Raw genomic sequence first — 115343 nt, forward strand, 5'->3', positions numbered from 1 at the left:
CCCTAAGCTTTGCCATTGGCTGCGCGATAGTATTATTCACCAATAATCCTCTAGCCATCCAAGCACTGACCCCTTTATACACCTGCTTCAGCTTGGCGCTAGGTGTGAGTTTATTAACGATTCACATTTATCTTGCACCGTTACATAGACTATTACAAGCTTTTTGGTTAATTGGTAGCATTGCTGCATTTTACGTAGGACATTCTGACAGCCAACCTTTTGCTGTAACTGTCTACACTCAACCCCTAACTATATTAGGAATTGGTTTTACCTTCGCGGCTTTGACAGGGATTTATTTCAAAGAAGCATTTTGCTTTAATCGTTTAGAAACCAAAGCCCTAACCTTGATTGTTCCCGTATTATTACTAGGACACTTAGTAGGCATTTTGCCCACTCAATGGGAACAAGTCTTATTAGCAACGTGGGCAATATTATTCCTAGTCTTTGCCTTCCGTAAAGCCATACAAGCCATTCCCCCAGACATCGGCGATAAATCAGTATTCGCCTATCTCAAACAAAAACCCACAGTCAAGGTATAAAATGGGGGCTACCGCAATACTTGCTAAAAGAGACAAGTTGTCAAGCTCCCTATGATCAATTTAGATATTGATGATCGCAAACAACTAATTACCTTACTTAAGGATCTACCAGAGTTAGCAACAGAGCGATCGCGCCTACAAATGTTGGAATTGGCTGGTCTCAAGCAGTTGGCTCCCATGATAGATTTATCAGGAGCCTCCTTTGTTGCGGTCAGTGAAATTGTCAGGTATCTATCACAGTATGGACGTTTGACCTATGCACATGAAGCACTGGGGCTATTTCTCAACACTCTCAAAAGCTTTGTCGGGGTTCAACAGCAAGAGTTTCTCGACGGGTTATTGACAAAGTACGACATGATGACACCCATCGCCGCACTTCCTAATATTGGTCAGTGGAAAGGCGGGGAAACTACAGCAGACGTTCTGGAAAAGATTTTTGGCGAGAATACATTACGTCCCATTGCTTTTTTACAGCGAGGACTAGAAGTAGCGCGATCTGTTGCTTATATTGGAGTCAAGTCCAGTTACCAACGCTGGTCAGGGACAGGCTTTTTAGTAGCTAAAGATTTATTGCTGACGAACAATCACGTTTTGCCAAGTTCAGATTTATTAACAAATTCCATATTTCGCTTTAACTACGAAGACGATTTTCAAGGACAGTCTCAACCCAGTCAAGAATATCACGCCAAGCCTAGTGGACTGTTCCATACAAATGAGGAACTAGACTATACCCTGGTTGAACTTGATGGTGAACCTGGGCAAAAGTGGGGATGGTTGCCTTTATTAGCCCGAAATATCAAGTGCAGAGAGCGAATAAACATCATTCAGCATCCAGCCGGAAGACCCAAAGAAATTTCCTTGCAAAACAATTTTGTAGAATATGTTGGCGGTAATGTGGTGCAATATGTTACATCTACACTCAATGGTTCTTCTGGGTCGCCAGTATTAAACGATGGCTGGGAAGTGGTCGCCCTGCATCATGCAGGTGGTAATATCCCTGAACCCACAACTAAGAAACGTTATTTTAGAAACGAGGGTATACTAATAGAGAGGATTTTGGCGGATTTGCCATCAGAAATTAGAGAAATGGTGAATTTAGCATCCAAGTAGATAATCAAAGTCTCAACTCCAGTGACTAGGAAGCCTAGACAATGCCCCTGAAGTCTGAACTGTTAAAGTTTTTGTCACAAATGCCGAATACACAAACAGTTCAGCAGCGTAAAGCATTATTAGCTGCTGTAGGGTTTGATAGGTTAGGTCGGCAAATTACTTGGGAAGGAACCAATCTGGTATTTTTTAATGAATTGCTGGAACTGTTAATTTCTGAAGGACAAAGCAATTTAGAGGGGTTTTTAAGAAACTTGGCAGACCGTGATCTGGCTGTTGTCGGCTGGGAGGATAGCCAGAAGTTGGTTGAGTTTGCTGAAAATATTGGTGTTTTAACTTCACAAGACTGGGAAAGAGAGTTTTGGGGGCTTGCCAAGACAAAATCCTCATCACAAAAGCCTTTTTTTTTGCCACAGTCAGATACACCTAATTTTACAGGGCGAGAAGAACAACTCCAGCAACTAGAGGCACTATTGCTCAATACACAGGGTGCTAAAGTCTGTAGTATTGTCGGGGTATCTGGTGGTGGTGGTATTGGCAAGTCTGCTTTAGCTTGTCGCTTTGCAACGATTCATCAAGATAAATTTCCAGATGGCGTAATTGGGTTACGGGTAGATGGTAAGGATGTGGATACTATAGCCCGTGAGTTTGTCAGACGTTGTGGAGAACAACTGGATGCGGAGGATGAGCGAGATGCAGCAACTTTGATGCAGCAGGTATTTGCTCATCGTCGAATGTTGCTGATATTTGACAATGCTGAGGAAGCAAGCATTAAAAAATTGCGTCCGGGAGGAACTTGTTGTGCGGTAATTGTGACAACGCGAAGACGCAATTTAGCTTTCTCTCTAGATATGGGAGAGGAAGAAACTATTGACTTACCCCCTTTGCCCGAAGCTGATGCGCTGCAATTGTTAAAGAAGATTTTGGGATCTGAGCGAGTTGAAAATGCGGTGGCGGCTACAAAGCGACTAGTGAAATTAGTTGGTAATTTGCCTCTAGCGTTGCAGGTTCTGGGTGCAGCTTTACGAGGGCAACGTGAGCCTTTGGATGATTATACACAAGCCTTGGAAGAAGAGAAAGATGAACTGTTTGAAGAACTCAAAGTAGAAGGCGATCGCGATCTCAATGTAGAACGTTCATTGAATTTAAGCTTGAAGTCACTTTCAGAAGATGAAGTAGATTTTTTCGCTTGTTTAAGTGTATGTGCAGCAGAAGGCTTTACTAAGCAAACAGCAATGGCATCAACAGGGTGTGAGAGAAATCTGCTAGCCCAACGTTGTTTAAAAAAGCTTTATGATTTGTCGCTCTTGAATTATGTAGATACTGGAGAGAACCGTTATCTGCTGCATCCTTTAGTACGGGTGTATGCTGAAGCGTTAGCGAAAAAGCGGGGGTTGCTGGCTGTAGCACAAGAACGTCATGCTAAATTTTTTGTCGAGTGGCTACAGTCTGATGAATTGAATGATGAGACTACTATTGCTGAGGTTGCCGCAAATTTGGATGATGTAATTTTGGCTGCTGAGTGGTTGCAGGCTCATGAAGCTGATACCGCACAGAGAAAAAAGGAATCTTATCAATTTGCCTTAAAACTACAGCCGTTATTTGAACAGTATGGCTACTGGCAAAAGGCAATTACCCTCATGGCAAGATTTCAGTTCTGGGCAGAGCAACTTCATGATTGGAATACAGTAGTTAAATGCAAAATGCACGAGGCTCGCTACTGGTCTTTTGCAGGAGACTTTGAAAGAGCCGAAGAAATTTTAAAATCTTCACAGACATATTTAAAAAATATTGAGAATTTAAATACTCAAAAGAGACGTGAAGCGCAAGTTCTGAATGTATTGGGTGGTATCTTTCAGAAACAAGGTAAGGTAGAAGAAGCAATTCAGACTTTTAGAGCAGAAATTCTGATTGAAGAAGAAATTGGTGATAATCAATCTTTAGCCATTGTCTGCAATCGTTTAGGAAAATTATTGCAGTCCCAGGGCAAAATAGAACAAGCACAGCAGACTTTTGAACGAGGAATTGCGATCGCCCAAGCTCGCAATGACCGATTAACCATTGCCATTGGGCTGAACTGTTTAGGCGGACTGCTTCAGCAACAAGGCAAATTAGAACAGGCACAGCAGATTTTTGAAAGAGAAATTGAAATCGTCCAAACTCTCAATGACCAATCTCAACTTGCCATTACACTAAACCGTTTAGGAGGATTACTTCAGCAACAAGGCAAACTAGAACAGGCACAGCAAGCTTTTGAGCAAGTAATTGCGATCGCTCAAGCTCTCAATGACCAATCTCAACTTGCCATTGGCTGGAACTGTTTAGGCGGATTGCTTCAGCAACAAGGCAAACTAGAACAGGCACAGCAGGCTTTTGAGCAAGGAATTGCGATCGCCCAAGCTCTTAATGACCAATCTCAACTTGCCATTAGCTGGAACTGTTTAGGCGGATTGCTTCAGCAACAAGGCAAATTAGAACAGGCACAGCAGGCTTTTGAGCAAGTAGTTACCATCGCTCAAGCTCTCAATGACCAATCATCCCTTGCCATTGGCTGGAACTGTTTAGGCGGACTACTTCAGCAACAAGGCAAATTAGAACAGGCACAGCAGGCTTTTGAACAAGTAGTTACCATCGCGCAAGCTCTTAATGACCAATCTCAACTTGCCATTGGCTGGAACTGTTTAGGCGGACTGTTTCAGCAACAAGGCAAATTAGAACAGGCACAGCAGGCTTTTGAACAAGTAGTTACCATCGCGCAAGCTCTTAATGACCAATCTCAACTTGCCATTGGCTGGAACTGTTTAGGCGGACTGTTTCAGCAACAAAGCAAATTAGAACAGGCACAGCAGGCTTTTGAGCAAGTAATTGCGATCGTCCAAGCTCTCAATGACCAATCATCCCTTGCCATTGGCTGGAACCGTTTAGGCGGAGTGCTTCAGCAACAAGGCAAATTAGAACAAGCACAGCAGGCTTTTGAGCAAGTAATTGCGATCGCACAAGCTCTCAATGACCAATCTCAACTTGCCATTGGCTGGAACTGTTTAGGCGGATTGCTTCAACAACAAGGTAAATTAGAACAAGCACAGCAGGCTTTTGAACAAGGAATAGTGATCGCACAAGCTCTCAATGACCAATCTCAACTTGCCATTGGGTTGAGTCGTTTAGGAGGGTTACTTCAGCAACAAGGCAAATTAGACCAAGCGCTGATAATAGCTAAACGTTGTGTTGCTATTGAAACAGAATTGGGTGTTTCCAAAGGACTAGCAATGGCCTTAACACAAGTTAGTCAACTTCTGAAAGCAGCAGGACAGATTCCAGAAGCAATTACCACCCTCGAATTTCTTTCTCAGATTGAGGAAGAACTTGGAAATCAGCGAGGATTAGCCATGACACTTAGTTCATTGGCTAGTCTGCAAAGAGATAATGGAGATTTTGAGAATGCTTTTAATACATTGCTACGTATTCTTGCCATTGAGGAGAGTTTGAATAATAAAGAAAGTATACTATGGACATTAAATAATTTATTGTCTCTAGCTTTACAACAAAAGAAATTTGATCTAGCCCTTGAATATTACAATCATGCTGTTGAAATGACAAGAAATTATGATAATAAACAAGTTTCAGCTTCTTTTTTGAATGGAATGGGGATAGCACTTCACCAATATGGCAATCTTCTTATAGAACAACGAAAATCTGTGGATAAAGCTGTTGAACTCCAAGAAAAAAGCCAAGAAATTTTCACCCATCTCAATAGCCCTATTCAGGTTGCATGGGTTTTGCACAGTCTTGGTAGAGCTTGGAAATTAAAAGGTAAATTTAACACAGCAGAAATAGTTCTTAAACGTAGTCAGGAAATTTTTGAAGATAACAAAGATTTTCCGAGTTTAGCCAAGGTCTTAAATACCTTGGGTGGGGTTTTAGAAAAACAACAGAAGTGGAATGAAGCTGAAAAAATTCTCCGACAAAGTTACGACTTAGCTGTAAAGCTGAATGATAAACGAGGGCAAGCCATAATAACTAATAGTTTAGGTCAAGTTATGGCTCATCAAGAAGGGGAAGAAGCTTTTAAGCTTGCAAAAATGTACTTTAATAAAAGTATCGAGTTAGGAGAAGAACTTGATGATCAGCAACATCTTGCTAAAGTACATACAGCAATGGGACAAGCATTTTTAGCTCACAAAGTTTTTGATCGGGCTGTGGAGGAATTGTCTAAAGGTTTTGAAATTGATGAAAATTTGTCTAATGTTTATGGTTTAAGAATTGTCACGCCTATGCTAACTTCTGCTTTAACTAAGTTGAGAAAACGAGAAGAAGCATTGAAGTATTGCAATCGCGCATTGGTAATTGACCCAAATTCAGTAGATTTACTGCAATTACGTAACAAAATTTATAACTCCTCACCTGTCGATACCTTAGCCCCAAATTTGGGAATACTCAACCAAGTGGGTGTGAGGTTGAGAAAGTGGGAGAAGAAAGAGCGTATTGGTTAGCATGGGCGCAAATATCTGGAGTTGGGCCTGTTTTACTGCAACGACTACAGCAGCATTTTGGCACATTATCAGCAGCTTGGTATGCTACTAAATCTCAATTAGGGGAAGTAGAGGGCTTCGGTTTACAGACCTTAGAAAAGGTGGTAAAACAGCGATCGCAACTAAATCCAGAACAATTACTCATCCAGCACGAACAAGAAAACCCCCATTTTTGGACACCAGCAGATACAGACTATCCCCGTCTGTTATTGGAAACTCCCAGCCCACCGCCAATGTTATATTATCGGGGTGAAGTAGATTTACAAGAAAACCTCGGACATAAACCGCTAGTTGGCATTGTCGGTACACGCCAGCCGTCAGAATATGGTATCCGTTGGACGCGCCAAATTAGCACAGCCTTAGCCAAAAATGGCTTCACCATAGTTTCAGGTATGGCTGAGGGAATTGATACAGTCAGCCACGGTGCAGCGATGAAAGCCGGCGGACGGACAATTGCAGTTTTAGGTACGGGTGTAGATGTAGTCTATCCTCATAAAAACAAGGATTTGTACAAGCAAATTCTCACATCGGGAATAGTTGTTAGTGAATATCCTGCCAAGACCCCACCTGACCGGACACATTTTCCCCGGCGTAATAGAATAATTGCAGGGTTGAGTCGCGCTGTCTTGGTGATGGAAGCGCCTATCAAGTCTGGTGCATTAATTACGGCTACCTACGCCAACGATTTTGGCAGAGATGTTTACGCACTCCCTGGAAGATTAGATGACCACCCATCCCAAGGCTGTTTAAAATTAATTAGTCAAGGTGCTTCTTTAATTATCAGTGAAATAGACGAACTATTAAAAATGTTGGGAGCGATACCACAACTAGATACAGTAGATAAATCACCTACACCAGAACAGTTGAGTTTGCCCATTTTACCACCAGAACTACAACAAGTACTGGATGCGATCGCCACTGATGCCTTACCCTTCGATTTAATTATCCAACAAACAGGCATGAATGCAGGCTCAGTTTCCAGTGCCTTATTACAGTTGGAACTGATGGGTGTAATTTCTCAACTCCCCGGAATGCGATATCAAAAATGTTAAGCTTCACGGCGGAACACAAACAAATTTCCAGTTGCACCTCGTCCTAATCTCATGTCTTCATCTAAGTAGGAAGTTATCCATACAGCCTCATTGCGGAGAAATTCTAGCACTGGGATTTTCAACTCAGGTAAATTCCATTGTGATAACCCCAAGAGTTTTGTAGCTTGCACAGCAAATGAACTAAAACTTACCGTAGCAGTTTGCTCATCTGTAGTACATATCCATACTCCATCGGCTTGCACTTGCCACTCTCCTAGCAGTGGTAGGTCAAAAATGGTGTTGTTGGAAGCGAAAATTCGGTTGGTATCGCCTGCGTCTAACTTTTGCCACACCCGTTTGAGTTTAATTCCCCCGCCAAAGTTGGGCAATGATGCAAGAGGGCGTGTAACAACTGTACCCATAGAAGCGTACACTAATTGCCAGTCCCCAAATAGGGAAGGTAGATAGCTGGGATTAAGTGGTTGTTTGATGGGGTTAAGACTTTCCAAGCGCCGCAAAATTTCATCTATTGATTCTTGTGTTGATGGAAATAAAGCTTGTTCTAAACCTAATGCTTCTAATCTTTGCAGTAGTTCGGCTTTTAAAGAAATTCTTGTGGCATCGTCGTTAATCATCATTAAGCCTTTTACCAACATCACATTTTCTGCATTATCTCAGCAGTGCGATCGCTTTTATGCTCCAAGGTATCTAGTGGCGTAGCAAGCCTTAAATGCTGCGTTCAATTTTTGCCAAATCTATTTAACATTGCCACGCCACTACACTCTTGCCAAAATATCATTCCACTCAGATAAACACAAAGGTTTTACTTCTAACTGCATACCAAAACAATCACTAGCAGCAGCAGTCAAAGCCGTAATTATCTGTTCTACACTCAAGTTTAATTGCACAGGTGTAAAAGCTTCTGCCCCAAATACTTGGGCAAATAATTCTGCATCGGGTTGGAGACGCATAGAACCATGTTGCAAGATTACATCACCGCGCCGCAGTTGAGCGCTACCAATTAGTTTTGTTCCATCTACTAAAACTAAATCTGCACCTGTGGCTGTACCAAAGCAATTAGGATTATGGATGTAACCACGCCCGGCTGTACCATAGGTTAATTGTATGGCGATCGCTTTCCATCCTTGAATTAAAAATTCACAAATCTTTTGATAAGCTGCAACACGATTACTAGGCAAACCAGATGTTACCACAGCATAAGTTAAATCACCTTGATGTAATACTGCCCTACCACCTGTAGGACGACGCACTAAATCTAACTTTTGACCTCGCCAAGTTAAATTTTCCCAATGTTGGGGATATTGGCGTTGATGATAACCAAGAGAAATGGCAGGTGGCGACCAAGTGTAAAATCTCAAAGTAGGTGGATGTTTACCAGACTGGTGCTGTTCTAATAACCAACGGTCAATAGCCATCTGTACACTACCGGAAGCGTCCAATAAAGGAATTAGTCGCCACTGCTTGCTACCCATCAGGAGTTTATAATTACTTAAGCTGCACCAAATTCTGATTGTAAGGCTTCATCATTGTCATCGGCGACAGTAGCCACAATAGTAATCAGCCGTGAGACTTCCCCAGGAGATATTTCTGCCAAGGTGCGGATAGAAATAACCACTACTTGATTTTCAATAATGCCAAAACGGGCTTCAAAAGTACCAGAACAGTTCAACTCCAATAGATGACGCAATAACTTAGGTTCATCCTTAGCTGGTAAGTGGAGAACAGTTGACCACACTGTAATAGTATCTTCATCGGTTGTTCCAGTCAGTTGAACAAATACTTCGACAGTGCCATATTTGAACTTCCATAGATAACCACCCTCTGGAGTGTGGCTAACCATTGCACTATCATCTTGTTCTAGAGAGTCGATGACATTTTCAATGATTTCTACATGATTAATGCTAGTTTTTTCGGAAATTAGTTCTTCAATGCGTTCGTCGTTAGTTAGGTTTTCTTGGTAAGTTGCCATAGAAATTTCTCTCTAAATATATTTTCTGTTATCTACACATACTTTATACCTTGAGAAGAAAGCATAGTTTTAGCACCTAAAGAGTAAATTTAGATTAGATGAGTGTATGATTATTTTGCCTCTGCCGAAGGCAAACATCATGGAATTAGAAACTCTGCTGCGAAATCGTCGTAAAATCCGCGCTATAGGTTTTGATGATGCGCCATTTGTGCGGCATACGGCTCAACCTGTAGGAGTTGCAGGAGTTATTTGTGCCGGAACCCGGTTTGAGGGTATGGTTTGGGGGGAAATAGACGCTGACGGCTGGAATGCAACCGATACTCTCTGTCAATTACTCATAGGAGGTAAATTTCTCTCCCAAATTCATGTAGTTTTGTTAGATGGAATTTCTTTAGGTGGTTTTAATATAGTTGACTTACCCTTACTATCAGAACGACTAGAACGTCCTTGTATTGCCGTGATGCGAAAGCAACCCAGACTAACTGCTATCATCCACGCTATGCAAAGATTACCATACCCAGACAAACGCCTAGAAGTTTTGCGTCGTGCTGGCCCTGTTTATGAACATCCCCCATTTTATTTTCAAGTTTGCGGTGCTGATGCTGAAGTTACAGCCCAAGTTTTAGAACAACTTACAGACTGCGGCCACGTTCCCGAAGCCTTACGCCTAGCCCATTTGATAGCCTCTGCTGTAGTCAAAGGGGAGAGTGGGAGGCAGGCGTGAGGGAGATGAGGGAGATGAGGGAGGAGGGGAGAAAAAACAAACTGTCAACTGTCAACTGTCAACTGACTAATTCCAACTTCTTTAAGAATATTCATGGGGCCGTGTTGTTTGAGGAGTTGCATTTCTAATTCGTTCTTAACTAGCAAAGCGCCGGCGAACCCTAAAGAGTTGACGGAAATAGATTGGAAATGTTCTTGCGATCGCGGTATAATCAACATCCATTCTCTTGTGGCTAATAAGTTATAAGCACCGGGTTGTTGATTACCATCAACCTCTAAACCTACGGCACACATTAACTTATGATAAATCTCTAAGGTTGCTTGCGCCCCTACTAAGGGCGAATCTATCCAAGCTGGTTGTAATTTAGCGAAAGCATGGATAAATGGTAGCCCTGGTATAGTTGCGATCGCATCTGAAAATTTTGCTGATGTTAATAGTAGTGCAATGGGTATCTGCGGTTGTGATGCTGCAAAAGGTAATGGTACTAGTTGCAAGTGTTTATGTCTTTGACTAGCGCCTGCAAGCTTCCCACTATTGTAGAACACTAAACCATCCATCCCTGCCAAACAAGCCCACATAGCAGCAAAATCTTCTACTGTCAGCAAGCTTTCCTGTTCTTCAAAATGGCGGGTAATAATCAGTAAATGATAGTCAACAACATTAAATTTATTCAATATACATACATGAGTCTCAGAAATATCTGAGATAAATAAATCCTGTTCGTAAGGCAGAAAGGGATTAAAATCCTTGCCAGCCGCAGCTTGCTTGTTCTGCTTTTTTTTGGCTGCATTCTTGCGAGCCAGATTAGCTAATATCCTGACTAAAAAGTTAACTCCATCCTGTTCAACAAATTCAAATTCCGTCGGTATCGATAGCAGCGCACCACAATTTAACGCATATTCCGTTTGTTCTTTTACTTGATGCCACAATGTGTCAGGTTTGAGTAATATTTGCCCTTCAGTCATGGTTACGTTGCTACGCTACAAACACGTTAAATCATAACTCTTCACCACTCCCTATTCCCCACTCTCCATTTCATACTCTCCATTTTCATAAAACTTACACACAACTCAAAAACTCCACTCATAATTGAGTGAAGTTTTGTAAATTTTATTTGATTAAATTATTAATCCCTTAATCCTAAAATACGCTCATGATGGCGATGATGCTAGCACTGGTCAGCATGATGAAACCGCCCAAAAACATATACTCACGCACTGGTGTTTGGGATTTGGTAGTTTTCATGTCCGTAAAATCCTTTAATCTAGCTGTTATATTCAACAATATCAGTTTCAGTATTAATAGCTATTAAAAAGAGCCAAAACTTAAAATAGCGTAAATTTTCTTAGTAAAGACTATAGTGTTTGCTTAATAATTCATTTATAAAGATAGTTAGAATAACTAATCAATAAAATATTTATATCTTTAAGCATTAGTTAATAAATTTTGTATATAAAAAAGAGTCGAAGAAACTTATCTTGAGAAAATGTACCTTCAAAGTAGTGATTTCCGTACTATATAATTACCTAAATTCCCTTATATCCGAGCGATGTATGAGCCTTTGTGTTATAAAATGAAATGTACTCAAGGTAACAATATTTAACTGGAAATTCTCATGACAGCTTCCACGGTAACTATAAACCAAACAACCGAATTTGATTTAGAGCAATTAAATCAACAGTTTGAAACTGCTACTCCCAAAGAAATTCTTGCATGGTCTATAGAAAATATCCCTACAGGACTAGTACAAACTAGTGCCTTTAACGTGGATGACTTGGTAATTACCCATATCCTTTATAGTGAACTCCAGCATCCAGTACCAGTAATCTTCCTAGACACTCTTTACCACTTCCCCCAAACCTTAGAACTCGTTGCTAAAGCTAAAGAGATATACAACTTAGACCTACAAACTTACAAAACCCCAGATGTAGACAGCCGTGAAGCTTTTGTTGCTAAATACGGTGAAGGCCTATGGGATAAAGATATTGCTCAATTCCACCAAGTTACCAAAATTGAACCCTTACAACGCGGTTTAGACGAACTCAACACCATTGCATGGATTACAGGCCGCCGTCGTGACCAAGCCGTTACCCGTGCTAATATGCCTATATTTGAATTAGATGGCAAAGGTCGCTTAAAAGTAAATCCTCTAGCTAATTGGACACGTAAAGATAGCTGGGATTACGTAGCCGAACATGGTGTAATTTACAATCCCCTCCACGACCAAGGTTATCCCAGCATTGGCGACGAACCCATCACCACCAAAGTTGGTGAAGGCGAAGACGAACGCGCCGGACGGTGGCGCGGAAGCAATAAAACTGAGTGTGGTATTCATATTTAAGAAGAAGTAGAGACGTTGTAAACAACGTCTCTACTTGATTATTTTTCCAAAAAAGTATCTCTAAAGCAGCTAATTCTGCTTTTGTTTCTGCGTCAATCTGTGGCATGGGTTGCTGCATAATTGAATAAAGCGATCGCTTCTGCACTGTTGCACCCTGTAAACCCAACCCCTGCAAGAAACTTTAATTTTTGCTATCATCTGCGGACGATCAGCTTTAGAGTCTATTTATAAAGTAATGCTAAGTTGACCCATCATATCTATTTGGGTCTTTTTTCTCCTTTTTTTTCTTAGGATCTTTCTTTGGTTTTTTGACTTCTTTGTTGCCGTTTTTTTCCTTAGACATTAGCAATCTCCATTGTAGTAATAAATAAAGTTGTTATAGTGTGATTAAGTTTTACCTTATTCAACATTTCGTAGAACTCTAGCTAGACTTCTGTCAAACACTGCGGCTAGCTTCGCCTTAAATAGTCAAGCATGGTTATTACCCTACTGAAGTCCAGCGATTAAATAATCAAAATAACCGCCTAATTCGTTCGTATCTTCTGCTGATATCATAGATGTAGCAACATTCTTCATTGCACGTATACTTTCAGAAACCGCTTCAATCGGAGTGCCAAGAGACCTGTACATTTCACGAGCGCCGATAATTCCAATCTCCTGAATAGGAGTTGAATCACCAGCTACAATACTGTAAGTAATTAACCGTAGATAATAATCCATATCTCGTAGGCAAGTTGCAGTCATTTCCTGTCCGTAAGCATTGCCCCCAGGAGAGATAATATCTGGGCGTTTTTGAAACAGTTGGTTTGCAGATTGTTTAACAATACGCTCCCTGTTTTCATTTAAAGCCTGAACAAGACGTAGACGGCGCTCACCACTCTTAATAAAGCTTTTAATTGGCTCAAGTTCGCCAGGGGTGAAATAGCGAGCTTCGCTATCTGCACCAAGAATCGACTTTATGATCAAGCTCATTAATATACTCCTAGAAAAAGAAAATATTTTCGGCTTACCTATTAGAATGCTAGGGGTAAATTAACTAGCGCACTTAGATAAACTACAATTTAGATGAAAAAATTATTGTGGCTGATTCATTTCAAATCAACTGCTCTAAGATTTATTTACCTTCGTAGAGATAGCTAAATAACTGCTAGAAAATAGCAAATGAATTTCTGATGATTTGCATCGTTATTGCCGTTGTGTATTTACATCATAGCAGTTATTTTTTACTTAAATTTTTATTTAAGCATAACTATCTATTTCACATGAGCAAATACTGAATTTCGTCTTTTATTTAAAATAATTTAATACTAAGTATTGTTTTTGAGCAGATATATAAAATAGGCTTAATTTTGGTTCAGTGTAGGTGTTTGGAGACTTCGCCAAAGGTATTAACGTATTTACATCCCAGTTCAAAATTTATTTTGTCATCTCTTAAGATATCCTTGATAAAGGACAGATTTAATATCAAATCCTTTCTTTTAGTAGAAGTTTGCAATAATGCCCAATTCACTGCCATATCCGTGTAAGAACTTACGGTTTGGAAAATAAATATGGAATCTGAAAAAAATCAAACGGAAAAGCCGATAAATTATCAAGTCTTATTAGCTGCTGCCAAGGAAGCTTTAAAACTTGAATACCAGAGATCAGCCGTTTTAACCTCACAACTGGAAGCCATAAAAATTGAGTTAAAGCAAGTTCAACTTGAAAACAAAATCTTGAGAGAGAGTAGTTATGAAGATGTAGTTAAGCATTTTGAAACACGCCTACAACAAGTAGAGGCACGCTCTCTTAAAACCGAAGTGCGTCAAAATTTCTTTGAAATGAATGGTTGCCGGGATGATGAAAGCTTCGATACTCTATGGGAGAGCATTAAGAGTAAGATTCAGATCCAAGATGGTGAAGTGCGAATTGTTTCTCAAAATGGCACTCCTAAGTTTACCTTAAATGGCAAGCTCATGACTTTAAGAGATTTCCTTCAATCCCTCAAACAAGACCCTATCTCAAGCAAATTTTTCGTGAACTAGCTTACTTTGCCTCTCCTCGATAGATTTCTTCTTCATTCCACAATCCTTAAAACCAATTCACTTTACTTGGTATTGAGCCAAGAATGCCCTCCGTAAGTGGTAGTCACGCCCCTAAATTTAAGTATTCATGAATAGACTTCTTGCAGAAATAGTGGAAAGGGAAAGGAACTCAAAACCCTTTCCCTTTCCCCTAGAGTGCAGAAATATATTTTTGCAAGAGGTCTAATTCTGTATTGTTGGTGAAATTACTGAGACAGAAGGTGTGCGATCGCTACGGTATTCCATAAATCCTAAATAGCCCAAGAACAGCATTAGCCCGACTAAAGTAGCAATCTGAATAGATTTTTCGATTGTGATCAAGCTGTGTAGCAACTTGTCCATTGGAATCCTTGGAATCTCGTTATAGTTTTGCTTTTTAGGTGACTACAACACTTTTGACTATGTTTTCATAAAACTTGCGATCGCTGCATTGTAGAGCTTGTATTCATTCTAGTTAATAAATCGAGATAAGCAGTAGTTCTTGTTAAAGTAACACAGAGACTTTGAATGGCTCGTAGTTTAATTGTTGAGTAATCCGTTCCTAGCTAAAGCCCGGTACTCCCAAGAGCCACAAAAATAATAACCCCTAGATAGCGTTTGAATCTAGCTTCCACTCATGCTTGAGTAATTCCTGGTATGTCGATTCTCGAATCATCATCTGCTTATACAGCATGAGCAAAAACTCTTGAGCTTGTTCACGGGACATTTGCTGTACTTGGTCAGCAAAGGTTCTCAGGCTAAATTCTTGTTCTAAAGATAATGTCATGGGTTGGTTCATTGTTGGTTAAATCGCCCAACTGGGCGAAAACTTTTTTGGTAAATGCTGAAAATCTTGAGAGGAAGTGTTCATACCTAGCTGCCTTTAGTAGCCATACACTCATTAAGCTATTGGGCATTCTCCTCTTTAGTGGTATCGTACCTAATTTATGAATTTATATTAATAAGTATAACAAAATATTTACAAAACTGAGACGATCGCAAATCAAAACTTAGATACATCCTGTGCCACTGATACCTCAGATATCCTTATAGTCAAAGCGTAAAAAGCTAGGCTGCATTAGCTTCTATTTTCTTTGAGGAAGTAATTAGTGAACAGGCAAGCGCATCCAGTAAGTTATATATAAGATATGCTGCAAATTAAAAATAAAATCATCATTCCTGACAGCGAACTTGAAATTAGTGCCATTCGTTCTCAGGGGGCAGGAGGCCAAAACGTTAACAAGGTTGCTACAGCTATTCACTTACGCTTTGATATTAAAGCTTCATCACTACCCTCTTTTTATAAACAGCAACTATTGAAGCTAAACGACCGACGAATTACCCAGGAGGGAGTTGTTGTTATCAAAGCTCAAGAACATCGCAGCCAAGATAAAAACCGGGAAGAAGCTTTGCAACGGCTCAAGCAACTCATACTAAGCGCAGTCGAACTACCCGAAATACGTAAACCTACCAAACCAACTCGCAGTTCTCAAAAAAAACGACTTGACAGTAAAACTAAGCGAGGACAGATTAAGTCCATTAGACGGCAGGTTATTGATTAAAAGGTAAATGTATGGTGTATGAAAAGATTAATGCTCGTCTTGCACTGACTCCTCAGTTCGCTTGTTTGCTTAACGACAATTCAAACAAGCGAACTGACGTTACAATATAGACTGCATTCTGTTGAAATGCAGGATTGCGGCATTCGCTATCAGTCTTTGCGCCACCGTCCATCCCAGTTTTATATTGTTCGTCTGCCTAAGACTGATGCCGCCAATAGCGACAGGCCGATGTTATTTACGGAGTTCTATGTCTTTTTCTCATCTCGGCTTGTCCAATGAAATTGTCCGCGCCGTCACAGAGCTAGGGTATACCAAACCCACTCCCATCCAAATGCAGGCGATTCCTTCGGTCTTGTCAGGGCGTGATTTGTTAGCTGGGGCGCAAACGGGGACTGGAAAAACTGCCAGTTTCACCCTGCCACTTCTGCACAAGTTATCGTCTGACAAGAGCGTTAAAAGCACATCTAATGAATACTCACCCATTCGAGCGCTGATTCTCACACCGACTCGTGAATTAGCTGCACAAGTGGAGTTAAGTGTGCGTGAGTACGGCAAGTATTTGAAACTGAACACGATGGCAATGTTCGGTGGAGTCAGCATTAATCCGCAAAAACGGCTTTTGAAGGGCCGAGTGGATATTCTGGTTTCTACTCCAGGGCGACTGTTAGATCATGTGCAGCAGGGGACGGTAAACCTCTCACAGATTGAGTTTTTGGTGCTGGATGAAGCAGATCGGATGTTGGACATGGGTTTTATTCGTGATATCCGTCGCATTATCTCCCTACTACCCAAACAGAGACAAAATCTGCTATTTTTCGCTACTTTCTCGGACAAAATCAAGGCACTAGCTACCGGACTGCTTAATCACCCGGAAATCATCGAGGTGGCACGCCGCAACGTTACCGCCGACACTGTGACACAGAAAGTCTATAAAGTAGAGCGTGACAGGAAATGCCAATTACTTGTTGATCTGATTCGACAAAATAATTGGTATCAAGTGCTAGTGTTCACTCGGACAAAGTATGGTGCTGACCGTCTAGTTAAGCAATTGACCCAGCAGCGTATTCAAGCACTAGCTATCCACGGTAATAAGAGTCAGTCGGCGCGTACCCACGCTCTAGAGAAATTCAAGAACGACAGTTTACAGGTATTGGTGGCCACCGACGTTGCAGCGCGAGGTATAGACATCAGCGAACTACCTCATGTGGTCAATTACGATTTACCCAATGTTCCAGAGGATTATGTTCATCGCATTGGTCGTACTGGTCGCGCTGGTGCGTCAGGTAAAGCTGTATCCCTGGTGTGTGCCGATGAATACCATCTGTTAGCGGATATCGAAAAACTGATTGAACAGCGACTGCCTACAGTTTACAGGTATTGGTGGCCACCGACGTTGCAGCGCGAGGTATAGACATCAGCGAACTACCTCATGTGGTCAATTACGATTTACCCAATGTTCCAGAGGATTATGTTCATCGCATTGGTCGTACTGGTCGCGCTGGTGCGTCAGGTAAAGCTGTATCCCTGGTGTGTGCCGATGAATACCATCTGTTAGCGGATATCGAAAAACTGATTGAACAGCGACTGCCTTTTGAAGTAGTTACTGCTTTTGGAGCTAATTCCCACATCAAGCCCGAAGCCATTTCAGATGAACGCAAGCATAAACCCAAAGGTAGTAAGCATTCGCCTCGCTCTAGTGCTAAACCATTGCCACAAACATCAGCTAAAAAATCGGCTCGACGAAAAGCAACAGGTAGTAAAAAGTCGAATGTTCGTTCCGGCGCATCACACAGTTAGGCTAAACCTGATGGTTTTTTCTGTGAAAAGTTTCTTTACGAGAAGCTACGGGATGATTTTACTCGTTTTGTAGGCATCATGAGCGTCCCTTGTATTTCAGGGCAGGCAGGATGCTTATCCTACAAGAATCATCCCTTGATTGAGCAACACCAATTTTTTATCTGAAGTTGGCAGACAATTTAACTTCAAAACCAAAAGCGCCCTCCAAATGGAGAGCGCTTTTGACTTAAAGCTAAACTATTGCTTTGTCTGCGATGATTAACCGTGGATAACAGGAGCGCTGATAGCAACAGGAGCAACTTCAGAAGACGCTAAGTCTAAGGGGAAGTTGTGAGCGTTACGCTCGTGCATGACTTCCATACCCAAGTTAGCGCGGTTGATGATGTCAGCCCAGGTGTTGATGACACGACCTTGTGAGTCGATGATCGACTGGTTGAAGTTGAAACCGTTGAGGTTGAACGCCATTGTGCTTACACCCAACGCGGTGAACCAGATACCAACTACGGGCCATGCAGCTAGGAAGAAGTGCAAGGAACGGGAGTTGTTGAAGGATGCGTATTGGAAGATTAAGCGTCCGAAGTAACCGTGTGCTGCAACGATGTTGTAGGTTTCTTCTTCTTGTCCGAATTTGTAACCGTAGTTTTGTGATTCGTTCTCGGTTGTTTCACGAACCAAAGAGGAAGTTACCAATGAACCGTGCATTGCACTGAACAAAGAACCACCGAATACACCAGCCACACCTAACATGTGGAAGGGGTGCATCAGGATGTTGTGTTCTGCTTGGAACACGATCATGAAGTTGAATGTACCACTGATACCCAAGGGCATTCCATCTGAGAAGGAACCTTGTCCGATGGGGTAGATCAAGAATACTGCGGTTGCTGCTGCTACTGGAGCGGAGAATGCTAGGCAGATCCAAGGACGCATACCCAAGCGGTAGGATAATTCCCACTCACGACCGAGGTAGCAGAATACGCCGATGAGGAAGTGGAATACTACCAATTGGTAAGGGCCACCGTTGTACAACCACTCATCTAAGGATGCTGCTTCCCAAATGGGGTAGAAGTGTAAACCAATTGCGTTGGAGGAGGGAACAACTGCACCAGAGATGATGTTGTTTCCATATAGTAAGGAACCAGCTACGGGTTCGCGGATACCATCGATGTCTACTGGAGGTGCAGCGATGAAGGCGATGATGAAGCAGGTGGTTGCAGCTAGCAATGTGGGGATCATGAGTACGCCGAACCAACCGATGTATAGGCGGTTGTTGGTGCTGGTGATCCAGTTGCAGAACTGCTCCCATACGTTGGCGCTTTGGCGCTGTTGTAAGGTTGCTGTCATAATTTTATGATTGCGGTTGCGTTTTGTACGCAGGAATAATTGCTTATGTCTATTATCTTAGAGTCTTTGTAACAGATTGTAAAGGTATTTAACAAAATTAATACTTATGCTTAATATAAGATAATCTTATTAACAACGCTTTGACCTGCAAAGATATTACTTGAAAGCCCAGTCATAACGACTGGGCGTTATGTAAACTTTTTACATAATCGTTGAAGACTTTTCGATAGTCACGTAAAGCTTTAAAGAGGGTTTCTCAATCTTGCTGTTGTGCTTCATTTTTTCTAAAAGTACTATTGACTAATGACTAATCATGATTAAAATCCTTCACCTTTCTGATATCCACATGGGAAGCGGTTTTTCCCACGGACGCATTAATCCAGACACGGGATTAAATACACGATTAGAGGATTTTGTCAATACTTTATCTGTGTGTATTGATCGGGCGTTGGGAGATCCTGTAGATTTAGTGATATTTGGGGGTGATGCGTTTCCTGATGCTACGCCACCGCCCTATGTGCAAGAAGCGTTTGCAAGTCAGTTTCGTCGTCTGGTTGATGCGCAAATTCCCACGGTGTTGTTAGTGGGAAATCATGACCAGCATTCCCAAGGTCAGGGAGGCGCAAGTTTAAATATATACCGCACTTTGGGAGTGCCGGGTTTTGTTGTGGGTGATAGGTTAATGACTCACCATATCCAAACTCGTAACGGCAAAGTGCAGGTAATTACTTTGCCTTGGCTAACTCGTTCCACACTGATGACACGCCAGGAGACGGAAGGTTTGGCGTTAGCTGAGGTTAATCAACTATTAACAGAACGGTTACAAGTTGTGATAGAGGGGGAAATTCGCCGACTTGACCCCGATGTGCCAACGGTGCTTTTAGCTCATTTAATGGCGGATAATGCTAATTTGGGGGCTGAACGTTATTTAGCTGTGGGTAAAGGGTTTACTTTACCCTTATCTTTATTGACTCGTCCCTGTTTTGATTATGTGGCATTGGGGCATGTCCACCGTCATCAGAACTTAAACAAATCCAATAACCCACCTGTGATTTATCCTGGGAGTATTGAACGGGTAGATTTTAGTGAGGAGAAGGAAGATAAGGGTTATGTGATGATTGAACTGGAGAAGGGAAACGTCCATTGGGAGTTTTGTCCTTTACCAGTGAGGAGTTTTCGCACGATAGAAGTGGATGTGTCCAAAGCCGATGACCCACAAGCTGCTATTGTCAAAGCGATCGCCAAGTATGATATTCAAGATGCGGTAGTGCGGCTAATTTACAAACTCCGTTCTGAACAAATGGATGTAATTGATAACGCTTCCCTTCATACCGCCTTAAGTTCTGCTCATACTTATACTATTCAAGCAGAATTGTTAAGTCAGTTAGCCAGACCCCGCATTCCTGAATTGAGTGCTAGTAGCAGCATCGACCCGATGGAAGCATTAAAAACCTACTTACAAAATCGGGAAGACCTCAAGGATATATCAGCTTCAATGTTAGAAGCCGCAGAAAAGTTATTAGCAGATGATGTAGAAATGGTGATTGGGCAATAGTCCTTAAGTTCCCAACATTTGTAAGTTGTGTAAAGTAGAATAAAGTCCGCCAGAATTTAATAATTGCTCATGGCTACCTTGTTCTATTAATTCACCACGTTTTAATACAAAAATTCTGTCTACGTTGCGAATGGTAGATAGGCGGTGAGCAATAATAATTGCTGTCCGTCCTATTAACAATTCGTTTAATGCTTGTTGGACTAAAGCTTCTGTACCGACATCTAAACTAGCAGTAGCTTCATCTAAAACTAAAATTTGTGGGTTGCGAATAGCTGCACGAGCAAAAGCTAATAATTGCTTTTGTCCACTAGAAAGATTTGTGCCGCGTTCTCGTAATTTGGTATCATAACCTGAAGGTAATTGTTCAATAAATTCGGCAATATTTGTTTGTTGGGCGGCGGCTTGAATTTCCTCAAAAGTATAGTAATCACCCAAGGTAATATTACTTTTGACATTACCTGTAAACAAGAAACCTTCTTGTAAAATTACTGCCATATAGCGGCGTAATTCGGCTTGCGGTAACTCACGGATATCTATACCATCGACGAGAATACGTCCTTGAGTGGGTTCGTAGAGACGGCATAAAAGACGGATGATAGAACTTTTCCCTGCGCCTGTTGGGCCTACTAATGCCACTTTTTCGCCAGGATGAATGACAAAATCTAAGTCTTTGATGACGTAATCATCATCTTTATAAGCAAACCAAACATGTTCAAAACGAATTTCCCCTAAGCTGGGGGTATCGTTGATGCCTTGGGATTCTAAATCTGCGACGATTTCATCAATGTAACCGAATTTAGCATCGTATACGGAAAGACGAGCATTGACGCGATCGCTAATTTCTATCGGTTCATCCAGAATATCGTTAACTCGCTCAATAGCGGTAAATCCAGATTGAATGACGGTGAATTTTTCTGCAAAATCTCGTAAGGGGTCAAATAAACGCTGGGCGTATAAAATAAATGTGGATAAAGTCCCAAAATCGAGTTTTTTCTCTAAAAGTAACAAGCCACCTAACCACAATACACCGGCGATCGCAATTAAACCAATCCATTCTAATGTGGCGGAAACAGCCGAATCATAAAAAATAGTTTGGTCTACTTGCTGTGTATAGCGGGTGTTAGCATTGCGGAATAACTCTGCATTAAACTTTTCCCGCCGGAATAACTGGACTACATTAATTCCTAAAATATTTTCTTGGAGTTGGGAATTTAATAGCGAAAGTTCTTCTCTAGCTTTGTAATTAGCTTTGCGGTACTTACGTTGGAAGTAAATAATTAACCAAGTTACTGGTAATAACAACACCACTAGCAACGAAGCCAATTGCCACTGGATGGAAAACATGATACCAGTAATTACCACCATCAAGAAAATATTAGAAACAATTCCGATCGCACCAGTGGAAAATACGTCTCCTAATACTTCGACATCGCTAGTGAGGCGAGTAATTAGTTTACCTACGGGTGTCCGGTCAAAGAAGCGCACTGCCAAGGATGTGACATGATAAAACAAGTCTTGGCGAATAGCGGCTGTGATGTTCTGTCCTAATTTCTGGAGTAAGTAACCTTGATAACCAGTAATAGCCAAACGGACAATAATGGTGAGGAGGATGATTCCCTCAAGGATATGTAGCCCTTGGGACAAAGGACGATTCCTGAGAAACTCGTAGGCGCTGGGTTCGTTACGAATTAAAGATACAGCCTGTCCAATTAATAGGGGTTGGACTGCGTTGGCTAGGGCGATAGGCAATAACAATGTCATTGACAGTATTAAAAGTTTAGTATTACGCCGTGCGTAAGGAACTAAACGTAAAAATAGCCGCCAGTCATTGTTACGCCAACGGTTCTTTTGTTTATAAGATTTTTGTGGGGCTTGGTAGATGCTCATAGTAGGAGCATTATATTAATTTTTACTGGACTATATATGTTAGCTGTTTTATTGTCAAAATACCTTTCTGAAAGTAACATTTGCTGTACCTGTACTGCCATGCCTGAGTTAGAAACCGCCAGATTAAGATTGAGGTACTTCACTTTAGACGACTTTGAAGATTTATTTCGTCTGTACTCTGATGTAGAAGTGATGAAATATTTGTCACCTAGAAGCAGAGAACAGACTCAGGCTAGTTTAATCAAACATATCCAACAATGGCAAGAACACAACTTAGGAATGTGGGCAGTAGTCCACAAACAAAGCAGTAAACTGATAGGTCGTTGTGGTTTAGGTTTTTTGGATAATACTCATGAAGTTGAGCTTGGCTATGTTTTAGACAAGTCCTACTGGAATCTGGGCTTAGGCACAGAAGCCTCAATTGCTACTTTAAATTACGGATTTTTAACCATCAAACTAAAACGGATAGTAGCGATCGCTAATCCTCAAAACATAGCATCAAGGCGGGTAATTGAGAAGGTCGGGATGAAGTATGAAAAGTTGGCTTATTACTACGGTCAAGATGTAGTTTACTACGCCATCTCCCAATCAGAATGGCAACCTGATAAAGCTCTTATTGGATAAAACCTTAGTATTTAACAGGTATAGTTACAGCAGAAGGCAAGAAATAGGTTACTGGTTTAATTACACTGCCAAGATCACTCCACGGAAGATATGCCGAAGCGGTAGCCTTTGCCGTAGACTGTGTGAATTAAAGGTTGTTCTTTGCCAACTTCGATTTTACGGCGGAGTAATCTAATTAATGCTGCTATAACGTTGCTATTTGGTGGTTCGCTATCTTCCCAGAGATTTTGCAGAATTTGGGCGTGGGTTAAAAGCTGTCCTGTGTGTTCCATGAAGTATTGCAAAAGTTGGCTTTCTTTTTGCGACAGTTCAATAACTCGTCCTTGGCGGTAGGCGACTTGATTTTCACAGTCAAGTTCTAAGTCGGCTACGGTTAATCTTCCTGGTGGGGCTTCTTCGTAGGTTTGGGAACCAGAACGCCGCAATAAAGCCCGGACTCTGGCTAGTAATTCTCGCAGTTCAAATGGTTTGACTAGATAGTCGTCTGCGCCTGCATCTAAACCTTGTACGCGGTCATCTAGAGTATCTTTGGCAGTGAGGAATAAAACTGGTGTAACTTTACCTTGGTGGCGTAGTTCTTGACAAATCTCTAAGCCTGTTTTCCCTGGCAACATCCAATCTAAAATGAGTAGGTCGTAATTACCTACCTTTGCCATTTCACTACCCTTTGTCCCTTCGTAAGCTGAGTCTACGGTGTAACCTTCACGAGTTAACACACGCCCTAAAGGTTCTGCTAGTTCTACTTCGTCATCAACTAATAAAATTTTCATGTGACAGTTAACAGCTAACGGTCAACAGGAGCCAGTGCGTTGGGCGGCTAGCCTCCGGCAACGCCAAGGGCGAATGCCGACTTAAAGCAACTGGCGTTCAACAGCATACACAAAAAGATGTGCAAATGAGATACGCAAAAGCTTATTCTCAATATTGACACTAGAAAGTGTCTCTAGCTAAGGATACCAAGAAAACGAATGTTAACTGTTGCGTTGCCGAAAGGGGAACTACTCAAACATAGCATCCGCCTACTACAATCTGTAGGTTTGGATTTTAGTGCTTTTTTAGACTCAGGAAATCGTCAGCTACAAATTACTGATGCCAGTGGACAGGCAAAAGGATTATTAGTTAGGGGGCAAGATGTGCCTGTTTATGTGGAGTATGGACAAGCACAAATAGGTATTATTGGTTACGATACTCTCCGCGAAAAACAGCCCCAGGTGGCTCATTTAGTTGATTTACAGTTTGGTTATTGTCGGATGTCTGTGGCTGTCAAAGCATCTAGTCCTTACAAATCTCCCCAAGATTTGCCACCCCACAGCCGGGTTGCTTCTAAATATGTCAATTGCGCCCGTGAATACTTTCAAAGTTTGGATTTACCTGTGGAAATAGTCCCGCTTTATGGCTCTGTGGAACTCGGCCCAATTACAGGAATGTCTGAGGCTATTGTTGATCTTGTCTCTACAGGCCGGACTTTAAAAGACAATGGTTTGATTGAAATCACTACTTTGTATGAAAGTACAGCCCGTTTAATTGCTCATCCTCTGAGTTATCGCTTGAATACAGACAACTTACATCAATTAGTTGAGCAATTGCGATCGGCTTACGCCGCGCCGTAGGCGATCGCAAACGCAAATTGTCGCAGCAGTTTAACAGTTGACTGTTGACTAAACGTTTATCAAGTAGAAATCCTACATTTAATTTAATTTTAACCATATCCCCCCTACGGAGCTACGCACACATCCCCCTGTAGGTGGGGATTTTTAATAATTGTTTTATAATTAAATCATTTTAATAATTTTGTCTAGACTATAAGTTAGTTGTACTTTTTGTTTTTAAATCAAGTTTTTAGTTACTTTTTGTAATATTTTTTGACAAAATTTAGTAGTGTTTCTACTAGTAAAAGTGGATGAAATCTCCTTTAACTAACGAACAGGCGAGACTAGCTGCTCTACGCCAATATCAAATTTTAGATACTGAACCAGAAGAAATTTATGACAAACTGGCTCAGTTAGCAGCTTTTATTTGTGGTACACCCATAGCTTTAGTTAATTTTATTGATGAAAATCGCCAGTGGTTCAAAGCAAAACTCGGTATAGATGTTTCGGAAATGCCGCGAACAGTAGGTTTATCTTATCTGTGCCAAGAAAAGCAAGGTGTGGTAGTAGTTCCTGATACCTTGGCAGACGATCGCTTTATTCATAACCCAGTCGTGACATCTTATCCCCATGTACGATTTTATGCAGGTGTGTCACTGTTAACACCAGATGGGCATTTTTTAGGAACCCTGTGTGTAATTGACAGAGAACCAAAACAACTGACTCAAGCCCAAATTGACGCGCTGGAGGCTTTAAGCCATTTAGTAATTAGCCAGTTGGAACTGAGACGCAATATAGCTGATGTGGCGCGAATTAGCGAACAGTTGGTAAATCATGAACAAGCAGCGCGTACAGCATCAGAGACAGCAAGGGAGCAAATAGCGAATATTCTAGAAAGTATTACTGATGCGTTTTTTGCTATAGACCAAGAGTGGCGCTTTACCTATGTGAACGGTCAAGCAGCTAAGTTACTCCAGAAAAGCCAAGATGAACTATTAGGCAGAAGTGCTTGGGAAGTATTTTGCAATACAGAAGACTCTTTATTTTATCGTGAGACGCGCAGAGCGATCGCCCAAAAAATCAGCGTAGAATTTGAGGAATTTTATCCTCCGCTTCACAAATGGTTTGCCGTTCATGTCTATCCCAATAAAGAGGGTGTGTCTGTTTATTTTCAAGATATTACCGAACGTTGTCACACAGCTGCCGCACTGCGCGAGAGTGAAGAACGTTGGCAATTGGCTTTAAATGGTAACAATGATGGTATTTGGGATTGGAACGTTAAGACAAACAAAGTCTTCTTCTCTACACGTTGGAAACAAATGTTGGGGTATGAAGACCACGAAATTACCAATAATTTTGATGAATGGTCAAAGCGAGTGCATCCCGATGATATTGATTGGGTAATGGAGGCAATTCAAGACCATTTCGCCAATAAAACGCCATATTACGTAACTGAGCATCGTGTATTGTGTAAAGATGGTAGTTATAAATGGATTTTGGATCGAGGTCAGGCGTTGTGGGATGAAGCCGGTAATGTGGTGCGGATGGTAGGTTCCCACACTGATATTACCGAAAGTAAGCGCACAGAAGAAGAATTAAAAAGACAAAATTTGCGATCGCAGTTATTTGCAGAAATCACCCTGAAAATCCGCGAAACCCTGGATGTAGACGAAATTCTGCAAACATCGGTTAACGAAGTGCAGAAGCTTTTGCAAGCTGACAGAGTATTGATTTTTCGACTGTGGGCTGATGGTTCAGGAACAGTAGTCCAAGAGGCTGTTCTTCCCGGCTGGCCAGTAGTTTTAGGACAAAATATACTTGATCCCTGTTTTGCAGAAGATTATGTAGATAAATACCGCCAAGGTAGAGTTAGCGCCATCTTTGATATTGCCAAGGCTAATATTCAAGACTGTCATCGAGAGTTTTTGCAACAATTTGGCGTGAAAGCTAACCTCGTAGTTCCCATTCTCAACCGTGATGGCATTTGGGGCTTACTCATCGCCCATCAATGTACTTCCCCCCGTCATTGGAATAACTCTGAGTTGGAATTATTACAACAACTAGCCAACCAAATTGGTATCGCTTTAGCCCAAGGGCAATTATTAGAACTACAAACCAAACAAAGTCAAGAACTAGCTCGTTCCAACACCGAACTAGAAAACTTTGCCTATGTAGCTTCCCATGACTTGCAAGAACCCTTAAGGATGGTGACTAGTTATTTGCAATTATTGGAAAGGAGGTATAAAAGTCAACTAGATAGTAACGCCGAACAGTTCATTACTTACGCCGTCGATGGTGCAAGACGGATGCAGACCTTAATCAACGACTTACTAAATTATTCACGAGTAACCACCCGTGGACAACCATTTGTCTCAGTTGACTGTGGTGTAATTTTACAACGAGCGATCGCCAATCTTAAAATCGCCATTGAAGAATCTGGTGCAGTCATCACCCACGACCCCTTACCCACAGTCATGGCAGACCCCACCCAACTCACCCAAGTATTGCAAAACCTCATCGCCAACGCCATCAAATTCCGCCGAGATGCAGCACCGAAAATTCATATTGGGTTGGTTGAGAAGTCAATAGTCAATAGTCAACAGTCAACAGTCAACAGTCAACAGTCAAAACAAAATCCCACTTCCCCATCTCCCCCCACTCCCTCATCTCCCCACTCCCCACTCCCCACTCCCCACTCCCCACTCCCCACTCCCCACTCCCCACTCCCCACTCCCCAAAAAACATGGCTATTCTCAGTCCGCGACAATGGTATCGGTATAGAACCCCAGTATGTCGAGCGAATTTTTGTCATTTTTCAACGCCTACATAGTAGAAGTAAATACCCAGGTACAGGTATTGGTTTAGCAATATGTAAGAAGATAATAGAACGCCACGGTGGTCATATCTGGGTGGAGTCGGAACCGGGTCAAGGCTCGACTTTCTACTTCACAATTCCAGAACAACTAGGAAAACAGTCGTGAATATTACACAAGCGATTATGCCAATTGAGGTTTTGTTAGTAGAAGATAACCCAGGAGATGCCGAACTTACACGTATTGCTTTGGAAGATAGCAAAATCTCAGTTAACCTCAATATAGTTGAAGATGGGGTAGAGGCAATGGCATTTCTGCGCAAGCAGGATAAATATACCAATGTGCCGCACCCAGATATCGTACTACTCGATTTGAACTTGCCGCGAAAAGATGGGCGGGAAGTATTAGCGGAAATTAAAACAGACAATTCTCTCAAACGTATTCCTGTAGTTGTATTGACAACTTCCCAGGCGGAGGAAGATATTATCAAAGCTTACAACTTAGCGGCTAATTGTTATATAACTAAGCCAGTTGACTTTGATCAATTCGTTAGAATTGTACAATCCATAGAAAACTTTTGGTTTGCGATCGTCAAGCTGCCACCGGAGTAAAGGCAATGGCAGATGAAATTATTAAGGTCTTATTGGTAGAAGATAATCCTGGCGATGCTTTTTTAATTCAAGAGTTAATCAAAGAAGTTAATACAGCCAAGGTAGAGTTAGAAACGGTTGAACAATTATCAGACGCACTGACAATTTTAGCAGGCGATCGCTATGCTGGAATCAGACCGCGCTTTGATGTGATGCTATTAGACCTATCGTTACCTGATAGTCAAGGTTTAGACACCTTTGTCAGAGCTAACCGTGAGACTAAGGCAATTCCCATCATCGTCTTAACCGGGATAGATGATGCAAACTTAGCACTCAGAGCTATGCAGGCGGGAGCGCAGGATTATTTAGTCAAGGGACAGGTAACAGGCGATTTATTAGTCCGTTCTATGCGTTACGCCATAGAACGCCAACGAGTAGAGGAAGCATTACGTCATAGTGAAGAACGATTTCGGGTAGCGTTGAAAAACTCGCCCATTTTTGTGTTCAACCAAGACACAGACTTACGTTATACCTGGATTTATAACCCGATTACTGGGTGGACAATGGAGGAAATGTTGGGTAAACAAGACTCTGAAATTATGACAGAGCAAGATGCCCAATGCCTCACAGCTATTAAATATAATGTACTCACCACAGGCTCAGGGACTCGTCAGATAGTATCTATAAACACCCCTCTGGGTACAAAATATTACGATTTAACTGTCGAGCCATTGCGAAATGAGTCTCAAGAAATTGTAGGTGTAACTTGTGCCTGTATTGATATTAGCGAACGTAAATTAGCAGAAGCCAAAATCCGCGAACAAGCAGCCTTACTTAATATCACTACAGATGCGATATGTGTGCGTGATTTAGAAAATAAGATTTTATTTTGGAACCAAGGCGCAGAAAATCTCTACGGTTGGCAAGCGGATGAGGCTATAGGTAAAGATACTAGCGAGCTTTTGTTTCGAGAACCCTCTCCAGAAATCGAAGCAGCTTTATTAAATGTGATTTCTCAAGGTAACTGGCAAGGTGAGTTAAACAAAGTTACCAAAGCTGGTAAAGATGTTGTAGTGGCCAGTCGCTGGAGTTTAGTCTGTGATGAACAAGGAAAACCAAAATCCATCCTGTCTGTAGACACAGATATTACTCAGAAAAAACATTTAGAGGCGCAATTATTTCGGACTCAACGCCTAGAAAGTATCGGTACTCTTGCTAGTGGTATTGCTCATGACCTCAACAATATCCTGACACCAATTTTAGCAGGAGCGCAATTACTACCCCTGAAATTTCCCGACGCAGATGAACGCACTCAGCATTTGTTAGAAATTTTAGAAATTAATGCTAAACGTGGTGCTGATTTAGTTAAACAAGTGCTATCGTTCGCCAGAGGAGTAGAAGGAAAACGCATCACTTTACAACTCAAACATTTAATTGTCGAAGTTATCAAAATTTTAAAAGAGACATTTCCTAAATCTATCGAGGTTTATACAGATATCCCCAATAATTTATGGATGGTTTCAGGAGATAGTACCCAACTACATCAGGTGTTGATGAATCTCTGTGTCAATGCCCGTGATGCCATGCCTGACGGTGGTAGACTAACAATCTCTGCGGAAAATCTTTTAATTGATGAAAACTACGCACGCATGAACTTGGAAGCCAAACAAGGCTCATATATTGTAGTGACAGTATCGGATACAGGCGTAGGTATTCCTGAAGAAAACTTAGATAGAATTTTTGAGCCATTTTTTACCACCAAAGCCATAGGACAAGGTACAGGCTTAGGACTTTCCACCGTTTTAGGTATAGTCAAAAGCCACGGCGGTTTTATTAGTGTCGATAGTGAGCCTGGAAGGGGTACTAGTTTTAAAGTTTACTTACCAGCTGTTGCAGATTCAGAAATACCAAGTTGTGATCATTTCATACCGCCTCCAGGTCATGGAGAATTAATTTTAATTGTTGATGATGAACCTTCAATACAGGAGATTACCAAAACATCCTTAGAAAGCTATCAATATCAAACTTTAGTCGCTGGTGATGGGGTGGAGGCGATCGCACTCTACGCTAAAAATGCCGATAAAATTAGTGCTGTACTGATGAATATTATGTTACCCGTCCTAGATGGGCTAACCACTATTCGCACCTTAAAGAAAATTAATCCCCAAGTCAGAATTATTGCCACCAGTGGACTAATTTCTAAAACCAAGCTCAACGAAATAGTCAATACTGGCGCTAACTCATTCCTAGCCAAACCCTACACAGTAAATGAATTATTGTTGGCATTGCATGAAGTAATGATTTAGAATACTCCTCCTAAAAACTCCACTATTTCCCGCCACGCAGAGGTAGCTGCAACAGCATCGTAACGATAGCCATCATCGCGCATAAAAGTATGTTCGGCTTCGTAGAGAACTACTTTGTGAAGTACGCCAGCATCTTCAATGGCTTTAATTAAAGTTTGGCGATCGCTTTCTGGTATATGTGGATCAAGTGTCCCCAATATCAGCAGTAACTCACCCTTAATTTCACTCACCCGATGGATAGTATCAGCTACACCCTTACCTAACTTACCACTGGGTATCCCTGTAGGGTAGCAGCAGACAGCAGCTTTAACTTCACTTGCAAAGGCGGCGCGAAAAGCTAAGTGTCCACCAATGCAAAAGCCAACCGTCCCGATTTTATCGGCTGCAACTGCCGTATCTGCCTTGAGGAAATCAATGATAGTACGACAATCTGCATCATATTCTGTGATCGCTGTCCGTCGCGCATCATCATTACCCCGCATTCTTCCCAAATCATCCGGTTCAATTACTTGTCCAATTGGCTCCAGGCGATGGAAAATCTCTGGTGCTGCTACTACATAACCAAATCCTGCTAAGTAATTAACTAACCGAATTATCGGCCCGCCTAACTGATAAATATCACTGTAGAATATTATGCCAGGGTAAACTCCGGCTGGTTTAGGAGAAGCGACATAAACGCGCATTAAGCTGTCATCAACCCTCAAGTCCACATTGCGCTTCGTGATTTGCACTATCTTATCTCCGTGTCATACTGCTTTCATTAGCTTCTACACTGGTGAATAATCAAATCTGGATAGGCGTTGCTGTTACTTTCTCCACATAACTTAAAATCACGCTCTTGATTTATATACAAAAACAACAATTTGTCAATTATTTTTGCTTATCGTTTTGAAAAAAAAATGTACTTGCTACTATGAATATCTAAGCATAAGGTAAAGTTAAGCACATTTTATAACACATATACTAATGTTATGGAAAGTATCAATAATATACAAGAAGTTCTTGGTGAAACAACTGATGTAGAAGTTTGGTTGAATAGAGCCGGGTTAAAGTTTGCAGATTTAGGTCAAGATGAAGCTAGTAAAGTCATTCGTAAGCAATGGCGCGAGTATCAAGCCGCAGTGCATAAATGTTGTGTAGAACTGCACCAGACACCAGAAAGTGTTCATTTAAGTGGTATTTATACTAAGCTGAGAATCCCTAATCATGAATATATCAAAAATGATGAAGGTGTACTCAATTCATAAACACCCAAACTTGTAACAGTTTATTGGTATCTAAATTTTTCTGCTGCCTAGTTTTATCTATCAAAAAGTGAATTACTACTCCGTCTTTTTGTATGAAATAGCAATACATAGCACTTTATACTAACAATTGTGGAAAAGCTACAATTTTCAATCATCTATTGATAAATCAGTCTAGAAAAGGATTTTCTTCACCGATATTCTGATAATATTCTTTGGTTCTTTTTGCAAGTACCCGTAGAGCAAAATTTAAGTAAGTTCGTAGTCCCTCAATTGCTATTTTTTTTAAGCTCTTCGCATTCTGGGCTTGATTTAAAATCTTCTTCAGAAGTATAAGTCCTACAAATTTGTGTGTGGAAAAAAACAATTCTTCCCTTGAAGGTAACTAGTATTTAGCAAGAATGTATGTTGTATAACGATTCCGGGCTAAGTGAAGTACAGTAATGTTTTTAAACGCCGAGGTTTTACCAGTTTTATTAACAATGTACTAAGTAATTCAGCAGATTAGGAAACGCTATAATATGATAAAAATGTTACTCCCATGTCTGAACTAGAATTGCTGACACCTGCAAGTTTTAAGGATGCTTTGACGGTGCTGGCAAATCTTGATAATGATTTAGCGCGGGTTTTAGAGACGCTGGGGCCGCCTCCCATGTGGAAACGAGAGGCTGGCTTTGCAACACTCGTGAAAATAATTTTGGAACAACAGGTTTCCTTAGCGGCGGCGAAGGCGGTATTTAATCGTTTATCTGAGATTGTCAAACCCTTAACACCAGAAAATTTCTTGACCTTCGATGATAGTCAATTAAGGCTAATTGGTTTTAGTCGGCAAAAAAGCTTATATTGTCGAGGATTAGCAGAGTCCATTGTCAAAGGTGAGCTTGATTTAGGCAACTTAGCCGCAATGGACGACAATGTAATTAGAAGCCAGTTAAAGCGGATTAAAGGCATTGGTGACTGGACAGTAGATATTTACCTACTAATGGCGCTGCAACACCGTGATGCTTTTCCTAGAGGCGATTTAGGGTTAATAATTGCTGCACAGCAACTGAAAGGTTTAGCAACACGCCCTACACCCATACAATTGGAAGCGATCGCCGAAAATTGGCGACCGTGGAGAGCAGTAGCAGCCAGAATACTCTGGCACTACTATCTCAATACTCAAGGTAAAACCATTACAGTTTACCAGTGAAAACTCGGTCGGCTGGGCCAGTCATGTAAATTCTCTGGTCTACTTCTGACCATTCAATTTCCAAAGGGCCTCCAGGTAATTCTACAGTAGCAATGCGATCGCTTCTGCCAGTCAACACAGCCGCCACCAAGGAAGCACAAGCACCAGTACCACAAGCTAAAGTAATCCCTGCGCCACGTTCCCAAACACGCATCTTCAAGTAATCACGACTTACCACTTGAATAAATTCGGTGTTTGTCCGTTGGGGAAATGCTGCGTGATGCTCAAATTTAGGGCCGATGGCTTCTAAAGGAATTGCGGCTACATCATCCACAAAAGTAATACAGTGAGGATTCCCCATACTTACACAGGTAACTTCCCAAGTTTGCCCTTCTACTTCCAAGGGTTGGTTAATCACCTTTGCATCAGCCGCCGCCAGAGTTGTAGGAATTTCCCCAGCCAGTAACCGAGGTAAACCCATATCCACCTTAATTTGCCCATCGGGGGTTAATTGAGGTGTAATCACACCCGCCAAAGTATGAATCCGATAGGAATCCTTGGTGCGAGAAACCCCTTCTAAATCTGCTAAGAAAGCAGCCAAACAGCGAATCCCATTTCCACACATTTCCGGTTCCGAACCATCGGAGTTAAAAATCCGCATCGTGTAATCAGTATCTTTTTCTCCAGGCAAGGCAAAAATAACACCATCAGCCCCGATACCAAAATGGCGATCGCACCACTGCACAGCCTGTGCTGGAGTGATTTTCGGCGTTTTAGCAGTGCGATTATCAATCAAAATAAAATCGTTACCCAGACCGTGATACTTAGTAAATTCGATTGCCATTTTTCCAATGATGAATTATCAATGATTCAGAGATTGGTGATTGGTAATAGGTAATTAGTAATTGAGAATGTACTTTCACCTATTACCCATTACCTATTACCCATTACCCATTACCTAATCCCTCAATTATTTCATCATTATCAAAAATGGCTATAACTGAATTTGACACTTCCTTGCCTAGCATTCGGCAAGTACAAAACCTCATTAAACAAGCAGTAGCCGTAGAGTTCAAACTGCTAACAGGAGACGTAATCACAGGCAGAGTCTTATGGCAAGATCCAAACTGCGTGTGCATCGCCGACGAAAACAGCCACCAATTTACCATCAGCAAGCCTGCGATCGCTTATTTTCATCCCAAAGCGTAGAGAGTGGGCAGTGGTGGTGGGAGACAAGGGAAGGGAGACAAGGGAGATAATTCACTTCTGCCTCCTGCCTCCTTATCCCCTTTCTTTAACAACCTCCGTCTCCTTAGCTTTAACCATAGGAATCGACAGGGGTATTTCGCTCATTACAGCAAATAAAGGCTGTATTTGATTCAGACTTGGCAGGCTACCGCATAGTAGAACTTGGTCGCCGTTGCGGAAGTCAGTGTTGTCATTGGGGGAGCGAATAAATTTACCGTCTCGTCGTATCGCCTGTACTTTAATGCCACTTTGCGGTTCTAGGAGCAAATCTTTGAGGGTTTTGCCCAAAATGGGGGATTTGGCCTCGACTGTCACCCACTGACAGGCGCTAGTCTTGTCTGGGACAGCTACTTTACCTTGGGCAAATTCCTCTAAAGCTGCGACTTCCTCTTTCGCACCGACAACCAACAAGCGATCGCCTGCTTCTAATTTGGTTTCATTATTGGGATAATCGATTTCCTCACCATTGGCGCGGCGAATTGCCATCAAGCTTACGCCTGTTAAGTAGCGCATATCCGCTTCTTCTAAAGTCATGCCAATGAGGGGAGAATCGGTTGGTAAAGGATACCAACGGCGGTTTAAATCTTGTGTCGCTTCTTGTAGGTGACGGGAAACCTCATTAGCGTTCCGTTCCGGGCGAAAATCTAAGTAATGATCGCTGCGGAGTTGTTGCATTTCCTGTTGTAATAAACCCGGTGTCCAACCCAAGTCTGTTAAGAAATGCGTTGCCATTTCGATACTAGCTTCAAACTCTGGCTGGACTACTTCCTTTGCTCCCAGTTGATACAGCAATTCGATGTTTTTGTCCTGGGTAGCGCGAACCACTAAATCTATTTCAGGACAGAGTTCCAAAGCCCGTTTCACACATAGGCGGGTACTCATAGGGTCAGGAAGTGCGATCGCCATTCCTTTAGCATGATTCACCCCAGCCGTTTCTAGTACATGAAAACTGACACAATTACCGTATACGTAAGGGATTCCCTCATCCCGCACTTGTTGAATGCGGCTTTCTGATTGGTCGATGACAACTACAGGTAAATTGTGTTGCAGCAACAACTTCACCAAATTTTGTCCGACTCGCCCATAACCGCAGACGACTACATGATCTTTAAATGGTAAATCTTCTGATACATCTAATGCCTGACCTTCCCCGGCAATGTAGGGTTTGAGCCAAGGGATGGATTCGGCAAAGTTAAATAATGATGGGACTAACCGTAACACAAACGGGGTGAGCATCAGCGTGACGGCTGTGGTTCCCAAAATTAGTAAATATATCCGTCGAGAAACCAAACCTAAAGCTTGTCCTTCACTAGCTAACACAAAGGAAAATTCCCCAATCTGTGCCAGTCCCAACCCAACAATTAAGGCGGTTTTCAATGGGTAGCGGAAGAATTTGACCAAAGGAGTAATAATCAGGAACTTACCCAGGAAAACTAACGCCACCAAACCCAGAATTAACTCTATGTTCTGCAACAGAAACACCGGGTCAATTAACATCCCGATCGCTGCGAAGAATAAACTAGCAAAAATATCGCGTAGTGGTTCTACATAGGTTAGGGTTTGGTCGGCGTATTCCACCTCGGATATCATCAACCCGGCGACAAACGCCCCCATTTCAATCGACAGACCTAAAGATTCTGTCAGCAGGGCAATACCCAAACACAGCGCCACTACACCTAATAAGAATAATTCTCGGCTTTCTGTCCGGGCTAAAAGCCGCAATAAGGGAGGAATAAGCCAAATCCCGGCTACTACAGCCCCAGCCGCAAATAAGCCAATTCTCAGCAAAGCTGTGAGGACAGCCACACCAATAACTTCCCCTGGTTCATGCAATGCGGGTAACACCGCCAGCATTAAACCCAAAGCCAAGTCCTGCACTACCAGAATCCCCAGCATCACTTGCCCGTGAGGAGTTTCGGTTTCGTTGCGTTCCATCAAGCATTTGAGGACGACGGCTGTAGAGGAGAGGGAGAGAATTGACCCCAGGAACACACCTTTGGCGGGTAAGGTTCCCCAAGCACCAGTTAACCCACACACCAGCACTGTGATCAGGATTGTCAGAGCAATTTGCAACCCCCCACCACCGAGTGCGATCGCCTTTACCTTCTTTAACTCCGCAAAGGAAAACTCCACACCCAAGGCGAATAACAAGAAGGCGACCCCGAACTGTGCCAGAGTCTCAACTTGAACCACCTCTTTAATTAGCCCCAGCCCAGCCGGGCCGACTATCATTCCGCCGATGAGATAGCCCAGCAGCACAGGTTGTTTCAGCAGCGCCGCCAACAACCCGCCACCAGCAGCAACAGCGAAAACTAACACTAAATCAACAATTAATCTAAAATCTTCTTGCACCAGATTTATCTAAGAACTATTAAGACCTATTACTTTAGAATACAAATTTTTAACTATCTGGGGGAGGGTGTCTGTGCAAGAAGAACGAAATATGTGTAGTCTGTCTTAGTCTGGATACTAAACAGCTTAAGACTAAAAGGCATCATACACCCTTGATATTCATAGAGCGTTCATGATGCCTACCTAACAAAAATCATTCCTAGATTTAGCGATGCCTAAAAATTCAGATAAGCTGTTACGCAGCTAAAGTTAATAAACAGCATTACCTTTATTTTTAATCTTGCGTTCCCATTTAATAATAAGTCCACCTTGATTGAGCAATTTATTTAACAATTCTTCTAGCTGTGATACAGACTCAAACAATCTATGAGCTATATATTCTTTAGCTGAATGCCAAAGCAATTCAATTAAATTATAATCTGGACTATAAGGTGGAAGAAATTCTAGAATAATATTTGGCATTTCTGACTCAATTTTAGATAAAATATCTTTCCTTTTATGGAAACTAGCATTATCTAGTATGATAACTATTTTCGCTGAACCATCTTTAAATTCTTCAACTGATTTCCCTTGTTCTACCCATTCTTGTAACAGAAAATTATTTAGAGATTTAATCTGTTCATAGAATACATCTGCATTTCCTTTTTTTATGACAAAATTTATTCTTTTCTTGTCATGATAACGTAACCCTCCCATAATATTTACTCTTCCTCTTCTCCTTTGCCCTGTAACTTTTTTCCTTGTACCTTTCTTACCCCAACTTTTTCTTCTTATCACTCTTAAACTAAATCCACTTTCGTCCCAAAACCATACTTGTAAACGCTCTGGAGTTTTTTTGGTTATTCTTAAATATTCTGATAGCTTTTCTTGAAATGCCTTACGCTTTTCAGGATTCTGTTTGTCCTCTAGGCTGTATTTTGCCCAGAGGTAAACGTACTTTTTTCGCTCTAATATTCTCCTAACTTGAGAGCCGCTTAACTTAATTCCTGTTGTTTCTTCAAGATATGTTGCTAATCTTGCCGCCGTCCATCGACCAAATTCATATCCATTTTCTACTGGGTCTTTCTCAATTATTTCTAATAACAAATTTTCATATTCTTTGGTAACTTTGCGGCAGTTACCTTCTCTTCTTCCATCTAAAAAGCTTTCTAAATTATCCGGGTCGCCGTGAACTGCCCAATATGCGACTGTCGGATATGCAATCTCTAAAAAATTGCTAATTTCTTGATATGTTTTTCCATCATTTATCAACAGAATAATCAGAATCTTCTCTCTTACATAAGGATTTTCATGCTCTTTTAGTGTTTTCAGTAGCCTTTCCTTCTGCTCTTGAGAAAGATGGTTTTTTGCTGGCATATATGGCCGATAATAGTTTTTTACTTAAGTTTATATTATACAATTAAGCTGCGTAGCAGCTTATGAATATAGGACTCATACTTTATTTTTGAAATATACGTAGGGGAGCCACTGCGTTGGGCGGGTTTCCCGACATAAAGCAAGTGGCGTTGGGCATTACCCACCGGCTCATTGTTTTGCCGATGCACTGCCCACCCTACAGATACTGAGAATTTTATGGCTACGCTCCCGTAAGGGATACAGAAATCAAATCGGATTCCTATACTACTGAACAGTAAATCCTTGGGGTCTGATTGAGTCTTCTAAATCTGCACCAGTGAGGTTTGCTCCAACTAGATTAGTATCTGTGAGATTGGCTTTTTCTAAATCTGCATCAAAGAGGTTTGCTCCTCCTAAATTAGCTCCTATAATGCTGGCTTTTCCCAAATCGGCACCTTGCAAATTCGCACCTTGTAGATTAGTTCCTTGTAAAATTGCTCTCTCTAAGTCAGCATTTTGTAAATTAGCATTCTCTAAATTTGCAGCAGACAGATTAGTGTCTTTGAGGACTGCGCCTGTGAGATTGCAACCTACACATTCGTTAGTTGTTAGTAAATGCCTTACGTTCTCAGCTACAGATGTGATGGGAGCAGGTATAGTTTGTGTAGTTGTGGATGGTGTTGCTGTTTGAGCGCTGACATTGGGTTGATCAACTAAAGAAAATGCTACTACCATTACCATACATACTGTAGCGAATATCAATTTACTTAATGTTTGGCAAATTAATTTTTTCATAAGTTTGTGACGGTTTTGTTTCTTTGATTCTTCAATTTAAAGAAATTACTTCATAAAATCAAACATTTTTTTTATTGAATTTGATAATTTCAATTAATGAAAACTCAATAGTTTGCATTTTATTGATTCTTCTTAATGAAAGTAAACAAGCTTACTACTGTTCATACCCATCTTTTCCTAATAACGATAAAATAAGGACAAATTTACATTAATGCTGTGTTTATGGCAACTCAACTCAGCGAAGCGAAATCGTCACATCAACTCGTAATCTCTTGGGAAGCGTTGCCCGACGATTTTCAACTAGAGGATGAACCAGTGGAGAATACAAGTCAGCCAATTTTGGCTGGTGCTTTGCGTGAAAGCTTAGAAATAAATGGGTTCATCCAACCTCAAATGTTAATCGCCTCAAATTTTGGTCTTTGTGCAACTGTCAATGAGCAAACCATCGTCAAAGCGCCGGATTGGGTTTGTGTACCATCAGTACATGAGGTTGTAGATAGTCGCAGAAGTTATACACCTCATTTAGACGGTGATGTCCCAGCAATTGTGATGGAATTTCTCTCCGAAACCGAGGGGGGAGAATATTCGGTTAAGCGGACATATCCTCCTGGAAAATGGTTTTTTTACGAGCAAATCTTGCAAGTTCCCATTTACGTAATTTTTGAGCCGGATGGCGGTTTGTTAGAATATCATCAACTGGAAAATGGACGCTATGAGTTAAAGCAACCTGACGAAAATTGTCGCCATTGGATTGATTCTATGGGCTTGTTTTTAGGAACATGGCAAGGGACAAAAGAAGGTCGAACAGGCTATTGGTTACGCTGGTGGGATAAAGATGGCAATCTACTTCCTTGGGCGGTGGAACAAATTGAACAAGAACGTCAGCGAGCGGAACAGGAACGTCAGCAAAAAGAAAGACTGATTGCTTATTTACAATCTCAGGGTATTGACCCGGAAAATTTACCGCCAATAGAGTGAAAAGTATCGACCTCACTCACCTAAAAACAAATCTCCCACCCGTTAAAGAGTGGGAGTGTTTCAGTATATTGTTTAATTTGCATTATTATAAATTTGAGTATTTAAGATTCCCTAAGAACATAACCAACGCCTCGCACTGTCTGAATTAGGCGCTTTTGACCTTCATCTTCAATTTTTAGGCGTAAGTAGCGAATATAGACTTCAATGACATTAGACTCACCCATAAAATCGTAACCCCAGACATTTTCTAGAATTTGTTCGCGGGTTAATACTTCACGGGGATGTTCCATTAAGTACTTGAGAAGTTCAAATTCTTTCATCGTTAAGTCGATATTTCGTCCACTGTAAACAGCACGACGATTTGCTAAATCTAAAACTAAATCGCCAAAGCGTAACTGTTCTGTGGTATCGACATCTGGTTTTAAATAAAGACGAATCAGTCTTAAAAAATCTTCTGGACGGTAAGGTTTAAGTATATAGTCATCGGCTCCAGCTTCTAGACAAGCAACCCGATCATCAACTGTATCTCTTGCCATCAACACCAGCACTGGCGATCGCATCCCAGTATTCCTTAAATTCTTGCACAACGACAGCCCCGATTCACCAGCCAGCATCCGATCTAACACCACTAAGGCAGGCTGGCGATCGCGACAATATTGTAGTCCTGTTGTCGCATCATTAGCCAAAATAGGTTCATAACCAGCCTCTTGTAAATCAAAAGACAATTGATTTGCCAGGCTATCATCAGTTTCGATCACCAAAACACAAGGGCTATGAGTAGCTATCATAAGATTTTGGGATATTGGATGTTTAATTGTATAGCCAATGACTAGGGATTGGGGACTGGGGTGTAGGGAGATGAGGGAGAATAACAACTGTCAACTGTCAACACTTCTCTTTCAGAGACGCTAACGCGAACGACAAGCTCAGTGCAACGCTGTCAATTGTCAACTAAGGCAATTCTACCGAAGTTGGTTTAGCGATATGTGGTAAACCCCAACCTAGTTTCTCTCGTAAGATACGGAAAAATTCTGGTGGTTGGAGGCGGATGAATTGGACAGTATATGGCGATCGCTCTAAATATACTCGATCCTCGGCGAACACATAACAGCCGCCATTGCCATCTACTACCATCACTAACCGGGGAATATTCACTGGATAAATATTTACTGGCTCTGTATCGGGAAATACCAAAGCTCTAGAAGCTAGGGAGTGAGGACAGATAGGTACTAACTGTAATACGGGTACGCCAGGGGTGATGACTGGCCCTCCAGCACTTAATGAATAAGCTGTAGAACCAGTAGGTGTAGAAACAATTACCCCATCTGCGGCAATATCTACTGCTGCATGACGACCTACAGCTATCTCAAAATGGCACATAGAAGTTAATGGTTCACGGTGTAGAACCATTTCGTTCAAACAAAGTGCTTCCCAAAGAACTGACTCTCCTCGTAGTACTTTGACTGTGAGCATGGCTCGTTCTTCGATTTCATACTCACCTGCGATCGCCTGTTCTATGGCTTGAGGTAATTGATTGAGGTAGGTTTCGGTTAAAAACCCCATGTGTCCCGTATTCACTGCCAAAATGGGAATACGACAAGGGGCTACTTGACGCGATGCAGCTAAAACCGTACCATCGCCCCCCAGAACTATGGCGAATTTCATGTCTGAATCAAAGCCAGGGGGCGTTAAAGCATCTAGTGGGGTATGGCACACGGGGCTTTCTGGGCTAGAGTAGCCCAATATGCCACCGACGCTAGAGGTAACACATACTTCCCAACCAGCTGCGGTGAGTTTGTCTTTTAACTCGATAGCCACACGACTGGCTATCGGTTTAATGTCGTTATATATAATGCCTGCTTTCGGCACACTCAAATATCCAAGGTTAAGCGATGCTTTGTCTTATGTAATCCTTACACATTTTGGATCACCAGTCATTAGTTTGGAGTCAAAAGTCAAAAGTCCATAGTCCACAGTCCACAGTCCACAGTCCAAATTTACAAATAAAGACTATAGTCTACAGCCCACATTTACTACTAATGACCAATGACTGTTGACTATTGACTATTGACTATTAACTTTTTTAAATGGAGTTTTCTTGGTTTTCTGCTTTTTAGTTTTTGTTTTAGTTTTTTCGTAATCCAACTCTTTCAGCTTTTTGAGAATCCGGCTGAAATACTCTTGTAGATAGCCTTCTAAGGTAGTAGTTTGTTCTTTCTCTAACCCAAATACTTGATATACGTCATCCATTGGCGCATTTAGCGGTCTACCACTGGCTAGAACTTCTGTAAATGCTAGTCTGTCAGCGATATTCCATCCCCATTGAAAGAATCTGGCAATACCACGCACGGCTCGTAGTAAATTGATGGGCATACGTCTGACTTTAGCTTCTTTCCCAGACAAGCGTTCACACAGATTGATAATTTCTTCCGCACTCCAAGCACGAGTACCGACTACAGAGAAAGCTTGTTTTTCTGCTTCTGGCACACTTAAGGCGCGTACAGCAAACTTGGCAATATCTAAGGTATCCATATAAGCCACTGGGGAAGACTCGCCAGTTACCCATACAGGTTGTCCTTCTAAAATGGGGATGCCATACTGACCAATTAACCCCTGCATGAATCCAGCCAAGCGTAAAACGGTGTAATTTATCCCAGATTCAGCTAAAAATAATTCTGTACACCGCTTAATCTCCATCAGAGGTACTTCTGGATATTTATCGGCATCAATAATAGAAAAGAATATAAAACGCTCTACACCCGCAGCTTTGGCTGCTTGAATTAAGGCTACTTGCCCTTCCCAGTCTACCTGCCTAATTGTCAGTGAATCGGTAGCACGAGAGGTAGCAGCATCAATCACGGCTGTAACACCTTCAAACGCTGCTGTTAGGGTTTGGGGTTGACATAAATCGCCTCTGACGAGTTCGGCTCCCCATTCTTTTAAAAAGGCTGCCCTTTTGGCACTTCGGACAAGACAGCGTACCTTATATCCCTCATCGATCGCACGACGAGCCACTTGTCTTCCTAAGGTGCCAGTGGCACCGACTATTAATAATGTCATGAGGGTTGTAACAAATTTTAAACTTTTATGAAAAGAATCTTAACAGAATTATATCTGTAAATAAAAGCTCCAGAGGTTTTAAGTAACAGAATTGATACTGCAAAAATCCTAAAAACAGCGTTGTCCGTTTGTCGGACACGCTATTTTTTCAATGAGAGCCAAGCTTCTCATCTGCTGAAAACAATCTAATCACAGGGAATTACTCTTCTGAACCCTGAATTTTCAGCAACAAAGTACCCACGGCCCAGCCGACGAAGATTAAACCAAAGGACAACAAAGCTGCATTAACTAGTTCGGCGCTCATTGATGTGAGTCTCCTTAACAAATAGATTTTTAGTTGGTGGTCTAATTTAAGCGAAAGAGTTATGAGTGCTGAGTAATAAGCAAGATATTTTCTTCTGCCTCCTACCTTCTGCATTAGACCTGTGTAAATAATTTTAAACTAGTTTTGATAGCCAATCCCTATTTTTGGGAGATGGAATCAATTAATAAAGGATGCAATAACTTAATTATATGTACCAATTGAATCAAAATCAGACAGCAAATATACCTGAAAAACATCGCCCACGTTTAGCATTGACACTGGGAGATCCGGCAGGTATAGGGCCAGAGGTTATTTTGAAAGCTTTGGCTGACTCATCAGTTAGTCAGAAATATGACATAACTGTAATAGGTAATAGTAATCTGCTGTTACAGGTATATAAGCGACTAAGTTCGACTAATAATTCAATATCTTTGGCTAATCCTACCTTATTAAAAGTTATTGATGTGCCTGTTGACACAGATGTTGCCGGACAGATTATTGTCGTGACTGGTAACGCAGCTAGTGGTGCGGCAAGTTTTGCTTATATGGAATATGCGATCGCACAAACTCTAGCTGGTAAATTTGATGGTATTGTTACAGGCCCCATAGCCAAATCTGCGTGGAAAACCGCAGGGTATAATTACCCAGGACAAACAGAACTGTTAGCCGAAAAGGCTTGTGTTGACCGTTTTGGGATGTTATTTGTAGCGCGATCGCCCTATACTGGTTGGACGTTAAGAGCGTTACTGGCAACTACTCATATACCTTTACGTGCAGTGGCGGATACACTGACACCACAATTGTTGACGAACAAATTAGATTTGCTGGTGGAGTGTTTAGAAAAAGATTTTGGTATAGCTAGTGGGAAAATTGCGATCGCTGGTTTAAATCCCCACAGTGGCGAACAAGGACAATTGGGAACTGAGGAAATTGATTGGTTAATTCCCTGGTTGGAAGCGGAACGGCAAAAACGCCCTGATTTCCAGCTAGATGGGCCGATTCCCCCTGATACAATGTGGGTCAAACCTGGTCAAGCTTGGTATGGTAATGCGGCTGTGAAAAATCCTGCTGATGGTTATTTGGCACTGTACCACGACCAAGGTTTAATTCCCGTCAAGCTGATGGCTTTTGACCGTGCTGTAAATACTACGATTGGTTTACCATTTGTCCGCACCTCCCCCGACCACGGCACAGCTTTTGATATTACGGGTAAAGGTGTTGCTGATGCGACTAGTATGAAGGAGGCGATCGTTTTAGCGGCTGAGTTGGTAAGTCAACGGTTGGCGGTTAAACAATAAGACGACTTACTGGGATTTAGAGAAAAATTAGCCAGAAAAAATCATGAGGTTTCTATGTCAGAAGGAGCAAAATTAATTGCCATCAACGCATCTGATGCACCGACAAGAACTAAGCTCTCAAACTATCCTGAACCGTTTGCATCGCGTATGGTGGGCAGAGAGAAACACCCACTTGGAGACCTGTTTGGCATCATCAACTTTGGTGTAAACCTAACACGCCTAGCTCCCCAGGCAATTTCAGCCCTTCGTCACGCTCACAGCAAGCAAGACGAGTTCGTGTACATCTTGGAGGGGCATCCAACGCTACGTACCGACGAAGGTTGTACACAACTCTCCCCTGGTATGTGTGCCGGCTTCAAGGCTGGTACTGGTAACGCCCACCACCTGATCAACGAAACAACAGAAGATGTTGTTTATCTCGAAATCGGCGACAGAACACCAGGAGACGAAGGTAGCTATCCCGATGACGACCTTATGGCCTATTTAGAGAATGGCTTGTGGAAATTTGCGCACAAAGACGGCACAGCGTACTAATTTTGTTGGCTATAGGACAGTACGCTTTGGTAATTATTAAGTAGTGGTATGGCAAGGCTAAAATGTGCCATTAATTAACTACAAAGGCACAGACATACAGAGATAAAAGAAGGATTTTATTGTACTAATTTAGTCTTGCCACACCATTAGGGTGGTTACGGCTGTGTAGTAATTTGGTCGTTTGAGACAATCAGCCTCGCCGTTACTACTCATTATTTTAAATTTATGTGATTTGCGATCCCATCTGAAAGACACCGTTTCCTGATTCGCCTCATCTATCTCTTCACCGCAATTAATCAGGTCTTGATTACTCTCTTCTAACTCCCGCATATAATGCCTGAGTATACCCCCTACAGCGATTGCTCTGGTTTTATGCAATTGGCGGGTCAACTCTAAAAACCATTCCCTATCAGCTATTAAGTCCGACTCCTTTACCTGATACTTGAGAATTTCCGGGATCAGTCTTGTGGGGTCATGTTGTTTTGCGATCGCGCTAATATGAACAACAGGCTGGTAATCAACTCGTAAGCACTGCTGCCATAATCCAGTCCATTTGGCTTGAGGCTACTTACTTTCAATTCAGTTAATCGTTTAAATGCACTTAATTTATTGTCTGCGTAAGGGATTATACCAAAGTCAGCGCCCAAATATCCTACTAGCTACTAACTTTACCTCCTGCCTCCTGCGTGGTTGATGAGCGTAACCGAACTATTACTTTCTGTTATAGTCTGGGGTATCCAAGTAGGGCCTTCGCAACGCGGTCCTTCTGGTGTCCAGATGAGTTTATCTAAACAGATTTGCCGCTTATCCATGTTATGCGTCCAGGCGTGATAAACAACATACTCAGTTTGACCATCTGGCCCAAGAACAATAGAGTTATGTCCTGGCCCTCTGACAAAATTAGGTACAGATTTTAACACTCGTGGCCCAGTTTCGTTGCCTACATCAGAATAAGGCCCCATTACATGGTCAGCCACGCCATAATCTACACCATAGTTTTCTGTTTCCCAGCGTCCACCACTATAAAAGCAATAGTATTTGCCTTCATGCTTACGTACACAGGGGCCTTCTAAGGTGTGCCAATCATAGATTTCACCATACATCAAACGATTAGCTAAAAACCTTTGCCAAGGAGATCGCGCCCGTAAAACTACTTTACTTTCACCAGCAAGTTGTGTCATAGTTTGCAACTTATCTACCACCAACGCCGTCCCTGCGTGAAAACCAGCTTCCGTATCCAGAAAATCACGGGCGTAAAATAGATACCACTGACCATCGTCATCACAGAATGGGTGCGGGTCAATGGCGAAGGGACAAGAATCGGTGTCTACAAGTGTGATACCAACATCTTGATAAGGCCCCAAGGGACTATCGCTTGTACCTACACGCAATTGATGATTTTTATCCTCATGTCCTACAGAATAGTAGAGGTAAAACAGCCCATCACTATAAGCAACTTCGGGGGCCCAAAAATTATCACCAAGGGCTGGGTCTGGTCGTAGCAGTGCATTACCTACAAAATGCCAATTGACAAAATCCAAGGAACGTAAAAGGTGAAACACACGGGATTTGTGAGCGATATCAATCTCGTCTACAGTTCCTTCCGCCTCAGCCGCACCTGTGCCGATCGCATAATACACGCCCTCATGTTGCCAAACAAAGGGGTCGGCAAAATAACCGTCGTAAACTGGATTTGTATAGTTCATAGTCAATAGTCCATAGTCAATAGTCTATAGTCAACAGTCCATAGTCAACAGTCAAAATTCATCACTAATGACCAATGACTAATGACTAATAACTAATATTTAAAATTGATGTAAGTTTCGGTTTTATTCTTAGGCAGTTCTTCTACTACCTCACACCGTAGCATCTGCCTAAGTTGTTCTGGGAGACTATCATAATAGTCTCGTGGAACTGTCAAATCTACCTTTGGTGTATGTAGCCAGTGCATGGCGTAACCCATAACTACCATTGGTCTTGGCTTGTTTGTGCGGTTGGGAGAACCCCTGTGCAGGGCTAGGGGCGATCGCACGCTTACATCTCCCGGCTGCATATAAAAAGATTCCATCGGGATTGCACCAGAGGCTATCTTTTGTAATCCTTCTTCTTTCGATAAAAGATGAGTTCCTCGCGCCATTTGGAACGGGCCATTATCTTCAGTTACTTCCACCAAGGAAAAGTTTACTGCTAGGGCGTAGAGTGGTGTGACGATACCATCATTAAATAATGGGCGAAAGTCCCGATGGGTTTCTTGATAATCTGAACCCTGGAATGGGACATCGACTCCCATCTGCACCATCACATATTCTTGGTAAAATACGCGCTCAAGAATACCCATAATTACCGGGTTGGCAAAAACCAACTGATTAGCAAACGGGTAAACCCAAGGTAATGTCACATAATAACGAGAAATTTCACGGGGAGCTAACCCACCTGGTTGATTTTTGCGATCGTAAAATAACTTTTCAAAAGCTTCCAACCACTCATCAATCAATTTTTGCTCAAAAAGATTACGAATCACACAAATTCCGTCTCGATTCAATTCTTGAGCAAATCGATCTAGGTCGGCAGCCGAATATTTAGCTATACCGCCTATACTCTGAACCATTTGTCTTAACCTCTTTATTAATGGCTTTAGAGCCTGATATAAATTAAGCTCTTGCAGCAATTTTTTATAATTTCTAGTCGATAATAGCGTAATTTACTAATATTGAGCCAGTTAATTTTTATGACAATTACTGTCTACAACTCTATTTATTTAAGCAAACTCATCTATTAAGAATAAGAAAATTATTTGTTATGTAAACAATATAGTAGGGTCGGCAATACCTACCAATAAAATTAAATGGTGGGCATTGCCCACCCTACTGGCTGTTCTCCACTGTATGCGAACCTACCCCAACACTATCATTTGGTACTGAAGGCCATCTCACTGTGAGAATAGTACAGTCAGTCTGAGCAATCCAACAATGCGGCACACCTGCACACCACAGCACATAGTCACCCTCACGAGATAAAGTAATCTCCTCATCCTCAAATTGCAGGCAAAATTTGCCATGAATCAAGATAGAAAGAGTAGCGGCTTGATTATTTACCGCCCACTCAGTTCTACAGTCTCCTGCTTTATGAATACCCCACTTGATTTCTAATGCTGTGGTTGAGCGCGGATCATCATCTGGGGTGATAAAGTGTCCCATAAACCAACCCCAGCGACTCGCCCCTTCGCTGGCTGCATTTCCAAAAATAACTTTAGGCTGCAACATAGCAATTCAAAATTCAAAATTCAAAATGAAGAATTTAGCCTTCATACCCCTACTTAGTATCAAAGTCGGGGACTAAAATTCGCCCTGTGTAACCTGCGTGATTGTATTGTTCTAGGGCTTGAGTTGCGGCTGATTCTTTACCTAACGCCACCAACGCTACACAAGCACCGCCAAAACCTGCGCCAGTTAGCCTTGCACCAAATACACCCGGAGTATTTTGTAGAATTTCTACCAATTTATCTAAGGGTGGTACAGAGACTTCATAATCATCCCGCAAACTAGCGTGAGATGCGTTCATCAATTCACCAAAACGCTCAGGTGTGACTCCTTGCACAACTTCCAAAACACGGTTATCCTCTGTTACCACATGACGAGCGCGACGGTTTAACGGCTCTGGCAATGTTTCTGTTACTTTAGCATCAGTAATATCTCGTAGTGCCTTAACTCCTAATAATTTCGCCGCTTCCTCACACTCCGCACGACGCTGGTTATACCCACTAGTTGCTAAGGTGCGGGGTACGCCGCTATCTATAATGACAATTGTTGTGCCTTCAGGGAAAGGAAGTATACGACGTTCTAGTGTGCGAGTATCCAAGAACAAAATATGTTGAGTATCAGCAAGGCTAGAAGCCATTTGATCCATGATGCCGCATTGCACACCAGCATAATGAATTTCCGCTTGCTGGGAAAGTTGGGCAATTTCTACGTCATTAATTGGCAAATCCAAAAGTTGACGAATTGCCCGGAGTGTGGCGACTTCCAAAGCTGCACTGCTAGATAAACCAGAACCCATAGGCACAGATGATTGAACATACACATTCAGCGAAGGAACGGTATATCCTGCTTTTTTTAACACCTCAATACAGCCAAAAATATAACTGCCAAATCCAGAGGGCGTATGATGAATATCTAAAACACTTACACGCTCTTGCAGATTTTCGGAATAGAACTGATGTTGCCCATCCTCGCTAAAACCTAGCTGTACAGTTGTTTGTTGAGGAATGGCTGTTGGTAGAACAAAACCATCGTTGTAGTCCGTATGTTCACCAAGTAAGTTCACCCTTCCTGATGCACTAGCTTGAGTTTCGGGTGGTTTGTGAAAGATTTGTTGAAAAGTCATATGTGCAGACTGTTGACTGTTGACTAATAACTATTTCTCTAACGGTACAGCGCGTAATCTTCCCTCTACTTCAACGCTGGGGAAGTTTGCATCATAAGTGAGATTTTCTAACTTGCCATCTTTGAGAATGACGAAAGTATCTTCAATCTTTGCCCCTGTTACGCTGGGATTCCAGGCGATCGCCATATTTTCGGTTAAACTATCCGTAGTGCTGGGATGAGCTACAACTTCTCTAGCTAAATATCCTGTAGTTCCTCCCTGGTGATGTTCGCGGATAGCATTAGGAAATCCATGTTGTTCATAAGCTTGAGCTAGAGCATAATAAACTGCATCAAGTGTCATTCCTGGTTGAGATGCAGATAAGGCTTTGGCTTCTATTTCGCGCACATGACGGTGTAATTCAGCTTCCTCTTTTGTCAAGTTACCAAAACACACGAATCTGGTGAGGTTAGCAAACAATCCATAGCCTCTAGCGCAGAATACCAGCATTGCTTGCCGTCCCAACTTTTCCCCTGTGGCTGTAGCATGACGATATAAAGGTAAACGCCTCTCCCCCGCCACTAATGTTAAAGCTGGATGTATACCTCTCGCCCACAAAGCTTCTGCACCAGCACCCGCTAACTGATACTCTGTCCAGTCTGGTTGTGCGGCTTGTAGCACTTCTGTCATGGCGGCGCTGGCTTGTTGCCCAACTTGACGATATCTGTCTAACTCTGTGGGCAACAACACCCGCTTATATGCTTGTAGGGATTGTGGTATGGATTGCTCTTGCGGGGTGGGGCGATCGCTGATTACAATTTCCCCATCAGTAGCCTCACGCACAAACGCCTCCCGCACCACAGGATCAGCCCAAGGATTGATGTGTAACTTAAAATCAGGTGGTAATTCCTCATCCTTGAGACGCTGCGCTTCAATTTCATCCGTCAATATCCACGCATCTTGTCCAGTTACTAACACCTCTGCTACCCCAGTTTCCGCCGTCAGTAGTACAGCGCTAGAACCGCCACCAGTAACCCAAGCAAACCAGTCTATACCTCGTAGACGCACACCCCCAGCTTCAGCTATCGAGAGAGTCTGCCTGATAAACCCTAATTTCTTCGAGACTTCTTCGCTCATAGGAAAAACACAGATTAGGTACAAATCATTATCAAGTTCATCTACCCTTGTCTGCGTCTGTCTGAGGTTTTGAACTCAACTTTATAGAACTACTTTTACTCTCTTTTCTCCGTGTCTCTGTGTCTCTGTGGTTTTATACTGAGACAATTCTTAGACAAAGTAACAATTGATTCTATATTTCTGCCTCGATAAGCATGGCGTTGTTGGTCAATCTCTGCAAATATTTCTGTTAAATCATCTTGATTTTTCCACGCACCATATAATTTACTTAATTTAGCTAATCTCTCTTCTGCCGTTAGATTTAGTTTTGGTTTTTCTACTGCCTGTTCCATAACTTCTAAGTTTATTATGATTTCTGTTTCGCTTTTTAGTAGATAATACAGATTTATTATGTAACTGTCATATTAGGCTAATTAGCAGTATACTAACACAAATAAATAACTAGCTAACCCATTTCTAATTTTGAAAACCTGTGTTATTAGGGAATACGCCAAATCAGCAGCCTGGATTATTTGGATTAATACACTCAAACCGAGATTTTACCCAAAAAGAAGCTTGGGGAAAAAATTGTTTTAATTCTTCATTCCCTGCTGCTCTCTGCTCTTATTTATATAGTATAAATTTAGAAAATATTTACATGAAGCTTAACTCCAACCTCAAAGTTGAGCATTCAAGCATTAGTACAGAAAAATTCTACGGAATTAATCCAAACTCCGATAATCTTTTTTATGCGTTTGAAACGCAGTTTACACCATATCAACAATATTTAATTGGTAATCTTCCAGGTGTTGACCTAGTTACCCAGGCAAGAGATTCAGGTTCTTGCTTACAGCCAATTGAGATTAAATTAACAGCTTTACCGGATAATACAACTTGTGAATTTGCCGAAGATTATTACGGTTGTGAAATTGTAGTTAGACCAGACACTATAGTTTATTTAGCTTGTAGTATAGTAGAAAACTTTAGGCTCAACCCGTCTATTATTGAAAGTGTGATTACAGGAAATCTTGCAAATATCACTGACTGGACAGAAGCGATTTCTGTCATACCTTACATCCCAGATATGATTGACTGTCTAGATGCGATCGCACTTTCGCTTCTAGATGCACAAAAACCTTTTTTAATGCAGCCTATATGGAAAACAGAGGGGAAATCACCAAAGTTGGCAGATAACTGTTTAGATGTTTTTGTTTGGAGTGACCTAGCTTTTACTAGATTATTTATAGATTTAGCAAAGATAGAAATCAATACATACGGAAGAATCAGAAATATTGCTAGGCATACTCGAACAATTATTTGGCTGTTTAAAATGCTATCTGACTTTAGTATTAATGGTTCTTTTAATCATGGAAGAATCATAGACAGCCTTTCTTATAATACGAAAAATGATAAAGCATTTGCTGTAAGTGGTAGAGTTACCCATGCTTACATGACATCGGCAGCTTTGAAACAACCTAGAATTAAAAAACAAGAAATCAAAAGAATTATCTTAAATGGTGGTCAAAATCTATTGAGTCCAGAAAGAAGATTTGATGCTATAATATTCAACTCACCAGATATATTCGATTAGTTAATTGTTAACGCTCAAGTTAGTAGAGCAGAAATGAAAACAGTAGATTTATTTGCAGGCTGCGGAGGTTTGTCGCTGGGATTTCAAAATGCTGGTTTTGATTTAGTAGCAGCTTTCGATAACTGGCTTCCAGCAATTGAAGTATATAGGCAGAACTTTCATCATCCTATTTTTGAGAAAGACATTTTCCAAGAAGATTTATGTACAATAATCTCCAGGTTCCATCCAGATATAATTATTGGTGGCCCTCCATGCCAAGATTTCTCAAGTGCAGGGAAACGAGATGAAAATCTTGGTAGAGCAGATTTAACGATTGCCTTTGCCAATATTATTTCACAAATCAAGCCTAATTGGTTCGTGATGGAAAATGTAGACAGAATTACTAAAAGTCAAATATTACCAACAGCTTTAGAAATATTCAAAAAAGCTGGATATGGTTTAACTTGTTCAATTTTAAATGCCAGCTACTGTGGAGTTCCACAAGCGAGAAAACGTTACTTTTTAATTGGGCAACTTCACGGAGAAGATAATGCTCTCAGTAATTATCTCATAAAACATCAATCAAAAAAGCCTATGACTATTTTTGATTATCTAGGTCATGATTTAGGTATTGAGTATTTTTATCGTCATCCCAGAAGTTATAAAAGAAGGGCTATCTTCAGCATATATGAACCTAGCCCAACAGTTCGGGGAGTAAACCGTCCTATTCCCAAAACATATAAGAAGCATGAAGGAGATGCTTGTGATGTGAATGAGAAATTAAGACCTCTCTCTACAATCGAAAGAAGTTATATTCAGACATTTCCAAAAACGTTTAAGTTTCAGGGAAATAAATCAGATTTAGAACAGATGATTGGTAATGCTGTTCCTGTCAAGTTAGCTGAATATGTAGCTCGTTGTATTCTTCAATATATACAAGATTCTTCTGAACACACTTCATCTCAATTAACCAATCTTCAATTACAGCTATTTGAAAGTGTGTAGCTGAAGTATTAACAACTAAATTGTAGGGAAACACGGTAAGCAAATTGAGGCGCATTTTATAACAAATGCGCCTATTGTCCGTTACACCGAAACTGGCATTTCAAGATTTACCGCCACGGCTTGCAACTCCTTCGCCTTCTCTTCCGGTAAAGCATCGTTAGCAAACATCCCGGCTGCAAGTTCCGTCCCCGCCAAGTACTTCAGCCTTTCGCTGGTGCGATATGGAGGGTAAAACTGGGCGTGTAGATGCGCTTCTGGATGGGGTAAACCGTCTGTGGGTGCTTGGAACCAAGCCATAAGGTAAGGGAAGGGACGATTCCACAAGCCGTCATATTTGAGGGTGACGGTTTTTAAGGCTTTAGCCAGTCCCCGGCGTTGTTCGGGGGTAAGTTCGGCAAAACTACTCACTGGTTGAATAGGTGCAAGCCAAACTTCGTAAGGATAACGCGCACAGACGGGAACGAAGGCGATCGCCACTTCATCTCGATATATAATCCGTTTGTTATCAGCTATTTCTTGTTGAATTAAATCTTGTAATAACCCACGCCGATGTGATTGATAATACTGTTGCTGCATCTCCAACATCCGCGCCGGGACGGGGGGTACAAAGGGGTAGGCGTAAATTTGCCCGTGGGGATGGTGCAATGTTACGCCTACCTCGACACCTTTATTTTCAAAGGGGAGGACGTATTGTATCTGCGGATTTGCCCCGATTTCGCGGGTGCGATCGCCCCACACTTCTATCAGCAAATCCAGGTGTGTCAATTCCAAGGAACTGAGGGAAGCACGAGCATCTTGGGTAAAAACCACTACCTCACAAGCTCCATTAGCAGGCAAGGTTTCCACAATCGTCTGCGGTGGATTATTTGCTGTGAGACTCATCGAGGGAAAGCGGTTATCAAACACCGCCACATCATACTTACCTTGGGGTAGTTCCGTCGGAAACTCAGGGTTGGTGGTAGGTGCGAGGGGATTATATTCTGGAGGCGGCATGAATGTCCGCCCTTGACGGTGGCTGGCGTAGGCTACCCATTCACCCCGCAAGGGATGCCAGCGCAAGTGAGGGTTAGCTTGCACCGGCTCGTTGCTAGGGCTGGGGGCTTGTAGCTGATTGGAGATGGGATAGCGACTATATAAAGTCAACTTGCGTCCATCGGGCTTTAACAGCTTGTGGGAGTACATAATCCTTGTCCTGAGAGGGTGGCTGCGCGGATTGCTTCTATGGGGAATTTAGGAGTGCGATCGCCGTACAATAATCCGTTAGCTTCTTGGAAAGTATCTGTGAATTGGGTGTAACAGAATCCGCTAAACATTTCGATGTTATTGACCGTTTCCAGCAGCGTAGAATATTTAATTTCCAACTCAGAAATATTCGAGCAGCTTTCATATCCCCAAGCCTTATCTGCATCGGGTGTATCCGATGGGACATAGGCAATACCACCAAACTCGGTCAACATGATGGGTTGTCCTTGATGGGGGTAATTATCCAAGGTGAGGATGCGTCCCCCTGGACGGCTACGTTCAAATAAATCCGACATCTGAATATCTGGTCTGTAGCGATGGGCTAATCGCTCAGGCTTCTTGTCATAGTCGTGGATAGCGAGGATATCTGTATCTGTACTTTCCCAACCATCGTTACCAATGACTGGACGAGTGGGGTCGAGAGTTTTAGTTAAGTGATACATTGCTAGTACGTAGTTACGATGAGCCGCCGTTTCCACTAAATTTGGTACACCCCAAGATTCGTTAAACGGAACCCAAGCCACAATACAAGGATGACTCACATCTCGCTTGATGATTTCCGTCCATTCACGGGTCATACGTTCCACAGCTTTTGGTGTAAAGCGGTAGGCACTGGGCATCTCTTCCCATACTAACAAGCCCAACACATCTGCCCAATATAAAAAGCGGGGGTCTTCAATCTTTTGGTGCTTGCGGACTCCGTTAAAACCCATAGCTTTAACGAGTTCTACATCACGTCGTAAAGCATCGTCATCGGGTGCGGTCATTAATGATTCTGGCCAGTAGCCTTGGTCAAGCACTAGGCGGAGATAGTAGGGACGACCGTTGAGCATGAAGCGATCGCGCTGAATAGTTACTGTCCGCAACGCTGTATAAGATTGCACCTCATCAATCAGTTGGTCTTGATACCATAGCTGAATTTCCGCATCAATCAGCGTTGGTTTTTCTGGACTCCACAGCAAATCATTACGACAGTCATCAATTCCTGGGTCGCCCAAAGCTATGCGACGGCTAATTTCCCCATTGAATACTTCATAACTATCGCTAGCAATAACTAGACCATCAACACTCAGTTTAACTTTGACTTGAACACCAGAAGTAGGTACATCACCAGCCAAGGCAATATCAAAGCCAATTTCCCAACGTTCACAGTCGGGTATCCAACGTAGATGACCGAGATAAGTGTTACTGACACGTTCCAACCATACAGTCTGCCAAATCCCAGTTGTCCGAGGATACCAAATACTATGGGGTTTCAATTGCCAATCTTGCTTACCGCGTGGTTTGGCGAGGTCGTGGGGGTCATCATGCGCCCAAACTGTTACTTTTGTTGTCCCAGTGTCATTTAACGCATGGGTAATATCAAAACTGAAAGAAGTGTGTCCGCCTTCATGCTCACCTATATATTGGCCGTTAACCCATAAACGAGCGTGGTAGTCCACAGCACCGAAATGTAATATTAATCTTCCATCCCCGTCTGGGGTGGCAAATTCTCGCTCGTACCAGCAATTAGGATGGAATCCTTGATCACCAATACCACTTTTGGTAGATTCGGGAGCGAAGGGAACTTCTATATGATGAGACCAATTGCTAAGATCGGTAGGGCGAAAATATTTTCCTTTGTCATCAAATGCAAACTTCCACTGTCCATCCAAGCTCTGCCAGTGAGAACGTTTTAATAGAGGTCTTGGATGTAGAGGAGTTCTTGCACTCCAAAGATTACTATCAGCTTTAGTAGGTAATTCAACTTCACGATTTTTTAAATCTAACAATCTCATCAAATGTTCTCCTAGTACTACATATAAGGTAATCAACCCTTGCTATATGTTAGAGGCTGTCCCAAATATTGGGTCGCCAGATTAGCATGAGTTTTTGTCCGATTATTATATTGAACAGTTATAGCTAGTAGTTTGAATTTTTTGCTAAAAATACTATTACCTCCAGCACTTATGTGTTGAAGGATAAAAATAGTTTATTTACTCCTAGCTCGTGACATTATGGCACATACATCACCAATATTTGCCAGCTAATCTAAAAAAAAATATCAAATTTAGGTGACTAATAAATATCATAAACCAGATATAGAATAAACTGGTTGCTAGTTAATTTTTTTATTTCAATTGTTTAAGTAAATCAATTTTGTAATTGATTTGAAAAATGGTGACTATAATTCAATTTTAGCAAAATAGACAACAAATACTATATAGTGTGGACGATGCCAACCCTGCCAAGGAGGGTGCAAGTTTACCCAATACCCTAATTTTCCGTCAAATTATCTGAGTGCGATCGCCCTTAAGTTGGTCAAAACTATATTAAAGTAAGTAGCTCAGTGTTAAAAATTATCGCTATTGCAAGGCAGGAGGCAGAGAGCAGTGCGGTCTTGGGCTTTGCCCAAGTGGAGCAACTGCGGAGAAGCGAAGAGGGTTATAGCTTTGTTTACCTTTTTTAACTTAGTTTTGTTTTTTCCCACCGACTTACTTAGAGTTTTAGCCATTTAAAACCTTGTAAGTGGCTCCTGATAATGAATTAGCTGGAGATTCAGTAAGTATTTACAATCACAGCTAACCACTTTTTATACAACCTTCAGAGTTTAGTAATGGTTTGTAGCTTTAATGTACGTATTCAGTCTAGACTCTGCGATCGCAATATGATTTGCTGTAAAAAGTAGTCTTAATATCTGTAGGTTTGAATTGGGATTAAATTTAGTAACAGGTATCATTTCTTTTGTGACAGTTCTGGATGCGGAATGTGGGTTATAAAATAATTCGGGAATCTTTAGCTTGTAATTTTGTCTTTTCAAGCTGTAATTTCATGATTTATAAATCGGTTCATACTTCTTTGCAACACTTGTTTGACAATATATTGGCCAGTTTCATGAGTTACTGGTATCATCAAAATTTGGGCAACTGCTCGCGCTAGTTGTATGGAGTCAAATCCTGGCAACTTTTGCAATAGTATCCAAATACGTTTGAGGTATTCTAGCGTTTCTAAATCAATATTGACTACGGAATGTTGGTGATGATAACCCCTGTGCATCCCAAAAATAACTGGTGTTTTAGATAGCAAGGTTTCGCCAAAAGCATCTAAGATTTTGAGTAGCTCATCTGCTAGACGGATGCGAACAAACTTCCCTTGATCTGAGAGTAAATAACTAATCCCTTGTTCTAATGTTCTACTAAAGTGGAAATCTTTAGTATTACTAAAGTTCATTAATACTGTTTCTAGACGATTCCAGCGAAAACTACCATCTTTAAAGAGTAGATTATTAAAAGTTGGCTGTAATTGTGGGGCTGGATCAGTTAAGAGGCGTTTGAGAACGTAAGGATATGCAGAAACTAAAACTTTAAAGTCTGGGTCTATACTAATTGCAATTCCCTCTAATGCTACCAACGAACGAATAATTAGTGCATAGTACGCTGGTACTTGAAAAGAATATTGGTACATCAAGTCTGAAAGCTGTTGAATAATTACTTGAAAGTTTAATTGAGCAACGCTAGATGTCAGCGCATCATTAAACAGCTTTGTCAGTGCAGCACTAATGGGAATTATGTCTGCATCAGGAGGTAAAAACTCCAATTCTATATAGTCTTGTACCAGTGCTGAAAAATCTCGATTGACAATATGAACGACAGCATTAATTAGAGCATACCTTTGATGAGGCTTGATTTCGCTCATCATCCCAAAGTCTAAATAGACTAGCTTGCCATTTTCCATTGCTAGCAAATTACCTGGATGAGGATCGGCATGAAAAAAACCATGTTCTAGTAATTGCCTGAGAGTACACTGTACTCCAACTTCAATTATGGAACGAGCATCAATTCCCTGAGACTGAATTTCGGCTGGGTGAGTTAACTTGGTTCCTTTTATCCATTCCATCGTCAAAACGCGACGATTAGTATATTGCCAGTAGATTTTAGGCACATAAATATCAGTCAACTGACCATAAAGATTAGCAAAGTTTTCTGCGTTTTTTCCTTCTTGAATGTAATCCATCTCTTCAAATAGATGGGTAGCAAACTCATCTAAGATGGCAACTAAATTAGTACGAATTTCTTGATATCGCTTTTGTAAGATAGTAGCTAGACTCCGCAAGATATATATATCCAAAGAAATTTTTTCTGCCATATCCGGTCTTTGGACTTTAACCGCAACTATCTCTCCTGTTTGCAATTTGCCTTTATAGACTTGTCCTAAAGAGGCGGCGGCGATTGGTTTAGCCGATAATTCTGCATAAATTTGGTCTGGAGTTTTCCCTAATTCTTCTTGAATGAATTTGTATGCTAGTTCGTTAGAAAAAGCAGGTAACTCATCTTGAAGTTTAGCAAGTTCATCTATGTAAACTGAAGGCAATATATCAGGGCGAGTTGACAGTGCTTGACCAACTTTAATATAAGCAGTGCCAAGGCGAGTCAGGATTTCTCGCAATTGCACGGCTTCGCGTTGCTGCTTTCGTCTAGACTGTCCTGTTTTGCGGTTCCACCACCATTTGATAGTAAAGCTAACTATGGGAAGTAAAATTTGCAGCCATCGCTTGAAGACTTGGATTTTACGATCGCGGTATTTTTGAGCGATCGCTTCTGGGTCATAGCGGAGTGGTTTTTCTAATGTAATTGTGACTTTACTCATTTTTCAGTAGACTTCTTGCACGAATATTTGAAAAGAAGAATTTCTATTAGGATTATTTTTACTTTCTTTTTTGGATTTTTTACTCATATTTATTTAACTCTTTTCAAGTTAAATATTCACATTAACTACCTATTTTTTATCCTCATATCTCATTAATTACTAATTATTATTTGTGCTTAATTGGGCATTTTCTATCTAAAAAATAGGATATAAAAAAAGATTTATATTCCTTTGTATGCCCAATTAAGCATGAACTTCTATGTCTACAAATAGTCTTCTACTACTGAGCGTTTCTCCGCCAACGGATAAACAACTTCTCTAGTTCAATCCATACAAAAGTAAGCGCACTAAAACCAATACAAATCATTAATTCCATGAAGGTAAGGTAGTGGGTGCTGAAGAAGTTGCGTAATGGTTCAACGTAAATCAATAGTAGTTGTAATATTGATGTCAATATTACCGATGCCAGAATATAGGGATTAGAGAAGGGATTAATCTCCATAAACAGACGGGTATTAGAGCGAATTGCTAAAGCGTGTCCCATCTGTGACAAACACAGAGTAGTAAAGACCATTGTTTTCCAACGGTCTGGATCAAGAGTACCGCCTGCCGTATTTGCCTGGGTATATCCATAAGCCCAGGACATCATAGCGATAGTAATGACCGCCAAAACAATGCCAATCCGAATCATGTATGATCCTAAACCACGGGCAAAAATATTCTCCTTGGGATTTTTGGGAGGTTGTTGCATCACAATTGGTCTACCAGGTTCCACAGCTAGGGCGAGGGCGGGAACTCCATCTGTAACAAGGTTCATCCAGAGAATTTGTAGAGGTGATAGGGGTACACCACCTAAACCCATCAAAGGCGCAGCAGCAATAGTCAGCACTTCCCCAATGTTACTACCGAGAATATAGCGAATAAAGCGGCGGATGTTGATGTAAACAACACGTCCTTCTTCTGCTGCTGCCACAATGGTAGAAAAGTTGTCATCTAATAGCACCATGTCGCTGGCTTCTTTACTGACATCAGTGCCGGTAATACCCATTGCTACACCAATATCTGCCTGCTTCAAAGCTGGAGCATCATTCACCCCATCGCCAGTCATAGCTACAACATGACCCCGATGTTGCAGTGCTTGCACAATCTTTAATTTATGTTCTGGAGATACACGGGCGTAGACGCTAACGTAGTCTACATGTTGTTCCAGTTCTGCCATACTGAATTTTTCAAGTTCTCGCCCAGTGAGGACTTCATCATTGGGATTGGCAATACCTAAATCTTCAGCGATCGCTTTTGCTGTTAGTTGGTGGTCGCCTGTAATCATGATCGGCCGAATCCCCGCCGTGCGACAGCGAGCAACTGCATCTCGTACTTCTGGACGAGGAGCATCCAACATGCCCACTAATCCTAGCCATGTCAGACCGTTTTCGGAAATATCTTCAGAACCTTCTGGTGGTAGTTCAGTTAATAGTTTGTTAGCAAAGCCAAGCACCCTTAGCCCTCGCATTGCCATATTGTTATTTTGCTCTAAAATACGGCTTCGTTGTTCTGCTGTTAGTGGCTGAACATCATTACCGACTTGAATGTGAGTGCATCGTTCTAAGGTTAATTCAGGAGAGCCTTTAGTAAACATGAGATGGGGAGTTTGGTGCAAATGGAAGGCGCTGATACCTGCACCAGATCCTTCTGCTTCCACCATGACGCTCATCCGTTTACGTTCTGAGGAGAAGGGAAACTCTGCCACCCGTGCAAAGCGATTATCTTGCTCGTCTTTGCGGAAAGAACCTTTACCTGCCAATGACAACAATGCACCTTCTGTAGGGTCGCCTAAAATTGCCCACTCGCCATTTTCTTTTTGTAAGATGGCATCATTACAGAGTACGCAAGCTAGTAATAAGGCTTGCAGTTCTGGGTGAGCTTGAGAAAGATGGGTTTTATCTTGCCATTGAAATTCACCCATAGGAGTATAGCCATCTCCGGTCACGCGGGCTGTATTACTGGCTGTGCAAACAGCTTGTACTACCATTTTGTTTTGAGTCAAAGTTCCGGTTTTATCAGAACAAATGACGGTGACGGAACCGAGGGTTTCTACTGCTGGTAGTTTGCGAATCAGTGCATTCCGCTTCACCATGCGCTGGGTTCCTAGTGCCAGCGTCACAGTGATGACGGCAGGTAAGCCTTCTGGCACTACCGCCACTGCCATACTCAGAGATACTTTGACTAGTTCCTCAAACAAACTGGGATTGAATAAAGTACCAGCAGCAATGACAATCACCACCAGCACTAATGCACCTGTAACTAAGACATTGCCTAGTTGAGTCATGCGTTTTTGGAGCGGGGTAGGTTCCGACTCTACCGACTGTAAAGCACTAGCGATTTTTCCTAGTTCTGTCTGCATTCCCGTGCTTGTGACTAGCACAGTTGCTCGACCTTGCACTACTTCCGTACCTGAAAAAACTAGATTGATGCGATCGCCTAATGGTGCATCTTCTGGTAATTGGACTTCGGCTTGCTTGTTAACTGCATGAGCTTCTCCTGTTAAGGCAGATTCTCGCACTTGCAAGTTCACCGCCTCCAACAATCGCCCATCGGCAGGAACCTTCACACCAGCTTCCAGTAACATGACATCGCCGGGTACTAATTCTTTAGACTCCACCTCTAGGGTTTTGCCATCTCGAATTACCCGCACCTTAGAAGATGCCAAATTTTTCAGGGCTGCTAAAGCTTTTTCTGCACCACTTTCCTGTAGGTAGCCCAATACACCATTCAAAATCACTACTACAAAAATGGCGACGGCATCTTTAGGAAAGACGAATATTCCTTTAGTTAAAGCTTCCCGCACATCCAAAACAGCAGAGATAATTGCCACAGCAATTAACATCAGCAACATGATATTTTTGAATTGATCCCAGAGGATTTCTGCGGGGGTGCGGGTTCCACCTTCTGTTAGCTCATTTGAGCCATAACGTCCGAGATATTCTGTAACTTTTGATGTCGTTAAACCAAATGTGCGATCGCTTCCTAATCGCCTAATAGCTTTAACAACTTCTAAGGTATGCCATGCAGACGTTTCATCTGGTTGAGTAAACCCAGAGTCTGAGGTAGTAGAAGTCATAGATATTCTCTTTTAAATCAAAAACTTGAACTCACATAGCACTATGATTAAATGCTATGAATGCGTTTATTGTTACTATTAGATATTACAATCTTTGTTGAGTCAATAAGACAATGTAAAGATAAATAAATGTAAAAAAGAAGATAGGAGGTAGAAGTTAGCAGTTATTCCCCTGTTCCCTTTTCCATATTCTCAAATCAGCTATTCATGAGAAAATCCCACAACCAAATATGAAAGTGGTCTTTTCCCCACTCCCCACTCCCGACTTTCAAGTCAGTTTCGCTTCATTCTAGTCTGATTGGCAGTTTCCACAAATGTAAAACGTTCCCATTCACCGTATAAAGTTTCAGTTCGGAAGCGAATTTGACTAGCAGCCAGTTCCAATCCTTTAGAAGTGGCACATGTACCAAATGTGTGCATAAATATAGGCATAGCTGCTATCCCTCCTGGAGTGAAACCGGCAAATGCTGCTCCGGCTGCTGCAAGCATGATACATTGTCCAAAAGCTTTCCAAGTTTCCTCATTAACATTATCAGACGGTTCAAGACTCACAATAGCTTTGAGAGTTGTTTTTCTGGTTTCAAGTACTGGCATTAGTAAAAAACCATTACTGTCCATCACAACTCTAAACTCTGGCAAACCGTCCATACTTCCCAATTCAAAATCTCTAGTAGCCATTTCTATTGTTGGTTGTCATTAGTCATTAGTCATTAGTCATTAGTCAAGAGTTAAAACTTTCCCCTTTCTTGCCTCCTTAAGTCGGATCATAAAAGAACAAGACACTAATAACGCCAAAGAAAATCAACATTTGTAATCCATTTAACCAATTACATCGCCCATCCTGAGAAATTTGAGTCATGATGAGAACACTACCGATAAGCGCAGCGATTTGTGGAGGCGAGAAGAGAAAATCAACGGGTTTACCCACCACAGAAGAGGCAATAATTAGAGTCGGAATCACTAACAATGCAACTTGAGAAGCAGCATTCATGCCAATCTCAAAACTCAGATCCAATTTATTTTTATAAGCGACCAAAACAGCACTCATTATTGCACCTACATTGCCAATAATGCCAATTACAATCGCCCCTACAAACATCTCAGTCCATCCCAGTCCAGCAGTCACAGAATCTACGCAATCAGCAACAAAATTAGATAAAAAAGCCATCAAGACACTAGAAGCGGCAAGTACGCCAATAGAAAGGGGGATACCCCAAGACATTTCTACATCTTCTTCTGGCACAAAAACTTCCGGGAGATTTTTGGATTGTGGTGTTGACTCGGAATGCACAAAAGCTCCCACAAGATTCTTCGCTTGCAGTGCTGGTTCTGAATATCTAAATCTAGCCAGGGTATAGATGATACTCCCACCATAAGCCATGAGCAGAAATACAGATAACCAAACAGAAACATTCTTGATGACATCGGCAGCACTGACACTTTCACTAGAAAAATCAACTGCATGAGCATAAACTGACGGCATAAGAATTGCCACCGCCGCAATCATTAATCCTGCGGCTGCATCTTTGGCTCTATCTAAGGGAAATGTCACCGTACCAAAGCGATAGCCACCAACCATAATGGCTGCACCAACAGCAACCAACATATTGCTGATAATTGCACCTGTCCAGGCAGCTTTTGCTAACGGCCCTAACCCTTTGGCTACGGCAATTAAACCAAAAATTAGTTCTGGTAAGTTGCTGAAGGCGGCATTCATCATCCCACCCCATGTGCAACCAACCTTGTCTGCTAATTGCTCTGTAGCATTGCCAAGCCAGTAGGCAACAACAACCATTCCCAGGCAGGAAGTAAAGAACAGGAATATCTCATTCCGCAGTCCTGGCAGGTATGCTATGACTAAACTTATTGGCAGAAAAATCGCTAACCAGTTAATACTAGGTTGGCTTAATACTTGTTTAACTTCTTGAAGCTGCATAATTTCAACGCTCAAGCAATAACATTGTTAAAAATTGCTCTCAAAGTTTCTACAACGTTGAATCATTGTTTAGATTGATTCAGATTGTGATTTTGAATTGCTTATCCTGCTACGCTAGGATGTAAGAAGAATGCTGTGGCTAGCATTAGATAAGTCATCAACAGCATGATTCCTTCTAACCAATTGGAATAACTGTTGGGTCTGACTGAGTTGGTCATGAGGACGGCAATACCCACTCCTAGAACTGTAAAGTTATCAAAGTCTAGGTTCATTGGTTTGCCAATTATGAAGCCACTAAAAACCAAAATAGGTGTGACGAACATTGCAATCTGTAAGCTGGAACCAATTGCCACTGAAGATGCAAGATTGACTTTGTTCTTCGCCCCACAAATCCCACAAGTGATGATTTCTACGGCTGCACCAAAGATTGGCAGCAGAATTACTCCGGTGAATAAGCCACTCATGCCAGTAGTAGCGATCGCCTCTGATAAACTATCTACCAGTGCTTCGGAGACAAACACTAAAACAATTGTAGTGCCTAAAAGCAAACCAATATGCAGCTTTAACCCATATTTCTCCCCTCTAGCTTCACTACCGTAACTCTCCGGTTCGGCATCCTCATCTAGTCCATAAAGATGGCTGTGAGTTTTCATAGAGAACAACAGCATGAGGATGTAACTAGTTAAGAGCAGTGCTGATGCGATGTAGGAAAAGGCGTTAGTTGTCTGGAAGTGTAGCGCCAACGAAGTCACTTCAATGGCGGTGGGTGCTAGTAAAAAGACAATTACCAAATTCAGCAAAGAGGCATTAACACGACCAACAGCGCTCAAGTGTTCTGGGTTAATATGGGAGTTTTGTTGATTGATCCGCAACCCTCCAAAAAACAGGGCGACACCTAAACCTAAGAGTAGATTGGCAATCATCGAACCCATCAAACTGGCTTTGACTACATCTATCAGTCCGGCTCTGAGAGCAACAATAGAGACAATCATCTCAGTAGCGTTGCCAAAAGTAGCATTGAGCAAACCACCGATAGCAGGGCCAACGCGAGAGGCGATCGCTTCTGTAAAGTTAGCTGTCCACGCTGCTAGAGGAATAATCGCCAAACCTGCTGTCATGAAGACAATTTTGGGATTCACATCCAGGTGGTGTAAAATCAGGCAGATGGGAACAAAAACCAGCATCCATAAGAGTAATCTATCCTTACGGGACATTGAACTAGGTTGCTTGGTTTTTTTGTTTGTTGGTGAGCGCGAGAATCTGCCGGGCTTTGTAACTGACATTGTTCAGCCTCCAAGACCTTGTTATTTGTCGAGATGGTATGGAAATTCGGCGATCGCTTCGTTAGTGTGCGATCTTAATTAGGAGCAATCTATTGATTTGATGACAGAAGCAATTTTAGATTTAATCCAAAATCTAAAAAAGGTTACAAGCCTCTTCCTTATAGGGAGAGGTCAATCCAAAATAATCAATCTAAAATCTAAAATTGGTTGACCTTACCCCTGCCTTCTTTAGATACTTTTGGTTGAGGTTAGCGTCCTTTGACAAATAAATTGAACGATAAACTCCTACTTTAGGGCAATACAGTAAATATTATTTATAGTGAATAATATAGATAGATGCGTTTGCCTTTGGATAACCCACACTATTAATCTATGGGTTAGTAATCACCAGGAGATACTAATTCAATTTTTGCATGGGTGCTTACTTGTAGCTTACAGTAATCACCGCAAGAAAGAGATGATCAAGCTGCTTACACTGATACAAATTTTTAATCAAAGATATAATGTAAAGCAGACATCTTGCTTTCAAAACCTACATAACACCTGAGATATGCTGACTGCTGACAGGTGAGCAAATAATTACTAATTCGTAATCACAAGAGTACAAGCTACCTAGAAGTGCAGTTACGAATTATTTTGACTATTAACTGTAAACAGTCTATGCGTTAACTCTTACTGTTTGCCTTTCTTGAATACCTACAGCACCAAGTTGTTCGAGGTTTTGGATGATGAGTACTGAGCAAGGAGCATTGTGTGTGACATAGTTGCTGACACTGCCCAAAATTAGCTCGCTCATACCAGAAAGCCCCCGGCGGCCGATAACAATTAATCCCGCCTCCCAGACACGGGCAGTTTCGCAAATAATATGACCGGGCCGGCCTAAACCTTGGTAATATTCAGTGGGTACTCCGGCGGCGATCGCTTGTTCTGTGAGAGATTTGAGTAAATCCAGACTGGGTTTTTCAAACTCTTCCCAACGTTTCTTATTCTCTGGAGTATTAATCAAGGTCAAGATATTTGGGCTTTCTTGTTCGTCAACAGAGAGAATGTGGAGCAGCTTTAAAGATGCCTTAGTCGCTTTTGCCAACTCCAGTGCTTCTTGAAAGATATACTTGCTGGTATCGTCACAGCGATTGAGAGCAACGAGAATTTTACGAAACATAAAACCTCATAAGCAATTCAAAATTCAAAAAAAGGAATGGGTACTTTAGAGTACCCAATATGCTCTAAACCATGTTTGATGTCTGTAATTTAGACTTACTCTGAGGTTCTTCTACATCAGACGAAAGAACCACTACTTCAGTCTCTACTTCTATAGAAGTTGGTGAAACATTAACAGCTTCGGATCTATGACTACGTTCTTGTAATCGCTTTTCTTCCTCAGCAATTTCAGCTGCACTTAACTGATGTCCTAGTGGCATAACTTCACCAGGGCCGATAAGCGGACGTAGACCATTGAGTTCTGCCAGGATTGCAGTACCGTTGTTGATTACTACCGCTAGAAGTGGGTCAAGTGCGAAGAAAATACCGGAGAGCAACGCGCCTAAGTTGGGAACTGCCACGATCATCGTGTTCTGCCAAATAATATCCATTGCTTGACGCGCACATTTAACCGCCATGATTAAGCCGCGTAGGTCATCTTCCATCAGTACCACATCGGCTGTTTCTCTAGCGATGTCAGTAGCACCAGCAAAGGATATTGAGGCATCGGCGTAAGCCAAAGCGGCAGAGTCATTAATACCATCGCCGCAGAATGCCACAACTCTACCACTGTCGTGCAATCCTTTAACTACTTCTACTTTCTTTTCTGGGAAAGCTTCAGCCGTGACGTGATTGGGATGAATGCCGAGATTATTAGCGATGGAGTGAGCAACCCGTGTCACATCACCTGTGAGCATATGTACAGTAATGCCCATCTCCTTGAGTTCGCGGATGACTTCTTTGCTTTCTGGACGTGGTGGATCACTGTAACGGATCACGCCAAGCAGTCTACCATCACCTGCTACGTAAACTAAGGATTGACCGCCTGATTTGGCATCGGGATAGCGAATGTCGTATTCCTCTAAATCCACGTTTTCTTGTTTCATGAATCGGGGGCTACCGACGAGGATATTTATACCGTCGATTTTTGCGACTGCACCCAGACCAACCTTATATTCCCACTCTTCACATTCTTTGAGGGCAACGCCTGTATCTTTAGCGTGATGCACGATCGCCTCAGCAATGGGGTGAGTCAATCCTTTCTCAGCACTAGCCGCATAACACAAAATTTCATCTTTGGTGAAGCGGGTTTCCATCACATCAATATCGTTGACACCTGCATGACCAATGGTGAGTGTTCCTGTCTTGTCACAAACAACGGTGTCAATGGTTGCTAACATTTCAATGGCACGACCACTGCGGATCAATACACCATTGCGAGCCGCGTAGGTGAGAACCGAAAGAATTGTCGTCGGTACAGAAACCCGAATGCCTGTACCAAAGTCTAAGGTGAGCAGTGCGATCGCTCGGCCGAGGTTGCCGCTAGCAAGGCCCACACCTGTACCAATTAACAAGGTGGGAATTACCATTTGATTTGCCACTGTTGCTGCGTAGTTCTCAACCCGTGTATCATGCACAGGTGCAGCTTGCATTAGGTTGACAATCACACCAGCACGAGTATTGTTGCCAACTCGTTCTGACAGGATGGTTAATGTACCATCGACCAATAAGGTAGAAGCAAAGACTTCTTCTCCGACTGTGCGCGTGACGGGTACTGATTCACCTGTAAGTTTGCACTGATCAAGAATCCCTGTCCCTTCTAAAACAATGCCGTCAACAGGAATCTGGTCTCCAGGATAGACTATGACGTGATCACCAACAATCACATCTTGAGTGGGAATCTCTACAACTTTTCCATCGCGGATGACAAAGGCAGTCTTGCTCAAGCAATCTAGCAGGTCGAGGGATGCTCTCTCACTACCCCGCGCCGTCATATCCCGGATGGCTTCGCCTCCTTCCACCAGACCTAACATGAAGGATGGAGCAAAGAAATGCCCCGTTGCTGTATGCAGTGCGATCGCTAAACCATCCAAGAAATCAATAGTTAACTGGTGTTCTTCTTGAATAGCATCCCATGCTCGTTTGAATACTGGAATTGCACCAACAAATACCACAGCACCAATCAAAACAGGAGGAATTGGCAGCCCAATCATTGCACCCAAACTGAGTACTAAACCTGCGACAGGCAAGCCTAAACGTTCTACAAAGTCTACTTCGTTGTTAGCTTTTTCCTTCTCTTCACCAGTCCATCCTGTAGGAACTTCAACAGTCGATGCCTGCTGAATTGCTGTAAACAATTTCTCTTGTATAGTGGCGATGCCTATCGCAGTTGGCTCGTGATCGTAGCTAAGAACTAACGAACTAGCCAGAGCGTTAATTTGAACTTCAGTAGCAAAATCCAATTTACCCAGAGCATACTTTAGCTGTTGAGCATATTCTTCATCCCAGGCAAGTTGGGGAATCCGAATGCGAAACCGCCCCGGAATCCAATGAACCACCTCGTAATGTATAGTTTCAGCGTGACTTAAAGATTCAGTCTCAATAACTTTTATAGCAAGCTTTTCAGCAGTGGTTTGACCTGACATAAGGCTTTGTGTTTGTATTAAGTTTGTGTACACATTGAGGAAAATTGCACAGCAGTAGCTAGGCTTAAAATCATTGGCACAGCCTATACTCAAATAGGACACCTTTACCTGCAATTTCCGGGTCCAAAAGCTAGTAAATAACTATTTCCTACTTCGATTGGTAAAATTGTTAGAATTACTGATTAGCAAGCATTCCGTAACCTAAGATTCTCACTCAAGTCATCAAATACTTACCATAGTAAAATTCTATTGCTTTCCTCTTCTGAAACACATTTTACAAGCCTTGAAATTTAGGGTTATGGAAGATTGTGTTTCTTTCGTAATGTTGCTAGTGGGGTTTGCCGCTAGTTGTCGGCTGATATTCGCCAAAATTTAGCTTTCAGATCAACTAAACACAAACAATATTTAGGTTAACAACAAGAGGTTAAGCACCTGTTTATAGAGTATGGTATCACTCTATTGGCCTACTGCTAATAAAAGCAGTCTACAGGAAATTCCGGTAAAATAAAACCAATGTTTACGAAAGTCAACGTAATTATCAAGTCTGAAGTATAAAACTCTTTTGCCCACTGGGAGCGAGGCAGATAGCAATTTATTTCATCCTTTTTCCTTGACACTTCAGACTTCCATAGTCAACACTGCCCTAAAAACTCAAAGTTTGCCCGAAGTTTTAAGTCTCGCAGAGTGAGCTTCAAAACTTCGCACGCAAAGCGCTATGAGCATAGTGTCTTGAATCAAAAAATTTCAAGAAAACTGTCTCATTAGGATCAGCATATTTTGGTTTATGTAGACTTCGACTTCTGTGGAAGTAAAGCTGTAACCATACTCTGCACCTAACTGTACCGTTAACTCTACAAAATTTTCTCGGTCAGATGCAGTTTTTAGCTTCTCTACTAGAGTTGGATTTTGGCTAATCATTTCGTGAAAGTCTTTCACCTGTTTTGACATATTTACCCTCACTTAATTAGTACTGAGTTGTCATTTGTGATTCTCCCTTGCACCCGGACTTACACTAGAACAGACTACTCGAAAACCAATACCACTACCCCCGTGATCAGCTTTATCCCAATGGCGCTGTGCAGAACGACAAAGGCTTGGTAGACAATACCAAGAACCACCCCGTAACAGGCGATGGTCTTGAAGTTCTGCTTGTTCCCAAATGCTACCGTCACAGGGTGCTTGTTGATAGTTGTCGTGCCAAGCATCGGCACACCACTCCCATACGTTACCGTGCATATCGCATAGTCCAAATGCGTTAGCAACTTGAAAACTTCCTACTGGTACTGTCTGTTGGCGATATTGACCTATAGGTTCTACATTGTAGATATAGTTGCCATCATAATTAGCTAGTTCGGGTGTAATGGTTTCACCAAAATGGAAAGGTGTTGTTGTTTTAGCGCGACAGGCATATTCCCATTCTGCTTCGCTTGGTAGGCGATAATGTCGTTTGGTGAGTTTGGTGAGTCTGGCACAAAATTCGATCGCATCGTGCCATGAAACTTGTTCTACCGGTTGGTTTTCGCCTTTAGTCAAGGCTGGCTCAGGATTGAGAGAGCGGTTAATAGTTGGTAGACTAGCGATCGCACGCCATTGTGCCTGAGTAATTGTAAATCTTCCCATGCAAAAAGGCTCAATTGTTACCTGATGCAGAGGTTCTTCGTGATTTTCTCGTCCTTTTTCCCCCTCTTTTGAACCCATCCAAAACACGCCTCCTGGAAGGATAATCATATCTAACGCAACATTCTCTAATTCTTCCTGGAAGTAGTGAGCTTCACTTCCATAGCAATTCGCTAGTTGTCCCTGTGCATCAACAGTCACTACCTGAAAAATCAAAGTTTGTTCCTTGATTGGTAAAGCTGTTTCTATTTGGTGGGGTTGTTCAAGTTCCAAAATGTCAACTTGGGGTTGTGCTTCGGCTACTGGGGCTGTTTCTATTTGGTGGAGTTGTTCAAGTTCCAAAATATCAGCCTGGGGTTGTGCTTCGGCTAGTTCTGAGACTAGAGAATGAATCGGCGTTAAGATGATTTCTCGTTGTTGTAAGGTTAGTGAAAGTTTGTTATGCAGTTGCGTTGCTTGCTCTAATTCAGATTGGAGTTGGGCTATGGTTTGGTTTGCTTGTTGAAGTTGAAGATGTAGTTGCTGGATTTGTTCTTTATGAGTTTTGATCATTGCCCATTGCTGTTGCGCCCATGCCAATCTTGTCTGCTCTTTCGAGGAGACTTCTGGAATTAGCCCAATTACTAAAGAGTGTGCTTGGAGGTTCCAACCGCACAGTGAGCAATTCTCGGTTTTATCTACAACATATTCAGCTTGGCAAACAGGACATCGAGGCATAATAGTTTCCTCTGAACCTGAAGCAGTATTTGGATTGAGAAAAATCTAATAAAGTAATTGTACGCTGAAATTATGTAAATTTTACATCAAGTTTAAGAAATTATTATTTGGGGTTGGTAATCGGTAATAGTAGAAAACAATTACCTATTCTCTATTACAAATTACCAACTAAACCAACCATATTGTAAGTAATCAACCGGATTTGGTATGAGCAGGGCTTTAGCCCGGCTTAGTTTAATTGCGAATTGATTTTATGCAGGACTGGGAGTAAGTAGTTTCAATTGCTCAGAATCAGCAGGGCTAGGAGATTCAACGGGGTGTTTAGTATCGGGTGTATATTTGAGTGCATCTGCATCAAAGCTAGGAATTGGTTGGGCATTAAACAAGGGGCGGAAACTGTTCAACTCAGCAATCAGGGCTGAACCATTACTGATAATGACACCTAAAACTGGATCAAAAGCAAATAAAATACCTGCAAGTACTACACCAATATTCGGTACAGCGATGAGGGCAGTATTTTGGTAAATAATATCCATTGCTTGTTTTGCGATCGCAATGGCATGAGGTATGCCCCGCAGATCATCATCTAGAAGGACTATATCGGCGGTTTCTCTGGCAATATCAATACCACTAGCAAAAGAAATAGAAACATCCGCATGTGCTAAAGCTGCGGCATCATTGATACCTTCTCCAATGAAAAGTACAGTCCGCTCTTGGCTTTGAAGTTGGCGAATGACATCGACTTTTTGATCAGGAAATGATTCTGCATAAACATGACTACTATTAATACTCAACTCTTGAGCTACACGATTAGCCACTCGTTGGCTATCGCCACTTAACATATAGGTCTGCTGACCTTGGCTTTCTAAGACAGAAATTACTTCGGCACTTTCTGGACGGAGGGGGTCTGTATACAAAATCACGCCTAACAATTCACTATCTACAGCCACATATACTGTAGATTGGCTACCTGTCCTTAGCTCTGGGTGAAGTTGATGAGTGGGATTAACCTCAATGCCTTCTTGCAGCATGAGACGATGGCTACCAGCCAAAATCCTTTGTCCAGAAATTTGAGCAACTACACCTAAGCCAATGCGATAATCCCAAGCTTCACAAGGACGAGTTTTGATATTATTCTCTTCGGCATAACGCAGAATTGCAGTAGCAACAGGATGAGTGTTACCTTGTTCTGCCGACGCAGCAACTTCTAAGACATAATCTGAAGAAATTTCTGGTCTGGCGGTTTTGATGGCGATAACTTCGGCATTACCTTGGGTTAGCGTCCCAGTTTTGTCAAAAACAATTGTATCTATCCTTGCTAAGATTTCCAAGGCACGTCCGCTACGGATGTAGATGCCATGCCGTGCCGCATAGGTAAGGGCTGCTAAAACCGTAGAAGGTACGGCAATGCGAATGCTGTGGCTAAAATCGAGGTGCAAAGGAGCAAGCGATCGCGATACATCTCTAGTAACAGCAAAAATGGCACCGCTTAATAGCAGGGTTGGGACAATGGTTGCATCAGCAACTTTGGCTGCATAATCTTCAACCCGCGTATCATGAACTGGAGCAGATTGCAAAAGTTCGACTGTCAATCCTAAGCGGGTATTTTTGCCGATTCGTTTAGTTAGTATACATATCTTGCCTTCTAACAACAAAGTAGAGGCGTGAACTACCTGTCCTTCAGAGCGAGAAACTAACGTAGACTCTCCGGTGAGTTTATGTTCATCAATTAATGCTGTACCCCGCAGTACTCTCCCACTCACTGGAATTACTTCACCTGGATAGACAATAACGCGATCGCCTTTCTGCACATCTTTCAGGGGAATTTCTATTTCTTGCCCATCCCGTTCTACCTTGGCAGATTTATCCATACCCATGAACAAATCCATAAATTGCCTCTCGGAAGCGCGGGCAGTGGCATCACGTAGCGCATCCCCCGTTTCCATTAAACTCAACATGAGTGACGGGCCTACAAAGTCTCCTTTAATTGTGTAAAGACCTAGCCAAAGTACGTCAAGAATATCCGCGTCTAGTCGTCGTTCTTTGACAGTTGTTTCTATCAGCCTAGCTACAAATGGTGCGGCAGCTACAGCAATTAAGCCACCAATTGCCAAAGCCGGTATAGGTAGTGTCAACTGACTAGAAAGCACAGCCAAACCTAAGCTGAACATAGGTAGTCCCAGCCGCTCTATCCAGTCGATTTCTGGTCTTAGTTCTGTTTTTATTGGCACTGTTCCCGGCGGAATGTCAACGACGCTAGCTTGCTGAATGCTATTTAATAAGCTTTTTTGTACCGTGGTTACAGGCACGTCGGGTTCATAGTAAACAATTAACGAGCTAGATGGCTGGTTGATGCGCACACTAACAATAAAATCAAAAGACTCTATCAGCCAAGTCAGCGAACTTGCATACTCAGGATCATCGGTTAGTCGAGGTATACGAATCCGCAGTCGCTCCTCGGTAATGTGGACAATTTCAAAATCTATTTCCTGAAATTGATTGTTTATGGGAATTTCATATTCTGTTGGCGCAGGCATAAGGTCTTACCTCTTAGGGGAAATTAACTAAAGAATTTTGAATTGTAAAGAATAAAAAATAAAATGAAAATGATGGTCAAGGGATATGGAAACTTCAATTAGCACAATAATCCTAACTGGTATTTATCAGGTTTGTACTGCCTGCATGTTACAAAAATCATCTCTTTTCTTATAGCTCATTAGCTTCTAGCTACAGGATGAACACGCAAAATGGTTTAGCTAGTTGCAGGATGAGCAATATTGACCTTTTTTAAATAGCCTAATTACTTACTCAATGCTAAGTACTGAGTAATTATTAAATTAGAAAGTACTCAGCACTCTTCATTACACTGCCTGAAAAATGATTGTTCTGGGGAAGTATCTTAAATTTTTTACTATAAACACACAGCATTTTCAATCCCTCTTACGGACTAAATATTTTTCCTCCTTACAGTATGAGAAATTAGCCGAGAGATACTGTTATAATTTTGTTAATTGTCATATATTCTTAATTTAAGATTATCCCATAAAAATGTTATTTGTTTGATACAAAGCTTTTACAACATGGTTAAGTTGACATTATGAATAAAAACTGAATTTTTCCAACGTGTCTTATAGACAACATACAGAATATTTCACAATATTAGCCTGACGATAATTATTATGTAGACTCTGCGTCGGTAAAAATCCTACTTCAGTTCAGCAGTCTGTTGTATTTAGTTTTAGCAGTTTGTCACCAGAATGAATATCAGGCTTGATATGGTGGCCATGTAAAATTTTTTGAGGTAATGTTGTCATTTGCTGTATAGATGAATCCTCAAGAAATATAAACGGATAAATATTGATGTCAGAAGTAGGAGCAATCTGTTGCGGTGCAGGCTTCAATTGCAAAGAGCCGCTGTCGATTTTGAAGGTTTTGTGATCTGTAATAGTACTTGTGTTCTAAACAGTTAGAGCATTTCACAATTGAATACCAAGAAGTTGTGAAGAAAGATTACTATATCTGTTGTTTTGCTATATTTTCTATAGTCTCCATAAAAAATATAGCCCCAGTTAATTATTTGGTAGCTTTTATGTCCATTATTGCCATTGATAGGGTTAGTATCCAGCCCAACAGGCGTCCTCTAAACGACCAAAAAGTTGCTGAGTTGATGCAATCTATTAAGGCGAACGGACTCTTGAACCCTATAACCCTCGATCATAATTTCAATCTAATTGCAGGGCTACACCGCCTAACTGCTTGCAAGCTCTTGGGGCTGGAACAGATTGAATACAGGGTTATTACTTATAAAGACGTAGATCATGCCAGATTGGCTGAAATCGATGAAAACCTCATTCGCAATGAACTAGAAGCCTTAGAACGAGCTGAACTCTGGCTAGAGAGAGACCAAATATTAGAGCGGATAGGTTTGCGTGCGCAATCTGGAGAGAACCAATACACTAAAAAAGGGGGTGAATCAATTTCACCCCCTCCTAAAACGACAGTACAACTAGCTCAAGAGGCAGGTTATAACAAGCGGACATATCAACTAGGAAAGCAAATTGCTAAAAATATTGACCCAGAAGTTAAGGAGGTGATTAAGGAAACACCTATTGCCAAAAGTCACTCCACTTTGTTAAAAATAGCTAGAGCAGGAAGTAAAGAACGCGAGCAGGCAGAACAAGCAGAACAGAAAGCCCAAGAAGCGAAGCGTCAGCAAAAGCAAGAAGAAATGGAAAAACAAGCTAAATTAGCAGCAGAGGCTAGAAGCAAGCTCAAAGAACAGCAATTGATGGCATTACAAAGCTCTACTGCTCAAAAGCAGGCAAAACAGTCTATAAAATCTGCTAAACCACAAGTTGAAAAAAAATTCAATACTACTCTAATTCCACCGGGGGCAGAGTTAGGAGATGAGTGGATACTTGGTAGGCATTTAATTTACTGTGGTGATACGGCTGAGGATGAATTTATTGGACTTCTTCCTTCCAATGCTGCTTTAGCGCTTGCTACTCTTTCATTTGAGTGGAATCATGATTATCTAATTAATGAAGCTCGCATCGTCGCTGTGCTAGCTCGTGAAGGACATATCCAAGATTTTTGTGCGCGTCATCGTATGCCCTTTAGATTTGAGTGGGTGTTGGGCGAATTATACGTCGGGATTTACTCTCAAGATCCCATTCTCAAACCAGAGAAGCCTGTTGGGATTGAGGGTGTAGAAGGAATTGTTGCTTATTTAATCAGTTTGTATACAAAACATGATAATTTTGTACTTGCACCTTCTTTAGGAAACGCTGAATTATTAATTACCTGTGAAAGAATGGGACGTATCTGCTTTGCTGGTGACAAAGCTACAGAGAATGTTGATCGGGCGATCGCTCGGTGGCAAAAGTGGACAGGACAAGAGGCGAAAAGAGAAAAACACTGTTATGAGTAAGAGGTCTGCAAATAAAAAACATTATATATATTATCTGTGTTGAGGTTGGCTGTTAAATGTCAACCTCAAAAAAATCAATTAGTTTTTACTAAGCGAAGGTTATGAATAACTGAACTTTCGCATCTTTAATATTGCAAGTCCAGCAGTCTATAATATCGTAATTCGTGAGGAGGAACTACCACTAGAATTACTAAGGCTGCTTTTTTTTTGTTTTAAAAATCAATTGTAGGGTTCAGTAGATAAAGCAAGGGTGGTAATTATATATTCAAGAATTGTAGGCAAACTAAGGAATTTCTGATTAACAAGTTAGAGAATTATCTATCATCCACTTTACTCGGAGGCGTGTGGAAATATGGCATTTATTAAAGTTGATAATATGGTCATTAATACCACTTACATTGCTGCTGTCAGGCTAGAAGGTGAAGACACCTTTGGCGAGGAGAAAGTTTCCTTATTAATTGCCATCCCGACTTTTCCTCTGAATCAGCAAGAAAAGAACTCTACGACTTCTACTAATTTTTATCAGTATGAATGGGTTGAATTTCATGGTTTTGCTGCCATTGCTCTGCAAGACTACTTCAGCAGCTTTAACAATGTGATTGATTTAATGCCCCAAGATAGCCGACGAGTGCTATCCAATTCTAAAGAATGTTTGGGAAGTTAAATTAAATCTGTAGCAAAAAAGGAATATTCACTCATGATAGATGTGGGGTCTAAAGAATGCGGAGTAAATAAGTCCACATTCTTTAGTGTCTTTAGGATGATCATTTGTGATTGATATCCAAGAATGATTACAAAGCTAAGGCATAACGAAATATTCATATACCCCGGTGATGATAACCAGAGCGGCTGAAAGGATACCAGCCCAAAGTCCAGATATCTTAGTCGTAAAGCGATCGCCTAGAAAGTACCCGCCTGATATTCCCAACAAACTGAGGATCAAAACTAAAAAGGTGGTAATAGCCACATTCAAGTTAGAAATTCCACCACCCAATCCTGAACCAAGATTATTGAGAGTCAAGCCAAACGCCAGAGCGATAGATTCTTGTACATCAATATAGCCTGAGTGGTCTACGTCTGCTTTTTCAGGATCTTCCAAGAATTTTTCGTAAGAAAATTCTTGAGAAAATTCCTCAGAAGAATTTTTACGGTAGCTGTTAGATATCGCCCGGTGTGAACCTGCTGCAACTAAAACACTCATTTCCTTACGCATCTTGACTTTTCTACGTTGGCGTTTGAGTGTTTTCCAAATACTCCAAATTCCGACGGCTATCAAGATAAAGCTACCTAACGCATTGGCGACATTTATAGACAAGTAATTCTTAATGTCATTTCCGACAGAAATAGCGAGATATGTGCCGATTGCGGAAATCAAACTAATAAATAGATTAGTAAGCCAGCCAATTTGGAGTTTTTTAATTCCGTAAGCGATACCAACGGCAAAATTATCGACGTTAACCGCGATCGCAAGTAGTAGAGCAGATAGGATGTGCATAATTAAAGAATGAAGAAAGGAAAATTGTTGAACAGTAGAGTTACATCAGCCCAGAAATAATGCTGATTGCGAGAGTGAGAATGACGCTGTAGAAAAAGAATGACATGACTGTATGCCCTAAAGCTAATCGTCGCATGGCAGATGAGACAAGTGCTGTGTCCGAAGTTTGGGAGGTCATACCCAGAGTAAATGTGAAATACACAAAGTCTAAATAGTCAGGCGCTTCTCCACTAGAAAAATCTAGTCCTCCTATATATTCTGCCTCTGGAGCAAAGGAAGGCTTACGGTAATAGAATGCTGCATAATGCAGGGCAAAAGTAGTGTGCATCAGCAGCCAAGAACAGATAATTGCCACTATAGACAGCCCAACTTCAGGAGTAAAACTGTCTTTATGTTTTGCTAACACTGCTGCAATAATAAACAAACTAGCAAAAGCTATGAAAACAATCAAAATAAAAATTGCCAGATGGTCAATTTCCTGTCGCTGTGCGCGTTTGCGTGTCTGTTCATGATTCGCGCCAAACATCATTAAACCCACTAGTATGAGAAAACATAAAACTCCCGTATCCCAAGCAGCAAGTAGGCGTAATTCCAAGCTTGCAGGCGATATCAACAGAAAAACGACCCCAGCTAGTACCAAAGATAACAGCAAACGAGATTGGGAATTGTCAATCGGACTAAGTAAAATGCGAAATTCCATAACTTTTTCTACCAATGATCATCATCAATTCACCGCTTTAAATCAGCCCCGATGCCACATTTACGCTCGAAGCTAAAATCACCATGTAGAAGAAAAAAGAAATAATTGCATGTCCTATAGCAAGCCTTCGTATTCCCGATCCTGGCAACGAAACATCTGAGGTTTGAGCTGTCATGCCGATAGTGAAAGAGAAATACATAAAGTCCCAATAGTCAGGTAACTCATCTCCTGGAAAATCTAAGCCGCCAACGTATCCTGTCTCCTCGTTCATGAAATCTGGATTGTAGTAGCAGGTGGCATAGTGGAGAGCAAATATGGTGTGAGTCAGAAACCAGGAACAGATAACAGCTACTAAAGACAGCGCAATTTGCAGTGCTAAGGTAGATTCAGGAATATTTTTGCTGTCGTTAATTGCTTGCATTAGCCCAATTGCAAAGATACTTGTACAGGCAGTAATGACCACTAAAATAAAAACAGCTAAATGTTGAGCTTCTTGGCGTTGAGCGCGATAACGTGTTTTTTGGTGAGTTGCACTGCACATCATCAATATTACTAATGTCAAAAAGCAGAAAACTCCTAAAATCCAAGCTGTGAGTATGCGATTGGCTAAATGTATAGTATTTGGCAATCGTAGAAAAACAGTCATTGCCAACATGATAGTTAACCCCAGGCGGGTTTTTGAATCTAAATGCGAGAGCAAACTATGCCAAAATAAAAGACCACTCATCAATACTCTACTCTTCGACTCCAGAGGAGATTTAATATTTTGATGAGGTTCAGGATCAGATGTGTTGTTTTGTGTAGTTTTCACAGTTTTGACATCTCACGATTTTTCCCAATATGAAATGCAGTTTTAATAGGCATTGATTGATATTTGGCTGGGCGATCGCTAACTAACTAGAAAGCTGCATTATTGACACCAGCCATCGAACAGCCTATTAAATTCAGTAAATTATTGCTTGCCTTTTACAATTACCAGAGCTTAATGATACATTTATGCAGAAACTACTTAATAGCTCTTGGTCTTCACTAATACACAAGAGTACAAAAACTGGTTCCGCTTGAGAAAATTATATGATGTTAGCTTCAAAATAACAAAGATATCTTAATTCATTTTTACTTAACATTATATTAATAGCATCAATCATCAGTCATTATTGATGACATACCAAAAAGCTATTAATTTTAGCTGGTTTGAGCCGTTACATAACCATTAACATTGTGCCATCAATGGTCGAGACATAGCACTTTGAGCGATCATCACAGATGATACGTACCTAAAAATACTACTAATATCGTTAAGTTAAATTAATATTTAATGTCATATGTATACTTATACTGATTAATATTTTGCTACTTAACAATTTTTCATTGAGAGAACATCATAATTACCTGTATACTTTGTCGGTATGGATGTAGAATCAAATTCAAGAAGAGATTCTTACTACCTGCTAATATATTTCGTGTAACTGCCGTCAAAGGTGTGCAGTATTATGTTTCCATTTTCCATCCATAGTTTAATAAGGTAAAGCCAACTCAGACTTATTGATGATGCTTGGAAATCAATACCGTCATCTGTAGCGCACAGTGGCGAATACGAATCATGATTAGCAATCTACCTTTTTTGGAGACTATTTAGAATGTTTGAACTAGAAGCTTTATTGTTAGGGCTAGAGCCAATGACTGCTGCGATAATTGGTGTTGGCGCACTGGCTATTGCACCTATCCTTGGTGCTGTAGATGCTGCAACAGGTCACAATTTATCTGACTCAGCACGATCAACAGCTAAGACTGGATTAATTTGGGCGTTTGAAGCCTTTGACAAAGTACAAGCTAGTGCTGCTGAAACTTCAGAGTCCTTCCAAGATTTGATAGCAGAAGCTAAATCTGATCTCAGGTCTTCTAAGAATGGCAAAACTGAAGTAGTTCCCCGTGAAGTAACGATTGGATAAACTCTAATAGAGTAAACAGTCTGACTTGTTGTGAGTGGAAAAACTAGGGGTGTGAGGAAGTAAGAGTGTAGGGTTATAGGGTCACTCCATTAATCACAGAACTTACGCAATGACAAAAATACATTACCTTTGCGTAAGTCTTAAATAAATTGAGGCGGCTCAAACCTTTTGATTACAAGGGGTTACATAACCTTTCTCCTAAACCTCCTATCTTCATACTCACACCCCTTCTCGGTCATTTGTCAGTCTTTAAGCTGTTAAGCAGTTAAATTGCATATTCTTTGGTTGAGGGACACTCTTGTTAGACATCACCAGTAATGAAGTAAGGGTATAGCTTTCTTCTTTGTTATACTATTTCCATGTGAAAAGGCATAAAAAGAACTCCACCGCCTGCGGCAACTCCGGTAAACGGGGAGGTTGGCAGAGGTCGAAATAATGTACAGACTCACAGAGAATTGGTATTAGGAGTATAACCATTCCTCTCTACAAAGGGTTTTAGTGAACGAATAATTAATTTCTGGAGATGTCTATCCCTCTTGTGTCAGATTGGGAAAACCTAATTGCTAGAAGCCTTTTGGAGCTTTACTCTTCATTTTTTAGCTACAAATTTTAGTTTCTATTAGACAAGAAAAGCTCAAAGCTTGTTGAGATAAAAGTTCCAGTGTTTCGCTACGATGATTATTTTCCAGAAGTGAAAGAACAGGGCTATTCTTTCAATTAACCTTCTGTGTATGTCTGGAGCGTGGGCTAACTATACCGTCATCAAGCAATGTAGATAACTACTAAGTAGAAAGACGAAATTAAACCTAACTTGAGATCGCTGGGTTTTGATGCTTCTCTGCGTTCTCTACCAGACGCTTAGGCGAATATATAGCGTGTTACAGACAAAAGCTAACGCATAGCGTCTGGTATGGAAGTCGAAATGCGTCTTCTAAATAATTGTGTCCACCTACTTATTGATGACAAAAACTACTTCTTCTCAAGGGAGACATCATGATTGATCATCCAGATTTCTTAAATGTGCGTAAATTAGCATTTACTCTTGCCTTCGGCCCATTGGGTTTGCTGCTGCTATTCTTTATTCTTGACGTTACACTGTCTCAAGGTAAATTATTGCAAGTTTCAGAGCGATCGTGCTTGACAAGTGAGATGACAGCAAGTGTCGCAACGCTAAACACAAATAAGTGCGAGAATTGATATACTCTCATCACTAACTAATGGTGTAGTTTTTAGGTTAGGTTGAACTTAGCTCAACCTAACAAACCAATGTTGTGCAAAGCAACACACTTGCTCAATCTACAAATTTTTAACAGTTATCAGTGTCTCCAGTCGAGATTCGTTTCACAGCATACGCAGTTTGCAGCTGATAACTGTTCACTGAATTGATAGTCAAATCTCCAATACTTGATGTACAGGCAGATTATCCATCACCCCGGTTGTAGAGCAGCCGGGGTGAAAAAACTTCTTGGACATAGGACACAAAGAGAATTTTTAATTTTCTTCTACCTCATATAGTGATGGAAGGCTAATCATGGTAAACATATTTCCACGAATTTCATTCTCAAAATTTAAGATTGGTAAATGGGGTTCTGAAATAGAAGACGAGAATTGGATATCTTCACAACCGATCACTACAACGACAGTAGCAGCTATGCAGATTTTAGCAACTGTGCCTAGACTTGCATATTGCCGCCCAAACTTGATTAAACATTCTCAGTCTAAGTTTATCCTCAAAGATGGCACTGTAGTTAAAACCTGGACAAGCCCATTTTTGAGAGACGATTATATATTTTTAGCTGATCCTGATGGAAAAATGATCTTTGGCGGCCGGATTTGGCAATACAAAGAACAACTCAAAGATGCCATAGAACTAATTAGCAGAAAGTTTAGTTAGTAATACCGTTTTTCTATGAAGTTGTACTATATCTAACTCCCGCCTTCGGTGTCTTTCCCTAATCAGGATTATAGGGAGGTAAAATTAAGCGCATCTTTAATTTTTTCATCGTAAATCTGCAAAATTTATTTTTGGGTCAATTATTGGAGTTCTTTGAATTATGAAAAAGTTATTTGCTGGTTTACATAAATTTCAAACCAATTATTTCAAAGAACACCGAGGCTTATTTGAGCATCTTGGGCATGAACAGCACCCCAGAGCGTTATTTATTACCTGCTCTGACTCACGGATTGATCCAAATTTACTAACTCAAACTGAACCTGGAGAACTTTTTATTATTCGTAATGCGGGTAATATCATTCCGCCTTATCGTGCGACTAATGGTGGTGAAGGAGCAGCAGTTGAATATGCAGTTCAGGCTTTAGACATTAAGCAGATTATTGTATGCGGTCATTCTAACTGTGGAGCAATGAAGGGATTATTGCAATTGGGAAAATTAGCTGATGAGATGCCATTAGTTTATGACTGGTTAAAACATGCAGAAGCAACTCGTCGGCTGATTAAAGATAATTATCAGGAGTATGAAGGAGAAGATTTATTGAATGCCACGATTGAAGAGAATGTAATGACTCAATTAGAAAATTTGCGAACTTATCCAATTATTCACTCTAAACTCCATAAAGGGGAAATTAGCCTTCATGGATGGGTTTACAAAATTGATACTGGAGGAGTTTTTGTTTATGGTATGGATCGTTGCAATATCCAGGCAGAGCATGAAGCAGAACCCGTGCAAATTTAGTAACATTATGCAATTCTTAAATAGACCTATCTGAAAAATGGGTGTGGAGCTTAGGGGGCAAATTTTCATACCCTTGTTATGAATCCTATTTAGAATGTCTCTTGCAAAAGTACCTTTTGCAAGAGGTGGGAACAGGAAATTCAATGCTTTTTCCCCTTCCCTTTTCTCAATTTATTGTAGAAGTCATGATTTCTTCATTGGTTGTCAACACTTGCAAGCATTCCCACAGTAACTAATTTTGATTAGATTTTTGTTCACCAGACTCGCTGTTAACTATGACTGCTTCCTCAATTATTGCTGTTACAGCCGAGCCAATTTTTTCGCCCATATCTTTACCAATTATTCCCCCCTCTTCTCCTAAGAAAACCTCACCGACTATTTCTCCCACAGTCTCACCAATTTTTTCTCCCATTGTTTCACTCGCCGAAACTTCCATTTCTGCTTGCGTTTCTGACTCAGGGTGCTTTTGTGCTTCTGGCTGATTGACATGTTCGGCTTGTTTACCTAAATCCTCTCCCAAGATTGAACCAATGACGGAGCCAACTTCTTCGCCAACAACCATTCCTATCGGCCCTGCAATTACACCGCCTACAGTTTCGCCGACAATTCCTCCCACTACTCCACCTAGCACTTCACTTCCAACTTTTTCTACTTCCGTCTGTATCCTCTGTTCCTGAAGATTAGACTGTGTAGTTACAGTTAGCTCAATTGGGCAAAAGATTTTTGAGACACTATCATAAGTCCAAGCAATGCTGTTTGGGTCTTTTTTCTGGCTCCACTGGCTAAAGTCCGGTTTTGACTTATATCGACTTAAGGCTTTAGGATGTACCTCTAAACGCCTTGCTAAAGCTGATGTTTGCAATGGTGTTACGTCAGAATTTACCTGCTGTTTAACAGTGTCTACTAACTTATCCTTAGCTTGGTCGTCTTCAATGGTCAATACTTCCGGTGTGGATAAATCTGCTTGGACTTCATTGCTCGGTGACTCAATTGCTGGAGTCGTTTCGTCTTCCCAAGGGTCTTTATCTGGGTTAACCTGTTCCAAACTATAAGCAAATGGCTCTTGTACAACTCCTGTTGAAACATTAGAAGAGTTATTTTCTACTACTAATGGTTCTGATGCAGGAGGTGTTGACGGTGGCGGTGGAGAAGCTACTTGTGCAATTGGTTCTGATGCAGGAGGTGTTGACGGTGGCGGTGGGGAAGCTACTTGTGCGATCGCTTCTTGAAGATGAGCCTGCATCACACTACATGAAACAAACTTATATTTATAAGTGACAACCATTGACTCAGCTAGAGGGTTAATCCGAACATTGGTAACATAGTTCAAGGACTCAACCCGCTTTTGCAATTTACTACCATACTCTGTTTCCTCAGCTAATAAGGGAATGCGGATGCGAATCCGTCCTTCAACAGCATGAACAATTTGATAATCCATAGCGGATTTGTCTAATATCAACAATTTTAAGCTGTGGTGAAAAGTTGTGTTCCAAGAATGGAACGCAGACCATACATATCCTTTCTGAGGACTGATTTAAAGTAGGGACGCAAGGCTTTACGCCCCTACTTATCTCTAATTCGTTAAACTTACTCTAGATCATAATAAACAAAAATGGAATTACTGGCATACCGATGGCAGTATTGAGCCAATATGTTAGTCCAGTCAGCACAATCGAACCGACAATAGAGATACCCAAAGATAAAACTAAATTGGGTAATAAAATCCTCAGATTATCCAATGCTCCAGACACAAAGGAAGACTGTGGGGCATAGCTTGTAGAATAAGACATAAGCGCCTCAAATGTGATAGTGAATGAAAATTCATGCAGCTTGTTTTATATACTGCTCATAATTGCATGATTACCTGATACGCTAAATTAAACAAGCAATTTTAACAACTTGTAGGATAACTCCTATGCTAAAGCAAATCAGAAACGCCGGGAGAATTGTTGTCGGTTCCATTTGCATTGTTTTGGGTATAATTGGGATAATTCTCCCCTTAGTACCTGGCACTCCTTTTCTTATTGTTGCTGCTTTCTGTTTCAGCACTTTGGAATCATAAAAATCAGTTAACTGTTAATTAACTATTACTGATAACTACCCCACTCTTCTCGCTAAAGAGTAAACTTCAGTCCTTGAAAAAGACATAAGGGCTATGCCTTGATGAGCAGAATTATTACATTTTTAGGCAAGGCGGATACGAGACACACCACATTGGCGATCGCCACTGCTAAATGGTTTGCTCAGTATTCTCAACGGGTGCTACTAGTAACCCACAATCCCAATCCCAGCGCAGAGCTGCTGTTAGAAACTTCCCTACCAGCAACTCCCCAAGAGATTGCGCCTAATCTAAGTGTGGTACAGTTGCAAGCAACAGTACTATTAGAACAGGTTTGGGAAGAAGTCAAAAAATGGTTGCTTCTCTACCTCCCGTCCTCTGTGAAAATGGAGGTATATTCAGGAGAGGTGGTTATCCTACCCGGTTTTGATAGCCTGCTGGCCTTCAACGCTCTGCGAAAGTACTATCAAAGTGAAGACTATGATGTGATCATTTATGATGGGCGGGGAGATTTAGAATCATTGAGAATGCTGGGAATACCCAACATTGCAGATTGGTATTTTCGCCGCTTTCGTGAAGCGTTAGAATCTCTAGATTTGAGTAAAATCGCCGACTCGATAGGGGGGCCTCTCGCCAGCGCTTTGTTGAGTGCAAATATGGACACCCGAAAAGTACAAGATGCTATTGGGCAAATTCAAGATTGGATTGCTAAAAGCGTTGCAGTTGTAGGAGATGCCAAAAGGTTAAGTGCTTATTTAGTAACTACAGATGAACCAGCAGCAATTGCTGAGGCTCGTTGGCTTTGGGGTAGCGCCCAGCAGGTTGATTTGCGAGTAAGTGGGGTTCTAGCTTATCAAAGTTATGCAGCAGCTAACAAAACTGAACTAGAGCAAGCTTTTGCTCCATTGGCAGTAAATCTAATTCCCGCGTTGCAAAAACACAATTGGCAACCCCTACTAGATGCACTACCAGATTTTAAAACTATTCCTCATGTTCCCCAACCTTTAACAGTTGATTTGGCACAACGTCAGGTACGATTATTCTTGCCAGGATTCAGCAAATCGCAAGTCAAGCTTACCCAGTTGGGTACAGAACTCACGGTTGAAGCAGGTGATCAACGGCGAAATATTGTTTTACCAGACGAACTACGAAATCAGCCAGTTACCGGAGGCAAATTTGAAGAACCTTATTTGGTGATTTCATTTTAGGTTGTGATCCGGTATTTGTAGTAGAGACGTTGCATTGCAACGTCTCTATAAGTTTAGGGATGAAAATAGAATGCTGCTCCTAAAACTGCGTAGGTAATCAGCAGTAAGGCTCCCTCTAGCCAGTTAGAGTTTCCATCTGTGCTGATGGAGTTGGTAATTAAAACAGCGATCGCCACTGCCAATACTTCAAACGGGTTAAAATCTAGATTCATCGGTTGTCCCATCAACTGACCCGCTAACACCAAAATTGGCGCAACAAACATAGCAATTTGCAAGCTGGAACCCATCGCCACTGCTACTGCTAAATCCATTTTATTTTTCATGGCAAAGGTAGCAGCCGTAATATACTCTACAGCACCTCCAAAAAGGGGAATCAGAATTACCCCTGTAAATAAGCTAGTAAAGCCTAAAGTCGTAATCGCTTTTTCTAGACTAGCAACTAAGACATCAGAAACAAATACCAACGCAATGGTACAAATTAGCAAGATAGCAACATTCTTCCACAAAGATGTTGCATGTTGATGAGACTTATCTGCCTGTTCTGATTCATCAAGCTCAGTAGCTCTGAGTTCATATATATCCTTGTGAGTTTTCATAGAAAACAGCAGCATCAACAGGTAGAACACTAACAACAAAATCGCCGCAACCGCAGAAAAATTATTGATAGTTGTCGCCTGTAATCCTTTAGATGTAAAGTCGATAGCAGTAGGCGTAAGTAGCACTACCAAAGCCAGATTTAGTGAAGAAGCATTAATTCGGGCGACTTTAGGTTGAAAACTTTGCTCTTTAAAACGTAACCCTCCCAAAAAAATTGCTGCGCCTAAAGCCAGAAGTAGGTTAGCGACGATAGTACCTGTAATACTGGCTTTGACTACCTCCACCAAACCCGCACGAAGGGCAACAATAGAGATAATCATCTCAGTTGCGTTGCCAAAAGTAGCATTGAGCAACCCACCGAGAGATGGCCCCACCACAGTAGCAATTTCTTCCGTAGAATTGGCAATCCACGCTGCTAAGGGGATAATTGCTAAACCAGAAATGACGAAAACAATCACAGGATGTAAATGCAGCCATTCCGCAATAAAGGAAATGGGTACAAACACTAACATATAAAGCAGAATTTTATCTTTTGTTGTCATTTGGCTTAGTCCTTTAGGGAAACTATAAATAATTTTTAGAACATCAAGTTAGTAAGAAGAAGAAGGTAAAACCCTTAATAGTAGAAGGTTAATCTAGTTTTGATTTTATATTTTATGATATCTATCCACTTAGATTAAGAAGTATTTGTATGCTTACTTATTCTCTTACTTTGGGTGGAGAGTATTTACATATTTTAGTAGAAGGCAATCAAAATTTAATTTTTTATTATTTATATGTAATCTTTAGATGAAACGAAAATGAATTACATTATTATAGTTTCTGTTGCTGCTTATTTAGTGATGTCACTTATGGCTTTTCAGCTAATTGAAGCCTGTAATCATGAGACTCAAGAGATTTCCAGACGATATAGATTGAGTGAGAAATACTCTGTTTTTCAGTAAAATCTCACAAACTATTTCTGACAATCAAAAGCAATAGAGATTTACATTACATTGTGTTACAGCAGACCTGATTAACCTTAAAATGGTCTGTAGATAAAAAAAGAAACAATTTATTCAAAGAGAGCCAAGCTAGGGAGTATAAAAATGGATGGCATAGTTGTAGTTGCTTTAGTTGCTTACGTTGTTTTATTTGCTATGGCCTTTTGTGTAGTTCAAGTCTACTTGGAGGAAAGTAGACAAATTGCTAGAAAATATAGAAAAGCCAGTCAGCATTAATCTGCTTTTGTTGTAGATTTTTGTTAAGTCAATCAACCTTGGTTTTATTATTGAGTTAAAGGTTGTTGATGCAATTTTTTACCGTTCAAAATAGGTAACGGTAACTCGGTAGAAGTTGCAGGAATCGCCTTGATATTTGCTTTGTGATTATTTTTCTGTTGTGATGGCCTAATCGAGTCAAAAATGGGACGCGAACCATTTAGAAATTCAGCAATAAATGCCGAGCCATTATTCACAATCACATTCCAAATCGGATTGACACCTAAAACCATACCGCCACCAATTTGCATCATCAGATTAGGCACAACAATAGTTGCCGTATTTTGGTAAACTACCTCCATTGCTCGTTTAGCGATCGCAATAGCATATATCAATCCTTGCAATTGCTGATCAAGCAGCACCACATCTGCTTCGGTACAAACATTTCCCTCAAAGGCCAGTGAGATAGAAATGTCTGCATGACAATCACCATTTATTCCCAGCACTGCTATGCACCCTCTTTGGTTGCGGAGTCCATCAACTAAGTTTGCTTGTTGTTGGGGATGGGATTCTGCAAGAATATGGTTAGGATGAATGCCAAATTTGTTTGCCAGCATGGTAGTATTTGCCAAACTATCGTCACTGATGAGGTAGATAGTAATACCCTGTTCTTGTAGGGTAGCGATCGCCTGAATACAGTCTGATGCAGTTGTATTTAGATACAATAGTGCAGAGTCATGGATGACAAGGGTATTTAACTGACTCAACAACTCCACAACACGACCACTACGGATATAAATGCCATTTTGGACAGCGTGAGTCAAGGCAGAGAGGATGGTGCTTGAGATAGAAATAGGAATACCACTACCAAAGTCAAACTGAAAAGGAGAAATAGCTGCGCCTAAATTACCTGTTGCAGCAAAAATAGTACCGCCTAAAACTAAGGTTGGTAAGATGGCATTTTTCACAAATTCTGCTTGTTGTGCGCCAATGTGTGTATCATGCACAGGAGTAGTTTGCATCAGATGAGCAATCAATCCCAAACGAGTATTTTCTCCCGTCCGTTCCACTAATATAGATAACTCTCCTTCCAACAACCGCGAAGAGGCGTAGATTTCTTGCCCTAGAGAATAATAAATAGGTGTATCTATACCTGTGAGGTAGGAGCAATCCACCAAACCACTGCCAGATAAAATCCTACCATCTATAGGAATTATTTCCCCAGCATGAATCGTGATGCGATCGCCCACTTGTAACTCTATTGCTCTGACTGCTGGCTGTAATTGATCACGCTGTACCCAAATATCTTGATGCAAATAATTTAAAAAGTCTAGAGCTTTTTGTTCTCTGGCCTCTTCAACTGTACCGCGTAAGCTTCTGCGGATTTCTACTAAACTGGTTTTCAAGGACGGGGCAATATATTGACCTTGGACGACTTGTAGAGTCATCCACGCGGAGTCTAATAGATCAATATTAGGCTGACCTTGATTAACAATGCTGTCAGCCGCTCGATTGAACCAAGGCATTGCAGCACCCGCGATCGCCATTATAACCAACAGAGGTGGTAACTCCAACGGAGCTGCAAATATTGCCAAACTCAGACTGAGCAGGGGTAAACCTAAATCTCTCCATTGGTTAACTTCTGGAATCAAGTCAGACTCTTCTATAGCTTCTTCATTAGAAGTTCCTATCAAGTCCGCTTGTTGAATACAACTGGCCTTTTCAATACAGTTTGACAGATAGTTTTGGGCTTCTTCAAGATTAACCGCACTGATTTTGTAGTTAACAATCAGCGAACTAGCTGCGGCATTGATGCGAACCTCAGTGACAAACTGCAATGACTCAACCAAGCGATTGAGGTTTTCAGCAAACTCTAAGTCATCTGCCAGTCTGGGTACACGAATACGGCAGCGTCCCAGTGTGCTATGAACGACTTGATAAAACATATTTCTTGATTGCTGTTGGGAAGATATTTAACTTCCATTGTGATCAATATAATAAGCCACAAGTAGGAAAACATAAACTGAATCTTTGCTATGTCTGATAACTCTTAATATAATGCAACAACAATAATTATTTACGCCGACCTACTTACCCCCCTCGTGAGATGTTAGCGATAGTCCAGTCATTTCTTCAAAAGTCCTTAAAGGAAATTCGTAGAATCGACACTGGAATATTTACTTAAAAAGTTTTTACAAAAAATACTCTACGTACTGAGATTCTAAGTTATCTTTGGTCGATTGTCTTGGATCACTCAGAGCAAAAGGTTTTTCAACTATCTAATCAAACCATTACTTCTAACACAGAACACAACAGCACGATTAATATTGCTACTTATAAGCATTTTTCAATAGCTTTAAAAGCTGCGGTGCTTATTCTGTCTAGCTTATAGCTTTTCTGAGTGCGATTCGACTAAAAACCTTATTTTTTAGGGATAATAGGTTTTGGTTACAAAACCGAGGGGGTAAAAATACAGAGAATAATAAAAATTATTACATTAACTAAGAAAAAAATTAGAGAAAAGATATTGTCTTAATTGGGTAAACTTTATGGTTGTAAATTAAGATTGTGGCTTAAATATTTCTATTTTTAAACGAATAAAGTCGGAAAATTAGCATAAATGTCTATAGATTTATTTTAAGCCTGTATTCTTAGCTAAACCTATTAAATAAATACCCAAATGTCCAAACCACTTCGGAGCTTTGTGAAAAACATTTATGTTGCAAAAATTACTTTGACCTTAACACTTTTGTTACAAAATTAGTTTCAGTATTACGTACTATTATGGCTTGTAAATTTATATATCTATATCGATATAGATAGATGAAACGATATAGGCCTCTGAGTGATTCATTAACTGATTGATTATGATATTTGATGCCATGAGGTTGATACAGGTTGCTTTGCAACGTTACATCCTAGAGGTTGAGCCAGAACTTGGGCCGGGACAGATTGTGCTAATAGATAACATCGGTATGGCGGAAGAACTTGGCGGATCAAACAATCAGTTGAATGGTCATGTAGTGATGAGCTTAGTAAACCTCCAAGAAGAGTCCACCATGAAAAATGGTAGTCACTATCGGATGGATAATGGGCGGACTATTTACCAAAATCCTCCTGTTAACCTCAATCTATTTATTCTTTTTTCCTCACTACACAATCAGTATGAAACAGCCCTGAGACTGCTGTCGCGGGTAGTGGAATTTTTTCAGTCACAACAGGAAATCTCATTTACCTCTACGCCAGGTAATGGGAGTATTTCGCGCCATGTGCGGCTGATACCAGACCTTTACTCTCTGAGTTTTGAACAATTAAACCAGCTTTGGGGTTCTTTGGGCGGAAAACAAGTACCTTTCGTAATGTACCGCGCCCGCCTTATAGCGATAGAGGCACAAAAACGTCAGGGAGAAGGCACAGTCATCAGTGGAGTCTCTATCAATGAGTGAGGCATAATCACTGATGAAGAGTCTATATCAGAAAATCCTCGATTTAGAGATTTGGCATGACTATTATCTAGGTCAGCCTAGTCCGCCAAAACTACCAGCTAATGGTTATGAAATCTCAGAAATGTTGGCTTTAGTGCCAACATCAGAATGTCTGCGGATATTGCGAAATCTCAGGTGGTTATTTCGTCCCCAGCCACAGGGTGCTAATATCTACGCCCAGGTAGAGGAAGCAAAGTCTGGTGGTTGGCAGACTTTATTACCAGTGAATCGACCGGAACGACTGACATTTTGGTTAGTGGTACGCGATCGCTATTTTGCCAATTTTACAAATCTATCCCTGACTACAAACCGCCAGCAGATTTATTATTTCTCCAATCTTTGGGGTAATCAGGGTCATGCTTTATTCTTGACGCGACCTTTACCCAGTTACACACCAAAGAGCGAATACCATCTAGGGCAATTAGTAAATCATGAGGGTAAGACCCTGGAAGCCTTGCGTTATCAGGCTTCAGCTAGCGTGAAACCAAACACGAATGATTGGGATATCTTGCCTCAGAGTCAATATGTTTCTGACGAAGATAAGTTAACTAAACAGGGATTGTCTCGTATCTATACAATCTCCAACGCTAATCCGGGGGAGACTTGGCATTTTACCTTGCAAGATGTAAACGAGCAGATAACTTTTGCCTTAGATGTTAAGATTGCCGATAACCATCAACCAAGCGAGGCGATCGCTTGTCATCTCAATTTTTCTGGGCAAATTCCTGGATTTTACAAGCTACTCCTCAATAATCGCCAAATTGACAAGTTTGTTCTGTGTGACCCGATGACAGCCAGTGGTGCTTTTGCACTGGTAGAAATAGTGCTGAATCAGAGCCTCGTACCTCCAGCTTTTACCCTGTTGGAAAATCAGGATGGCAACACCCTAATTAAACCCAAAACCTACGTCATTCGTTGCAAAAATCGAGCTACTCGCTGGCGCTATCGTTATGAAAAACCGCATGGCTTTAGTGCCGCCAGTTTACCTAACTTTGAATTAATTGATGCCAAAACTTATGTTACCAAACGGCCCATAGGTCTGCGTTTGCGACCAGATACATTACTCACCGATGGTAAAGACCAGCAGTTACCAGCACCAGCGATCGCGCTGATCAAGCCGGAAACTGATGCCAAGGCGCAAGTCACCACCATCTTTTCTGACATTCATCTGTAACAATCACAAAAACTATGCCCAGTACATACAAAACTCCAGGTGTTTACATCGAGGAAATATCTAAATTTCCGCCCTCTGTCGCCCAAGTTGAAACTGCCATCCCCGCTTTTATTGGCTATACTCAGCAGGCTATAGTCAGAGGTATTGATTACCAGCAAGTCGAGGCAGATGCAAAAGCAAAAGCAAAAGCAAAAGCAAAAGCAAAAGCAAAAGCAGCAGATGAAGCAGATAAAGACGCAGTAAATCTAAGCACAGTAGCAGATGCCGCAAAAACAGCAGCAGATGCCGCAAAAGAAGCAGCAGATGCCGCAAAAAACAAAGCAGTAGAAGCACAAACAGCAGCAGATACCACAGAAACAACAGCAGTAGTAGAAGCCGCACAAAAAGCAGTAGAGGCAGCAAATGCCGCAAAAGAAGCAGCAGATGCCGCAAAAAACAAAGCAGTAGAAGCACAAACAGCAGACGATGCCGCAAAAAACAAAGCAGTAGAAGCCGCACAAAAAGCAGACGATGCCGCACAAAAAGCAGTAGAAGCCGCACAAAAAGCAGCAGATGCCGCACAAAAAGCAGCAGATGCCGCAAAAACAGCAGCAGATGACGCACAAAAAGCAGCAAAAGAAGCAGCAGATGCCGCACAAAAAGCAGCAGATGCCGCAAAAACAGAAGCAGACAATGCCGCACAAAAAGCAGCAGATGCCGCAAAGGCAACACAGAAATTATTGAATGCTTTACAACCAGGAAAAGCAAGAGAAACGGCTGTGGCAGCAGCAGCAGCAGCAGCCAAAGTCGCACAAGAGCCTGTAGTTGTAAGGATCACTTCCCTACTGGAATATGAACAATTTTTCGGTCGAGCCAATGATGAAACAAAGATTGAAGTTGTAATCCAAGACTTCACTGATAGTGCCAATAATCTGATTGAGCGCAAAGCCAATGCCCGCATCACCGCCCCAAATGCCAACAATCTGTATTACGCCATGCAGGCTTTCTTTAGCAATGGGGGTGGTCCTTGCTACATTGTCTCCGTCGGGGCCATGACCGGCACTATTGAATTAGCCGCCTTGCAAAAAGGTTTGGCGGAAGTTGCGAAAGAAGATGAAGTGACCCTGCTGGTATTCCCGGAAAGCCAAGCCCTCAGTGACGCTGACTACGCTGCCTTGATGAGTGACGCTTTGAATCAATGTGGTAAGCTACAGGATCGGTTTACAGTCATGGATTTGAAACTACCGACCCCACCCCAAACCATCCTCGATGCAGCAACTACATTTCGCGGATTAAGCCTACCTTTAGATAACCTGAAATACGGCGCAATCTATACCCCCAATATTGAAACTATCTTCAACTACTTCTACGACGAAGCTAAAGTGAAGATTTTCCGCAGCGTGAATGGAGCTGCTGAGACTGAGGATCGTGATAATAATACTATGGCTACCTACAACCCCGCCACTAAGCCTGGTGCTGATGGTACTCAATATGCCCTAATCAAAGCAGCCATTGATCAATTGCCCTTAGTCCTTCCCCCTTCACCCTTGGTAGTTGGTCAATACGCTACTACTGATAACACCCGTGGCGTATGGAAAGCCCCAGCTAACGTTGCACTCACCTCAGTTATCAAGCCTACACTGAAGATTCCCAACGATCAGCAAGACAACCTCAACGTTGATACTAGTGGTAAATCAATCAACGCCATTCGTGCTTTTACTGGCAAAGGTACGTTAATTTGGGGCGCGCGGACTCTAGCAGGTAACGATAACGAATGGCGCTATATATCAGTCCGTCGCTTCTTCAACATGGCAGAAGAATCAATTAAGAAAGCCACCGAAGCCTTTGTATTCGATCCTAACGATGCCAATACTTGGGTAAAAGTGCGAGCAATGATCGAAAACTTCTTAATTCTGCAATGGCGGGCTGGGGCGTTAGCTGGAGCTAAACCAGAGCAAGCCTTTTATGTGAAAGTGGGGCTGAATGAAACCATGACCGCCTTAGATATTCTAGAAGGTCGCTTGATCATCGAGATTGGCATGGCTGTAGTACGTCCTGCGGAATTTATCATCCTGAAGTTCTCTCATAAGATGCAGGAAAGTTAATTCCATTCCCTACTGTTTACAGACATTTCTCATTAACCCATCAACACATTAAGCACTTATGGCAGATTATCCTTTACCCAAGTTTCATTTCCAAGTAGAGTGGGGCGGTACTCGCTTAGGATTTACTGAAGTTACCGGGCTAGAAGTAGAAACCGACATGATTGAATATCGGGAAGGTAACATGAAGGAATATCACAAACTGAATATGCCCGGTATGCAGAAATTGAGCAAAATTACGATGAAGCGAGGCACTGTTAAAGCTGATAACGATTTTTATAAATGGTGGAATACGGTAGCTTTAAATACTATTGAGCGTCGTGATATAACTGTTAGTTTGCTCAATGAAAAGCATGAACCTGTAGTTGTTTGGAAAGTTAAACACGCCTGGCCGACTAAGGTACAATCTACCGATCTCAAAAGTGATGGTAACGAAGTGGCGATTGAAACCATTGAAATTGCCCATGAAGGACTAACTATTCAAAATGGTTAGTGATTTATTTTATTAATTTTATAGGAATCCGATTCGATTTCTGAAGAAATCTAAGTATATGTAGGGTGTGTTAGGCGTAAGCCGTAACGCACCCAAAGCATCAGGCTAAGTGCGTTACGCTGTCGCTAACACACCCTACACATCTACGTATCTGTTCAAAAATCAAGTAGGAATCCTATATCTCCGATTAATTGGAGAAGTTGGAGATTGTTCACCAAACTATAAATATAGTGGACATTGACAACCCTAGAAATAGGAATATCTTGCAGGATTTTGGATTTTGAATTGGTATTAGCTATGACATATAGTTATCCCCCGGTAAGTTTCTTTTTTGATGTTAGTTTTCAAGGTCAATTTGCTGGTGAAAGACTCGATAAAAATGTAGTTGAGACACGCTTTCAGAGTGTGACTGGTTTGAGTGTCGATATGCAGACTGAAACCCTAAAAGAAGGCGGTGAAAATCGCTTTGAACATATCTTACCAGTGCGTACTAAGTATGACTCTCTAGTGCTAAAGCGTGGCTTAGTTAAGGATTCCCAGATGGTGAAGTGGTGTATGGATGCTATTCTTAACTTTGATATTAAACCAATAGATTTATTGGTGAGCTTGCTGCATGTCCAGTCGGCTGGTGCAAATCAAGCACCGCAAACAACCGCACCGTTAGTAACTTGGAAAGTGATTAATGCTTGGCCAAAAAAATGGTCTGTTTCCGAATTTAACGCTGAAGAAAATTCACTTGCAATTGAATCTTTGGAGTTAAATTACAGTTATTTTGAAATGCTAGGCAAATCTTAAAAGAATAATTAATGAGATAAATATTTTAGATAAAAAAGACAAATTTATGCCATTAGAAATTAGAGAACTGGTGATTAAAGCCTCAATTAATGAAGGAGGGCAACAAAATTATGCTCAAGACGTAGGCAACTTTGATGCTGATGTTCAAGCTGCCATTATAGCCACTTGTGTAGAGCAGGTTCTAGCCATCCTGAAAGAGAAATCTGAGCGGTAAACTAGGGTATGAGTGAATTTCTAATTCGGAGCGAAGCAACGTGACGGGCGAACTCACTAAAGTTAAAATCCAGGCTTATAAAGACAAGCGATTTGAGAATAAACATGGAGAATTTGATCTACCGATTAATCCAGAGCAATTTTCCCAAAAGTTTAAGGTGGAATACGACGCTGCACAAGACATCGGCGCTCAAGGCAATGATTTACAGTTTAAATTTACAAAACCTGAAGAAATCAAGCTGGATTTTACTTTTGATGGGACTGGTGTAGTACCAATTAAGGGTAAACCTAATGTATTTCATAAAGACGTAGCTAAACAGGTACAAGAACTTCTGAATGTCGTTTACACGATGCAGAGTGACACTCACAGACCTAACTTTCTCCGTCTACTGTGGGGAAACTTTTCCTTTGGGACGACAAATAGCTTTGATTGTATTCTGATAGATTTACAGATAAACTACACCCTATTTGCTCCAGATGGTAAACCTTTGAGGGCAAAACTTAGTGCCACCTTTGTCAGTTATATTGAAGCCCAGCGTCGTGTCCGCAAAGAAGGGAAACAATCGCCTGATGTCACCCATATACGTAAGGTTACAGCTGGTGATACTCTACCCTTGATGACTCATCGCATTTATGGCGACCCATCTTATTATTTGCAGGTTGCTAAAGTCAACGGTCTGGTGAATTTTCGCCGTCTGATGGATAACAAGGATTTGAGATTTCCGCCGTTGGAGAAAACTGAAGTATGACTGACCTGCTTATTCCCCAAAATGCGATTTATGATGTCGCTACGTTTGAGTTGCTTTCTGATGGTAAGGAAATTACTAACACTTATACAGTGTTGTCTGTGACAGTGAACCATATAGTTAACCGTGTACCAACAGCGCGTATAGTATTACGTGATGGTGCGGCGGATGTAGAAACCTTTGCGGCTAGTGAGGGGCCTGACCTGATTCCGGGAAAGGAAGTGGAAATTGGGCTTGGTTACGATGGTCATAATAAAACGGTTTTTAAAGGGCTAATTGTCAAGCATTCCTTGAAGATGGGTGCTAATGGCGATTCTATACTGGTACTTGAGTGTAAAGATAAAGTCACTCAATTGACTATTGGTCGTCACAGTCGATATTTTACAGAAGTTAAGGATAGTGAAGCGATCGCCCAAATTATTAGCAATTACAGTGGCATTAGTCAAAGTATAGAAGCAACTAAAATTAAATATCCCGAAATTGTCCAATATTACGCTACTGATTGGGATTTTATCCTGTCGCGGGCGGAAATCAATGGACAGATTGTCCTAGCAGAAAAGGGTAAACTCACAATTAAAGCCCCAAATACTAGTGGTAGTCCCTTAGTTACCCTTACCTATGGTGTCAACATACTGGAATTTGAAGCGGAAATGGACGCTCGCTCACAGTATGCAGCAACAAAAGCAACATCTTGGAATTACAAAGACCAGAGCTTGCTGGAGATGGAAGGAACTGAGCCGACGGTAAATAAACAGGGTAACTTGTCAGGGAAAGATTTGGCTAAGGTAATTTCTCTGGAGGCTTGGGAATTAAGCCATAGTGGTCGGGTACAAGAACCAGAACTCAAAGCCTGGGCTGATGCCCAATTATTGAAAAGTCGGTTAGCTAAGATACAGGCGCGAATCAAGACCAAAGGCTACCCTGATGCTAAACCTGATACCTTAATCGAGTTGGAAGGCTTGGGAAAACGCTTCAACGGACTAGCCTACGTCTCTGGGATTCGTCACGAACTCAATGGCGGAGCATGGTATACACATATACAGCTTGGCTTGTCACTTCAGTGGTTTTACCAGGAAACAGACATTGTAGATAAACCAGCCTCTGGACTACTTCCTGGTGTCAACGGCTTGCAAATTGGGGTAGTAGTCAAGTTGCAAGATGACCCCAACGGCGAAGACCGCATCTTAGTGAAAGCCCCCACTATCGACAATCAAAGTGAGGGTATTTGGTCGCGGATAGCCACCTTAGATGCAGGGAATAATCGCGGTTCGTTCTTTCGCCCAGAAATTGGCGATGAAGTGATTCTCGGCTTTCTCAACGACGATCCCCGTGATGCGATTGTACTGGGGATGCTCAATAGTAGCAAGAACCCAGCACCTTTGAAAGGTTCTGACGAAAATCATCACAAAGGCTTTTTTACCCGTTCGCAAATGAAGGTAACATTTGATGACGAAAAGAAAATCATCACCCTGGAAACCCCAGGTAGTAACAAAATTATTATTTCTGATGAGGATAAAGGTATTGCTTTGAAAGACCAAAACGGTAATACCCTGACCATGAATGATAGCGGTATCGTCATGAAAAGTCCCAAAGACATCACCATCGAAGCTACAGGTAAGCTAACCCTCAAAGCCACCCAAGACACCAGCATTCAAGGCTTAAACGTCAATGTCAAAGCCAACGCCCAATTTAAAGCCGAAGGTAGCGCCGGGGCGGAAGTTTCCACAAGTGCGATCGCCATTCTCAAGGGATCTTTGGTGCAAATCAATTAATGTTGAATGACAACTGAAAAATTATGGGAAAACCTGCTGCTCGTATTAATGATATGCACGTCTGCCCAATGCAGACTCCTGGTGTGCCGCCTGTACCCCATGTAGGCGGCCCGGTGGTCGGGCCAGGAGTACCGCAAGTTTTGATTGCAGGGATGCCGGCTGCTGTATTGGGGGATACCTGCACTTGCTCTGGCCCGCCAGATAGCATCGTCATGGGATCGACCACTGTGCTGATTGGTGGAAAACCGGCGGCGCGGATTGGTGATACTACAGCTCATGGCGGCTCGATGGTTATAGGTGCGTTTAATGTTTTAATTGGAGGGTGAAATGAGCGATGTGTTTATTTCTGTCGCTGCGGGGGAACGCAGTGACGCATATTTGGGTACTGGTTGGGGATTTCCACCCACCTTTGATCCGGCTGTTAAAGGTGTACAACTGGTTAGTGCTGAAGATGACATCCGCCAGAGTTTAGAAATCCTCTTGTCTACTAACTTGGGCGAACGGGTGATGCAACCGACTTATGGCTGCAATCTTCATGATTTACTCTTTGAACCCTTTAGCCCTACAGTTGCTAGTAGTATCAAAGAAATTATCCGCATTGCAATTCTGTATCACGAACCGCGTATTCTGCTCAATCAATTAGATTTACAACTGGATGACCAAATACAAGGTGTAATTTACATTACCCTAGACTACACCATTATCAGCACTAATTCTCGCTTCAATTTTGTCTATCCTTTCTATTTGCTAGAAGCTAGTGGTAATCTGCTAGCAGTTCCACCCGCAACCACCGAGTTTCCTGTAGCGCCAAAGGTTAGCGCGATCGCTGATTCTAGTACATAGCTGTCTGAAGTTGGTAATTGAAAAAAACATGAGCATTCCCCCCAATTTACCCAAAAATCCATTAATCCGTGATGGGGTAAGTCAGCGCCAGCGACAGGTTTTAGCCTTATCGCCCGATTACGTCAAAATAGACGAAGGCGACTTGGCCGATTTTCTGGTGTTTGCTCATAAACTCAGTCAGCAGGTTCATTACTATAAGTTAGAAAATCAGAAAGATGGTAATTGGGAAGGCTTTTTTACTAGTAGTACACCGATACAAATCGCTTTGATTAGTAAAACACAAGCGACAAAATTTAAAGATAAATATCAGCAAAAGTTCTCAGATTTTATTCAAAATCAGTCAGTTGCAACGCTGCTACCAATTCTGGATTTGTGGAAGTCCGAATTATTAACACCGATAGCTAATTGGTACAAAAACTTAGAATCTTATACGCCGTTAAAATCGATTATTCAAGGATTGGTGAAAACTAATCTGCAAGAACCTTTACGGCGGATGCAGTCTTTTGAAAGGAACCAAGGTTTAGAAGGGAAATTTTACACAGATTTTGAAAAAGTGTTTGGACTGAATCTGCTTTCAGATTCCTCTGGCGATCGCACGCGGTTTAGTGATACATCAGAACCGCGTACAGAAATAGATGCGGTGTTTCAGATGTTATTTCAAACTTATCGGCAAATTATTCAAGAAGCACCGCAATATTTAAAAGCTAGTTTGACAGATAGACAGGATCATCCACCCCATCTGGCTTTATATTTTGCCTTTTGGGAAGTGATGCGACCAGCTAGAGACGATCTGAATCGGATGACCCAGAGACATTTGGACTTTTTTTACCGTCAAGTGTTGTATTTGCGCGATCGCCCAGCCCAACCAGACCACGCTCATTTAATCTTTGAATTAGCGAAAACGCAAACAGAATACAAACTCAGCGCCGCAACGCGCTTTCCGGCTGGTAAAGATGCTAGTGGCGTGGATATATTTTACCAGCTTGATGCCGAAACAGTTGTCCATAAAGCGGCGATCGTCAGTTTGCAAGGACTATTTTTGAACTCACAAGAAATTGTCACTGGCGATATTCCCCAAAATTTACTGGGTTTGTATGCTTCACCTATTGCTAATTCCTTTGATGGTAGAGGTGGAGATTTCCCCAAAGACCAGTTTGTCAAGACTTGGCGACCCTTTGGCGATCAAACACGCAACCACGCTGTTTTGGGATTAGCGATCGCCTCGAATATTTTCTATCTCCAAGAAGGGACGCGCACTATTATTTTTACCTTAACTTTTAATCGCGCCCCTGCTGATGTATTAGTCAGTGAGTTAGCTAATATTTTTACAGTTAATTTTAGTGGTAAAAAAGATTGGGTGTTAGGAAAAATTCGCCCCATTGAAACTAATAGTGAAACTAGCCTGATTGGTGAAACATTAACCTTAGAAGTTACCTTAACTGCCGAGCAGGAACCTATCGGTATTTACCATCAAGAATTACCAGGAGCGATACTTAATACCAATTTGCCTGTTGCCAGATTGCAGTTAAAAGATGAGGTGTTAGTGAATGGTTTATCACCTTATAGCTATTTTCGTGATTTAAAAATTACTAAATTTAATATCAGCACCAAGGATATAGAAATTCATAACTTATTACTACAAAATGATTTATCCCCCATTAATCCTGGTAAACCATTCCAACCTTTTGGCCCTAGACCAGTAGTAGGTTCAACATTTTATGTAGGGAGTAAAGAAATTTTTCAAAAAAATCTTTCTTTGCTGAAAATGAAAGTTGTTTGGCAAGGATTACCTGCTGATTTAGAAAATTATTATCGTGGATATTATGGGGATAAAGATAGTAATAAACCAAAGTTTGATAAGTTTACAGCTGATGTGAAGCGACTGACAAAACACAATTGGTCAGGGGAAGGCTTACCTACGGAATATAATCTTTTTCAGCCCGTAGGTGAGCGCACTCTTGTAAACAGAAATGCCGCTACACCTATACCTGGGGATAAAATTGACGAATTAACTAGCTTTAACCTAGATACTGCTAACGGTTTCTTGCGCTTCGTCCTTAAACAAAACTTTCTACACGAAGAATTTCCCCGCAAATATGCGCTACAAACTTTGGCTTCAGCGAAAAATTTTGCGGCGGGGGAATATGTCAATGGTGCTGTGTATGAAGTGGTAACAGTTAAGGGAAACGATAAAACTAGCGCTTTCCAGCGATGGCAACCTGGTGATACTCTCGGTACTAATGTCGCACCAGTCATTCTCAACGAACCTTATACCCCGGTAATTCAATCTATTTCCCTAACTTACAACGCTGTTGCTGATGCAAGAGATTGTACATTATTCCACCTCCACCCCTTTGATAGATTTGCAGAATTTGTATTAAATGACACGCCTGACTTTTTACCAAACTTTACCAACGAGGGGGAGTTGCTGATTGGAATAGCCAACCTGGAACCGCCTACGAGCTTACCCTTGTTATTCCAAGTAGCAGATGAAACAGCAAATACAGCTTTAGAAAAAGTGAATGTGCAATGGCATTACCTCAAAGATAATAAGTGGATATCCTTGAGCGATCGCATCGTCAGCGACACAACTAATGGGCTAATTACTTCTGGTATCGTCAATCTGGGGATTCCGGGGGACATCAGCAAAGAGAAAACCACCATTCTCGACCCTAGTTTGCATTGGATAAAAGCTACTGTTCCCGCTCGTAGTGGCGCGATTTGTCAGATTCTTGATGTACATACCCAAGCTGCGCGGGTAACTTTCATCGACGCAGGTAACGATCCTAATTATTTAGCTACACCCTTACCAGCAAAAACCATCGCTAAACTAGCTGTACCGATACCAGAAATCAAAAAAGTAGAACAACCATATAATTCTTTTGGTGGACAAATCAAGGAAAAACCAGAGAAGTTTTATACCCGAATTAGCGAACACTTACGCCATAAAGGGCGGGCTGTGAGCATTTTTGATTATGAACGGCTAGTATTAGAAAAATTTCCCCAAATTTATAAAGTTCGCTGCATTAATCATGGAAAGGTAGGACAAACTAATCAGTTATATGAACTAGTACCGGGGGCTGTAACTTTAGTAGTGATTCCTGATTTATCGCAGCGTAGTAGCACCAACGATTTAGAACCAAAAGTTAACATTAATCTCTTAGAAAAAATTGAGAAATATTTAGCTACTCTGAGTTCATCTTGGGTAGATATTAGAGTGGTGAATCCTGTATATGAGCATATTCAAGTTGAGTGTGAGGTGAAATTTAAACCTCCATATAATAGTAACTTCGGCTATTATCGCCGTGATTTAGAACAAGCTATTACTCAATTTTTGACCCCTTGGACAGTTAATAAAGGCGCAGATATTAATTTAGGAGGCACAATATATCGTTCATCTATTCTCAATTTTATTGAACAGCAATACTACGTTGATTATGTCGTTAATTTTCAGATGCACCATGACAAACAGCGCAATGTTAAAGAAGCGATCGCCACCACTGCACGCTCTGTACTTACATCAGTTTCCGTAACGACCACAGGTCAAACTCATATTATTCAAGAAGCACATACTGTTGCAGAACAGCCCAAATTGGCTTCGGGAATTTTGGGTTATGAATCATTAGATAATTTGGAATTGGGTTAACGGGTAGTCCACAAAAACAATTTTTGAATTTTGAATTAATATTATGTTGAGTTTATCTACTATTGCTACAAGTTTAAAGAATCGCTACGACTTAAAGATTTTATTCAAAAATAAAAGTCGGCTATCAGAAACTCAGTTTGCTGATTTGATTGACTCGACTTTAAATAAAAAAGAAGATAAGTTTTATGGAGTTTGGCAAAAGGGAAGAACATATTCCCCAGGCGATGTAGTTTATTACCAAGGTGTTTTGTGGGAAGTACAAGCAGCAACAGAAATTTGTGCTAAAGACAATGAAGAACCAGGGACATGTAGTAATTGGAAATCCCATGTTAACGAATTAGAACAGAAAGTAAATAAACTTGATAAGAATTTAACAACTCTGAATACAGCATTTACTACATATCAACAACAGATGGAATTACGTTTAGACAAACTACTCAAATATATAACATTACTTAGTTTGGGAGTAGCGATCGCGCTTTTGTGGTTGGTGATTGAATCCATTGATTACCTATTTAGTTTTGCAGCCTGAAAAGTAATCCTAAAAACCCCTTTTCTCTCTGGGTTCTCTGCGGTTGAAAAATAATTTATTGAACCACAGAGGTTAGAGATTAATACTCATTTTGTTTATTAAAAATATCTAAATTGCATGTTGGAATATTTAAGCATCTCCAAGCGCCAGCCGGAATTTCCCGATTACCTAGATTTTCAAAAATTACGGGAAATCGGGATCAAGCACCTGCAAGCTCTATCTGGTAAACTCTGGACAGACTATAATCTACATGATCCTGGTGTGACAATCCTGGAAGTGTTGTGTTACGCAGTCACAGATTTGGGCTACCGCAATAATCTGGATATTCAGGATCTCCTGGCTTTAAAGCCTAATAGCCAGGAGAATAATTTTTTTACCGCCGATGAAATATTAAGCTGTAATCCAGTCACCGAATTAGATATCCGCAAGCGCCTAATTGATATTCCTGGGGTGCGTAATGCTTGGCTAAAAAAAGTCACAAATTATGAGCCTGCTATTTATATAAACAGCGATCGCAGTGTTTTACAATCCACTCCCCCAGATAATCAATCGCCGGAAACAACCCCCCGATTACATCCCCGTGGACTTTACATTGTGTATATTGACTTGGATGTCGGATATCGCAGAAATGCTTGTGGACAGCTTTATCTTTCTTGGTCGGATACCCTTGAAGAAGTGAAAAAGGTACTGTGTCAATATCGCAATCTCTGTGAAGATATTCAAGATGTGATTGTTTTGGGTGATGAAGAAATTGCGATTTGTTGCGATATTGAACTCAAAAATGATGCTGATGCTGAAGATGTATTAGTAGAAATATATACAAGATTAGAAGCTTTTATTTCGCCTAATTTGCAGTTTTATACCCTACAACAATTGTTAGATAAAGGCAAAAACATAGACGAAATCTTTGCGGGTAGACCGACAGTAATTAATGATGAGTCTTACCAAAGTCATGGTTTTATTGATACTGATGAATTACTAAATCTAACTCAGCCGACAATTATATACACTTCCGATATCTACCAAGAAATATTAAAAGTCCCTGGTGTCGCCGCAGTTAAACATCTGAGTATCACTAACTATATTAATGGTTTACCTCAATCTCAACACCCCTGGTATTTACATTTAACCGAAGGTTACAGTCCGGTGTTGGCGATGGAAAAGTCTAATATTACTTTATTCAAAGGTGTTTTGCCCATCTCTTCCAATGTAAATGAGGTGAAGCGCCGTTATTATGAACAACAAACTGCGTATATCAAAAATCTACGGAAAAATTATGAATTAAATCTACCTGTACCTCAAGGTAGTTATTATGACCTTGCAGATCATTATTCAATTCAGCATGATTTTCCCCTCAATTATGGCATTAGTGAGGATGGCTTACCAGAGACGGTTTCCGCATTGCGTAAAGCCCAAGCCCGTCAATTAAAGGGATATCTAGTATTTTTTGATCAGTTATTGGCTAATTACTTTTCCCAACTTGCTCATGTGCGGGATTTGTTTTCTTGGGAAATAGATCCAAACCACCAAGAGGAAATAAGGGATAAAAATCAATCCTCCCAGAAGCGCCAAACTTACTTTATCCAGGCTTTGGATTTTCCCGATCGCCCCGCTATTCTTGATGATAATTATCTCCAATTTTTAGAAGAGGAATTAGATACAGCAGCGTATCGCGATCGCCGCAATCGATTTCTCGATCATCTCCTGGGGCGATTTGCTGAATCTTTTAGCGATTATGTGCTGCTAAATTACCAGATGACGCAGCAACATAGCGACCGAGAACAGCATGAAGCAGAAATTATCCAGGATAAGGCAAACTTTTTAAAAGATTATCCAGCTTTGAGCCGCGATCGCTTCCGCGCTTTTAATTACTGTAACCTGCATGAAGTATGGAACACCGAAAACGTCTCTGGCTTTAAAAAGCGGGTTTCTCGCCTCTTGGGTATTGACGATGTAAGGCGACGCGACTTATGCCATTATCGTGTTGTCAATACTAGTGGTTTTACCTTTTCTGTTGAGTGTGGTTCTCAGCAATTATTAACTAGTTACCAGATTTACACCACCCAAACAGAAGCACAAGCGGCGCTAGAGAAGTTTGTGCTTTTCGCCTTACATGAGGATTTTTACAAACGTCTTACCTATAATTTCACAACCCAAAATTCCCACTCAATTGTGTCTAGTCACGAAAATACTACAGAAGGGGAAACCGCTACTCCTAGTAATGAAACTAAATGTACCTACTATGGCTATGCTGTCATTGATAACCAAGGAAAAGTATTAGCAGAAAGAGGCGATCGCTTACTAACTCCAGAAGCAGGGGAAATAGACTTGCAAAGCTGGTTCAGCAACATACAACTGAACCAAAATCAATTTAAGTTTACAGTAGAAACAGTTAACGAAGGCTATTTCTTTACACTACAACGCAACACTGACAATCAAATCATACTGCGGAGCGTAAAATATAATTCTACAGAACTTGATGCTTGGCAAAGTGCTGCTCAGTTTGCAGAAAACCTACGTTATCTCAATCGCTATGTGAATCTTCCGCCAAATCCAGAAGGCTATAACCTGGGTATTACCGATAAACTTGGTAAAGTAGTTGCAATTTCACCCAGCGAAACAGATACTTTTGCAACTTTTAAAATGCTGAACTTGCTGGACGGATTCTTGCAGACGGAAGCGGTAACGCAAACAAATTCCGGCTATCGTTTCCGGTTAAATTGGCAGGGAGTTACCTTATTACAGGGTACAGAATTATTAGAAAATGAAAGTGCAGCCCGCGATCGCTTTTATCGTCACCTGTTAGGTATCTTAGATTCAGCCGCAATTCTCCCCACCCAAACCCCAGACGGTTTTAGTTTTAAGGTACTGAGCAAACCAGGAGATAGCAAAACTGAAGTTGCTATCCATCCCCACAACTATGCAACAGCTACAGAGCGTGATGCTGCAATTAATCGCCTGTTTCTGTTTGTGCGAACAGCGCGTCTCACCGCACAGATAAAGGATTTTTTGCCTACTTATCTGGTGCATATTGAGGATGAAAACGGGGAAAAACTATTACAAAGTAAAAAAGAGCATATTGATGAAAGCGCAGCTTGGAAAACCGTCAATCAATTGCTAAAAATAATTCAAGAGCCAGGTAATTTCCGTTTAATTGAGAGTGAAAATGGCCCCTATGGCTGGGGAATAATTTATGAGAATGAAAAAGACAATAAAAGAGACATCTTAGCTAACCAGTATTACACCATTAAAGTAGAGCGAGATAACGCAATTACAGCAATTCAAAATTCCGTAAATGATGAAGGGTTTCATCTGCTAGAGCATATTCTTTTGCTACCACAAACTAATGTATCTGTGTCTATTTCTGAGGAATCCCCAACCGATACCGACAAGTTTTTGCCCATTTTTATCAATGCGGATGATATAACAAACCCAGAAGCAGAACCTTGGCGTTTAACGCAGCAAGACCCCTATTCTTTTTGGATTAGTATCATTCTCCCCTACTGGCCAGAACGCTTCCGAGATATGAATTTTCGCAGTTTTGTCGAGCGTACCTTGCGACTGGAAGCACCAGCGCACATTGCGTTAAAAATTGCTTGGCTGAATCTGGAACAGATGCGTCAGTTTGAAGATTATTATCGCAACTGGCTTCAGGAATTAGCTCACAACAGGAGGAATTTAACTCCAGCACGCAACAATCTTGTAGAATTACTCCCCAAACTGCGAAGTATTTATCCAGAGGGTAAATTGTACGACCCCCAGCAAACTAACTCTCAAGCTCAACCAATTATCCTCAACCAGACTGTTTTAGGAAGTACAAATGATTAAAGCTATTAATACCATTATCAACCACAGTGGCTATCCGATTTTTACAGCTAACCAAGTTTTGAGCAAGGATGACCTCAATCACCTTGTTAATTACCTTGATGAGCAAAATCGCCTTACCCGCGCCTATTTTATTGGTATGGGAATTGTTGGCGGGTTGGAGGTAAGCAGCGTTTTCGATACAACATCATCACATATTCAGATTTCCGCCGGATGTGGTATTACTTCTGAAGGGTATGCGATCGCGCTTGCAGATACCAAGCTGACCCATTATTGCGAAGAACAGTTGGTGTTGACGACTTTGTTTGATTCCCAGGTCAGCACCGCAGTACAGACAGATTCCAATGTCATAGAATTATTTGCGCAAAGCAGGAAAGAAAGCCTACCTCTCAACCAAGCTAGTGACGGTAGTTTACGTGATGAAACAGCGTTTAACAATTTCTTTGGCGATCGCGTATTGGTGGTATTGTGTGAGCTTGAGGAGAGCAAGCGTGATACCTGCCGACTAAATTACGATAACCTAAGCAACGAACTTAATTTCAATTACCGCTTTTTTCTCATCGCTCCTAATGATGTTGCACAAAAGCTTCTAAAAACCGGATTTTCGCCGGAAGAGAATATTGCAGCATTGTTTACCGCACGGAATAACTATCTCCAAGAAGAACTGGAACAGAAACAATTCAAAGATTTTGCACCTAAAATACAACGCTTTGGCTATAAACAATCTGACAATATTAGTATTTTAGATTTAACCAAAATTAGTGACTATGAGGCATTTTGGCAGGAATACCGCCGGATTTGTGAAAATGCGATCGCCTCAATTGATAACGCTTTTCGCAAGCTATTTCGCCTATTCTCACCTTTCTTTAGTTCCTTTAACCCCAATTCTCAAGCCGATTTTAATGGACTGAAAGAACGCCTAGAAGAAATACTCAAAGGAATTTCAGCATCACAAGATAACCAAACCCCCATACCATCAGAAAAAGCTGAACCAACCTACGCCATACAATATTTTTATGATTACCTGAGTCAATTAGTAGCGGCTTTTGATGAATTAGCAGCAGCAGCTTTTGATTTAATGGATGATTGCACTCCTGATACTCAGCGATTCCCCAAATTTCTCATGTTGGGAATAGTTCCAGAACCCAACCAAGCACCTAAAGTATATGAACCCGCTTCCCCCTATCGTAGTTACTTCAACCAGCCACCTATTTATAACGGTAATCAACAGCGTGTTAAACAAGTACGTTATCTGTACGATCGCCTAATTAACCTATGTCAAAATACCAGCTTTTACCTACTACCATTTTCTGACACTCCATTAAAGATTACTCCTAGTAAAGATAGTTCAGTTCCCCTGAGCGAACAAGCTATTCCTTATTACTTAAACTATCCAAAAATTTATCGTTACTGGAATTACGATGCTTATCGTCAAGGTAGAAGTCACCTCCTCCCTGCTTATTGTTCTCACAAAAATAGTGACAATACACCAGCTATTCCCCCAGGGGAAGATTTAGTTTATCGTTTAGATAAACATAATTTTTACCGCATTGAAGGACATATTGGTAAAGCTAACGGCGACGTATTTAAACGCATCAAAGAATACCAGAAACTCTACAATTTACCATTTGATGTCATCACCCTAAAAGTTGGTAGCCAAGCCAGCCTTCAAGATTTAAATATTACTGGACAATTTGATGACTTAGAATTAGATTTTAGTCGGTTAAAACAGAACTTTCAAACAATTTTTCTTAAGGAAAAAACAGCATCAGAGAATGTTTTACTTAATACTTTAAAAGAAGTTTTATTTGATCAACCTAGTTTGACTGCTATCAATCTCAATCAAGTATATAATCCTATTCTAGAGCTTGCCCGTCAACCAGAAGCTTATGAATTTGTCAAAGGCGATCAAACCCAAACTTATCAGCTATTTATCCTCGATAAAAACAATAAGCGAATTGCACAATACGTTATTAAGAAAAATGATACTAAGGGAAATAATTTCCAAGATTTTAGTGATTTGAATATCGATTTTTCTCAATTTAATGGTGATGAAATTAATGGGGAACAACAACGCATCGTCAGAGAAATAGCAAACAGTCTTTCCTTGGAAAAAATAACTTACGGAATAGTAGATAAAAATCCTAATTATTACCTAAAACTTTTAACGGATTCTGTGCTAAATCTCCCAAGTAAAGATAATACAAATAACAATAATTATACACCTATTTTACTCTCTTTAGGAAGTTTTACTGTTAAGAATAATTCAGAACAACCAACGATCGCACAACCGGAGTTTCAAGATATTGAAACACTTTACAATTGGTTGCAAGGGTTGCCTGAAGAATTTATTGTTAATGTTAATAAAAAAGACTACAAAATTGCAAAACTTCAAGCAGCCAAGGAACTCAACTATTTTGAAATTATACAATTGATAAGTACTTATCAACGCCGACTAGAACAAATGATAAAACTGCATTTGTTCAACAAATTCGCTGAACAGTATCCGGGTGTAGAACATTTAGGTGGAGTCCCAAAAGGTGGGACATTTATTTTAGTATATGTAGATGGTGAAGAAATTAATCAACTACTAGCGGCTGACAAAGATCGGTTTATTTATAAATTACGTAGCTTACGCACGAAAACTATTAAAGAATCTGCTTGCTTACCACCAGATAGGTTTGAAGAATCAATCAGCAATCGGGAAAAACTACTCCAAGAATTGCGAGAGCGTAAAGATGTAGTTGTCGGTGATTTTTGCTTACCTTATCGTTGTAGTAGTGATGCACCAGCAATCAATTATATAATAGCTAAACCAAGACCGATAATTTTGCTAGAGAAAACGGTCTTTTGTGAAAATGATTACAAAAAATATCAATTCATTTTAGAACCAGAAGGTGGTACGGTTAAAGGAGAAGGAGTTGTATTTGAAGGTATCAAACAACTATTTCAACCTAGTAGCATCAACCAAGCTAGTAAAGACGATTTAGCTAAGGGTCTAGAAGTAGTAATTACTTTTATCTATACTGTTAATGACACTTCTGATACATTGACGGTAACTGTCTATCCCTTACCAAATGCAGGGTTTAGTATTGGTCAAGATCCAGATAAAAATTCTTTCTGTATTAATGATAAACCAGTAAGCTTAACACCGATGCTGGCGGATGGTACATTCCAAGTGCTAGATACACAAGGTAAAGTGATTGAAAATGCGTTCGCTAACAATCAATTGTATCCCAGTGCTATCCAACTAGGTGAAAACGCAATATCTACACAGGTAACATTAAAATACACCATCACTAGCAGTCAAGGTTGCACTAACTCTGTCGAGAAAACTTTGACAATTTTTGCGCTACCAGATGCAAATTTCCAAGTAGGTAGTGATCCGCAAAAAACTGGTTTTTGTATTAATGATGTACCAGTAAGCTTAACACCGACGCTGACGGGTGGTACATTCCTAGTGCTAGATGCACAAGGTAAAGTAATTGAAGATGCGTTCGCTAACAATCAATTTTATCCCAGTGTTATCAAAATAGGCGAAAATGAAACATCTACACAGGTTATCTTAAAATACACCATCACCAGCGAACAAGGTTGCACTAACTCTGTCGAGAAAACTTTGACAATTTTCGCCTTACCAGATGCTAGTTTCCAAGTAGGTAGTCAGGAAAATCAAACTAGTTTCTGTGCGAATGATGAAGCTGTTAATCTTATAGCCAAGGTGACGGGTGGTACATTCCAAGTTGTAGATGCACAAGGTACAGTGATTGAAGATGCGTTAGTCGCAGACGTTGGCGCAGCCATCGCTAATAATCTATTCCATCCCAGTGCTATCAAACTAGGCGACAACGAAACATCTACACAGGTTATCTTAAAATACACCATCACCAGCGAACAAGGTTGCACTAACTCTGCACAGAAAACTTTGACAATTTTCGCCTTACCAGATGCGAGTTTCCAAGTAGGTAGTGAAGAAAATCAAACTAGTTTCTGTGCGAATGATGAAGCTGTTAATCTTATAGCCAAGGTGACGGGTGGTACATTCCAAGTGCTAGATGCACAAGGTACAGTCATTGAAAATGCGTTCGCTAATAATCTATTCCATCCCAGTGTTATTAAACTAGGCGACAACGAAACATCTACACAGATAACATTAAAATACACCATCAGCAGCAGTCAAGGTTGCACTAACTCTGCACAGAAAACTTTGACAATTTTCGCCGTATCAGATGCAAATTTCCATGTCGGTAGTGAAGCAGAAAATCAAACTAATATCTGTGCGAATGCTCAACCTGTGAAACTTATATCCAAAGTTGCGGGTGGTAAATTCCGAGTATTAATTGGCGACAAAGATATTTCTGATGATGTACTTGATTCCCAATCTAATCCTCCGCAATTGATTCCTAGTGCAGTGAAAATCGGTGATGCACAACAAGTAACACTTACCATTGAGTATACAATCGTCAATGAAAATAACTGTACCAGCCAGCACGTTGAAAACCTCACCGTACATCGGGTTCCTGTAGGTGACTTTGAAGCAGAAATTTCCCAAATCAATGCTAATGGATTTTCCGTGCGAGTATTCAATATTCAACCAGCACAAAATAGTTCCATGAGGTTAGTCTGGGAACATCCTAACGGTGAAGCTAACACCAGCAATCCTGATGATAATCAGTTCTTAATTAGCTATAACTATGATTTTAATAATTGGCAAACTGGCGCACAGGTTTCTATTACATTGCAGGTAATTACACCAGAAAATCTTGGTGGTTGTATCAGCAATCCAGTTACCAAAAACGTTGCTATTCCCTTTGGTGCTGTACAAGGGTTTAATTTAGTTATTCGTAGTATTACAAATGTAACTGCTGAACCTAGAACAATTCCATTGGGAAGCAATAACAGTTTTAGATTAAAAGAGCTAGATGAAAACAGTGAATATGCGATCGCAGCAGTAACTATCCCTGCTACCTTAGACAGCATAGTATTTACTTATACTGCTCCTGGTGATGAAGAGACGGTTAGTAGACCAATGAATACACCCTACAGCCTACCCGATGGCTGGTTCAATATTGTCGGCAACCATATTATTCAAGCACAACCTGTTAAGGAAATTAACGGTGTACTCTCGTCAGGGGTAACTTCTACTACAATCATTCGCATAGATGATAATGACACTGGTACAAACACCCCTACCCCTAACCCATCCACACCCAAGTCGGCTACATTACTTAATCGCCTACGTGTCCTATTCGACACCAAGGGTAGTAATACTGAGGATAACAAAGGCGTTAATCCTAATTAAAGAAGCTGCTAAATCTTTGGGTAACTACTACCAATACCCCAAAGGCGAGAAATGTAACAACTCTTTCTCTCCCTCTGCTCCTCTGCTACCCAACCCTTGCTATGAACAAACAACGCCACATCATTGGAAAAACTGTACTAGAACTCAATACTGAGCAAATAGCTGATGTATGGAGTTTACAGGAAGACATGAGTCGCTTATTTCAGCAGCAGGGTGTGCGGGAAATGGAGCGTCTTTTTGACCAATTGCTGAAAGATGAGCAGGTGATTCGGCTGGATAGGGTAGTGGTGGACATAGGTTATATTGACCGCCGATTTTTAGCTGATGAATTTATCCGCAATTTAATCAAAGCACTTAGGGAGACTTTAGGAGATCATTTGGCGGATAGGTTGGTAGGTAGTGCAAAAACTGAAAAAATTACCCGCGATCGCCCTGGATCAGATTGGGAGGTGTTACTCTACTTTTTACGCTATGGGCGCTTACCTTGGTGGTGTCCTTCAGGAGACTGGTCAGCTTGGTTTCCCCGTTGGGCAGCAGTAATGCAAAATGATACCAGTTGGCAGCAATCTTTACGGGAATTACTTACAACTAACCAAGCAGCAAAGCAACGTCTAATTGAGCAGTTACCAGAATCTTTTCTACACCAGTTAATATTACAGCTACAACCCGCCTGGGTAATTTGGTCTACCCGACTAGCACAAGCTCAGGGGCTAATGCAATCCGGGCAATTAGACAGTAGTGCTATTTACTACCTAGAGCGGCAAGCTTGGCTATTATTACTCAGCGAAATTAGTGCAGATAACGCACCTACCAAACCATTTCCCGCAAATTGGATTCGTAATTGGTTAGCCCAACTGCTGAAAATATGGCAACAATCAACTAATTCAGCCGCTTTTCAGGGACAAATCTCCCAATTCAATCAAATTAGTCAACAAATCATTGTCAACCTGCAAGGATTTACCAGTGATGAGCAGAGAATTTGGCTGATAGCACTAGAGCAGGTGCTAAATGCTATCTCAGATACTACAGTGCGATCGCGCAATCAAACCGAAACAGCAGAATTGTCACCCAGCTTCACAACTGATTGGCAAGTGTTGCTGTACTTTTTAGAACATGGTCGTTTGTCCAACGAGGCAGCATCAACAACTTGGCAGACTTGGTTACAATGTTGGGAAACAGTCATCCAAACTGAAACTACTTGGCAGATACCTCTGCGGCAATTACTGAATAATAATGTAGCATCAAGACAAAGATTAATTATTCAGTTACCGCCAGCCTTACGCCATCAGTTGATATTGCAATTACAGCCAGCTTGGACAAATTGGTACACCCTACTAGCTCAAGCTCAACAACTCATGCAGTCTTTGAGCCTAAGTAATAGCAACATCCAGGAATTAGAAACACAAGCTTGGGAATTACTCTTAGCCGAAATCAGCAGCAATAACCCATCATCTAATCCCTTACCCGCCACCACTTGGACAAGTAACTGGCTTGCTCAACTGGTGCAAAACTGGCGCTGGGGAGACAAGGAAGCAGGGGAGCAGGGGAGCAGGGGAGCAGGGGGAGAAAGTGATGAGTTGGTGGCTGATGTCAACGTCAAGCAAATTGCTTGGGAACGATTACGTAGTAGTATTGATGCTTTATCTCGTGCTGAAAGAAACTTGTGGTTGAATGCCTATAACCAGGTGTTAAATTTGACTACGACTGAGAAGAAAGAGCGATCGCTAGAGCCACCTCAAACCCGTCCGCAAACAGATTGGCAAGTGTTGCTGTACTTTTTACAATCTGGTCGATTACCCGACGAGCAAGCATCAACAACTTGGCAAACTTGGTTACAACGCTGGGAAACAGTCATCCAAACTGAAACCACTTGGCAGATACCTCTGCGGCAATTACTGGTTAATAATGTAGCATCAAGACAGAGATTAATTACTCAGTTACCGCCAGCCTTACGCCATCAGGTGATATTGCAATTACAGCCAGCTTGGACAAATTGGTACACCCTGTTAGCTCAAGCTAGAGAAATCATGCAATCTTTAAACCTGAGCAATGATAACTGTGAGCAATTGGAACAGCAAGCTTGGCTGCTACTCTTAGCAGAACTTAGCTCAGATAACCCATCACTAAATCCCTTACCCGCAGCAAGTTGGACTCGTAGCTGGCTTACCCAACTCCTGCAAACTTGGCGATTAACACCGAACACAAATCAATTAACCGCAACTTCTCCCCCAATCGAAGCAGCAACACCGACACAAAACCAAGATGCAGTTTCCTCAGAAATAGCCAATCAGAACCCGCAGCAAAACCTGCGTCAGCGCATCGCCGCATTCCCAATTAGCGACAGCACCCTGTGGCAAAATGCCCTTGAGCAGATGCTCACTGCTACACCTGCTGATATCAGCACACCACCGGAGGAGACAAAAACCTCCACCTTAACCCCAATTCCCCAAGAATCGCCAGGTGTTCCTGCGCCATCTTCCCCAGAAACAAACATATTCACAGACGCAACCCCAACACCACAGCAAAACCCATCCGTTGAACAAGTAGAACTCCCGACTCCAGAACCAACCAACCCCCTAAACGTACCCCCCCGACGGGCTAGGGGTTCGAGATTATCGAAGTCGGAAGAAACTGCGGGGTTGTATGTCAACCAAGCCGGAATCGTGTTGTTACATCCGTTTTTAACTTTCTATCTGGAT

At 41.3% G+C, this 115343-nt stretch carries 92 protein-coding genes and 2 pseudogenes (2 of these 94 running past the window's edge); 48 read left to right on the forward strand and 46 right to left on the reverse strand.

Features of this window, described 5'->3' with window-relative positions; genetic code table 11:
- The 4 genes in view from NSMS1_RS00495 to dprA are tightly spaced (at most 51 nt apart) and all read left to right on the forward strand, a layout consistent with a single transcriptional unit that may run on beyond the window.
- Positions 1-539, forward strand: partial view of a DUF2301 domain-containing membrane protein gene (locus NSMS1_RS00495; protein WP_224089814.1) — the 3' portion only. 115 nt of this gene lie to the left of the window's left edge; 539 of the gene's 654 nt are visible here — the last part of the coding sequence; its start codon lies off the left edge, out of view; the stop codon is at positions 537-539.
- Between the two features lie 51 nt (positions 540-590).
- On the forward strand, positions 591-1649 hold the full coding sequence (locus NSMS1_RS00500) for a trypsin-like peptidase domain-containing protein (protein ID WP_224089823.1): 1059 nt from the start codon (positions 591-593) through the stop codon (positions 1647-1649).
- Between the two features lie 41 nt (positions 1650-1690).
- Positions 1691-6136, forward strand: coding sequence for a tetratricopeptide repeat protein (locus NSMS1_RS00505; protein ID WP_224089832.1), 4446 nt, complete (start codon positions 1691-1693; stop codon positions 6134-6136).
- Complete coding sequence (gene dprA / locus NSMS1_RS00510; RefSeq protein WP_224089834.1) at positions 6109-7227, forward strand: DNA-processing protein DprA; 1119 nt, start codon at positions 6109-6111, stop codon at positions 7225-7227. Before NSMS1_RS00505 ends, dprA begins: the two co-directional genes overlap by 28 nt.
- Here dprA and NSMS1_RS00515 read toward each other — a convergent pair.
- From NSMS1_RS00515 to NSMS1_RS00525, 3 genes are all read right to left on the reverse strand, one after another.
- A complete protein-coding gene (locus NSMS1_RS00515; RefSeq protein ID WP_224089837.1) occupies positions 7224-7862 on the reverse strand; it encodes a PAP/fibrillin family protein in 639 nt (212 codons plus the stop codon). The two genes, dprA and NSMS1_RS00515, sit on opposite strands and share 4 nt — an antisense overlap.
- Before the next feature lie 120 nt (positions 7863-7982).
- Positions 7983-8699, reverse strand: coding sequence for a biotin/lipoate A/B protein ligase family protein (locus tag NSMS1_RS00520; RefSeq protein ID WP_224089839.1), 717 nt, complete (start codon positions 8697-8699; stop codon positions 7983-7985).
- 17 nt (positions 8700-8716) lie between these two features.
- A complete protein-coding gene (locus tag NSMS1_RS00525; protein WP_224089841.1) occupies positions 8717-9196 on the reverse strand; it encodes a YbjN domain-containing protein in 480 nt (159 codons plus the stop codon).
- 106 nt (positions 9197-9302) lie between these two features.
- Between NSMS1_RS00525 and NSMS1_RS00530 the strand changes: the two genes are divergently transcribed.
- Positions 9303-9920 (forward strand): DUF99 family protein, encoded by a 618-nt coding sequence (locus NSMS1_RS00530; protein ID WP_224089850.1) that lies wholly within the window; start codon positions 9303-9305, stop codon positions 9918-9920.
- Between the two features lie 44 nt (positions 9921-9964).
- On the opposite strand, the gene NSMS1_RS00535 is transcribed toward NSMS1_RS00530, so the two are convergent.
- Positions 9965-10885, reverse strand: a complete 921-nt coding sequence (locus tag NSMS1_RS00535) for an ATP adenylyltransferase family protein (protein ID WP_224089861.1) — start codon at positions 10883-10885, stop codon at positions 9965-9967.
- Positions 10886-11535: 650 nt separating this feature from the next.
- On the opposite strand from NSMS1_RS00535, the gene cysH reads away from it, so the two are divergent.
- A complete protein-coding gene (gene cysH, locus NSMS1_RS00540) occupies positions 11536-12261 on the forward strand; it encodes a phosphoadenosine phosphosulfate reductase (RefSeq protein WP_224089863.1) in 726 nt (241 codons plus the stop codon).
- A gap of 486 nt (positions 12262-12747) precedes the next feature.
- Here the strand turns inward: cysH and NSMS1_RS00545 are convergent, their stop codons facing one another.
- A complete protein-coding gene (locus tag NSMS1_RS00545) occupies positions 12748-13233 on the reverse strand; it encodes an allophycocyanin (RefSeq protein ID WP_224089865.1) in 486 nt (161 codons plus the stop codon).
- Between the two features lie 578 nt (positions 13234-13811).
- Between NSMS1_RS00545 and NSMS1_RS00550 the strand changes: the two genes are divergently transcribed.
- Positions 13812-14285 (forward strand): hypothetical protein, encoded by a 474-nt coding sequence (locus NSMS1_RS00550; RefSeq protein ID WP_224089867.1) that lies wholly within the window; start codon positions 13812-13814, stop codon positions 14283-14285.
- 222 nt (positions 14286-14507) lie between these two features.
- Here NSMS1_RS00550 and NSMS1_RS00555 read toward each other — a convergent pair whose 3' ends face one another.
- Complete coding sequence (locus NSMS1_RS00555; protein ID WP_224089869.1) at positions 14508-14666, reverse strand: hypothetical protein; 159 nt, start codon at positions 14664-14666, stop codon at positions 14508-14510.
- Positions 14667-14910: 244 nt separating this feature from the next.
- On the reverse strand, positions 14911-15102 hold the full coding sequence (locus NSMS1_RS00560) for an NblA/ycf18 family protein (RefSeq protein WP_224089878.1): 192 nt from the start codon (positions 15100-15102) through the stop codon (positions 14911-14913).
- Between the two features lie 349 nt (positions 15103-15451).
- Here NSMS1_RS00560 and arfB point away from each other — a divergent pair, with 349 nt between their 5' ends.
- The 3 genes and pseudogenes from arfB to NSMS1_RS00575 all read left to right on the forward strand — a co-directional run.
- Positions 15452-15865 (forward strand): alternative ribosome rescue aminoacyl-tRNA hydrolase ArfB, encoded by a 414-nt coding sequence (arfB, locus tag NSMS1_RS00565; RefSeq protein WP_224089880.1) that lies wholly within the window; start codon positions 15452-15454, stop codon positions 15863-15865.
- Between the two features lie 247 nt (positions 15866-16112).
- On the forward strand, positions 16113-17276 hold the full coding sequence (locus tag NSMS1_RS00570; protein ID WP_224089882.1) for a DEAD/DEAH box helicase: 1164 nt from the start codon (positions 16113-16115) through the stop codon (positions 17274-17276).
- Positions 17234-17662 (forward strand): annotated as a pseudogene (locus NSMS1_RS00575) (helicase-related protein); the annotation flags it as partial. The gene NSMS1_RS00570 and the pseudogene NSMS1_RS00575, both read left to right, overlap by 43 nt.
- A gap of 258 nt (positions 17663-17920) precedes the next feature.
- Here NSMS1_RS00575 and psbA read toward each other — a convergent pair.
- Positions 17921-19003, reverse strand: coding sequence for a photosystem II q(b) protein (psbA, locus tag NSMS1_RS00580; protein WP_224089891.1), 1083 nt, complete (start codon positions 19001-19003; stop codon positions 17921-17923).
- A 313-nt stretch (positions 19004-19316) separates the two neighbouring features.
- Here psbA and sbcD point away from each other — a divergent pair, with 313 nt between their 5' ends.
- Positions 19317-20558 (forward strand): exonuclease subunit SbcD, encoded by a 1242-nt coding sequence (gene sbcD, locus NSMS1_RS00585; RefSeq protein WP_224089893.1) that lies wholly within the window; start codon positions 19317-19319, stop codon positions 20556-20558.
- Positions 20559-20561: 3 nt separating this feature from the next.
- On the opposite strand, the gene NSMS1_RS00590 is transcribed toward sbcD, so the two are convergent.
- On the reverse strand, positions 20562-22445 hold the full coding sequence (locus NSMS1_RS00590; RefSeq protein WP_224089894.1) for an ABC transporter ATP-binding protein: 1884 nt from the start codon (positions 22443-22445) through the stop codon (positions 20562-20564).
- Positions 22446-22544: 99 nt separating this feature from the next.
- Between NSMS1_RS00590 and NSMS1_RS00595 the strand changes: the two genes are divergently transcribed.
- Positions 22545-23069, forward strand: a complete 525-nt coding sequence (locus NSMS1_RS00595) for a GNAT family N-acetyltransferase (RefSeq protein ID WP_224089911.1) — start codon at positions 22545-22547, stop codon at positions 23067-23069.
- A 74-nt stretch (positions 23070-23143) separates the two neighbouring features.
- On the opposite strand, the gene rppA is transcribed toward NSMS1_RS00595, so the two are convergent.
- Positions 23144-23839 carry a two-component system response regulator RppA gene (gene rppA, locus NSMS1_RS00600; protein ID WP_224089912.1) on the reverse strand — a complete coding sequence of 232 codons (696 nt, stop codon included), beginning with the start codon at positions 23837-23839 and terminating at the stop codon, positions 23144-23146.
- A gap of 198 nt (positions 23840-24037) precedes the next feature.
- Between rppA and hisG the strand changes: the two genes are divergently transcribed.
- The 4 genes from hisG (at position 24038) to NSMS1_RS00620 (ending at position 30367) form a co-directional block, all read left to right on the forward strand.
- Entirely contained in the window at positions 24038-24679 is a 642-nt protein-coding gene (hisG, locus tag NSMS1_RS00605) for an ATP phosphoribosyltransferase (protein WP_224089939.1), read from the forward strand.
- 290 nt (positions 24680-24969) lie between these two features.
- Positions 24970-27639 carry a GAF domain-containing protein gene (locus NSMS1_RS00610; RefSeq protein WP_224089942.1) on the forward strand — a complete coding sequence of 890 codons (2670 nt, stop codon included), beginning with the start codon at positions 24970-24972 and terminating at the stop codon, positions 27637-27639.
- Between the two features lie 17 nt (positions 27640-27656).
- Positions 27657-28082 carry a response regulator gene (locus tag NSMS1_RS00615; protein ID WP_224095410.1) on the forward strand — a complete coding sequence of 142 codons (426 nt, stop codon included), beginning with the start codon at positions 27657-27659 and terminating at the stop codon, positions 28080-28082.
- A gap of 5 nt (positions 28083-28087) precedes the next feature.
- Positions 28088-30367: a response regulator gene (locus NSMS1_RS00620; RefSeq protein ID WP_224095411.1), complete on the forward strand. Its 2280-nt coding sequence runs from the start codon at positions 28088-28090 to the stop codon at positions 30365-30367.
- Here NSMS1_RS00620 and NSMS1_RS00625 read toward each other — a convergent pair.
- A complete protein-coding gene (locus NSMS1_RS00625) occupies positions 30364-31098 on the reverse strand; it encodes a dienelactone hydrolase family protein (protein WP_224089944.1) in 735 nt (244 codons plus the stop codon). The genes NSMS1_RS00620 and NSMS1_RS00625 overlap by 4 nt on opposite strands.
- A 240-nt stretch (positions 31099-31338) precedes the next feature.
- Here NSMS1_RS00625 and NSMS1_RS00630 point away from each other — a divergent pair, with 240 nt between their 5' ends.
- On the forward strand, positions 31339-31614 hold the full coding sequence (locus tag NSMS1_RS00630; RefSeq protein WP_224089954.1) for a hypothetical protein: 276 nt from the start codon (positions 31339-31341) through the stop codon (positions 31612-31614).
- 538 nt (positions 31615-32152) lie between these two features.
- Positions 32153-32803 carry a DNA-3-methyladenine glycosylase family protein gene (locus tag NSMS1_RS00635; RefSeq protein WP_224089956.1) on the forward strand — a complete coding sequence of 217 codons (651 nt, stop codon included), beginning with the start codon at positions 32153-32155 and terminating at the stop codon, positions 32801-32803.
- Here NSMS1_RS00635 and dapF read toward each other — a convergent pair.
- Positions 32787-33626, reverse strand: coding sequence for a diaminopimelate epimerase (dapF, locus tag NSMS1_RS00640; protein WP_224089958.1), 840 nt, complete (start codon positions 33624-33626; stop codon positions 32787-32789). The genes NSMS1_RS00635 and dapF overlap by 17 nt on opposite strands.
- A 146-nt stretch (positions 33627-33772) precedes the next feature.
- Here dapF and NSMS1_RS00645 point away from each other — a divergent pair, with 146 nt between their 5' ends.
- Positions 33773-33991, forward strand: a complete 219-nt coding sequence (locus tag NSMS1_RS00645; RefSeq protein WP_067768339.1) for an Hfq-related RNA-binding protein — start codon at positions 33773-33775, stop codon at positions 33989-33991.
- A gap of 72 nt (positions 33992-34063) precedes the next feature.
- Here the strand turns inward: NSMS1_RS00645 and NSMS1_RS00650 are convergent, their stop codons facing one another.
- The 3 genes from NSMS1_RS00650 to NSMS1_RS00660 form a co-directional block, all read right to left on the reverse strand.
- Positions 34064-36382, reverse strand: coding sequence for a cation:proton antiporter (locus NSMS1_RS00650; protein WP_224089959.1), 2319 nt, complete (start codon positions 36380-36382; stop codon positions 34064-34066).
- A 249-nt stretch (positions 36383-36631) separates the two neighbouring features.
- Complete coding sequence (locus NSMS1_RS00655) at positions 36632-37738, reverse strand: IS630 family transposase (RefSeq protein WP_224087570.1); 1107 nt, start codon at positions 37736-37738, stop codon at positions 36632-36634.
- A gap of 264 nt (positions 37739-38002) precedes the next feature.
- Positions 38003-38512 (reverse strand): pentapeptide repeat-containing protein, encoded by a 510-nt coding sequence (locus tag NSMS1_RS00660; RefSeq protein ID WP_224089961.1) that lies wholly within the window; start codon positions 38510-38512, stop codon positions 38003-38005.
- A 222-nt stretch (positions 38513-38734) separates the two neighbouring features.
- Between NSMS1_RS00660 and NSMS1_RS00665 the strand changes: the two genes are divergently transcribed.
- A complete protein-coding gene (locus tag NSMS1_RS00665) occupies positions 38735-39490 on the forward strand; it encodes a Uma2 family endonuclease (RefSeq protein WP_224089963.1) in 756 nt (251 codons plus the stop codon).
- A 101-nt stretch (positions 39491-39591) separates the two neighbouring features.
- Here NSMS1_RS00665 and nblR read toward each other — a convergent pair whose 3' ends face one another.
- From nblR to NSMS1_RS00685, 4 genes are all read right to left on the reverse strand, one after another.
- Positions 39592-40278 carry a response regulator transcription factor NblR gene (gene nblR / locus NSMS1_RS00670; protein WP_224089965.1) on the reverse strand — a complete coding sequence of 229 codons (687 nt, stop codon included), beginning with the start codon at positions 40276-40278 and terminating at the stop codon, positions 39592-39594.
- A 163-nt stretch (positions 40279-40441) separates the two neighbouring features.
- Positions 40442-41359, reverse strand: a complete 918-nt coding sequence (locus NSMS1_RS00675) for an NAD(+) kinase (RefSeq protein WP_224089968.1) — start codon at positions 41357-41359, stop codon at positions 40442-40444.
- A gap of 195 nt (positions 41360-41554) precedes the next feature.
- Positions 41555-42550 carry an SDR family oxidoreductase gene (locus NSMS1_RS00680; RefSeq protein ID WP_224089970.1) on the reverse strand — a complete coding sequence of 332 codons (996 nt, stop codon included), beginning with the start codon at positions 42548-42550 and terminating at the stop codon, positions 41555-41557.
- A 199-nt stretch (positions 42551-42749) separates the two neighbouring features.
- The gene (locus tag NSMS1_RS00685; protein WP_224089972.1) at positions 42750-42854 is read right to left on the reverse strand and encodes a PetM family cytochrome b6-f complex subunit 7; all 105 of its coding nucleotides are present in this window, start codon (positions 42852-42854) and stop codon (positions 42750-42752) included.
- Positions 42855-43063: 209 nt separating this feature from the next.
- On the opposite strand from NSMS1_RS00685, the gene pdxA reads away from it, so the two are divergent.
- Positions 43064-44152, forward strand: coding sequence for a 4-hydroxythreonine-4-phosphate dehydrogenase PdxA (gene pdxA / locus NSMS1_RS00690; protein WP_224089974.1), 1089 nt, complete (start codon positions 43064-43066; stop codon positions 44150-44152).
- A gap of 54 nt (positions 44153-44206) precedes the next feature.
- The gene (locus tag NSMS1_RS00695; RefSeq protein ID WP_224089984.1) at positions 44207-44686 is read left to right on the forward strand and encodes a cupin domain-containing protein; all 480 of its coding nucleotides are present in this window, start codon (positions 44207-44209) and stop codon (positions 44684-44686) included.
- 129 nt (positions 44687-44815) lie between these two features.
- Here the strand turns inward: NSMS1_RS00695 and NSMS1_RS00700 are convergent.
- The 8 genes and pseudogenes from NSMS1_RS00700 to NSMS1_RS00730 form a co-directional block, all read right to left on the reverse strand.
- Positions 44816-45187 (reverse strand): annotated as a pseudogene (locus NSMS1_RS00700) (protein rep); the annotation flags it as partial.
- Entirely contained in the window at positions 45145-45333 is a 189-nt protein-coding gene (locus NSMS1_RS34970; protein WP_263432549.1) for a hypothetical protein, read from the reverse strand. The gene NSMS1_RS34970 and the pseudogene NSMS1_RS00700, both read right to left, overlap by 43 nt.
- Before the next feature lie 21 nt (positions 45334-45354).
- Complete coding sequence (locus tag NSMS1_RS00705) at positions 45355-46392, reverse strand: glycoside hydrolase family 43 protein (RefSeq protein WP_224089994.1); 1038 nt, start codon at positions 46390-46392, stop codon at positions 45355-45357.
- A 92-nt stretch (positions 46393-46484) separates the two neighbouring features.
- On the reverse strand, positions 46485-47294 hold the full coding sequence (locus NSMS1_RS00710; RefSeq protein ID WP_224089996.1) for a phytanoyl-CoA dioxygenase family protein: 810 nt from the start codon (positions 47292-47294) through the stop codon (positions 46485-46487).
- Between the two features lie 256 nt (positions 47295-47550).
- The gene (locus NSMS1_RS00715) at positions 47551-47949 is read right to left on the reverse strand and encodes a signal peptidase I (RefSeq protein WP_224089998.1); all 399 of its coding nucleotides are present in this window, start codon (positions 47947-47949) and stop codon (positions 47551-47553) included.
- 49 nt (positions 47950-47998) lie between these two features.
- Positions 47999-49069 carry a galactokinase gene (gene galK / locus NSMS1_RS00720; protein WP_224090000.1) on the reverse strand — a complete coding sequence of 357 codons (1071 nt, stop codon included), beginning with the start codon at positions 49067-49069 and terminating at the stop codon, positions 47999-48001.
- A 30-nt stretch (positions 49070-49099) separates the two neighbouring features.
- Entirely contained in the window at positions 49100-50185 is a 1086-nt protein-coding gene (locus tag NSMS1_RS00725; RefSeq protein WP_224090002.1) for a M24 family metallopeptidase, read from the reverse strand.
- 95 nt (positions 50186-50280) lie between these two features.
- Positions 50281-50517, reverse strand: coding sequence for a hypothetical protein (locus tag NSMS1_RS00730; RefSeq protein WP_317986562.1), 237 nt, complete (start codon positions 50515-50517; stop codon positions 50281-50283).
- Between the two features lie 140 nt (positions 50518-50657).
- Between NSMS1_RS00730 and NSMS1_RS00735 the strand changes: the two genes are divergently transcribed.
- Together NSMS1_RS00735 and NSMS1_RS00740 are read left to right on the forward strand one after the other, a co-directional pair.
- Positions 50658-51755, forward strand: coding sequence for a HindVP family restriction endonuclease (locus NSMS1_RS00735; RefSeq protein WP_224090004.1), 1098 nt, complete (start codon positions 50658-50660; stop codon positions 51753-51755).
- A 33-nt stretch (positions 51756-51788) separates the two neighbouring features.
- Positions 51789-52739 (forward strand): DNA cytosine methyltransferase, encoded by a 951-nt coding sequence (locus tag NSMS1_RS00740; protein WP_224090006.1) that lies wholly within the window; start codon positions 51789-51791, stop codon positions 52737-52739.
- Positions 52740-52820: 81 nt separating this feature from the next.
- On the opposite strand, the gene galT is transcribed toward NSMS1_RS00740, so the two are convergent.
- The 12 genes from galT to NSMS1_RS00800 form a co-directional block, all read right to left on the reverse strand.
- A complete protein-coding gene (galT, locus tag NSMS1_RS00745; protein WP_224090008.1) occupies positions 52821-53921 on the reverse strand; it encodes a galactose-1-phosphate uridylyltransferase in 1101 nt (366 codons plus the stop codon).
- Positions 53900-55759, reverse strand: coding sequence for a glycoside hydrolase family 2 protein (locus tag NSMS1_RS00750; RefSeq protein WP_224090010.1), 1860 nt, complete (start codon positions 55757-55759; stop codon positions 53900-53902). Before NSMS1_RS00750 ends, galT begins: the two co-directional genes overlap by 22 nt.
- A 1018-nt stretch (positions 55760-56777) precedes the next feature.
- Positions 56778-58607, reverse strand: coding sequence for an ABC1 kinase family protein (locus NSMS1_RS00755; protein ID WP_224090013.1), 1830 nt, complete (start codon positions 58605-58607; stop codon positions 56778-56780).
- A 280-nt stretch (positions 58608-58887) separates the two neighbouring features.
- Positions 58888-61725, reverse strand: coding sequence for a cation-translocating P-type ATPase (locus tag NSMS1_RS00760; RefSeq protein ID WP_224090015.1), 2838 nt, complete (start codon positions 61723-61725; stop codon positions 58888-58890).
- A gap of 273 nt (positions 61726-61998) precedes the next feature.
- Entirely contained in the window at positions 61999-62403 is a 405-nt protein-coding gene (locus NSMS1_RS00765; RefSeq protein WP_224090018.1) for a hypothetical protein, read from the reverse strand.
- A 76-nt stretch (positions 62404-62479) separates the two neighbouring features.
- The gene (gene cax / locus NSMS1_RS00770) at positions 62480-63661 is read right to left on the reverse strand and encodes a calcium/proton exchanger (RefSeq protein ID WP_224090027.1); all 1182 of its coding nucleotides are present in this window, start codon (positions 63659-63661) and stop codon (positions 62480-62482) included.
- Between the two features lie 101 nt (positions 63662-63762).
- Positions 63763-64944, reverse strand: coding sequence for a calcium/proton exchanger (cax, locus tag NSMS1_RS00775; protein WP_224090029.1), 1182 nt, complete (start codon positions 64942-64944; stop codon positions 63763-63765).
- Positions 64945-65602: 658 nt separating this feature from the next.
- Positions 65603-66106, reverse strand: coding sequence for a universal stress protein (locus NSMS1_RS00780; RefSeq protein WP_224090032.1), 504 nt, complete (start codon positions 66104-66106; stop codon positions 65603-65605).
- Positions 66107-66170: 64 nt separating this feature from the next.
- The gene (locus tag NSMS1_RS00785) at positions 66171-68570 is read right to left on the reverse strand and encodes a heavy metal translocating P-type ATPase (protein WP_224090034.1); all 2400 of its coding nucleotides are present in this window, start codon (positions 68568-68570) and stop codon (positions 66171-66173) included.
- Positions 68571-69314: 744 nt separating this feature from the next.
- Entirely contained in the window at positions 69315-69518 is a 204-nt protein-coding gene (locus NSMS1_RS00790; protein ID WP_224090050.1) for a Nif11-like leader peptide family natural product precursor, read from the reverse strand.
- A gap of 30 nt (positions 69519-69548) precedes the next feature.
- Positions 69549-70904: a formylglycine-generating enzyme family protein gene (locus NSMS1_RS00795; RefSeq protein WP_224090052.1), complete on the reverse strand. Its 1356-nt coding sequence runs from the start codon at positions 70902-70904 to the stop codon at positions 69549-69551.
- Between the two features lie 251 nt (positions 70905-71155).
- The gene (locus NSMS1_RS00800) at positions 71156-73441 is read right to left on the reverse strand and encodes a heavy metal translocating P-type ATPase (RefSeq protein ID WP_224090054.1); all 2286 of its coding nucleotides are present in this window, start codon (positions 73439-73441) and stop codon (positions 71156-71158) included.
- A 1052-nt stretch (positions 73442-74493) separates the two neighbouring features.
- Here NSMS1_RS00800 and NSMS1_RS00805 point away from each other — a divergent pair.
- A complete protein-coding gene (locus NSMS1_RS00805) occupies positions 74494-75834 on the forward strand; it encodes a ParB/RepB/Spo0J family partition protein (protein ID WP_224095412.1) in 1341 nt (446 codons plus the stop codon).
- 352 nt (positions 75835-76186) lie between these two features.
- The gene (locus NSMS1_RS00810; RefSeq protein ID WP_224090063.1) at positions 76187-76498 is read left to right on the forward strand and encodes a hypothetical protein; all 312 of its coding nucleotides are present in this window, start codon (positions 76187-76189) and stop codon (positions 76496-76498) included.
- Positions 76499-76633: 135 nt separating this feature from the next.
- On the opposite strand, the gene ytaF is transcribed toward NSMS1_RS00810, so the two are convergent.
- Genes ytaF through NSMS1_RS00825 form a run of 3 tightly spaced genes read right to left on the reverse strand, consistent with a single transcriptional unit; the run spans position 76634 to position 78840 of the window.
- Positions 76634-77329 carry a sporulation membrane protein YtaF gene (gene ytaF / locus NSMS1_RS00815; protein ID WP_224090065.1) on the reverse strand — a complete coding sequence of 232 codons (696 nt, stop codon included), beginning with the start codon at positions 77327-77329 and terminating at the stop codon, positions 76634-76636.
- Between the two features lie 40 nt (positions 77330-77369).
- Positions 77370-78029 carry a DUF1345 domain-containing protein gene (locus NSMS1_RS00820; protein WP_224090074.1) on the reverse strand — a complete coding sequence of 220 codons (660 nt, stop codon included), beginning with the start codon at positions 78027-78029 and terminating at the stop codon, positions 77370-77372.
- A 37-nt stretch (positions 78030-78066) separates the two neighbouring features.
- A complete protein-coding gene (locus NSMS1_RS00825; protein WP_224090076.1) occupies positions 78067-78840 on the reverse strand; it encodes a DUF1345 domain-containing protein in 774 nt (257 codons plus the stop codon).
- 829 nt (positions 78841-79669) lie between these two features.
- On the opposite strand from NSMS1_RS00825, the gene NSMS1_RS00830 reads away from it, so the two are divergent.
- The 4 genes from NSMS1_RS00830 to NSMS1_RS00845 all read left to right on the forward strand — a co-directional run bounded on the left by NSMS1_RS00830 (position 79670) and on the right by NSMS1_RS00845 (position 82674).
- Positions 79670-79981, forward strand: a complete 312-nt coding sequence (locus NSMS1_RS00830; RefSeq protein ID WP_224090078.1) for a DUF5132 domain-containing protein — start codon at positions 79670-79672, stop codon at positions 79979-79981.
- A 993-nt stretch (positions 79982-80974) separates the two neighbouring features.
- A complete protein-coding gene (locus NSMS1_RS00835; RefSeq protein ID WP_224090080.1) occupies positions 80975-81178 on the forward strand; it encodes a hypothetical protein in 204 nt (67 codons plus the stop codon).
- 334 nt (positions 81179-81512) lie between these two features.
- The gene (locus NSMS1_RS00840) at positions 81513-81875 is read left to right on the forward strand and encodes a hypothetical protein (RefSeq protein ID WP_224090082.1); all 363 of its coding nucleotides are present in this window, start codon (positions 81513-81515) and stop codon (positions 81873-81875) included.
- 160 nt (positions 81876-82035) lie between these two features.
- Positions 82036-82674: a carbonic anhydrase gene (locus NSMS1_RS00845; RefSeq protein WP_317986563.1), complete on the forward strand. Its 639-nt coding sequence runs from the start codon at positions 82036-82038 to the stop codon at positions 82672-82674.
- A 232-nt stretch (positions 82675-82906) separates the two neighbouring features.
- On the opposite strand, the gene NSMS1_RS00850 is transcribed toward NSMS1_RS00845, so the two are convergent.
- Positions 82907-84112 carry an HMA2 domain-containing protein gene (locus tag NSMS1_RS00850; protein WP_224090092.1) on the reverse strand — a complete coding sequence of 402 codons (1206 nt, stop codon included), beginning with the start codon at positions 84110-84112 and terminating at the stop codon, positions 82907-82909.
- Between the two features lie 154 nt (positions 84113-84266).
- Entirely contained in the window at positions 84267-84464 is a 198-nt protein-coding gene (locus NSMS1_RS00855) for a hypothetical protein (RefSeq protein WP_224090102.1), read from the reverse strand.
- A gap of 125 nt (positions 84465-84589) precedes the next feature.
- Between NSMS1_RS00855 and NSMS1_RS00860 the strand changes: the two genes are divergently transcribed.
- Together NSMS1_RS00860 and NSMS1_RS00865 are read left to right on the forward strand one after the other, a co-directional pair.
- Positions 84590-84736, forward strand: a complete 147-nt coding sequence (locus tag NSMS1_RS00860) for a DUF454 family protein (RefSeq protein ID WP_224090104.1) — start codon at positions 84590-84592, stop codon at positions 84734-84736.
- 101 nt (positions 84737-84837) lie between these two features.
- The gene (locus NSMS1_RS00865) at positions 84838-85941 is read left to right on the forward strand and encodes an ArsA family ATPase (RefSeq protein ID WP_224090106.1); all 1104 of its coding nucleotides are present in this window, start codon (positions 84838-84840) and stop codon (positions 85939-85941) included.
- Between the two features lie 53 nt (positions 85942-85994).
- On the opposite strand, the gene cax (NSMS1_RS00870) is transcribed toward NSMS1_RS00865, so the two are convergent.
- On the reverse strand, positions 85995-87080 hold the full coding sequence (gene cax / locus NSMS1_RS00870) for a calcium/proton exchanger (RefSeq protein WP_224090108.1): 1086 nt from the start codon (positions 87078-87080) through the stop codon (positions 85995-85997).
- Between the two features lie 546 nt (positions 87081-87626).
- Between cax (NSMS1_RS00870) and NSMS1_RS34975 the strand changes: the two genes are divergently transcribed.
- A complete protein-coding gene (locus tag NSMS1_RS34975; RefSeq protein WP_263432550.1) occupies positions 87627-87758 on the forward strand; it encodes a hypothetical protein in 132 nt (43 codons plus the stop codon).
- Positions 87759-87805: 47 nt separating this feature from the next.
- Here the strand turns inward: NSMS1_RS34975 and NSMS1_RS00875 are convergent, their stop codons facing one another.
- The gene (locus tag NSMS1_RS00875; RefSeq protein WP_224090110.1) at positions 87806-89683 is read right to left on the reverse strand and encodes an HMA2 domain-containing protein; all 1878 of its coding nucleotides are present in this window, start codon (positions 89681-89683) and stop codon (positions 87806-87808) included.
- Between the two features lie 921 nt (positions 89684-90604).
- Here NSMS1_RS00875 and NSMS1_RS00880 point away from each other — a divergent pair.
- The 15 genes from NSMS1_RS00880 to NSMS1_RS00950 all read left to right on the forward strand — a co-directional run.
- Positions 90605-91183 (forward strand): DUF4255 domain-containing protein, encoded by a 579-nt coding sequence (locus tag NSMS1_RS00880; protein ID WP_224090112.1) that lies wholly within the window; start codon positions 90605-90607, stop codon positions 91181-91183.
- A 13-nt stretch (positions 91184-91196) separates the two neighbouring features.
- A complete protein-coding gene (locus tag NSMS1_RS00885) occupies positions 91197-92396 on the forward strand; it encodes a hypothetical protein (protein WP_224090114.1) in 1200 nt (399 codons plus the stop codon).
- A gap of 14 nt (positions 92397-92410) precedes the next feature.
- Positions 92411-94480, forward strand: coding sequence for a phage tail sheath family protein (locus NSMS1_RS00890; RefSeq protein WP_224090116.1), 2070 nt, complete (start codon positions 92411-92413; stop codon positions 94478-94480).
- Positions 94481-94538: 58 nt separating this feature from the next.
- Positions 94539-94970 carry a phage tail protein gene (locus tag NSMS1_RS00895; protein ID WP_224090118.1) on the forward strand — a complete coding sequence of 144 codons (432 nt, stop codon included), beginning with the start codon at positions 94539-94541 and terminating at the stop codon, positions 94968-94970.
- 297 nt (positions 94971-95267) lie between these two features.
- Positions 95268-95765, forward strand: coding sequence for a phage tail protein (locus NSMS1_RS00900; RefSeq protein WP_224090128.1), 498 nt, complete (start codon positions 95268-95270; stop codon positions 95763-95765).
- 46 nt (positions 95766-95811) lie between these two features.
- Entirely contained in the window at positions 95812-95979 is a 168-nt protein-coding gene (locus tag NSMS1_RS00905; RefSeq protein ID WP_224090138.1) for a DUF5908 family protein, read from the forward strand.
- A 40-nt stretch (positions 95980-96019) separates the two neighbouring features.
- A complete protein-coding gene (locus tag NSMS1_RS00910) occupies positions 96020-96727 on the forward strand; it encodes a CIS tube protein (RefSeq protein ID WP_224090140.1) in 708 nt (235 codons plus the stop codon).
- A complete protein-coding gene (gene vgrG / locus NSMS1_RS00915) occupies positions 96724-98496 on the forward strand; it encodes a type VI secretion system tip protein VgrG (RefSeq protein WP_224090142.1) in 1773 nt (590 codons plus the stop codon). The genes NSMS1_RS00910 and vgrG overlap by 4 nt, the downstream gene beginning before the upstream one ends.
- A 23-nt stretch (positions 98497-98519) precedes the next feature.
- Positions 98520-98822, forward strand: coding sequence for a PAAR domain-containing protein (locus NSMS1_RS00920; protein ID WP_224090144.1), 303 nt, complete (start codon positions 98520-98522; stop codon positions 98820-98822).
- 1 nt (position 98823) lies between these two features.
- A complete protein-coding gene (locus NSMS1_RS00925; protein ID WP_224090153.1) occupies positions 98824-99339 on the forward strand; it encodes a GPW/gp25 family protein in 516 nt (171 codons plus the stop codon).
- 28 nt (positions 99340-99367) lie between these two features.
- Positions 99368-102985 carry a baseplate J/gp47 family protein gene (locus NSMS1_RS00930; protein WP_224090156.1) on the forward strand — a complete coding sequence of 1206 codons (3618 nt, stop codon included), beginning with the start codon at positions 99368-99370 and terminating at the stop codon, positions 102983-102985.
- 43 nt (positions 102986-103028) lie between these two features.
- Complete coding sequence (locus NSMS1_RS00935) at positions 103029-103517, forward strand: carbohydrate-binding protein (RefSeq protein ID WP_224090158.1); 489 nt, start codon at positions 103029-103031, stop codon at positions 103515-103517.
- Between the two features lie 117 nt (positions 103518-103634).
- On the forward strand, positions 103635-107345 hold the full coding sequence (locus tag NSMS1_RS00940; protein WP_224090160.1) for a hypothetical protein: 3711 nt from the start codon (positions 103635-103637) through the stop codon (positions 107343-107345).
- Entirely contained in the window at positions 107338-112644 is a 5307-nt protein-coding gene (locus NSMS1_RS00945; RefSeq protein ID WP_224090172.1) for a hypothetical protein, read from the forward strand. The genes NSMS1_RS00940 and NSMS1_RS00945 overlap by 8 nt, the downstream gene beginning before the upstream one ends.
- Positions 112645-112745: 101 nt before the next feature.
- A protein-coding gene (locus NSMS1_RS00950) for a contractile injection system tape measure protein (protein WP_224090174.1) crosses the window boundary here: on the forward strand, positions 112746-115343 show its 5' portion. 435 nt of this gene lie beyond the right edge of the window; the window shows 2598 of its 3033 coding nt (coding positions 1-2598); its start codon is at positions 112746-112748; its stop codon lies off the right edge, out of view.

It is taken from the genome of Nostoc sp. MS1, assembly GCF_019976755.1.
In the GTDB taxonomy this organism is placed as follows: Bacteria; Cyanobacteriota; Cyanobacteriia; order Cyanobacteriales; family Nostocaceae; genus Trichormus.

What these genes read in the sequence shown, in the direction of transcription:
- NSMS1_RS00500 (WP_224089823.1), top strand. Translation starts at nt 591, where the DNA reads ATGATCAATTTAGATATTGATGATCGCAAACAACTAATTACCTTACTT.
- NSMS1_RS00505 (WP_224089832.1), top strand. Translation starts at nt 1,691, where the DNA reads ATGCCCCTGAAGTCTGAACTGTTAAAGTTTTTGTCACAAATGCCGAAT.
- NSMS1_RS00515 (WP_224089837.1), bottom strand. Translation starts at nt 7,862, where the DNA reads ATGTTGGTAAAAGGCTTAATGATGATTAACGACGATGCCACAAGAATT.
- NSMS1_RS00520 (WP_224089839.1), bottom strand. Translation starts at nt 8,699, where the DNA reads ATGGGTAGCAAGCAGTGGCGACTAATTCCTTTATTGGACGCTTCCGGT.
- NSMS1_RS00525 (WP_224089841.1), bottom strand. Translation starts at nt 9,196, where the DNA reads ATGGCAACTTACCAAGAAAACCTAACTAACGACGAACGCATTGAAGAA.
- NSMS1_RS00530 (WP_224089850.1), top strand. Translation starts at nt 9,303, where the DNA reads ATGATTATTTTGCCTCTGCCGAAGGCAAACATCATGGAATTAGAAACT.
- NSMS1_RS00535 (WP_224089861.1), bottom strand. Translation starts at nt 10,885, where the DNA reads ATGACTGAAGGGCAAATATTACTCAAACCTGACACATTGTGGCATCAA.
- cysH (WP_224089863.1), top strand. Translation starts at nt 11,536, where the DNA reads ATGACAGCTTCCACGGTAACTATAAACCAAACAACCGAATTTGATTTA.
- NSMS1_RS00545 (WP_224089865.1), bottom strand. Translation starts at nt 13,233, where the DNA reads ATGAGCTTGATCATAAAGTCGATTCTTGGTGCAGATAGCGAAGCTCGC.
- NSMS1_RS00550 (WP_224089867.1), top strand. Translation starts at nt 13,812, where the DNA reads ATGGAATCTGAAAAAAATCAAACGGAAAAGCCGATAAATTATCAAGTC.
- NSMS1_RS00555 (WP_224089869.1), bottom strand. Translation starts at nt 14,666, where the DNA reads ATGGACAAGTTGCTACACAGCTTGATCACAATCGAAAAATCTATTCAG.
- NSMS1_RS00560 (WP_224089878.1), bottom strand. Translation starts at nt 15,102, where the DNA reads ATGAACCAACCCATGACATTATCTTTAGAACAAGAATTTAGCCTGAGA.
- arfB (WP_224089880.1), top strand. Translation starts at nt 15,452, where the DNA reads ATGCTGCAAATTAAAAATAAAATCATCATTCCTGACAGCGAACTTGAA.
- NSMS1_RS00570 (WP_224089882.1), top strand. Translation starts at nt 16,113, where the DNA reads ATGTCTTTTTCTCATCTCGGCTTGTCCAATGAAATTGTCCGCGCCGTC.
- psbA (WP_224089891.1), bottom strand. Translation starts at nt 19,003, where the DNA reads ATGACAGCAACCTTACAACAGCGCCAAAGCGCCAACGTATGGGAGCAG.
- sbcD (WP_224089893.1), top strand. Translation starts at nt 19,317, where the DNA reads ATGATTAAAATCCTTCACCTTTCTGATATCCACATGGGAAGCGGTTTT.
- NSMS1_RS00590 (WP_224089894.1), bottom strand. Translation starts at nt 22,445, where the DNA reads ATGAGCATCTACCAAGCCCCACAAAAATCTTATAAACAAAAGAACCGT.
- NSMS1_RS00595 (WP_224089911.1), top strand. Translation starts at nt 22,545, where the DNA reads ATGCCTGAGTTAGAAACCGCCAGATTAAGATTGAGGTACTTCACTTTA.
- rppA (WP_224089912.1), bottom strand. Translation starts at nt 23,839, where the DNA reads ATGAAAATTTTATTAGTTGATGACGAAGTAGAACTAGCAGAACCTTTA.
- hisG (WP_224089939.1), top strand. Translation starts at nt 24,038, where the DNA reads ATGTTAACTGTTGCGTTGCCGAAAGGGGAACTACTCAAACATAGCATC.
- NSMS1_RS00610 (WP_224089942.1), top strand. Translation starts at nt 24,970, where the DNA reads ATGAAATCTCCTTTAACTAACGAACAGGCGAGACTAGCTGCTCTACGC.
- NSMS1_RS00615 (WP_224095410.1), top strand. Translation starts at nt 27,657, where the DNA reads ATGCCAATTGAGGTTTTGTTAGTAGAAGATAACCCAGGAGATGCCGAA.
- NSMS1_RS00620 (WP_224095411.1), top strand. Translation starts at nt 28,088, where the DNA reads ATGGCAGATGAAATTATTAAGGTCTTATTGGTAGAAGATAATCCTGGC.
- NSMS1_RS00630 (WP_224089954.1), top strand. Translation starts at nt 31,339, where the DNA reads ATGGAAAGTATCAATAATATACAAGAAGTTCTTGGTGAAACAACTGAT.
- NSMS1_RS00635 (WP_224089956.1), top strand. Translation starts at nt 32,153, where the DNA reads ATGTCTGAACTAGAATTGCTGACACCTGCAAGTTTTAAGGATGCTTTG.
- dapF (WP_224089958.1), bottom strand. Translation starts at nt 33,626, where the DNA reads ATGGCAATCGAATTTACTAAGTATCACGGTCTGGGTAACGATTTTATT.
- NSMS1_RS00645 (WP_067768339.1), top strand. Translation starts at nt 33,773, where the DNA reads ATGGCTATAACTGAATTTGACACTTCCTTGCCTAGCATTCGGCAAGTA.
- NSMS1_RS00655 (WP_224087570.1), bottom strand. Translation starts at nt 37,738, where the DNA reads ATGCCAGCAAAAAACCATCTTTCTCAAGAGCAGAAGGAAAGGCTACTG.
- NSMS1_RS00660 (WP_224089961.1), bottom strand. Translation starts at nt 38,512, where the DNA reads ATGAAAAAATTAATTTGCCAAACATTAAGTAAATTGATATTCGCTACA.
- NSMS1_RS00665 (WP_224089963.1), top strand. Translation starts at nt 38,735, where the DNA reads ATGGCAACTCAACTCAGCGAAGCGAAATCGTCACATCAACTCGTAATC.
- nblR (WP_224089965.1), bottom strand. Translation starts at nt 40,278, where the DNA reads ATGATAGCTACTCATAGCCCTTGTGTTTTGGTGATCGAAACTGATGAT.
- NSMS1_RS00680 (WP_224089970.1), bottom strand. Translation starts at nt 42,550, where the DNA reads ATGACATTATTAATAGTCGGTGCCACTGGCACCTTAGGAAGACAAGTG.
- NSMS1_RS00685 (WP_224089972.1), bottom strand. Translation starts at nt 42,854, where the DNA reads ATGAGCGCCGAACTAGTTAATGCAGCTTTGTTGTCCTTTGGTTTAATC.
- pdxA (WP_224089974.1), top strand. Translation starts at nt 43,064, where the DNA reads ATGTACCAATTGAATCAAAATCAGACAGCAAATATACCTGAAAAACAT.
- NSMS1_RS00695 (WP_224089984.1), top strand. Translation starts at nt 44,207, where the DNA reads ATGTCAGAAGGAGCAAAATTAATTGCCATCAACGCATCTGATGCACCG.
- NSMS1_RS00705 (WP_224089994.1), bottom strand. Translation starts at nt 46,392, where the DNA reads ATGAACTATACAAATCCAGTTTACGACGGTTATTTTGCCGACCCCTTT.
- NSMS1_RS00710 (WP_224089996.1), bottom strand. Translation starts at nt 47,294, where the DNA reads ATGGTTCAGAGTATAGGCGGTATAGCTAAATATTCGGCTGCCGACCTA.
- NSMS1_RS00715 (WP_224089998.1), bottom strand. Translation starts at nt 47,949, where the DNA reads ATGTTGCAGCCTAAAGTTATTTTTGGAAATGCAGCCAGCGAAGGGGCG.
- galK (WP_224090000.1), bottom strand. Translation starts at nt 49,069, where the DNA reads ATGACTTTTCAACAAATCTTTCACAAACCACCCGAAACTCAAGCTAGT.
- NSMS1_RS00725 (WP_224090002.1), bottom strand. Translation starts at nt 50,185, where the DNA reads ATGAGCGAAGAAGTCTCGAAGAAATTAGGGTTTATCAGGCAGACTCTC.
- NSMS1_RS00730 (WP_317986562.1), bottom strand. Translation starts at nt 50,517, where the DNA reads ATGGAACAGGCAGTAGAAAAACCAAAACTAAATCTAACGGCAGAAGAG.
- NSMS1_RS00740 (WP_224090006.1), top strand. Translation starts at nt 51,789, where the DNA reads ATGAAAACAGTAGATTTATTTGCAGGCTGCGGAGGTTTGTCGCTGGGA.
- galT (WP_224090008.1), bottom strand. Translation starts at nt 53,921, where the DNA reads ATGTACTCCCACAAGCTGTTAAAGCCCGATGGACGCAAGTTGACTTTA.
- NSMS1_RS00750 (WP_224090010.1), bottom strand. Translation starts at nt 55,759, where the DNA reads ATGAGATTGTTAGATTTAAAAAATCGTGAAGTTGAATTACCTACTAAA.
- NSMS1_RS00755 (WP_224090013.1), bottom strand. Translation starts at nt 58,607, where the DNA reads ATGAGTAAAGTCACAATTACATTAGAAAAACCACTCCGCTATGACCCA.
- NSMS1_RS00760 (WP_224090015.1), bottom strand. Translation starts at nt 61,725, where the DNA reads ATGACTTCTACTACCTCAGACTCTGGGTTTACTCAACCAGATGAAACG.
- NSMS1_RS00765 (WP_224090018.1), bottom strand. Translation starts at nt 62,403, where the DNA reads ATGGCTACTAGAGATTTTGAATTGGGAAGTATGGACGGTTTGCCAGAG.
- cax (WP_224090027.1), bottom strand. Translation starts at nt 63,661, where the DNA reads ATGCAGCTTCAAGAAGTTAAACAAGTATTAAGCCAACCTAGTATTAAC.
- cax (WP_224090029.1), bottom strand. Translation starts at nt 64,944, where the DNA reads ATGTCAGTTACAAAGCCCGGCAGATTCTCGCGCTCACCAACAAACAAA.
- NSMS1_RS00780 (WP_224090032.1), bottom strand. Translation starts at nt 66,106, where the DNA reads ATGTTTCGTAAAATTCTCGTTGCTCTCAATCGCTGTGACGATACCAGC.
- NSMS1_RS00785 (WP_224090034.1), bottom strand. Translation starts at nt 68,570, where the DNA reads ATGTCAGGTCAAACCACTGCTGAAAAGCTTGCTATAAAAGTTATTGAG.
- NSMS1_RS00790 (WP_224090050.1), bottom strand. Translation starts at nt 69,518, where the DNA reads ATGTCAAAACAGGTGAAAGACTTTCACGAAATGATTAGCCAAAATCCA.
- NSMS1_RS00795 (WP_224090052.1), bottom strand. Translation starts at nt 70,904, where the DNA reads ATGCCTCGATGTCCTGTTTGCCAAGCTGAATATGTTGTAGATAAAACC.
- NSMS1_RS00800 (WP_224090054.1), bottom strand. Translation starts at nt 73,441, where the DNA reads ATGCCTGCGCCAACAGAATATGAAATTCCCATAAACAATCAATTTCAG.
- NSMS1_RS00805 (WP_224095412.1), top strand. Translation starts at nt 74,494, where the DNA reads ATGTCCATTATTGCCATTGATAGGGTTAGTATCCAGCCCAACAGGCGT.
- NSMS1_RS00810 (WP_224090063.1), top strand. Translation starts at nt 76,187, where the DNA reads ATGGCATTTATTAAAGTTGATAATATGGTCATTAATACCACTTACATT.
- ytaF (WP_224090065.1), bottom strand. Translation starts at nt 77,329, where the DNA reads ATGCACATCCTATCTGCTCTACTACTTGCGATCGCGGTTAACGTCGAT.
- NSMS1_RS00820 (WP_224090074.1), bottom strand. Translation starts at nt 78,029, where the DNA reads ATGGAATTTCGCATTTTACTTAGTCCGATTGACAATTCCCAATCTCGT.
- NSMS1_RS00830 (WP_224090078.1), top strand. Translation starts at nt 79,670, where the DNA reads ATGTTTGAACTAGAAGCTTTATTGTTAGGGCTAGAGCCAATGACTGCT.
- NSMS1_RS00835 (WP_224090080.1), top strand. Translation starts at nt 80,975, where the DNA reads ATGATTGATCATCCAGATTTCTTAAATGTGCGTAAATTAGCATTTACT.
- NSMS1_RS00840 (WP_224090082.1), top strand. Translation starts at nt 81,513, where the DNA reads ATGGTAAACATATTTCCACGAATTTCATTCTCAAAATTTAAGATTGGT.
- NSMS1_RS00845 (WP_317986563.1), top strand. Translation starts at nt 82,036, where the DNA reads ATGAAAAAGTTATTTGCTGGTTTACATAAATTTCAAACCAATTATTTC.
- NSMS1_RS00850 (WP_224090092.1), bottom strand. Translation starts at nt 84,112, where the DNA reads ATGGATTATCAAATTGTTCATGCTGTTGAAGGACGGATTCGCATCCGC.
- NSMS1_RS00855 (WP_224090102.1), bottom strand. Translation starts at nt 84,464, where the DNA reads ATGTCTTATTCTACAAGCTATGCCCCACAGTCTTCCTTTGTGTCTGGA.
- NSMS1_RS00860 (WP_224090104.1), top strand. Translation starts at nt 84,590, where the DNA reads ATGCTAAAGCAAATCAGAAACGCCGGGAGAATTGTTGTCGGTTCCATT.
- NSMS1_RS00865 (WP_224090106.1), top strand. Translation starts at nt 84,838, where the DNA reads ATGAGCAGAATTATTACATTTTTAGGCAAGGCGGATACGAGACACACC.
- cax (WP_224090108.1), bottom strand. Translation starts at nt 87,080, where the DNA reads ATGACAACAAAAGATAAAATTCTGCTTTATATGTTAGTGTTTGTACCC.
- NSMS1_RS34975 (WP_263432550.1), top strand. Translation starts at nt 87,627, where the DNA reads ATGGATGGCATAGTTGTAGTTGCTTTAGTTGCTTACGTTGTTTTATTT.
- NSMS1_RS00875 (WP_224090110.1), bottom strand. Translation starts at nt 89,683, where the DNA reads ATGTTTTATCAAGTCGTTCATAGCACACTGGGACGCTGCCGTATTCGT.
- NSMS1_RS00880 (WP_224090112.1), top strand. Translation starts at nt 90,605, where the DNA reads ATGATATTTGATGCCATGAGGTTGATACAGGTTGCTTTGCAACGTTAC.
- NSMS1_RS00885 (WP_224090114.1), top strand. Translation starts at nt 91,197, where the DNA reads ATGAAGAGTCTATATCAGAAAATCCTCGATTTAGAGATTTGGCATGAC.
- NSMS1_RS00890 (WP_224090116.1), top strand. Translation starts at nt 92,411, where the DNA reads ATGCCCAGTACATACAAAACTCCAGGTGTTTACATCGAGGAAATATCT.
- NSMS1_RS00895 (WP_224090118.1), top strand. Translation starts at nt 94,539, where the DNA reads ATGGCAGATTATCCTTTACCCAAGTTTCATTTCCAAGTAGAGTGGGGC.
- NSMS1_RS00900 (WP_224090128.1), top strand. Translation starts at nt 95,268, where the DNA reads ATGACATATAGTTATCCCCCGGTAAGTTTCTTTTTTGATGTTAGTTTT.
- NSMS1_RS00905 (WP_224090138.1), top strand. Translation starts at nt 95,812, where the DNA reads ATGCCATTAGAAATTAGAGAACTGGTGATTAAAGCCTCAATTAATGAA.
- vgrG (WP_224090142.1), top strand. Translation starts at nt 96,724, where the DNA reads ATGACTGACCTGCTTATTCCCCAAAATGCGATTTATGATGTCGCTACG.
- NSMS1_RS00920 (WP_224090144.1), top strand. Translation starts at nt 98,520, where the DNA reads ATGGGAAAACCTGCTGCTCGTATTAATGATATGCACGTCTGCCCAATG.
- NSMS1_RS00925 (WP_224090153.1), top strand. Translation starts at nt 98,824, where the DNA reads ATGAGCGATGTGTTTATTTCTGTCGCTGCGGGGGAACGCAGTGACGCA.
- NSMS1_RS00930 (WP_224090156.1), top strand. Translation starts at nt 99,368, where the DNA reads ATGAGCATTCCCCCCAATTTACCCAAAAATCCATTAATCCGTGATGGG.
- NSMS1_RS00935 (WP_224090158.1), top strand. Translation starts at nt 103,029, where the DNA reads ATGTTGAGTTTATCTACTATTGCTACAAGTTTAAAGAATCGCTACGAC.
- NSMS1_RS00940 (WP_224090160.1), top strand. Translation starts at nt 103,635, where the DNA reads ATGTTGGAATATTTAAGCATCTCCAAGCGCCAGCCGGAATTTCCCGAT.
- NSMS1_RS00945 (WP_224090172.1), top strand. Translation starts at nt 107,338, where the DNA reads ATGATTAAAGCTATTAATACCATTATCAACCACAGTGGCTATCCGATT.